At 67.3% G+C, this 112,682-nt stretch carries 104 protein-coding genes and 1 riboswitch (2 of these 105 cut by a window edge); of the genes, 50 read left to right on the top strand and 54 right to left on the bottom strand.

Annotated elements, in window-relative coordinates:
• Both PSEMAI1_RS0100975 and PSEMAI1_RS0100970 read left to right on the top strand, forming a co-directional pair.
• On the top strand, positions 1–502 hold the 3' portion of the coding sequence (locus PSEMAI1_RS0100975) for a CNP1-like family protein (RefSeq protein ID WP_024301067.1). 8 nt of this gene lie to the left of the window's left edge; 502 of the gene's 510 nt are visible here — the last part of the coding sequence; its start codon lies off the left edge, out of view; the stop codon is at positions 500–502.
• A gap of 78 nt (positions 503–580) precedes the next feature.
• Positions 581–1,468, top strand: coding sequence for a DMT family transporter (locus tag PSEMAI1_RS0100970; RefSeq protein WP_029770425.1), 888 nt, complete (start codon positions 581–583; stop codon positions 1,466–1,468).
• Between the two features lie 100 nt (positions 1,469–1,568).
• Here the strand turns inward: PSEMAI1_RS0100970 and moaC are convergent, their stop codons facing one another.
• The 21 genes from moaC to gatC all read right to left on the bottom strand — a co-directional run bounded on the left by moaC (position 1,569) and on the right by gatC (position 24,105).
• Entirely contained in the window at positions 1,569–2,042 is a 474-nt protein-coding gene (gene moaC / locus PSEMAI1_RS0100965) for a cyclic pyranopterin monophosphate synthase MoaC (protein WP_024301065.1), read from the bottom strand.
• A gap of 89 nt (positions 2,043–2,131) precedes the next feature.
• On the bottom strand, positions 2,132–2,314 hold the full coding sequence (locus tag PSEMAI1_RS0100960; protein WP_024301064.1) for a hypothetical protein: 183 nt from the start codon (positions 2,312–2,314) through the stop codon (positions 2,132–2,134).
• Positions 2,315–2,366: 52 nt separating this feature from the next.
• Positions 2,367–3,278 (bottom strand): UDP-3-O-acyl-N-acetylglucosamine deacetylase, encoded by a 912-nt coding sequence (lpxC, locus tag PSEMAI1_RS0100955; protein ID WP_024301063.1) that lies wholly within the window; start codon positions 3,276–3,278, stop codon positions 2,367–2,369.
• Between the two features lie 100 nt (positions 3,279–3,378).
• Positions 3,379–4,566 carry a cell division protein FtsZ gene (gene ftsZ / locus PSEMAI1_RS0100950; protein ID WP_024301062.1) on the bottom strand — a complete coding sequence of 396 codons (1,188 nt, stop codon included), beginning with the start codon at positions 4,564–4,566 and terminating at the stop codon, positions 3,379–3,381.
• Positions 4,567–4,631: 65 nt separating this feature from the next.
• On the bottom strand, positions 4,632–5,846 hold the full coding sequence (gene ftsA / locus PSEMAI1_RS0100945) for a cell division protein FtsA (protein WP_232219963.1): 1,215 nt from the start codon (positions 5,844–5,846) through the stop codon (positions 4,632–4,634).
• Positions 5,847–5,889: 43 nt separating this feature from the next.
• On the bottom strand, positions 5,890–6,618 hold the full coding sequence (locus PSEMAI1_RS0100940) for a cell division protein FtsQ/DivIB (RefSeq protein WP_024301060.1): 729 nt from the start codon (positions 6,616–6,618) through the stop codon (positions 5,890–5,892).
• Positions 6,608–7,519, bottom strand: a complete 912-nt coding sequence (locus tag PSEMAI1_RS0100935) for a D-alanine--D-alanine ligase (RefSeq protein ID WP_024301059.1) — start codon at positions 7,517–7,519, stop codon at positions 6,608–6,610. The genes PSEMAI1_RS0100940 and PSEMAI1_RS0100935 overlap by 11 nt, the downstream gene beginning before the upstream one ends.
• 49 nt (positions 7,520–7,568) lie before the next feature.
• Positions 7,569–8,960, bottom strand: coding sequence for a UDP-N-acetylmuramate--L-alanine ligase (murC, locus tag PSEMAI1_RS0100930; protein WP_024301058.1), 1,392 nt, complete (start codon positions 8,958–8,960; stop codon positions 7,569–7,571).
• Between the two features lie 43 nt (positions 8,961–9,003).
• Positions 9,004–10,074, bottom strand: a complete 1,071-nt coding sequence (murG, locus tag PSEMAI1_RS0100925; RefSeq protein ID WP_024301057.1) for an undecaprenyldiphospho-muramoylpentapeptide beta-N-acetylglucosaminyltransferase — start codon at positions 10,072–10,074, stop codon at positions 9,004–9,006.
• Positions 10,075–10,258: 184 nt separating this feature from the next.
• The gene (gene ftsW / locus PSEMAI1_RS0100920; RefSeq protein WP_024301056.1) at positions 10,259–11,416 is read right to left on the bottom strand and encodes a putative lipid II flippase FtsW; all 1,158 of its coding nucleotides are present in this window, start codon (positions 11,414–11,416) and stop codon (positions 10,259–10,261) included.
• Complete coding sequence (murD, locus tag PSEMAI1_RS0100915) at positions 11,413–12,780, bottom strand: UDP-N-acetylmuramoyl-L-alanine--D-glutamate ligase (RefSeq protein ID WP_024301055.1); 1,368 nt, start codon at positions 12,778–12,780, stop codon at positions 11,413–11,415. Before murD ends, ftsW begins: the two co-directional genes overlap by 4 nt.
• A 10-nt stretch (positions 12,781–12,790) precedes the next feature.
• On the bottom strand, positions 12,791–13,876 hold the full coding sequence (mraY, locus tag PSEMAI1_RS0100910; RefSeq protein WP_024301054.1) for a phospho-N-acetylmuramoyl-pentapeptide-transferase: 1,086 nt from the start codon (positions 13,874–13,876) through the stop codon (positions 12,791–12,793).
• Between the two features lie 14 nt (positions 13,877–13,890).
• Entirely contained in the window at positions 13,891–15,252 is a 1,362-nt protein-coding gene (murF, locus tag PSEMAI1_RS0100905; protein ID WP_029770873.1) for a UDP-N-acetylmuramoyl-tripeptide--D-alanyl-D-alanine ligase, read from the bottom strand.
• Positions 15,236–16,729 (bottom strand): UDP-N-acetylmuramoyl-L-alanyl-D-glutamate--2,6-diaminopimelate ligase, encoded by a 1,494-nt coding sequence (locus tag PSEMAI1_RS0100900; protein WP_024301052.1) that lies wholly within the window; start codon positions 16,727–16,729, stop codon positions 15,236–15,238. Before PSEMAI1_RS0100900 ends, murF begins: the two co-directional genes overlap by 17 nt.
• A complete protein-coding gene (locus PSEMAI1_RS0100895) occupies positions 16,726–18,474 on the bottom strand; it encodes a penicillin-binding protein 2 (RefSeq protein ID WP_024301051.1) in 1,749 nt (582 codons plus the stop codon). Before PSEMAI1_RS0100895 ends, PSEMAI1_RS0100900 begins: the two co-directional genes overlap by 4 nt.
• Complete coding sequence (gene ftsL / locus PSEMAI1_RS0100890) at positions 18,474–18,746, bottom strand: cell division protein FtsL (RefSeq protein ID WP_024301050.1); 273 nt, start codon at positions 18,744–18,746, stop codon at positions 18,474–18,476. Before ftsL ends, PSEMAI1_RS0100895 begins: the two co-directional genes overlap by 1 nt.
• Positions 18,743–19,705 carry a 16S rRNA (cytosine(1402)-N(4))-methyltransferase RsmH gene (rsmH, locus tag PSEMAI1_RS0100885; protein WP_024301049.1) on the bottom strand — a complete coding sequence of 321 codons (963 nt, stop codon included), beginning with the start codon at positions 19,703–19,705 and terminating at the stop codon, positions 18,743–18,745. Before rsmH ends, ftsL begins: the two co-directional genes overlap by 4 nt.
• Positions 19,702–20,148 carry a division/cell wall cluster transcriptional repressor MraZ gene (gene mraZ, locus PSEMAI1_RS0100880; protein ID WP_024301048.1) on the bottom strand — a complete coding sequence of 149 codons (447 nt, stop codon included), beginning with the start codon at positions 20,146–20,148 and terminating at the stop codon, positions 19,702–19,704. Before mraZ ends, rsmH begins: the two co-directional genes overlap by 4 nt.
• A gap of 464 nt (positions 20,149–20,612) precedes the next feature.
• Positions 20,613–22,040, bottom strand: a complete 1,428-nt coding sequence (gene gatB / locus PSEMAI1_RS0100875; protein ID WP_024301047.1) for an Asp-tRNA(Asn)/Glu-tRNA(Gln) amidotransferase subunit GatB — start codon at positions 22,038–22,040, stop codon at positions 20,613–20,615.
• Positions 22,041–22,106: 66 nt separating this feature from the next.
• A complete protein-coding gene (gene gatA / locus PSEMAI1_RS0100870) occupies positions 22,107–23,603 on the bottom strand; it encodes an Asp-tRNA(Asn)/Glu-tRNA(Gln) amidotransferase subunit GatA (RefSeq protein ID WP_024301046.1) in 1,497 nt (498 codons plus the stop codon).
• A gap of 214 nt (positions 23,604–23,817) precedes the next feature.
• Complete coding sequence (gene gatC / locus PSEMAI1_RS0100865) at positions 23,818–24,105, bottom strand: Asp-tRNA(Asn)/Glu-tRNA(Gln) amidotransferase subunit GatC (RefSeq protein ID WP_024301045.1); 288 nt, start codon at positions 24,103–24,105, stop codon at positions 23,818–23,820.
• 216 nt (positions 24,106–24,321) lie between these two features.
• Between gatC and PSEMAI1_RS0100860 the strand changes: the two genes are divergently transcribed.
• The 5 genes from PSEMAI1_RS0100860 to rodA are packed head-to-tail and all read left to right on the top strand — an operon-like array spanning position 24,322 to position 29,875.
• A complete protein-coding gene (locus PSEMAI1_RS0100860; protein WP_024301044.1) occupies positions 24,322–25,365 on the top strand; it encodes a rod shape-determining protein in 1,044 nt (347 codons plus the stop codon).
• Between the two features lie 43 nt (positions 25,366–25,408).
• Positions 25,409–26,293: a rod shape-determining protein MreC gene (gene mreC, locus PSEMAI1_RS0100855; RefSeq protein WP_024301043.1), complete on the top strand. Its 885-nt coding sequence runs from the start codon at positions 25,409–25,411 to the stop codon at positions 26,291–26,293.
• Between the two features lie 2 nt (positions 26,294–26,295).
• Positions 26,296–26,799 (top strand): rod shape-determining protein MreD, encoded by a 504-nt coding sequence (mreD, locus tag PSEMAI1_RS0100850; protein WP_024301042.1) that lies wholly within the window; start codon positions 26,296–26,298, stop codon positions 26,797–26,799.
• A gap of 3 nt (positions 26,800–26,802) precedes the next feature.
• Complete coding sequence (gene mrdA / locus PSEMAI1_RS0100845) at positions 26,803–28,800, top strand: penicillin-binding protein 2 (protein ID WP_024301041.1); 1,998 nt, start codon at positions 26,803–26,805, stop codon at positions 28,798–28,800.
• On the top strand, positions 28,781–29,875 hold the full coding sequence (gene rodA / locus PSEMAI1_RS0100840; protein ID WP_024301040.1) for a rod shape-determining protein RodA: 1,095 nt from the start codon (positions 28,781–28,783) through the stop codon (positions 29,873–29,875). The genes mrdA and rodA overlap by 20 nt, the downstream gene beginning before the upstream one ends.
• Before the next feature lie 4 nt (positions 29,876–29,879).
• On the opposite strand, the gene PSEMAI1_RS0100835 is transcribed toward rodA, so the two are convergent.
• The 4 genes from PSEMAI1_RS0100835 to PSEMAI1_RS0100820 all read right to left on the bottom strand — a co-directional run bounded on the left by PSEMAI1_RS0100835 (position 29,880) and on the right by PSEMAI1_RS0100820 (position 32,531).
• The gene (locus PSEMAI1_RS0100835; protein ID WP_024301039.1) at positions 29,880–30,194 is read right to left on the bottom strand and encodes an AzlD domain-containing protein; all 315 of its coding nucleotides are present in this window, start codon (positions 30,192–30,194) and stop codon (positions 29,880–29,882) included.
• Positions 30,191–30,892, bottom strand: coding sequence for an AzlC family ABC transporter permease (locus tag PSEMAI1_RS0100830; RefSeq protein ID WP_024301038.1), 702 nt, complete (start codon positions 30,890–30,892; stop codon positions 30,191–30,193). Before PSEMAI1_RS0100830 ends, PSEMAI1_RS0100835 begins: the two co-directional genes overlap by 4 nt.
• A 44-nt stretch (positions 30,893–30,936) precedes the next feature.
• Entirely contained in the window at positions 30,937–31,794 is an 858-nt protein-coding gene (locus PSEMAI1_RS0100825; RefSeq protein ID WP_024301037.1) for an AraC family transcriptional regulator, read from the bottom strand.
• An 89-nt stretch (positions 31,795–31,883) separates the two neighbouring features.
• Positions 31,884–32,531, bottom strand: a complete 648-nt coding sequence (locus tag PSEMAI1_RS0100820; RefSeq protein WP_024301036.1) for a MarC family NAAT transporter — start codon at positions 32,529–32,531, stop codon at positions 31,884–31,886.
• 145 nt (positions 32,532–32,676) lie between these two features.
• Between PSEMAI1_RS0100820 and PSEMAI1_RS0100815 the strand changes: the two genes are divergently transcribed.
• The 4 genes from PSEMAI1_RS0100815 (at position 32,677) to dinB (ending at position 37,851) form a co-directional block, all read left to right on the top strand.
• Positions 32,677–33,135 carry a copper chaperone PCu(A)C gene (locus tag PSEMAI1_RS0100815; RefSeq protein ID WP_024301035.1) on the top strand — a complete coding sequence of 153 codons (459 nt, stop codon included), beginning with the start codon at positions 32,677–32,679 and terminating at the stop codon, positions 33,133–33,135.
• 274 nt (positions 33,136–33,409) lie between these two features.
• A complete protein-coding gene (locus PSEMAI1_RS0100810; protein ID WP_024301034.1) occupies positions 33,410–36,178 on the top strand; it encodes an EAL domain-containing protein in 2,769 nt (922 codons plus the stop codon).
• A gap of 275 nt (positions 36,179–36,453) precedes the next feature.
• Positions 36,454–36,762, top strand: coding sequence for a SelT/SelW/SelH family protein (locus tag PSEMAI1_RS0100805; protein ID WP_024301033.1), 309 nt, complete (start codon positions 36,454–36,456; stop codon positions 36,760–36,762).
• An 18-nt stretch (positions 36,763–36,780) separates the two neighbouring features.
• Complete coding sequence (gene dinB / locus PSEMAI1_RS0100800) at positions 36,781–37,851, top strand: DNA polymerase IV (protein WP_024301032.1); 1,071 nt, start codon at positions 36,781–36,783, stop codon at positions 37,849–37,851.
• A gap of 80 nt (positions 37,852–37,931) precedes the next feature.
• On the opposite strand, the gene PSEMAI1_RS0100795 is transcribed toward dinB, so the two are convergent.
• From PSEMAI1_RS0100795 to bioB, 7 genes are all read right to left on the bottom strand, one after another.
• Positions 37,932–38,843 (bottom strand): patatin-like phospholipase family protein, encoded by a 912-nt coding sequence (locus PSEMAI1_RS0100795; protein WP_024301031.1) that lies wholly within the window; start codon positions 38,841–38,843, stop codon positions 37,932–37,934.
• 59 nt (positions 38,844–38,902) lie between these two features.
• Complete coding sequence (bioC, locus tag PSEMAI1_RS0100790) at positions 38,903–39,817, bottom strand: malonyl-ACP O-methyltransferase BioC (protein ID WP_024301030.1); 915 nt, start codon at positions 39,815–39,817, stop codon at positions 38,903–38,905.
• On the bottom strand, positions 39,814–40,578 hold the full coding sequence (bioH, locus tag PSEMAI1_RS0100785; protein WP_024301029.1) for a pimeloyl-ACP methyl ester esterase BioH: 765 nt from the start codon (positions 40,576–40,578) through the stop codon (positions 39,814–39,816). The genes bioC and bioH overlap by 4 nt, the downstream gene beginning before the upstream one ends.
• 24 nt (positions 40,579–40,602) lie before the next feature.
• On the bottom strand, positions 40,603–41,223 hold the full coding sequence (locus tag PSEMAI1_RS0100780) for a class I SAM-dependent methyltransferase (protein ID WP_024301028.1): 621 nt from the start codon (positions 41,221–41,223) through the stop codon (positions 40,603–40,605).
• Entirely contained in the window at positions 41,213–44,047 is a 2,835-nt protein-coding gene (locus tag PSEMAI1_RS0100775; protein ID WP_232219811.1) for a bifunctional diguanylate cyclase/phosphodiesterase, read from the bottom strand. Before PSEMAI1_RS0100775 ends, PSEMAI1_RS0100780 begins: the two co-directional genes overlap by 11 nt.
• Before the next feature lie 63 nt (positions 44,048–44,110).
• The gene (bioF, locus tag PSEMAI1_RS0100770) at positions 44,111–45,259 is read right to left on the bottom strand and encodes an 8-amino-7-oxononanoate synthase (RefSeq protein ID WP_024301026.1); all 1,149 of its coding nucleotides are present in this window, start codon (positions 45,257–45,259) and stop codon (positions 44,111–44,113) included.
• A gap of 87 nt (positions 45,260–45,346) precedes the next feature.
• The gene (gene bioB / locus PSEMAI1_RS0100765; protein ID WP_024301025.1) at positions 45,347–46,330 is read right to left on the bottom strand and encodes a biotin synthase BioB; all 984 of its coding nucleotides are present in this window, start codon (positions 46,328–46,330) and stop codon (positions 45,347–45,349) included.
• A gap of 136 nt (positions 46,331–46,466) precedes the next feature.
• On the opposite strand from bioB, the gene PSEMAI1_RS0100760 reads away from it, so the two are divergent.
• From PSEMAI1_RS0100760 to PSEMAI1_RS0100750, 3 genes are read left to right on the top strand one after another with little or no spacing between them, the layout of a single operon-like run.
• On the top strand, positions 46,467–47,177 hold the full coding sequence (locus PSEMAI1_RS0100760; RefSeq protein ID WP_029770423.1) for a ComF family protein: 711 nt from the start codon (positions 46,467–46,469) through the stop codon (positions 47,175–47,177).
• Positions 47,178–47,216: 39 nt separating this feature from the next.
• On the top strand, positions 47,217–47,681 hold the full coding sequence (trmL, locus tag PSEMAI1_RS0100755; RefSeq protein WP_024301023.1) for a tRNA (uridine(34)/cytosine(34)/5-carboxymethylaminomethyluridine(34)-2'-O)-methyltransferase TrmL: 465 nt from the start codon (positions 47,217–47,219) through the stop codon (positions 47,679–47,681).
• 37 nt (positions 47,682–47,718) lie between these two features.
• A complete protein-coding gene (locus PSEMAI1_RS0100750; protein WP_024301022.1) occupies positions 47,719–48,588 on the top strand; it encodes a septal ring lytic transglycosylase RlpA family protein in 870 nt (289 codons plus the stop codon).
• A gap of 199 nt (positions 48,589–48,787) precedes the next feature.
• Here the strand turns inward: PSEMAI1_RS0100750 and yihA are convergent, their stop codons facing one another.
• Positions 48,788–49,411, bottom strand: coding sequence for a ribosome biogenesis GTP-binding protein YihA/YsxC (yihA, locus tag PSEMAI1_RS0100745; RefSeq protein ID WP_024301021.1), 624 nt, complete (start codon positions 49,409–49,411; stop codon positions 48,788–48,790).
• Between the two features lie 92 nt (positions 49,412–49,503).
• On the opposite strand from yihA, the gene PSEMAI1_RS0100740 reads away from it, so the two are divergent.
• From PSEMAI1_RS0100740 to PSEMAI1_RS0100700, 9 genes are all read left to right on the top strand, one after another.
• Positions 49,504–50,118 (top strand): cytochrome c, encoded by a 615-nt coding sequence (locus PSEMAI1_RS0100740; RefSeq protein WP_024301020.1) that lies wholly within the window; start codon positions 49,504–49,506, stop codon positions 50,116–50,118.
• Positions 50,119–50,188: 70 nt separating this feature from the next.
• Positions 50,189–52,213 (top strand): cytochrome c biogenesis protein ResB, encoded by a 2,025-nt coding sequence (locus PSEMAI1_RS0100735; protein ID WP_024301019.1) that lies wholly within the window; start codon positions 50,189–50,191, stop codon positions 52,211–52,213.
• Positions 52,213–53,355: a c-type cytochrome biogenesis protein CcsB gene (gene ccsB, locus PSEMAI1_RS0100730; RefSeq protein WP_024301018.1), complete on the top strand. Its 1,143-nt coding sequence runs from the start codon at positions 52,213–52,215 to the stop codon at positions 53,353–53,355. The genes PSEMAI1_RS0100735 and ccsB overlap by 1 nt, the downstream gene beginning before the upstream one ends.
• Before the next feature lie 101 nt (positions 53,356–53,456).
• Positions 53,457–54,248, top strand: a complete 792-nt coding sequence (locus PSEMAI1_RS0100725) for an AraC family transcriptional regulator (RefSeq protein WP_024301017.1) — start codon at positions 53,457–53,459, stop codon at positions 54,246–54,248.
• 76 nt (positions 54,249–54,324) lie between these two features.
• The gene (locus tag PSEMAI1_RS0100720) at positions 54,325–54,867 is read left to right on the top strand and encodes a YbhB/YbcL family Raf kinase inhibitor-like protein (protein WP_029770422.1); all 543 of its coding nucleotides are present in this window, start codon (positions 54,325–54,327) and stop codon (positions 54,865–54,867) included.
• A gap of 68 nt (positions 54,868–54,935) precedes the next feature.
• Positions 54,936–55,220, top strand: a complete 285-nt coding sequence (locus PSEMAI1_RS0100715) for a GIY-YIG nuclease family protein (RefSeq protein WP_024301015.1) — start codon at positions 54,936–54,938, stop codon at positions 55,218–55,220.
• 620 nt (positions 55,221–55,840) lie between these two features.
• Positions 55,841–56,887, top strand: coding sequence for a porin (locus PSEMAI1_RS0100710; RefSeq protein WP_024301014.1), 1,047 nt, complete (start codon positions 55,841–55,843; stop codon positions 56,885–56,887).
• A 210-nt stretch (positions 56,888–57,097) separates the two neighbouring features.
• Positions 57,098–57,493: a PA2779 family protein gene (locus PSEMAI1_RS0100705; RefSeq protein ID WP_024301013.1), complete on the top strand. Its 396-nt coding sequence runs from the start codon at positions 57,098–57,100 to the stop codon at positions 57,491–57,493.
• Positions 57,494–57,496: 3 nt separating this feature from the next.
• Positions 57,497–58,456 carry a PA2778 family cysteine peptidase gene (locus PSEMAI1_RS0100700; RefSeq protein ID WP_024301012.1) on the top strand — a complete coding sequence of 320 codons (960 nt, stop codon included), beginning with the start codon at positions 57,497–57,499 and terminating at the stop codon, positions 58,454–58,456.
• 207 nt (positions 58,457–58,663) lie between these two features.
• Here PSEMAI1_RS0100700 and siaD read toward each other — a convergent pair whose 3' ends face one another.
• From siaD to siaA, 4 genes are read right to left on the bottom strand one after another with little or no spacing between them, the layout of a single operon-like run.
• Positions 58,664–59,452 (bottom strand): biofilm regulation diguanylate cyclase SiaD, encoded by a 789-nt coding sequence (gene siaD / locus PSEMAI1_RS0100695; protein ID WP_024301011.1) that lies wholly within the window; start codon positions 59,450–59,452, stop codon positions 58,664–58,666.
• A gap of 15 nt (positions 59,453–59,467) precedes the next feature.
• Entirely contained in the window at positions 59,468–59,845 is a 378-nt protein-coding gene (siaC, locus tag PSEMAI1_RS0100690) for a biofilm regulation phosphoprotein SiaC (RefSeq protein WP_024301010.1), read from the bottom strand.
• A gap of 10 nt (positions 59,846–59,855) precedes the next feature.
• On the bottom strand, positions 59,856–60,398 hold the full coding sequence (gene siaB / locus PSEMAI1_RS0100685) for a biofilm regulation protein kinase SiaB (protein WP_024301009.1): 543 nt from the start codon (positions 60,396–60,398) through the stop codon (positions 59,856–59,858).
• Positions 60,399–60,423: 25 nt separating this feature from the next.
• Complete coding sequence (gene siaA / locus PSEMAI1_RS0100680) at positions 60,424–62,415, bottom strand: biofilm regulation protein phosphatase SiaA (protein ID WP_024301008.1); 1,992 nt, start codon at positions 62,413–62,415, stop codon at positions 60,424–60,426.
• 176 nt (positions 62,416–62,591) lie between these two features.
• Between siaA and PSEMAI1_RS0100675 the strand changes: the two genes are divergently transcribed.
• Positions 62,592–63,242 carry an MBL fold metallo-hydrolase gene (locus tag PSEMAI1_RS0100675; protein WP_024301007.1) on the top strand — a complete coding sequence of 217 codons (651 nt, stop codon included), beginning with the start codon at positions 62,592–62,594 and terminating at the stop codon, positions 63,240–63,242.
• Positions 63,242–63,565 carry an MGMT family protein gene (locus PSEMAI1_RS0100670; RefSeq protein WP_024301006.1) on the top strand — a complete coding sequence of 108 codons (324 nt, stop codon included), beginning with the start codon at positions 63,242–63,244 and terminating at the stop codon, positions 63,563–63,565. Before PSEMAI1_RS0100675 ends, PSEMAI1_RS0100670 begins: the two co-directional genes overlap by 1 nt.
• 294 nt (positions 63,566–63,859) lie before the next feature.
• On the opposite strand, the gene pgi is transcribed toward PSEMAI1_RS0100670, so the two are convergent.
• From pgi to zwf, 5 genes are all read right to left on the bottom strand, one after another.
• Entirely contained in the window at positions 63,860–65,509 is a 1,650-nt protein-coding gene (gene pgi / locus PSEMAI1_RS0100665; RefSeq protein ID WP_024301005.1) for a glucose-6-phosphate isomerase, read from the bottom strand.
• 9 nt (positions 65,510–65,518) lie between these two features.
• Positions 65,519–66,370 carry a transcriptional regulator HexR gene (gene hexR, locus PSEMAI1_RS0100660; RefSeq protein ID WP_024301004.1) on the bottom strand — a complete coding sequence of 284 codons (852 nt, stop codon included), beginning with the start codon at positions 66,368–66,370 and terminating at the stop codon, positions 65,519–65,521.
• Entirely contained in the window at positions 66,363–67,346 is a 984-nt protein-coding gene (locus PSEMAI1_RS0100655) for a glucokinase (RefSeq protein ID WP_024301003.1), read from the bottom strand. Before PSEMAI1_RS0100655 ends, hexR begins: the two co-directional genes overlap by 8 nt.
• Positions 67,327–68,004, bottom strand: coding sequence for a 6-phosphogluconolactonase (gene pgl / locus PSEMAI1_RS0100650; RefSeq protein WP_024301002.1), 678 nt, complete (start codon positions 68,002–68,004; stop codon positions 67,327–67,329). The genes PSEMAI1_RS0100655 and pgl overlap by 20 nt, the downstream gene beginning before the upstream one ends.
• A gap of 220 nt (positions 68,005–68,224) precedes the next feature.
• Positions 68,225–69,697 carry a glucose-6-phosphate dehydrogenase gene (gene zwf, locus PSEMAI1_RS0100645; protein ID WP_024301001.1) on the bottom strand — a complete coding sequence of 491 codons (1,473 nt, stop codon included), beginning with the start codon at positions 69,695–69,697 and terminating at the stop codon, positions 68,225–68,227.
• Between the two features lie 253 nt (positions 69,698–69,950).
• Between zwf and edd the strand changes: the two genes are divergently transcribed.
• From edd to alaC, 10 genes are all read left to right on the top strand, one after another.
• The gene (gene edd, locus PSEMAI1_RS0100640; protein WP_024301000.1) at positions 69,951–71,786 is read left to right on the top strand and encodes a phosphogluconate dehydratase; all 1,836 of its coding nucleotides are present in this window, start codon (positions 69,951–69,953) and stop codon (positions 71,784–71,786) included.
• A gap of 5 nt (positions 71,787–71,791) precedes the next feature.
• The gene (locus PSEMAI1_RS0100635) at positions 71,792–72,418 is read left to right on the top strand and encodes a bifunctional 4-hydroxy-2-oxoglutarate aldolase/2-dehydro-3-deoxy-phosphogluconate aldolase (protein ID WP_024300999.1); all 627 of its coding nucleotides are present in this window, start codon (positions 71,792–71,794) and stop codon (positions 72,416–72,418) included.
• A gap of 168 nt (positions 72,419–72,586) precedes the next feature.
• A complete protein-coding gene (locus PSEMAI1_RS0100630; RefSeq protein ID WP_024300998.1) occupies positions 72,587–73,273 on the top strand; it encodes a response regulator transcription factor in 687 nt (228 codons plus the stop codon).
• Between the two features lie 26 nt (positions 73,274–73,299).
• Positions 73,300–74,718, top strand: coding sequence for a sensor histidine kinase (locus PSEMAI1_RS0100625; RefSeq protein WP_024300997.1), 1,419 nt, complete (start codon positions 73,300–73,302; stop codon positions 74,716–74,718).
• 285 nt (positions 74,719–75,003) lie between these two features.
• Entirely contained in the window at positions 75,004–76,248 is a 1,245-nt protein-coding gene (locus tag PSEMAI1_RS0100620; protein ID WP_024300996.1) for an ABC transporter substrate-binding protein, read from the top strand.
• 103 nt (positions 76,249–76,351) lie between these two features.
• The gene (locus PSEMAI1_RS0100615; protein ID WP_024300995.1) at positions 76,352–77,293 is read left to right on the top strand and encodes a carbohydrate ABC transporter permease; all 942 of its coding nucleotides are present in this window, start codon (positions 76,352–76,354) and stop codon (positions 77,291–77,293) included.
• The gene (locus PSEMAI1_RS0100610; RefSeq protein ID WP_024300994.1) at positions 77,286–78,143 is read left to right on the top strand and encodes a carbohydrate ABC transporter permease; all 858 of its coding nucleotides are present in this window, start codon (positions 77,286–77,288) and stop codon (positions 78,141–78,143) included. The genes PSEMAI1_RS0100615 and PSEMAI1_RS0100610 overlap by 8 nt, the downstream gene beginning before the upstream one ends.
• Before the next feature lie 4 nt (positions 78,144–78,147).
• A complete protein-coding gene (locus tag PSEMAI1_RS0100605) occupies positions 78,148–79,257 on the top strand; it encodes an ABC transporter ATP-binding protein (protein ID WP_024300993.1) in 1,110 nt (369 codons plus the stop codon).
• Positions 79,254–80,153: an aldo/keto reductase family oxidoreductase gene (locus PSEMAI1_RS0100600; RefSeq protein WP_024300992.1), complete on the top strand. Its 900-nt coding sequence runs from the start codon at positions 79,254–79,256 to the stop codon at positions 80,151–80,153. The genes PSEMAI1_RS0100605 and PSEMAI1_RS0100600 overlap by 4 nt, the downstream gene beginning before the upstream one ends.
• A 209-nt stretch (positions 80,154–80,362) precedes the next feature.
• Complete coding sequence (gene alaC, locus PSEMAI1_RS0100595) at positions 80,363–81,577, top strand: alanine transaminase (protein WP_024300991.1); 1,215 nt, start codon at positions 80,363–80,365, stop codon at positions 81,575–81,577.
• 25 nt (positions 81,578–81,602) lie between these two features.
• On the opposite strand, the gene PSEMAI1_RS0100590 is transcribed toward alaC, so the two are convergent.
• A complete protein-coding gene (locus tag PSEMAI1_RS0100590) occupies positions 81,603–82,175 on the bottom strand; it encodes a TetR/AcrR family transcriptional regulator (protein WP_024300990.1) in 573 nt (190 codons plus the stop codon).
• Between the two features lie 289 nt (positions 82,176–82,464).
• On the opposite strand from PSEMAI1_RS0100590, the gene PSEMAI1_RS0100585 reads away from it, so the two are divergent.
• Together PSEMAI1_RS0100585 and PSEMAI1_RS0100580 are read left to right on the top strand one after the other, a co-directional pair.
• Positions 82,465–84,429, top strand: coding sequence for a diguanylate cyclase (locus PSEMAI1_RS0100585; protein WP_024300989.1), 1,965 nt, complete (start codon positions 82,465–82,467; stop codon positions 84,427–84,429).
• 34 nt (positions 84,430–84,463) lie between these two features.
• Positions 84,464–85,174 carry a pseudouridine synthase gene (locus PSEMAI1_RS0100580; protein WP_024300988.1) on the top strand — a complete coding sequence of 237 codons (711 nt, stop codon included), beginning with the start codon at positions 84,464–84,466 and terminating at the stop codon, positions 85,172–85,174.
• Positions 85,175–85,425: 251 nt separating this feature from the next.
• On the opposite strand, the gene PSEMAI1_RS0100575 is transcribed toward PSEMAI1_RS0100580, so the two are convergent.
• From PSEMAI1_RS0100575 to hemC, 4 genes are read right to left on the bottom strand one after another with little or no spacing between them, the layout of a single operon-like run.
• A complete protein-coding gene (locus tag PSEMAI1_RS0100575; RefSeq protein ID WP_024300987.1) occupies positions 85,426–86,634 on the bottom strand; it encodes a heme biosynthesis HemY N-terminal domain-containing protein in 1,209 nt (402 codons plus the stop codon).
• On the bottom strand, positions 86,631–87,671 hold the full coding sequence (locus PSEMAI1_RS0100570; protein WP_024300986.1) for a uroporphyrinogen-III C-methyltransferase: 1,041 nt from the start codon (positions 87,669–87,671) through the stop codon (positions 86,631–86,633). The genes PSEMAI1_RS0100575 and PSEMAI1_RS0100570 overlap by 4 nt, the downstream gene beginning before the upstream one ends.
• The gene (locus PSEMAI1_RS0100565) at positions 87,668–88,405 is read right to left on the bottom strand and encodes a uroporphyrinogen-III synthase (protein WP_024300985.1); all 738 of its coding nucleotides are present in this window, start codon (positions 88,403–88,405) and stop codon (positions 87,668–87,670) included. The genes PSEMAI1_RS0100570 and PSEMAI1_RS0100565 overlap by 4 nt, the downstream gene beginning before the upstream one ends.
• Positions 88,402–89,337, bottom strand: a complete 936-nt coding sequence (gene hemC / locus PSEMAI1_RS0100560) for a hydroxymethylbilane synthase (RefSeq protein WP_024300984.1) — start codon at positions 89,335–89,337, stop codon at positions 88,402–88,404. Before hemC ends, PSEMAI1_RS0100565 begins: the two co-directional genes overlap by 4 nt.
• A gap of 367 nt (positions 89,338–89,704) precedes the next feature.
• Between hemC and ppc the strand changes: the two genes are divergently transcribed.
• The 8 genes from ppc (at position 89,705) to PSEMAI1_RS22365 (ending at position 99,098) form a co-directional block, all read left to right on the top strand.
• The gene (gene ppc, locus PSEMAI1_RS0100555; RefSeq protein ID WP_024300983.1) at positions 89,705–92,410 is read left to right on the top strand and encodes a phosphoenolpyruvate carboxylase; all 2,706 of its coding nucleotides are present in this window, start codon (positions 89,705–89,707) and stop codon (positions 92,408–92,410) included.
• 282 nt (positions 92,411–92,692) lie between these two features.
• The gene (locus PSEMAI1_RS0100550; RefSeq protein WP_024300982.1) at positions 92,693–93,121 is read left to right on the top strand and encodes a type IV pilin protein; all 429 of its coding nucleotides are present in this window, start codon (positions 92,693–92,695) and stop codon (positions 93,119–93,121) included.
• Positions 93,122–93,676, top strand: coding sequence for a GspH/FimT family pseudopilin (locus tag PSEMAI1_RS0100545; protein ID WP_024300981.1), 555 nt, complete (start codon positions 93,122–93,124; stop codon positions 93,674–93,676).
• Positions 93,670–94,317 (top strand): PilW family protein, encoded by a 648-nt coding sequence (locus tag PSEMAI1_RS0100540; protein ID WP_024300980.1) that lies wholly within the window; start codon positions 93,670–93,672, stop codon positions 94,315–94,317. Before PSEMAI1_RS0100545 ends, PSEMAI1_RS0100540 begins: the two co-directional genes overlap by 7 nt.
• Before the next feature lie 10 nt (positions 94,318–94,327).
• A complete protein-coding gene (locus PSEMAI1_RS0100535; protein ID WP_024300979.1) occupies positions 94,328–95,368 on the top strand; it encodes a hypothetical protein in 1,041 nt (346 codons plus the stop codon).
• Complete coding sequence (locus PSEMAI1_RS20820) at positions 95,368–96,153, top strand: prepilin-type N-terminal cleavage/methylation domain-containing protein (RefSeq protein ID WP_024300978.1); 786 nt, start codon at positions 95,368–95,370, stop codon at positions 96,151–96,153. The genes PSEMAI1_RS0100535 and PSEMAI1_RS20820 overlap by 1 nt, the downstream gene beginning before the upstream one ends.
• A gap of 129 nt (positions 96,154–96,282) precedes the next feature.
• Positions 96,283–97,665, top strand: coding sequence for an argininosuccinate lyase (gene argH / locus PSEMAI1_RS0100525; protein ID WP_024300977.1), 1,383 nt, complete (start codon positions 96,283–96,285; stop codon positions 97,663–97,665).
• A 329-nt stretch (positions 97,666–97,994) separates the two neighbouring features.
• Complete coding sequence (locus PSEMAI1_RS22365; protein ID WP_024300976.1) at positions 97,995–99,098, top strand: methyl-accepting chemotaxis protein; 1,104 nt, start codon at positions 97,995–97,997, stop codon at positions 99,096–99,098.
• Between the two features lie 44 nt (positions 99,099–99,142).
• Here PSEMAI1_RS22365 and glpK read toward each other — a convergent pair whose 3' ends face one another.
• Positions 99,143–100,615, bottom strand: a complete 1,473-nt coding sequence (glpK, locus tag PSEMAI1_RS0100515) for a glycerol kinase GlpK (protein WP_024300975.1) — start codon at positions 100,613–100,615, stop codon at positions 99,143–99,145.
• 114 nt (positions 100,616–100,729) lie between these two features.
• Between glpK and PSEMAI1_RS0100510 the strand changes: the two genes are divergently transcribed.
• A complete protein-coding gene (locus tag PSEMAI1_RS0100510; RefSeq protein ID WP_024300974.1) occupies positions 100,730–101,494 on the top strand; it encodes a DeoR/GlpR family DNA-binding transcription regulator in 765 nt (254 codons plus the stop codon).
• Positions 101,495–101,616: 122 nt separating this feature from the next.
• Positions 101,617–103,503, top strand: coding sequence for a ribonuclease catalytic domain-containing protein (locus PSEMAI1_RS0100505; RefSeq protein WP_024300973.1), 1,887 nt, complete (start codon positions 101,617–101,619; stop codon positions 103,501–103,503).
• A 211-nt stretch (positions 103,504–103,714) separates the two neighbouring features.
• Here the strand turns inward: PSEMAI1_RS0100505 and PSEMAI1_RS0100500 are convergent, their stop codons facing one another.
• The 5 genes from PSEMAI1_RS0100500 to PSEMAI1_RS0100480 all read right to left on the bottom strand — a co-directional run bounded on the left by PSEMAI1_RS0100500 (position 103,715) and on the right by PSEMAI1_RS0100480 (position 108,375).
• Complete coding sequence (locus PSEMAI1_RS0100500) at positions 103,715–104,467, bottom strand: CbtA family protein (RefSeq protein ID WP_024300972.1); 753 nt, start codon at positions 104,465–104,467, stop codon at positions 103,715–103,717.
• Between the two features lie 16 nt (positions 104,468–104,483).
• On the bottom strand, positions 104,484–104,681 hold the full coding sequence (locus tag PSEMAI1_RS0100495; RefSeq protein WP_024300971.1) for a CbtB domain-containing protein: 198 nt from the start codon (positions 104,679–104,681) through the stop codon (positions 104,484–104,486).
• Between the two features lie 164 nt (positions 104,682–104,845).
• Positions 104,846–104,988: riboswitch (cobalamin riboswitch) on the bottom strand.
• Positions 104,989–105,272: 284 nt separating this feature from the next.
• On the bottom strand, positions 105,273–106,958 hold the full coding sequence (locus tag PSEMAI1_RS20400; RefSeq protein ID WP_029770417.1) for a DEAD/DEAH box helicase: 1,686 nt from the start codon (positions 106,956–106,958) through the stop codon (positions 105,273–105,275).
• A gap of 196 nt (positions 106,959–107,154) precedes the next feature.
• On the bottom strand, positions 107,155–107,922 hold the full coding sequence (locus PSEMAI1_RS0100485) for a class III extradiol ring-cleavage dioxygenase (protein WP_024300969.1): 768 nt from the start codon (positions 107,920–107,922) through the stop codon (positions 107,155–107,157).
• A 39-nt stretch (positions 107,923–107,961) separates the two neighbouring features.
• Positions 107,962–108,375 (bottom strand): DoxX family protein, encoded by a 414-nt coding sequence (locus tag PSEMAI1_RS0100480; protein ID WP_024300968.1) that lies wholly within the window; start codon positions 108,373–108,375, stop codon positions 107,962–107,964.
• A 102-nt stretch (positions 108,376–108,477) separates the two neighbouring features.
• On the opposite strand from PSEMAI1_RS0100480, the gene PSEMAI1_RS0100475 reads away from it, so the two are divergent.
• The 3 genes from PSEMAI1_RS0100475 (at position 108,478) to ccoG (ending at position 112,219) form a co-directional block, all read left to right on the top strand.
• Positions 108,478–109,374, top strand: coding sequence for a LysR family transcriptional regulator (locus PSEMAI1_RS0100475; protein WP_024300967.1), 897 nt, complete (start codon positions 108,478–108,480; stop codon positions 109,372–109,374).
• Positions 109,375–109,434: 60 nt separating this feature from the next.
• A complete protein-coding gene (locus PSEMAI1_RS0100470; RefSeq protein WP_024300966.1) occupies positions 109,435–109,980 on the top strand; it encodes a YaeQ family protein in 546 nt (181 codons plus the stop codon).
• 877 nt (positions 109,981–110,857) lie between these two features.
• Positions 110,858–112,219, top strand: coding sequence for a cytochrome c oxidase accessory protein CcoG (gene ccoG, locus PSEMAI1_RS0100465; protein ID WP_024300965.1), 1,362 nt, complete (start codon positions 110,858–110,860; stop codon positions 112,217–112,219).
• A gap of 124 nt (positions 112,220–112,343) precedes the next feature.
• On the opposite strand, the gene PSEMAI1_RS0100460 is transcribed toward ccoG, so the two are convergent.
• Positions 112,344–112,682 carry the final stretch of a PLP-dependent aminotransferase family protein gene (locus tag PSEMAI1_RS0100460; RefSeq protein WP_024300964.1) on the bottom strand. 1,008 nt of this gene lie beyond the right edge of the window, so 339 of the gene's 1,347 nt are visible here — the last part of the coding sequence; its start codon lies beyond the right edge, outside the window; the stop codon is at positions 112,344–112,346.

Genomic DNA, 112,682 nt, shown 5'->3' with positions numbered 1-112,682 from the left:
ACTGATCACGCTGCTGCTGCTCGCCGGCACGATGGCTACTGCCAGCGCCGGCGACAACAAGCGCACCTATTCCACCTATGCCAGCGACGACGACCAGCCCTGGCAGGAAACCGACTACACCCTGCCGACCTACCCGGCCGAGGCCGACTGGGTCGGCTTCTTCGTGCACCATACGCTGAACAACCAGTACTTCGTCGACGCCAAGAGCGTCACCGTGCCGGACGGCCAGGTGGTGCGTTACGTGGTCAAGGTGGTCAGCCCTTCCGGCGCGGTCAACCTCAGCGCGGAAGGCCTGCAGTGCCGGCAGAAACAGTACCGGACCTATGCCTTCGGCGACACCGTCAACCGGCGCTGGATCGAGTCGATGAAACCGGTCTGGCGCGCCATCGAGCACGATGACCTGATGCGCCGCCGCCTGCACGAGAACCTGTGCCAGGACAACTGGGCGCCGAAGTCCCCGGACAAGGCCGTGGCGATGCTGCGCAAGGCGCCGTGGCGCTGAGGCCGCCAGCGGCCCCATGACATCCCGCTGAAAAACGGGCAGCATGGCGGGATCGTTTTTCGACCCAATGCTGCCCGAATGTCACCCTTCCTGATCGGCCTGATCCAGGTCCTGCTCTCCGCCGTCGCCTTCGGCGCCATGGCCATCCTGGCCCGCTTCGCCTACGCCGACGGCACCTCCCCCGCCACACTGTTGCTGCTGCGCTTCGCCATCGCCGGGCTGGTGCTGCTGCCGTGGGTACGGCTGCGCCGGCTGCCCTGGCCGACGGGCCGCCCACTGCTGGCGCTAGTGCTGATGGGCGCGCTGGGCTACGCCGGCATGTCCGCCTGCTATTTCAACGCGCTGAACCACGCCTCGGCCGGCACCGTGGCACTGCTGCTCTACCTCTACCCGGTACTGGTGCTGCTGCTGTCGATGCTGCTGGGCGAGCGCCTGACCAGCCTGCGCCTGATCGCCCTGCTGCTGGCGCTGTCGGGGCTGGCGGTGACCATCGGCCTGGAATTCTCGGCCCGGCCGCTGGGCCTGCTGCTGGGCATCGGCGCGGCACTGATCTACTCGCTGTACATCCTGGCCGGCAGCCGCTTCACCGCCGGCACCGATCCGCTGGCGGCCGCCTGCGTGGTGACGCTGTCCGCCACCGCCAGCTACGCCGTGCAGATAGCTTGGCAAGGCTGGACGCCGCCGCAGTCGACACAGGGCTGGCTGGCCATCGTGACGATGGCACTGCTGTGCACCGTGGCGGCGGTGGCGCTGTTCCTCCACGGGCTGGAAAAAATCGGCGCGACGCGCGCCTCGCTGGTCTCCACCGCCGAGCCGGTGGTGACCATCCTCTTGGCCTGGGCGCTGCTGGGCGAGCCGATCGGCCTGTCGCAGATGCTGGGGGGCATGCTGATCCTGGGCGCGGTGCTCTTGGTCAGCCGCGAGGCCGACCCCCAGCGCACCGCGCTGACCGAACTGCACGACTGAGACGTAGCCTGGACGCCCCTGCCCCGGAGCGCTTTACGACCGCGCCGGGGTCGGCTGCGCCGCCGGCAACATCAGCCGGAACAGAGCGCTCAGGCACCTCTCACGCCTTCCAGTGCCCCGATTTGCCGCCCTCCTTCTCCAGCAGGCGCACGCCGCCGATCTCCATGCCGCGGTCCACCGCCTTGCACATGTCGTAGATGGTCAGCAAGCCGACGTTGACCGCGGTCAGCGCCTCCATCTCGACGCCGGTACGGCCGACCGTCTCCGCCGTCACCTCGAGGCGCACCGCCGACTCGGCCTCGAGCAGGGTGAACTCGGCGGCGACGCGGGTCAGCGCGATCGGGTGGCACAGCGGGATCAGCTCGGCGGTGCGCTTGGACGCCATGATGGCGGCGATGCGCGCGATGCCGAGCACGTCGCCCTTCTTGTGGCCGCCGTCGCGGATCAGCGCGAAGGTGGCGGGCTGCATGCGGATCACGCCTTCGGCCACGGCACGGCGGCGGCTCTCGCCCTTGGCGCCGACGTCCACCATGTGGGCCTGGCCTTGGGAGTCGAAATGGGTCAGTTCGGACACGGGGGTCTCCTGGGAAATGGGTGGGACGGCACGGCAGACCAGAGCGGCCGACGGCCGGCACGAAACCGGTCAGGAATGAGAGTGTGGGACTAGCGCAGGAAACGCGCAATCAGCCAGAAGACGGTGATCGCCCCCGCCAACAGGCCGGACCAGCGGATCAGCCGGCCGGCGCGGTGCAGGTAGTCGCGGTTGCGCGTCAGCGCGTAGCTGATCAGCGCCCAGCCGAGGATCAGGATGGCCCCGTACAGCCACAGCCGCAACGCCCACAGCATCAGCCGCGCCCGCTTTGGACCGGCTCCCCCGCCATGAATGGGGCGGGGAACATCAGGCCACCTCGGGCAGACGGTGGAAGCTCGACGGCACCTCGGCCGGGTCGCTGAAGCTGACGTATTCCCAGGCGCCCGGCGTGGCCAGCAGGGTGCGCAGCAGCTGGTTGTTGAGCGCGTGGCCGGACTTGCGGCCGGAGAACGCCGCGATCAGCGGATGGCCGACGATGTACAGGTCGCCGATGGCGTCGAGAATCTTGTGGCGCACGAACTCGTCTGGAAAGCGCAACCCCTCCGGGTTGAGCACGTACTCGTCGTCGATGACGATGGCGTTGTCGAGGCTGCCGCCGAGACCCAGGCCGTGCTGGCGCATGTACTCGACCTCGTGCATGAAGCCGAAGGTGCGCGCGCGGCTGATCTCGTCGATGTAGGAGCGGCGGGCGAAGTCGATCTCGACTGTCTGCGGCGCGCGGTTGAACGCTGGATGGTTGAACTCGATGGCGAGCTGCACCTTGAAGCCGTCGTACGGCTCCAGTTTGACCCACTTGTCGCCGTCGACCACCTCGACCGGCTTCAGCACCCGGATGAAGCGCTTGGGCACCGCTTGTTCGACGATGCCGGCGGACTGCAGGAGGTAGATGAAGGGCGCCGCGGAGCCGTCCATGATGGGCATTTCCGCAGCGGTCACCTCCACCACCAGGTTGTCGATGCCGAGCCCGGCAAAGGCCGACATCAGGTGTTCGATGGTGCCGACACGCACGCCGGTCGGGGTGACCAGCGTGGAGGAGAGGCGCGTGTCGTTCACCAGCGAGGGATCCACCTTCACGTCTTCCGACCCGGGCAAGTCGGTGCGACGGAATACGATCCCGCTGTCGGGCGCGGCAGGCAGCAGGGTGAGCTTCACCCGCTCGCCGGAATGCAAACCGACGCCCGTGGCGCTAATCGCTTGTCGTAGCGTGCGCTGCAATATCATCACTGACTTCCCACCTGCTATCCGGACGCGCTCATTCTAGCACAGCCGGTTGCCATGCTTTATTGATTGATCCGACCATACGGATAGCCAATGACAATCAGTCCGCCTGCTTGCGCAGGAAGGCCGGGATGTCATACGACTCGCTCACCTCCGGATTGGAGAAGTCGGTCGAGGTCGGGGTACGGCGGCCGCGCTGGCGCATGATGGCCGGGGTATCGAAGTCGTCGTAGTTCAGCGTGTCGCCGACGCGGTCGTCGGTGCCGGTCTTGACGATCTTGATGTACTCCGGGCGCTCTTCGCGCGGCGCGGCTTTCTTGCTGCCGAGGCCGGTGGCGATCAGTGTCACGCGGATGGTGTCTTCCGGCATGTCTTCCACCTCGGCGGTGCCGAACTTGATCTGCGCCTCCTCGTCGGCGTAGTGGCGCACGATGCCCATGATCTCGCGATACTCGCTCATCTTCAGGCAACCTGGCGCGGTGGAGATGTTCACCAGCACGCCGCGCGCGCCTTCCAGCGTGATGTTGTCGAGCAGCGGACTGGCCACGGCCTGCTCGGCGGCGACGCGGGCGCGGTCGATACCGGAAGCGTAGGCGGAGCCCATCATCGCCAGGCCCATCTCGCCCATCACGGTGCGCACGTCGGCGAAGTCGACGTTGATCAGGCCCGGGCAGGTGATCACTTCGGCGATGCCGGCCACGGCGCCCTTGAGCACGTCGTCGGCGGCGCGGAACGCTTCGCGCATGGTGACGTCTTCGCCCAGCACTTCCATCAGCTTCTCGTTGGGGATCACGATCAGCGAATCGACGTGCTTCTTCAGGTCCTCGATGCCGTTCTGCGCCACTTTCTGGCGCTTGCCCTCGTGGTCGAACGGACGCGTCACCACGCCCACGGTCAGGATGCCCAGCTCGCGCGCCACCTCGGCCACCACCGGGGCCGCCCCGGTGCCGGTGCCGCCGCCCATGCCGGCGGTGACGAACACCATATTGGAACCGCGCAGCATCTCGGCGATGCGCTCGCGGTCTTCCAGCGCGGCACTGCGGCCCACTTCCGGATTGGCGCCGGCGCCCAGGCCCTTGGTCAGATTGGTGCCCAGCTGCAGCTTCTGCGACGCGCGGTTGCGCTTCAAGGCCTGGGCGTCGGTGTTGGCGCAGATGAACTCGACGCCGCGCACATTGTTGTCGATCATGTTGTCGATGGCGTTGCATCCGCCGCCGCCGACGCCGATCACCTTGATGACCGCCTCTTGGGCGGTCTCCTGCATCACTTCGAATACCATCGTGCTCATTTTCCCTCTCCTCAATAAAGATGAGCTAACCCAAACGTTGTACTGCTGCCCGTCCTGCTCCGGCTTTAGAAATTGCCGGCAAACCATGCCTTCATGCGCGAGAACATCTGGCCGAGCCCGGCGGACTCGGTCTTGTTCCCCGCGTAGCTGCTGTGAATCTGCTCCTTGCCGTGCAGCAGCAGGCCGACCCCGGTGGAGAAGCGCGGCGTCTTCACCACCTCGGCCAGGCCGCCGACGTACTTCGGCACGCCGATGCGCACCGGCAGGTGGAACACCTCTTCGGCCAGTTCCACCATGCCCGGCATCAGGCTGGCGCCGCCGGTCAGCACCACGCCGGACGACAGCATTTCCTCGAAACCGGAACGGCGCAGCTCCTGCTGGACCAATTGAAAGAGTTCCTCTACGCGCGGCTCGATCACTTCGGCCAGCGTCGCGCGCGACATCTGGCGCGGCCCGCGCTCGCCCACGCCCGGCACTTCGATCATCTGGCCCGGATCGGCCAGGCTGACCAGCGCCACGCCGTGCTGGATCTTGATGTCCTCGGCCTCCTTGGTCGGGGTGCGCAAGGCCATGGCGATGTCGTTGGTGATCTGGTCGCCGGCGATCGGGATCACCGCGGTGTGGCGGATCGCGCCGTTGGCGTACACCGCGATGTCGGTGGTGCCGCCGCCGATGTCGATCAGGCACACGCCGAGATCCTTCTCGTCCTCGGACAGCACCGCCAGCGCCGACGCCATCGGCTGCAGCACCAGGTCCGAGGTCTCCAGCCCGCAACGCCGCACGCACTTGGTGACGTTCTGTGCCGCCGACACCGCGCCGGTGACGATGTGCACCTTGGCCTCCAGCCGCACGCCGCTCATGCCCAGCGGCTCGCGCACGCCTTCCTGACCGTCGATGCTGTATTCCTGAGTCAGGATGTGCAGCACCTGGTGATCGGGCGGAATCGTCACCGCGCGCGCGGTCTCGATCACCCGGTCGATGTCCATCTGCATCACCTCGCGGTCCTTGATCGCCACCATGCCGTGCGAGTTGACGCTCTTGATATGGCTGCCGGCGATGCCGGTGAATACCTCGTGGATCTTGCAGTCGGCCATCAGTTCGGCCTCTTCCAGCGCGCGCTGGATGGCCTGCACGGTGGACTCGATGTTGACCACCATGCCGCGCTTCAGACCGCGCGACGGGGTCTGCCCCATGCCGATGATGTTGAGCTGTCCGTCCTCGAGGACTTCCGCGACGATCGCCACGATCTTCGACGTGCCGATGTCGAGGCCAACCAGCATGTTCTTGCTTTCTCTTGGTTTGCTCACCTGTCGCTCCAACTGCTTAATGCTTCTGTATCTGAGCCGGCGGCGCCTTGTAATCGGGCATCCGCACGGCGAATCCATTGGGGTAACGCATGTCCACGCTCTCGATGCGGTACGGCAGCACGGCCAGCGTCCCCTTCCAGTGCGCGGCGAACACGGCGGCGCGTTTTTCCACTTCGCCGCGTCCCAGTTCCACCTGCACGCCGTTATCCATCTCCACCCGCCACGCCCGGCGCGGCGACAGCCAGAGGCGCTGCGGTTTCAAGCCGGCCGGCTGCAGGATCGGCCTCAGCGCCGCCAGCATCACGACCATGTCCTTCTGCGCCCCGGCCGGGCCGTACAGCACCGGCAGCGGCTGGTCGCTGGCGGCGTCGAACCATTCGCCGCGGGTGTTGACCAGACCGTTCTCGCCCCAGCGGGCGATCGCCACGTGCTCTTCCACCTCGATCTGCAGCGTGTCCGGCCACTGGCGCCGCACCTGGGCCTCGCGCACCCAGGGCAGCTTGCCGAACGCCGCCCGGGTCTTGTCGATGTCCAGCGTAAAGAACGTGCCGGACAGCTCGTGTTCCGCAATGAAGCGCAACTGCTCCGGCGTCACCCGCTTCATCTGGCCCTGGATCTGGATCTTCTTCACCGGGAACACCGGCGAATGGGTGAGCCAGAATCCTGCCGCGTACAGCACCATCATCACCGAGCCCCCCAGCAGCCCATTCGCCAGGGTCCTGAGCGCCCGGTGGTTATCCCACATGGGCCATGTCCAGAATCGCCAGACACAGCTCCTCGTAACTCAGGCCCTCGACCCGCGCCGCCATCGGCACTAGGCTGTGGCTGGTCATGCCGGGCGCGGTGTTCACCTCCAAGAGGTAGATGCCGCCGGCCTCGTCCATCAGGAAGTCCACCCGGCCCCAGCCGCGGCCGCCCAGTACATTGAAGGCGGTCAGCGCCAGTTCGCGCGCACGCTGCTCCACCTCCGGCGCCAGACCGGACGGGCAGCGGTACACCGTGTCGTCGCGGAAGTACTTGGCCTGGTAGTCGTAGAACTCGGTGGCCGGCTCGATCTTGATGGTCGGCAGCGCCTTGTCGCCGATGATGGCGCAGGTGTACTCGCCGCCACCGACGAAGGCCTCGGCGATCACCAGCTTGTCGTAGCGGCGCGCCTCTTCGTAGGCGGCGCGCAGCTCGCCCGGATGCTTCACCTTGGTCACGCCGATGCTGGAGCCTTCGGTGGCCGGCTTGACGAACAGCGGGAGGCCGAGTTCGGCTTCCACTGCGGCGAAATCGCTGTCGTCGGCGAGCAGCACGAAGGCCGGGATCGGCAGGCCGGCGCCCTGCCACAGCAGCTTGGTGCGCCACTTGTCCATGCCGATGGCCGAGGCCATCACACCGCAGCCGGTGTACGGCACACCCATGGTCTCGAGCGCGCCCTGCAGCGTGCCGTCCTCGCCGAACGGGCCGTGCAGCGCGATGAACACGCGCTCGAAGCCCTCATCCTTCAGCGCCGAGAGCGGCTTCTCGGCCGGGTCGAAGGCGTGCGCGTCCACGCCTTGGCTCTGCAGCGCCTTGAGCACGCCGCCGCCGCTCATCAGCGACACCTCGCGCTCGGCCGAGGTACCGCCCATCATCACTGCCACTTTTCCGTACTGCTTCATCGTCTGTCCTTGTGCGCCCGCAGCCGGGCATCTCTTGCCGTTTGTCCGCTCAGTGTTGAGCCGCGAGCTTGCCCGGTACCGCGCCGATCGAGCCGGCCCCCATCGTGATCACCACGTCGCCGTCGCGCACCGTGTCGAGGATGGCCTGCGGCAGGTCCGCGATGGCCTCGACGAACAGCGGCTCGACCTTGCCGGTGACGCGCACGGCGCGGGACAGCGCGCGGCCGTCGGCGGCGACAATCGGCGCCTCGCCGGCGGCGTAGACCTCGGCCAGCAGCAGCACGTCCACTGTCGACAGCACCTTGACGAAGTCCTCGAACAGGTCGCGGGTGCGGGTGTAGCGGTGCGGCTGGAACGCCAGCACCAGGCGCTGGTCCGGGAAGGCGCCGCGCACCGCCGCCAGCGTGGCGGCCATTTCCACCGGATGGTGGCCGTAATCGTCGACCAACGTGAAGTGCCCGCCGGACGGACAGGCCACCTCGCCGTAGCGCTGGAAGCGCCGGCCCACGCCGGCGAATTCGGCCAGGCCCTGCTGGATCGACGCCACCTCGGCGCCGCACTCCAGGCCGATGGCGATGGCCGACAAGGCGTTCAGCACGTTGTGGCGCCCCGGCAGGTTGAGCACCACCGGGAAGCGCAGCTCGTTGCCGTTTCTGGCCACCACGTCGAAATGCATCTGGCCGCCGGCGGCACGCACGTTGACCGCCTGCACGTCGGCATCGTCGGCAAAGCCGTAGGTGGTCACCGGCTTGGTCACGCGCGGCAGGATCTCGCGCACGTTGGCGTCGTCGACGCACAGCACGGCGCGGCCGTAGAACGGCAGGCGGTGCAGGAAGTCGACGAAGGCCTGCTTGAGCTTGTCGAAGCTGTGCTCGTAGGTATCCATGTGGTCGGCGTCGATATTGGTCACCACCGCCATCACCGGCGTCAGATGCAGGAACGAGGCGTCCGACTCGTCGGCCTCGGCCACCAGGAACTCGCCGGAACCGAGCTTGGCGTTGGTGCCGGCGGCGGTCAGCTTGCCGCCGATGACGAAGGTCGGATCGAGCCCGGCCGCGGCCAGCACCGAGGCCGTCAGGCTGGTGGTGGTGGTCTTGCCGTGGGTGCCGGCGATGGCGATGCCCTGCTTGAAGCGCATCAGCTCAGCCAGCATCATGGCGCGCGGGATCACCGGGATGTGGCGCGCCTTGGCTTCCACCACCTCGGGGTTGTCGGCCTTAACCGCGGTCGAGGTCACCACCACGTCGGCGCCCTGCATGTAGGCGGCGTCGTGACCGAAATGCACCTCGGCACCCTGCGCCGTGAGGCGTTTGGTGGCGGCACTCTCCGCCATGTCGGAACCGGACACGGTGTAGCCGAGGTTCAGCAGCACCTCGGCGATGCCGCACATGCCGACACCGCCGATGCCGACGAAATGAATATGTTTGACTCTGTGTTTCATTGCTGCTCGCTCGTCAGGGCCGCTTTCACCGGAAAACGGCCGGTCATTCTTGTACCAGGGCCTCGCACACGTCGGCGACGCGCTGCGCCGCATCGACGATGGCCAGTTCGCGCGCCTTGCTGGCCATGGCCAGACAGTCCTCGCGCGTCAGTTGCGTCAACAGCTCCACCAGTCCGGCCACGCTGAGCTCGCTCTGCGGCAACAGCCGCGCGGCGCCGGCGTCAGCCAGGTAGCGCGCGTTGCCAGTCTGGTGATCGTCCACCGCGTACGGGTACGGCACCAGCACGCTGCCCACCCCCACCGCCGCCAGCTCGGCCACGGTCAGCGCGCCGGCACGGCAGATCACCAGGTCGGCGACGGCATACTCGGCCGCCATGTCGTCGATGAAGGCACGGCAATCCGCGCTCACCCCCGCCTTGGCATAGTTGTCCTTCAAGGCTTCGATCTGCTTGGCGCCGGCCTGATGCACCACCAGCGGCCGCCGTTCGGGCGGGATCTGCGCCAGCGCCTGCGGCAGCGTGTCGTTGAACACCTTGGCGCCCAGGCTGCCGCCCACCACTAGCAGGCGCAACGGGCCGCTACGCCCAGCAAAACGCTGCTGCGGCGCCGCCACGGCGGCGATCTCGGCGCGCACCGGGTTGCCTACCAGCCCGCCCTGGCCGGGAAACGCGCTGGGGAAGGCGAACAAGGTGCGGTTGGCGATGCGGGCCAGCAGCTTGTTGGTCAGGCCGGCCACCGAGTTCTGCTCGTGGATCACCAGCGGCTTCCAAAAAAACCGGCTCATCAACCCGCCGGGGAAACCGGTATAACCGCCGAAACCGACCGCGATATCCGGGCGGCGCCGGAAGATGACCGCCGTGGTCTTGGCGAGCGCCGCCGTCAGCGTGAACGGCAACAGCAGCCAGCGCTTGAGGCCGTTGCCGCGCAGGCCGCCGATCGTCACCGTCTCGATGGCGAAACCGTGCTGGGGCACCAGGCGGGTTTCCATGCCGCCGGCAGCGCCGAGCCAGAACACCGTCCAGCCTCGGGCCTGCAGTTCGTGCGCCACGGCCAGGCCCGGGAAAATATGCCCCCCGGTGCCACCAGCCATCACCATTACCGTTCGCTTCGTCATCGTCTTTCTTGCTTCCGGCCGGCCTGCGGCCGACCTGGTCTCTGTCGTCATACAGTCGGGCTAAACCTTATAGCCCCTCATAATTCGCCGTTTTAGCTACGCTGGCCTCTTGGCCAGCTTCGCAGAAATAGGCGAACACGGTACTTCGTACCTGGCCACGCCTCCAGCGTGGCTTTATGAGGGGCTAAACCTTATAGCCCCTCATAATTCGCCTATTTTCAAAATCCACTCTCAGCAGGATCGCCAACGCCACCATGTTCAACAGCATCGCCGAGCCGCCGAACGACATCAGCGGCAGGGTCAGGCCCTTGGTCGGCAGCAACCCCATGTTCACGCCGATGTTGAAAAAGGTCTGGATGCCGATCCAGATGCCGATGCCCTGCGCCACCAGCGCCTGGTAGTAGCGCTCCAGCTTCTTCGACTCCACGCCGATGTGGAACGCCCGGCGCACGATCCAGGCGTAGAGCCCGATCACCACCAGGATGCCGACGAAGCCGAACTCCTCGGCGATCACCGCCATGATGAAGTCGGTGTGCGCCTCCGGCAGGTAGAACAGCTTCTCCACGCTGGCCCCCAGCCCCACGCCGAACCATTCGCCGCGACCGAAGGCGATCAGCGAGTGCGACAGCTGATAGCCCTTGCCGTAGGGATCGTCCCACGGGTCGAGAAAACCCAGCACCCGCTTCAGGCGGTACGGCGAGGTGACGATCAGCAGCGCCACCGCCACCGCCGCCATGCCGGCGAGCCCGGTGAATATGCGCATGTTGATGCCGCCGAGAAACAGCAAACCCATGGCGATGCTCATCACCACCATCAGCGCGCCGAAGTCCGGCTCGCGCAACAGCAGGAAGGCCACCACCACCATGGCGCCGAACACCGGGGCGAAGCCTTCCTTGAGGCTGTGCAGCTTGTGCGACTTGCGCACCGTGTAGTCGGCCACGTACAGCACGGTGGCGAGCTTCATCACTTCCGACGGCTGCAGGTTGATCACGAACAGTCCGATCCAGCGCCGCGCACCGTTGACCACCCGGCCGATGCCCGGAATCAGCACCAGCACCAGCAGCACCAGTCCGACGATGAAGATCTTGCCGGCGTACTTCTGCCAGAACGCCGTCGGGATCTGGAACATCAGGTAACCACCGCAAAGCCCGATGGTCATGAAGATCATGTGGCGGATCAGGTAGTAGTAACGGTTCTGCGTCGCCGCATCCGCCTCGGCATAGGCGATCGACGCCGAGTACACCATCACCAGGCTGATCGACAGCAACAGCGCGATCGCCCAGCCCAGCGCCTCGTCGAACGACGTGATCGGGGCATAACGGCGGGCGCTGTGGGCGATCATGCGGCACTCCCTCCGGCCAGGGCGTGCACGCTGTCGATGAACACCTGGGCGCGATGGGCATAGTTCCTGAACATGTCGAGGCTGGCGCAGGCCGGCGACAGCAGCACCACGTCGCCGGCCTGTGCCAGCCTGGCCGCCGCGCGCGTGGCCTCTTCCAGCGTGGCGCAGTCGAGTACCGGCACGGTGAGGCCCTCCAGCGCAGCACGGATCTTGCCGGCGTCACGGCCGATCAGCACCACGGCGCGGGCGATACGCGCGCATGCCGGCTTCAACGGCGCGAAATCCTGCCCCTTGCCGTCGCCGCCGGCGATCAGCACCACCGGCCGGGTCATGCCGTTGAGCGCCGCCTCGGTGGCGCCGACGTTGGTGCCCTTGGAGTCGTCGATGTAAGTCACGCCGTTCACCTCGGCGACGAATTCGACGCGGTGCGCCAGACCCTTGAAGGTCCTAAGGCCCGCCAGCAGGGCGGCGCGCGGCAGGCCGATGGCCTCGGTCAGCGCCAGCGCGGCCAGCGCGTTGGCGGCGTTGTGCAGGCCCTGCAGGCTCATCTCGGCGCAGTCGAACACCGGCTGCCCGGCCACCGTCAGCCAGTAGCGCCCGGCATCCTCCTGCAGGCCGTAATCGGCGGCTTCCTTCAGCGAGAACCAGCGCTGGGCGTGGCCGGGGCGGACCATGGCGCGCACCAGCGCGTCGTCGCGATTGAGCACCTGCACGCCGTCGCCGTTGAAGATGGCGGTCTTGCTGTGGGCGTAGTCGAGCAGGTCGGCGTAGCGGTCGAGGTGATCCTCGGAGATGTTAAGCACGGTGGCGGCGTCGGCGTTGAGGCTCACCGTGGTTTCCAACTGGAAGCTCGACAGCTCCAGCACCCACACGTCGGGCCGCTTGCCGCTGGCTTCGCGCTCGGCCAGCGCGGTGAGCACCGGCAGGCCGATGTTGCCGGCCAGCACCGTGTCGAGCCCGGCCTGCTGGCACAGGTGGCCGACCAGGCTGGTGACGGTGCTCTTGCCGTTGGAGCCGGTGATGGCGATGACCTTGCTGCCCGAGCCGGCGATGGCGCGTGCGAACAGCTCGACGTCGCCCACCACCTCGCCGCCGGCGCGGCGGAACGCGGCGATCGCCGGGGTGGCCACGGCCACGCCGGGGCTCACCACCAGCATGTCGGCGCCGGCGAACGTCGTCTCGTCGAAGGCACCGGTTTTCAACGTCACGCCCGGCAGGGTTTCGGCCAGGGTCGCGGCGTTGGGCGGGTTGTCGCGGCTGTCGGCCACGGTGACCGTCGCGCCGTGCGCGGCGAGCCAGCGCGCGGCGGACAGGCCGGTGTCTCCGAGCCCGACGACGACGATATGACGGTTGGCAAAGCGCATGGTGCTATCCTCAGCGCAGTTTCAGGGTGGACAGGCCGGCCAGCACCAGCATCATGGTGATGATCCAGAAACGCACCACCACCTGCGTCTCCTTCCAGCCCTTCAGCTCGTAGTGGTGATGCAGCGGCGCCATGCGGAACACGCGCTTGCCGGTGAGCTTGAACGAGGCCACCTGGATCATCACCGACAGCGCCTCCATCACGAACAGCCCGCCCATGATGAACAGCACGATCTCCTGGCGCACGATCACCGCCACGGTGCCGAGCGCGGCGCCCAGCGCCAGCGCGCCGACGTCGCCCATGAACACCTGTGCGGGGTAGGCGTTGAACCACAGGAAGCCCAGGCAGGCGCCGGAAATCGCGGCGCAGAACACCACCACTTCGTGCGCGCCGGGAATGTGCGGCAGGCCGAGGTAACGGGCGAACACGACGTTGCCGGCCACGTAGGCGAAGATCGCCAGGGCGCCGGCCACCAGCACCGTCGGCAGCGCCGCGAGGCCGTCCAGGCCGTCGGTCAGGTTGACGGCGTTGGAGGTGCCGACGATGACGAAATAGGTCAGCACGCCGAAACCGACCGCCCCCAGCGGATAGACGATGTTCTTGAAGAACGGCACGATGAATTCGGTCGACGCCGGCAGCTTGGCGGTGGTGATCAGGAACACCCCGGCACCGATGGCGATGGCCGACTGCCAGAACATCTTGGCGCGCGCCGAGATGCCTTTCGGGTCGCGGTACACCACCTTGCGCCAGTCGTCGTAGAAGCCGATGGCGCCGGTGCCGAACAGTACCGCCAGCAGCAGCCAGACGTACTTGTTGCTCCAGTCGGCCCACAGCAGCGTGGTCAGGCCGATCGCCAGCAGGATCAGCGTGCCGCCCATGGTCGGGGTGCCGGATTTGACCAGGTGGGTCTGCGGGCCGTCGGTGCGCACCGCCTGCCCCACTTTCAGTTCGGTCAGGCGGCGGATCACCCACGGCCCCATCAACAGCGAAATGCCGAGCGAGGTCAGCGCCGCCATCACCGCGCGCAGGGTGACGTAATTGAAGACGGCAAACGCCCGGATGTAATCACTCAGCCAATCGGCCAGCCAAAGCAGCACGGCTACACTCCCCTTTAATGTTCTTGTCGTTGTCCGGTCAGATGCTCGACCACCCGTTCCATGCGCATGAAGCGCGAGCCCTTGACGAGCACGGTGGCCTCCGCCGGCAGATGGCTGTCGAGGTAAGCGAGCAGCGCATCCAGCGTGTCGAAATGGTTTGCCCCGGCGCCGAAGGCGGCCGTGGCGTGGCGGCTCCGCTCACCCAGCGTGAGCAGGGCGTCGAGCCCGCGTTCCCGGGCGTAGGCGCCGACCTCGGCGTGCAGCAGGTCGGCGGTCTCGCCCAGTTCGCCGATGTCGCCCATCACGAACCAGCGCGGCGCGGCGGCCTTGAGCAGCACGTCGATGCCGGCCTTCATCGAATCCGGGTTGGCGTTGTAGGTGTCGTCGATCAGCGTCGCGCCGTTGGCGGCACGCTTGCGCTGCAAGCGCCCCTTGACGCCGGCAAAGCCGGCCAGCCCGGCGGCGATGGTCGCCAGCGGCACCTCCAGCGCCAGTGCGGCGGTCGCGGCAGCCAGTGCGTTGCGCACGTTGTGCTCGCCCGGCGCCGGCAGCTCGACCGCCACCTCGCCCTGCGGCGCACGCAGGGTGAACCGGGCGGTCACGTCGGACAACTCCACGTCGCACGCGTTCACGTCGGCTTCGCCCAGACCGAAGCTGAGCTGACGATGCGCGCCGGCCGCCGCCCGGAAGATGGCGGCATTGGGGTCGTCGGCGTTGATCACCGCCACGCCGTCGTCGGCCAGACCTTCGAAGATCTCGCTCTTGGCGCGGGCGATGTCGGCCACACCGGAGAAGCCGCCGCCCAGATGGGCGCGCAGCGCGTTGTTGACCAGCGCCACGCGCGGCCGGGCCAGCCCGGTGAGGTAGCGGATCTCGCCGAAATGATTCATGCCCATCTCGATCACCGCGTAGCGATGGCTGGCGTTCAACCCGAGCAGCGTCAGCGGCAGACCGATGTCGTTGTTGAAGTTGCCGGCGGTGGCGAGCACCGTGTCGCGCCCGGCATGGGCGGCGAGAATCGCCGTCAGCATCTCCTTGACCGTGGTCTTGCCGTTGGAGCCGGTGATGCCGACCAATGGCAGGTCGAAGCGCGCGCGCCAGCCGGCGGCGAGCCGGCCCAGCGCCAGCCGGGTATCGTCCACCTTGACCAGCGCCGCGCCGGGCAGTGCAAAGTCCTGGCGCACCACCGCACCAGCCGCCCCCTTGGCCAGCACCTCGGCGACGAAATCGTGGGCGTCGAAATGCTCGCCCTTGAGCGCCACGAACAGATCGCCCGGCTGCACCGCGCGGCTGTCGGTGATCACGCGGAGCACCTCGGCGTCGGTGCCGGCGAATTCGCCGCCGGCGAGACGAGCGGCGTCAGACAGCATCAGCATCGTGCACCTCGCTCCAGGCAATGAGCGCCTCTTCGGCGACGCGGAAATCCGAGAACGGCTGCTTCACGCCGCGGATGTCCTGGTATTCCTCGTGCCCCTTGCCGGCCACCAGCACGATGTCGCCGGCGCGCGCCGCCGCGATCGCCCAACGGATGGCGGCGGCACGGTCGGCTTCGACGTGGCCGGACTCGCCCATGCCGGCGCGGATGTCGGCGATGATGGCCAGCGGGTCCTCGCTGCGCGGGTTGTCGCTGGTCACCACCGCCACGTCGGCGATGCGTGCGGCGATGGCGCCCATCATCGGGCGCTTGCCCTTGTCGCGGTCGCCGCCGCAGCCGAACACGCAGTAGAGCCGGCTGCCGGCCGGGCGGATTTCGGCCAGCGTGGCCAGCGCCTTGTCCAGCGCGTCCGGGGTGTGGGCGTAGTCGATCACCACCAGCGGCTCGTGACCGCCGCCCAGGCGCTGCATGCGCCCGCGCGCCGGCTGGATGCGCGACAGCACCCCCGCCGCATCCTTCAGCGCCACGCCGTTGACGCACAGCGTGGCAAGACAGGCGAGCAGGTTGGCGGCGTTGAAGCGGCCCAAGAGGGCGCTGCGCAGTTCCGCCTCGCCCCAGGGCGTGGTCACCGTCATCTGCAGGCCGTCGAGGTTGGCCGACAGGCTCAGCGGACGCACATCGCCCTGTTCCAGGCCGTAAGTCACGGTCAAGGTGCGCTGGCGGTCGATGCCGGCGGCCAGTTCGCGGCCGAACGCGTCGTCGGCGTTGATCACGGCGTGGCGCAGCCCCTCCCAGTGGAACAGCCGCGCCTTGGAGGCGCCGTACTCTTCCATCGAACCGTGGTAGTCGAGGTGATCGCGCGTCAGGTTGGTGAACACCGCCGTGGCGAAGCTCACGCCGTTGACGCGGAACTGGTCGAGGCCGTGCGAGGACACTTCCATGGTCACCACGTCGGCGCCCTGGCGCTTGTACTCGGCCAGCTTCTGCTGCACCGTCACCGGGTCCGGCGTGGTGTGGGTGGTGTCGGTCAAGGCACCGTAGAAACCGTTGCCGACGGTACCGATCAGCGCCGCCTTGCGCGCTAGCAGCGAAAACGCCTGCGCCAGCCAGTGCGAAATCGAGGTCTTGCCGTTGGTGCCGGTGATGCCGATCACCGTCATGGTGCGGCTCGGATGGCCGTAGGCGTGGCTGGCGACGATGCCGGCGCGCGCGCGCAGCTGCGGCACCGCGAGGTTGGGCACCTGCCAGGCCGGATTCCAGTTAAAGCCGTCGGCCGGATCCCACAGCACCGCCGCGGCGCCGTTGGCGAGCGCCATCGGGATGAACTGGCGGCCGTCGGCATACTCGCCGCGGCAGGCCAGGAACACGTCGCCCGGCAACACACGGCGACTGTCCGTCTCGACGCGCTTGAGCGGCAGCCCCAGGGTGTCGAGCTCGGCCGGATCCCAGTCCGGCAGCGGGGTCAACAGACTCTTCATGTCTCTTCTCGTATCTCCGGTACCTGATTGACCGGAAGCAATGAATTGTTGGAGGGAGCGTCGGGCTCGACCCCCAGGATGCGCAGCGACCCCGCCATGATGTTGGAGAAGGCCGGACCGGCCACCGAACCGCCGTAGTAGCTGCCGGCGCCGGGCTCGTCGATCATCACCGCCACGATCAGGCGCGGCTTGGTCGCCGGCGCGAAACCGATGAACAGGCCACGGTGCTTGTCGGCCTGATAGCCGCCGTTGACCAGCTTGCGCGCCGTGCCGCTCTTGCCGCCGACGTGGTAGCCCAACACCTGCGCCCGCGTGGCGGTGCCGCCGGTCTGGGTCACCGTCATCAGCATCTCGCGCATCTTGCGCGCCGCCTCCGGAGAGATGATCTGCTTGGCCGGCAACGGCGTGGAGAGCCGGGTCAGCGACACCGGCAGCAGGGCGCCGTCGTTGGTGAAGATGGTGTAGGCGCGCGCCATCTGCAGCAGGCTGACCGACACGCCGTAACCGAACGACATGGTGGCCTGCTCGATCGGACGCCAGCCCTGCCAGCCGCGCAAGCGGCCGGCCACTTCGCCCGGAAAACCGGCATGCACGCTGCGACCGAAACCGACCTGGTCGTAGAACGACCACATCTGTTCCGGGGAGAACATCAGCGCCACCTTGGAAGCGCCGACGTTGGACGACTTCTGGATCACCTCGGTGAGCGTCATGGCGGGCTTGGGGTGCGAATCCCGCACCCGCGCCGGCCCGATCATGTACGGACTGGTATCGAACACCATGTTCGGATTGACCTTGCCGGCGTCGAGCGCCATGGCGACCGGGAACGGTTTCATGGTCGAACCCGGCTCGAACATGTCGATCACGGCCCGGTTGCGGCGGCGTTCCGGGTCCAGCTCCTTGCGGCTGTTCGGGTTGAACGACGGCACGTTGGCCAGCGCCAACAGCTCGCCGCTCTTGCCGTCCAGCACCACCACGCTGCCGGCCTTGGCCTTATTGACCTCCACCGCCGCCGCCAGTTCACGGTAGGCGAGATACTGGATGCGCTGGTCGATCGCCAGGTTCAGGGTCTGGCCGTCTTTCGGGTACTCGATGGCCGCCACGTCCTCGATGATGTGGCCGCGCCGGTCCTTCAGCACCACGCGCCGCCCGCTCTTGCCGGCCAGCATCTTCTCGCGCGCCAGCTCCAGCCCTTCCTGGCCGCGGCCGTCGACGCCGGTGAAACCGATCAATTGGGCCATGCTCTCGCCGGCCGGGTAGAAACGGCGGAATTCCTGCTGCTTGGCGATGCCGGGAATGCCCAGCGCCATCACCTTGTCGGCCAGTTCCGGGCTGATCTGGCGCTTGAGATAGACGAACTCGCGCTTGCGGTCGGACAGCTTGCCGTCCAGCTCCGCCGGCCCCAGTTCCAACAGCTGCGCCAGTTCGCGCAGCTTGGCCGGCGGCACCGGCTCCATGTCGGCCGGACTCGCCCAGATGGTCTGTACCGGCGAGCTGATCGCCAGCGGCTCGCCGTTGCGGTCGGTGATCACCCCGCGGTTGGCCTCCAGCACCATGGCCCGGCGGAAACGCGCCTCGCCCTGGTTCTGCAGGAAGTCCTGCTGCGCCACCTGCAGGTAGACCGCCCGGCCGATCAGGGCCAGGAACAGTGCCGCCAGCGCCAGCAGCACCAAACGCACACGCCCTGGCGTCATGCGCAGGGCGGGGCTGGCTTTCGGGGCACGCTGGTGCATCGAGTAGACGCGCATCACGTTCCTCCCACTGGCGTGACCACCTGGACCTGGCGCTGATCCGGCGTCTGCATGCCAAGCCGCACGGTGGCAGTTTTTTCGATCAGCGCGTGCGCGCCCCAGGTACTCTGCTCCAGCAGCAGCTGGCCGTACTCCACCTCCAGCTGCTTGGCCGACTTCTGCTCACGCTCCAGATTGCTGTACAACTGGCGCGACACATGCTGCGAGGTCACCACGGACCACGCGCACAGCACCAAGATGCCCAGCAAGATGGAGTTGAGCTTGTTCACACCGCCTCCTCGCGCCAGGCACCGGCGGTGCGCTCGGCCACGCGCATGATGGCGCTGCGCGAGCGCGGGTTGGCGGCGACTTCTTCGTCGCCGGCGCGCACCGGCTTGCCGACGGTGCGCAACGGCGGCTCGGGCAGGTCGGCACTGCGCACCATCACCCAGGAGGGCAGCTTGGCGTCGCTGCTGGCGTCGCGGATGAAGTTCTTGACGATGCGGTCTTCCAGCGAATGGAAGCTGATCACGGCGAGACGGCCGCCCTCGGCCAGCCGTTGCGCGGCCTGCGGCAGGACGGCCTTCAGCTCTTCCAGTTCACGGTTGATGTAGATGCGGATGGCCTGGAAAGTCCGCGTCGCGGGGTCTTGACCCGGTTCGCGAGTACGGACGTTCTGCCCAACGAGCTGGGCGAGCTGACGCGTCGTCTGCAGGGGAGCGAGCTCCCGTTGCGCAACAATGGCTGCTGCGATCTTGCGAGCAAACCGCTCTTCACCATAAGTCTTGATGACCTCCCTGATTTCTTCTTCGGCGGCCGTGGCCAGCCATTCCGCCGCGGTCAGGCCGCGGCTGGTATCCATGCGCATGTCGAGCGGGGCGTCGAATCGGAAGCTGAAGCCGCGCCGGGCGTCGTCGATCTGTGGCGACGAGACGCCCAGATCCATCAGCACACCGTCGACGCGTTCGACGCCGAGCCGGTCCAGTTCGCGCGCCAAGGTTTCGAAGCCTTCGTGCACCAGCGTGAAACGCGAGTCTTCGGCGGCCAGCCGCTCGCCGACGGCGATCGCCTCCGGGTCCTTGTCGAAGGCGATGAGCCGGCCAGCCGGCCCCAACTGCGACAGGATGAGGCGGCTGTGCCCACCGCGGCCGAAGGTGCAGTCGACGTACACGCCGTCCGGGCGGACGGCGAGCGCGGCCACAGCTTCGCTAAGCAGCACCGTCTGGTGCGTAAAAACGGGGGCACTCACAACGTGAAATCTCCGAGATGCTGAGACAGTTCGGCGGGGTCGATGTCGAGGGCGTCGTTGGTCTGGGCATCCCAGTCCGCGGCATCCCACAGTTCGAAACGGTTGCCCATGCCCACCAGGGCCACGTCCTTGTCGAGCTTGACCAGAGCACGCAGGCGCGGCGACAGCAGGATGCGGCCGGCGCCGTCCATGTCGAGCAGTTCGGCATGGCCCAGCACCAGCTTCTGGTAACGCTTGAGCAGGGGATTGCCGGAGGGCAACGCCAGCAGCCTGGCCTCGACAGGCCGCCAGTTGGGCTCGGGGTAGAGCAGCAGATGGTCGCGCGCTTCCAGCGTCACGACCAGCTTGGAGCCGAAATTGGACAGCAGCGTCTCGCGGTGCCGGGCCGGAATGGCCAGACGCCCCTTGCTATCGAGCGAAACGACGTTGACGCCACCAATCATGATTTGGACATTAAGCCTCTGGTTCGGGGTGTGCGCCCCACTTTTACCCACTTCACCCCACTTTTCGCCACTATAAGAAAGAAGCGTCATAGGGTCAACCTGAGACGGAACACAACCTCCTTTTAAGACAAGGGCTTAGAAAGACCTTACGCAGAATAACCCTATTAAATCAGCAGCTTAAAAAAAGCGTTGAAAGTAGGCTGTGAAAAAGGGGAATACAACAGCCGCGAACGGCAAAAAAAATACGGCGACATGCCTTGGCATGCCACCTCGGATTGACGACAAACCCTAGCGAGCGAAGCGGGGCTCCCTTGCAGAACAAGGGCGGACTGCGTGCGAAGGACGGGGAGTCAATGAACAGCCTGCAGAATCAACTACTCAGACGGAGAGGCCCGGCTTGGCCGGGCTCTCTGGAAGGCGAGCGAATCAACTTTAGACCTACTTTAGCCCTACAGCCCGAGACGTCAGGCCAATTTCTGCTTGAGGATCTCCTGCACCTGGGCCGGATTGGCCTTGCCCTTGGACGCCTTCATCACCTGGCCGGCCAAGGCGTTGAGCGCCTTTTCCTTGCCGGCGCGGAACTCTTCCACCGCCTTGGGGTTGGCGGCGATGGCCTCGTCCACCATCTTCTCGATGGCACCGACGTCGGACACTTGCTTCAGGCCGTCGCGCTCGATGATGGCATCGGCGGTGAGTTCGCTGTCCCACATCGCCTCGAACACCTGCTTGGCGAGCTTGGAGGACAGGGTGCCGTCGGCGATGCGCACGATCAGCCCGGACAACCGTTCGGCGGCGATCGGGCAGTCGCCGATCTCCTTGCCGTCGCGGTTCAGGCGCGCGGCGATCTCGCCGTTGACCCAGTTGGCGGCGAGCTTGCCCTGGCCGGAGGCCTTGGCCACGGTCTCGAAGTAGGCCGCCAGCGCGCGCGAACCAGTCAACAGGCTGGCGTCGTAGCCGGATACGCCGTATTCGGCGACGAAGCGCGCCTTCATCTGACCCGGCAGTTCCGGCATCTCGGCGCGGATGGCCTCGATCTGCGCGCTGTCGATGCGCATCGGCAACAGGTCCGGATCGGGGAAGTAGCGGTAGTCGTGCGCGTCTTCCTTGCTGCGCATCATGCGCGTCTCGCCGGTCTCGGGGTCGAACAGCACGGTGGCCTGCACCACCCTGCCGCCGTCTTCCAGCGTGTCGATCTGCCACTGGATCTCGTACTCGATCGCCTGCTGCAGGAAGCGGAAGGAGTTGAGGTTCTTGATCTCGCGGCGGGTGCCGAACTCGGCCTGGCCCTCCGGGCGCACCGAGACGTTGGCATCGACGCGGAAGCTGCCTTCCTGCATGTTGCCGTCGCAGATGCCGAGCCAGGTCACCAGGGTGTGCAGCGCGCGGGCGTAGGCCACCGCCTCGTCGGCCGAGCGCATGTCGGGCTCGGACACCACTTCCAACAGTGGTGTGCCGGCACGGTTCAGGTCGATGCCGGTCATGCCGTGGAAGTCTTCGTGCAGGCTCTTGCCGGCGTCTTCCTCGAGGTGGGCACGGGTGACGCGGATCACCTTCTCCTGGTCGCCGACCTGGATCGCGAGCTTGCCGTGTTCGACGATCGGCAGCTCCATCTGGCTGATCTGGTAGCCCTTGGGGAGATCGGGGTAGAAGTAGTTCTTGCGCGCGAACACGTTCTTCTGGTTGATCGTGGCGTCGAGCGCCAGACCGAGGCGGATCGCCTTGTCGACCGCGGCGCGGTTGAGCACCGGCAGCACGCCGGGAAAGGCCAGCTCGACCGCCGAGGCCTGGGTGTTGGGCGCCGCGCCGAAGGCGGTGGAGGCGCCGGAGAAAATTTTCGATGCGGTGTTGAGCTGCACATGCACCTCGAGACCGATCACGACTTCCCATTTCATAGTCGGAAAATCCTTTATTGCAAAGCGGTAGCTGCCCCGATTCTTGAAGAGCTAGCTGCCAGCTAATTATTTAAAGACCCTTTTCTTAGGGGGCTTCTCTGACAGATCAGCAAGTTCATTCGGCATTTTTGTATGCCAGTCGGTCGCCTGCTGGAACTGGTGCGCCACGTTCAGCATCTTGGCTTCGCTGAAGTAGTTACCGATGATCTGCAGACCCACCGGACGGCCGTTGGCGGCGAAACCGGCCGGCACGCTCATGCCGGGCAGGCCAGCCAGGTTGACCGACAGCGTGTAGATGTCGGACAGGTACATCTGCACCGGGTCGCCGGACTTCTCGCCGAGATTGAACGCCGCGGTCGGCGCCACCGGCCCCAGGATCACGTCGCACTGCTCGAACGCCGCCTTGAAGTCGTTGGCGATCAGGCGGCGGATCTTCTGTGCCTTGAGGTAGTAGGCGTCGTAGTAGCCGTGGGACAGCACGTAGGTGCCGACCATGATGCGGCGCTTGACCTCGGCGCCGAAACCCTCGGCGCGGGTCTTCTCGTACATGTCGACCAGGTCCTTGTACTCGGCGGCGCGGTGGCCGTAGCGCACGCCGTCGTAGCGGCTGAGGTTGGTCGAGGCTTCGGCCGGGGCGATCACGTAGTAGGCCGGGATGGAGAGCTGGGTATTGGGCAGGCTGATCTCCACCACGGTGGCGCCCAGCTTCTTCAGTTCGGCGACGGCGCCATCGACCACGCCGGCGACGTCTTCGGACAACCCCTCGGCGAAGTACTCGCGCGGCAGGCCGATTCTCAGCCCGGAGAGCGGCTTGTCCAGGTCACGGGTGTAGTCTTCCTTGGCGCGCTCGAGGCTGGTCGAATCGCGCGGATCGAAGCCCGCCATCACGTTGAGCAGCAGCGCGCAGTCTTCGGCGGTCTGCGCCAGCGGGCCGCCCTGGTCGAGCGAGGAGGCGTAGGCCACCATGCCGTAGCGCGATACCACGCCGTAGGTCGGCTTGATGCCGGTTACGCCGCAGTGCGAGGCCGGCTGACGGATCGAGCCGCCGGTGTCGGTGCCGGTGGCCGCCGGGGCGAGGCGCGCCGCCACCGCCGCGGCGGAGCCGCCGGAGCTGCCGCCCGGAATCGCGTTCAGGTCCCACGGGTTCTTCACCGGGCCGTAGAAGCTGTTCTCGTTGGACGAGCCCATGGCGAATTCGTCCATATTGGTGCGGCCGAGCGTCACCAGGCCGGCGGCGCGGCACTGCTCGATGACGTGGGCATCGTAGGGCGAGACGAAGTTGTCGAGCATCTTCGAGCCGCAGCTGGTCTTCCAGCCTTGCTGGCAGAAGATGTCCTTGTGCGCGATCGGCACGCCGGCCAGCGGGCCGGCCTGGCCGGCGGCGCGCAGGGCGTCGGCGGCGCGCGCCTCGGCCAGGGTCTTGTCGCGGTCGACGGTGATGAAGGCGTTGAGCGCCGGGTTGAGCGCCGCGATGCGGTCGAGGTACAGGCCGGCGAGTTCTTCGCTGGACACGGCTTTTGCCGCCAGTTGCTGCGACAGCGCCTTGAGGGTGGCGTTAATCATGGTGTCGTAAAATCCGGATAAGCTCGGCAGGTTGACCGAAAAGCGCACGCGCGCCGGGAACCAACCTCGCCGGAATCAATCTCTGGTTATTCCAATTCGCCTTGGAAACGATAACTTTGTCGGCGGCGTTGTGCGAGCCCTTGCCGTACTAGCTGTACTGTCTGCGGCCCCGCTCAACTTGCCTTCGCGTTCTCGTTCCCAATGCTTTTTGGAACTATTCGATGACTTTGGGCACGAGGAACAGGCCGTTGTCGACCTGCGGGGCGATGGCCTGGAAGGCGGCACGGCGATCCGATTCGGTCACCACGTCGTCGCGCAGACGCAGGCTCACGTCCTGCGGGTGCGCCATCGGCTCGATGCCGTCGGTATCGACGGCCTGCATCTGTTCGATCAGGCCGAAAATATTGTTGAGTTGCGCGCCGACTTCGACGATTTCTTCGTCGGTTACGGCGATGCGGGCCAGCTTGGCGATTCGCGCGACATCCTGATGCGTCAGCGACATGGTGTCCTCGTTAAAATCTTTAATAATTCAAGGCTGATAGGGTATCATAGACTGTTTGATTCACCCAAGATTCGGCGCTTCGCCACAGGGCCATGCCGGGGGTATTTTGACGGTTGTTTCCGTCCTTCCGGCGGCCGGGGGAAGCCGGCCACAGCACGGCCATTAACGTCATTGCGGGCTCGTCCCGACAACACGAACACTGAACCAGGACCACCCATGTTTCGTTCCCTCACCGGATACTTTTCGAACGATCTCGCCATCGACCTTGGCACCGCCAACACCCTGATCTACATGCGCAGCAAGGGCATCGTGCTGGACGAACCGTCGGTGGTGGCGATTCACAGCGACGCCCCGACCAACAAGAAATCGATCCTGGCCGTCGGTCTCGAGGCCAAGCGCATGCTGGGCCGCACCCCGGGCTCGATCCAGGCCATCCGCCCGATGAAGGACGGCGTGATCGCCGACTTCACCGTGACCGAGCAGATGCTCAAGCAGTTCATCAAGAAAGTGACGCCGAGCCGCTTCTTCTCGGCCAGCCCGCGCATCGTGATTTGCGTGCCGTGCGGCTCGACCCAGGTCGAGCGCCGCGCCATCAAGGATTCGGCGCTGGCGGCCGGCGCGCGCCGCGTCGAGCTGATCGAGGAGCCGATGGCCGCGGCGATCGGCGCCGGCCTGCCGGTGGAAGAGCCGACCGGTTCGATGGTGGTGGACATCGGCGGCGGCACCACCGAAGTGGGCGTGATCTCCCTGGGCGGCGTGGTGTACTCCAACTCGGTGCGCGTCGGCGGCGACAAGTTCGACGAAGCCATCATCAACTACATCCGCCGCAACTACGGCATGCTGATCGGTGAGACCACCGCCGAAGAGATCAAGAAGACCATCGGCTCGGCCTTCCCCGGCGCCGAGGTGAAGGAGATGGAAGTCAAGGGCCGCAACCTGGCCGAAGGCATTCCGCGCGCCTTCACCGTATCGTCCAACGAAATCCTCGAGGCGCTGACCGAGCCCCTGAACCAGATCGTCTCGGCCGTGAAGATCGCGCTGGAGCAGACTCCGCCGGAACTGGGCGCCGACATCGCCGACAAGGGCATGGTGCTGACCGGCGGCGGCGCGCTCTTGAAGGACATCGACCGCCTGCTGGCCGAGGAAACCGGCCTGCCGGTGATCGTCGCCGAAGAGCCGCTGACCTGCGTGGTGCGCGGCTCGGGCAAGGCACTGGAAAAGATGGACAAGATCGGCACCATCTTCACCAACGTACCCTGAACCGGATCCGCGTCCGGCCTGAACCGGCCGGACGCCCTGCCAGATGGATTTTGCCAACAACCCCAGCTTCATCCGCCAGGGCCCGCACCCCGCGGTCCGCCTCGCGCTGTGCGCGCTGCTGTCGATCGCGCTGTTGATCGGCGATAGCCGTTTCGGTCTGCTGGAACACATCCGCGAGGCGCTGTCGGTGGCGCTCTACCCGGTGCAGCGCGCGGTCAACGTGCCGTTTGCCGGCGCGCGCCACGCCATCGACTTCTTCACCGCGCAGGCTGAGCTCAAGAGCGAGAACGACGCGCTGAAAAGCCAGCGCCTGCGGATGTCGGCCCAGCTTGCGCGGCTGGCCACCGTCGAGCGCGAGTACCGCGAGTTGCGCCAGCTCAACGAGCTCAAGTCGTCGCGCGCCGAGGGCGGCCAACTGGCCGAAGTGCTCTATACCGGGCGCGACCCGTTCTCCTACAAGCTGATCATCGACAAGGGCGAGGACGCACAGATCCGCCCGGGCCAGCCGGTGATCGACAGCCAGGGGCTGATCGGCCAGGTGACGCGGGTGCAGCCGCTGACTGCCGAGGTGACGCTGATCATCGACAAAAACCACATGGTGCCGGTGATGATCGAGCGCACCGGCGCGCGCGCCATCCTGTACGGCTACGGCGGCGGAGTGGAAGTGCGCTACCTGCCGAGCCACGCCGACGTACAGGAGAAGGATCTGCTGGTGACCTCCGGCATCGACGACCTGTACCCGGCCGGCCTGCCGGTGGCCCGCATCGGCAAGATCGAGCGCAACACCGGCGCGACCTTCGCCCGGCTCACCACCAGCGTCATCGCCGGGGTGCAGCAGAGCCGTTTCGTGCTGGTGCTGAACCCGAAGCAGCACGTGCCGCCGCGCCCCCCCGCCCCTGACGCCCAGCCGCCCCGCAGTACGGAGTAACCATGCCGTTTGAGCGTCCCAAAGAATTGTTGAAGCCGGTCAAGCGCCGCTTCATCTACCTGACCTTCGTCATCGCCGTGCTGGCCGAGCTGATTCCGCTGCCGGCCGGCTCCACCCGCTGGCTGCCCGACCTGATCGGACTGTTGCTGCTGTACTGGGTGATCAATCAGCCGCGCCGCATCAATATCGGCAGTGCCTTCCTGCTCGGCCTGGTGGCCGATGTGGCCACCGCCGGGCTGTTCGGTCAACATGCGCTGGCCTACTCGATCACCAGCTACCTGGCGCTGCGCCAGCAGCGCCAGTTGGTGATGTTCAACCTCGGCCAGCAGGCGCTGGCAGTGCTCGGTCTGATGCTGGCCAACCAGGCCATCATGGTGGCGGTGCGCATGGTCAGCGGCGCTGCCTTCGTCGGTTGGGGCTATTTCCTGCCGCCGCTGATCGCCGCGCTGTTGTGGCCCTTGCTGACCAAGCTGCTGTTGCTGCCGTACCGGCAGCATTCGGTCTGAAGTATGTCCCGACCCACCCGTTTCAAGAACGCCCAGGCGGAAGAGAGCCAGTTCCAGCTCCGGCTGATCGTCGCCTACGCCATCATGGTGCTGCTGTTCCTGCTCTTGGTCAGCCGTTTCGTCTGGCTGCAGGTGATGCAGCATGAGCATTTTTCCACGCTGGCCCAGAACAACCGCATCTCGCTGGTGCCCATCCTGCCCAGCCGCGGGCTGATCGTCGACCGCAACGGCGTGATCCTGGCGCAGAACTATTCGGCCTACACGCTGGAACTGACGCTCAGCAAGATCGACGATCTCGACGCCACCATCGCCGAGCTCGGCACACTGGTCAACATCACGCCACGCGACCTCAAGCTGTTCAAGAAACTGCGGGCGGAGACGCGCAGCTTCGAGGCGATCCCGCTCAAGACCAAACTCTCCGAGGAAGAGGCGGCGCGCATGGCGGCGCACGCCTGGCGCTTCCCCGGCGTCGAGGTCAAGGCGCGGCTGTTCCGCGACTACCCGTTCAAGGAATTGACCAGCCACGTGCTGGGCTACATCGGCCGCATCAACACCCGCGACGTGGAGCGGCTGGAAGAAGAGAACAAGACCACCAACTACCGCGGCACCACCTATATCGGCAAGACCGGGCTGGAATACACCTACGAGGACGAGCTGCACGGCACGGTCGGCTTCGAGGAGATGGAAACCGACGCCGGTGGACGCGCCATCCGCACGCTGCGCCGCACTCCCCCCGTCAACGGCCGGAGCCTGCACCTGGCGCTCGACATCCGCCTGCAGGAGATCGCCGACAAGCTGTTCGGCAAGCGCCGCGGCGCACTGGTGGCGATCGACCCGCGCGACGGCGGCGTGCTGGCCTTCCTGTCCAAGCCCGGCTTCGACCCCTCGCTGTTCATCGACGGCATCGACAGCCAGACCTGGAAGGAACTGAACGAGGATTGGGAGAAGCCGCTGGTCAACCGCGCCTTGCGCGGCCTCTACCCGCCCGGCTCGACCTTCAAACCGTTCATGGCGATGGCGGCGCTGGAAGCCGGTTCGATCGGCCCCAACGACGTCCGCCCGGCGCCCGGCTACTTCACCCTGCCCGGCTCCAGCCACCAGTTCCGCGACTCCAACCCGCGCGGCAACGGCATGGCCAATCTGGCCAAGGCGATTCAGGTCTCCAGCGATACCTTCTTCTACAAGCTGGCCTGGGACATGGGCATCGACCGCATCCATCCGCTGATCGGCCAGTTCGGGCTGGGCAGCAAGACCGGCATCGACCTCGATGGCGAGGCCGCCGGCGTGCTGCCGTCCAAGGAATGGAAAGCCAGGCGCTTCGCCAAGTACCGGCCGGAAGTGCGCCGCTGGTACCCCGCCGACGTGGTCAGCATCGGCATCGGCCAGGGCTTCAACGCCTACACCCCGCTGCAGCTGGCCAACGGCGTCGCGACGCTGGCCAACGACGGCACCATGTTCAAGCCGCACCTGGTACAGAAGGTGGTGGACCCGCAGCGTGGCAAGGAAGCCTTGATCGGCGCCAGTCCCACCCGCCGCCTGCCGTTCAAAGCGGCCCATTTCGACTACGTCAAGCACGGCATGCAGATGGTGCTGCAGCCGGGTGGCACCGCGGCGCGCATCGGCGTCAACCTGCCCTACACCATGGCCGGCAAGACCGGCACCGCCCAGGTGGTGCAGATCAAGCAGGGCGCCAAGTACAACGCCGCCGCCATCGCCGAGCGCTACCGCGACCACTCCTGGTTCGTCGCCTTCGCGCCGGTCGAGGCGCCGAAGATCGCGCTGGCGGTGATCGTCGAGAACGCCGGTTTCGGTGCGGCCGCCGCCGCGCCGATCGCCCGCGCCGTGACCGATTTTTACCTCACCGGCAAGGTGCCGGCCGATCTCTCCGGCCAGTTGCAGACGGTGAAAACGGAAACCCGCAGCGCGGAAGAGATCGCCCGGGCGCAGGCCGAACGCGCTGCCGAAGAGCAGGAGAGCCACGATGCAACCCCCGCTCCTTAAACGCCTCTGGCAGTTCGTGCGCGAGCCGCTGGACGGCTGGATGATGCTGTTTCTCGGCCTGCTGTTCGTACTCAGCATGCTGGTGCTGTACTCGGCCTCGAACCAGAGCTTCGAGAAGATCGACAACAAGCTGGTCTACACCCTGTTGGGCCTCGTCGTGATGTGGGGCGCGGCGCGCATGCGCCCGCAGTCGATCATGAACTTCGCGCCGCCGATCTATGCCGTGGGGGTGCTGCTGCTGTTGGCGGTGCACTTCAAGGGGGTGACCGTCAACGGCTCGACGCGCTGGCTGGAACTGGGCATCACCCGCATCCAGCCGTCGGAAATCATGAAGATCGCGTTGCCGATGATGGTGGCGTGGTTCTTCCAGCGCTTCGAGCTGAGCCTGCGCTGGTGGCACTATCTGGTCGCCGTGGTGCTGATCGTCATTCCCGGCTGGCTGGTGCTCAAGCAGCCCGACCTCGGCACCGCCACGCTGATCATGGGCGCGGGTTTCTTCGTGCTGTACTTCGCCGGGTTGTCGTGGAAAGTGCTGATCGGCGGCGCGGTGGCGTTCGCCGCCAGCCTGCCGGTGGTGTGGAACCTGATGCACGACTACCAGCGCAAGCGCGTGCTGACGCTGATCGACCCGATGGAAGACCCGCTCGGCGCCGGCTACCACATCATCCAGTCGATGATCGCGATCGGCTCGGGCGGGCCGTTCGGCAAAGGCTGGCTCAACGGCACCCAGACCCACCTCGACTACATCCCGGAGCGCACCACCGACTTCATCTTCGCGGTGTACTCGGAGGAGTTCGGCCTGGTCGGCAACCTCATCCTGGTAGCGCTCTACCTGCTGATCGTCAGCCGCGGGCTGATGATCAGCGCGCGCGCGCAGACTCTGTACGGGCGGCTGATGGGCGGGGCAATCACCATGTCGTTCTTCGTCTACGCCTTCGTCAACATGGGCATGGTGGCCGGCATTCTGCCGGTGGTCGGCGTGCCACTGCCCCTGGTGTCGTACGGCGGCACCGCCACCCTGACGCTGATGCTCGGCCTCGGCATGCTGATGAGCATCGGCAACATGCGGCGCTGAGGCGTCAACCGAGCCAGCGCAACGCGCCGTACACGGCAAAGCTGACCACGATGGCGAGCAGCGTGTGCCGGGTCAGCAGCGCCACCAGTCCGGCCACCAGCGTGCCGATCAGGTAGGGGTTGGCCGGCGAGACGTCGAGCGTGCCCTGCGGCGCCAGCGCCATCGGCACCACCAGGGCGGTCAGCACCGCCGCGGGGACGTAGTGCAAGGCCCGGTTGAGCCAGACCGGGAAACTCAGGCGGTGGCCGAACACCAGGAAACTGGCGCGGATCAGCACGGTCAACAGCGCCATGCCGGCGATGGTTAGCCAGATCGTCATGCCGTCACCCTCCTGTCGGCAAGGCTTTCGCATGCCATGCCGACCATCACCCCGGCCAGTGCCGCCAGCATCAGGTCGAGCTTGTAGGGCAGGCCGCGCGCCAACAGCGCCACCGCCCCGGCCGCCACGGCCGCCGCCAGTGCCGGGCGCTTCTTCAACTGCGGCGCGACGATGGCGGTGAAGGTCGCCACCATGGCGAAATCGAGTCCCCAATCGGCCAGACCCGGCACCGCCTTGCCGAGCGACACGCCCAACGCGCTCCACAGCAGCCAGTTGAGGTACATCGCCAGCGAGGAGCCGAGCTGGTACCACTGGCCGCCGGACGCCCCCTGGCGGCGGAAGCGGTGCTCGACCACGGCGAAGGTCTCGTCGGTCAGCCAGAACGCCAGCGGCCAGCGCCAGCGCGCGCTCCAGTCGCGCGCGTAGGGCAAGAGCGTGGCGCTGTACAGCGCATGGCGCAGGTTGACGACGAAGGTGGTGAGCCAGATCACTGGCAGCGCCGCGCCGGCGCCGATCAGGCTGACTGCGACGAACTGCGAGGAGCCGGCGAAGACGAAGGCCGACATCGCCAGCGCGGCACCGGCCGACAGGCCGGCGCCGACCGCCAGCGTGCCGAAGATCACGCCGAAGGGTGCGGCGCCGATCAGCATCGGCAGGCTGTCGCGGGCGCCCGCCAGAACGAGAGCGGAAGGTTTCATCGAAGCGGGTTACTCAAGAAAAGTGGTGGGTACGCCAGTCTGGCTCAGCAGCCATCACCCGTCTTGAACGATCTTGCGCCGACGGCGCGCTGGTAGGCGGCCGGCGTCACCCCGAGCGCGAGGCGGAAGGCGCGCGTCAGATGGGCCTGGTCGGCGAAGCCCAGCTCGGTGGCGACCTCCGCCGGCCGGCCGCCACGCGCCAGCAGCGTGCGCGCCCGCGCCACCCGGAGCTGGTTGCGCCAGGCCACCGGCGGCAGGCCGAAGGCAACGGCGAAGCTGCGGCTCAGGTGGTAGGGCGACAGGCCGCTGGCGCCGGCCAGTTCGTCCAGCGACAGGTTGTCGGCCAAACGATCGGCCAGCAACTGGCGCGCGGTGTCGAGTGCCGGACGGTGCAGCAACAGCGGCGCCGGGCGCACCGCCATATGGCGCGCCACCAGGGTAGCAAAGGCCTGATAGAGCCCGCTCTGCCGCGCCAGCCGGTCCGTGCTGTCGGCAAGGCCGGCATGCAGTGCGGCCAGTTGACCGGCCAACTCCGGATCGTCGATTACCGAGCGGCGAGCATCGAACCAGGCGCGTGCGTCGGGCTGACCGGAGACTTCCGCGGCGACCCGGTCAAGCATCGCCGGCGCGGCGTAGAACACCCGGTAGCGCCAGCCTTCCGCCTCCACCGCCTCGCCGGTGTGCACCTCGCCCGGGTTGAGCAGCGCCAGCGTACCGGGCGTGGCATAGTGCCAGGTGCCGCGGTAGCGGTAGCGCTCCACCCCTGCGGACACCATGCCGATCACGTAGTCCTCGTGCAGGTGCGGGGCAAAAGCGTAGGTGACGTAATGCGCGTCCAGACACTCCAAGGGCGCGATGTCGTCGGCGCGGAAAAGGCGGGAATATTCGGCAGGAGGAGACATGGCGCGATGGCGACCCTGGAGGGAAGCGAGACCCTCTATTCTGCCCGGTTTTTGGCCGGGGCGGCAGCGGGCGGGCAGCGGCCGCCAGATCACGACCCGGCGAGGAAGGTGCGCACCCCAGAGCCGATGAACTGCACGCCGACGCAGATCAGCAAAAAGCCCATCAAGCGCGTCATCACCTCGCGTCCGGAACGGCCCAGCTTCTCCGAGATCAGGGTCGACGAGCGCAACACCAGCCAGGTGCCGATGCAGGTCAGGGCGATGGCGAGCATTGTCATCCCCAGCGCCAGCGCCTTGGTGCCGTAGCCGCGCAGTTCGGCGATCTCGGTAGCGATGCCGATCACCACGGCGATCGTCCCCGGACCGCTGATGCCCGGCATCGCCAGCGGGAAGAAGGCGTAATCCTCCTTGCCGTCCTGCAGTTTGGGCGCCATGCCTGGGTCCTGCGACAGGAACAGCATGCGGTAGCCCAGCACCGCCACCACGAAGCCGCCGGCGATGCGCAGCGCGCCGTAGGAAATGCCGAACAGCGACATGATCAGGTTGCCGCCCAGCAGCGACACCAGCATGATGCCGGCGGCGAACAGGCAGGCGCGACGCGCCTGGTGGGCCCGCCGCTCCTCGCTCATGTCGCGGGTCAGCGTGATGAACAGCGGAATCTTCGACAGCGGGTTGGTGATGGTGATCAGACTGATCAGGCCACCGAACAGGAACTGCAGGTACAAGGCTTTCAGCATGGAATGCGGCCGGCAATATCGGGCCGATATTCTACCGCCTCGGCGGCGGCTTGCCAGCGGATACGGTGCTGCGGCAATCTGTCGCAGCACCGCCGGGCCACACTATGCTACGGTTCCGCCATTTACCCTCGACAATACGAAAGACATGAAACTCGCCCGCCCCCTGTCCGCCCTGTTCCTCATCCTGCTTGCCCTGCCTGCGCTGGCCCACCATTACGTGCTGGGCTCGCTGCGCATCGGCCACCCGTGGAGCCGCGCCATGCCGGCCATGATGAGCAGCGGCGCGGTCTACCTGAAACTCGACAACCAAGGCAAGACCGCCGACCGCCTGCTCGCGGTCAGCACCCCGCGCGCCGCCAGCGCCGAGCTGCACCAGCACCTCAACGACAAGGGTGTGATGCGCATGCGCGCGGTGACCGAAGGCATCGAGCTGCCGCCCGGCCAAACCATCACGCTGGCGCCCGGCGGACTCCACATCATGCTGATGGGACTGACCGCCCCGCTCAAGGCCGGCGAGCGCTTCCCGCTCACGCTGCGCTTCTCCCGCGCCGGCACGGTCGAAGTCGAAGTCAAGATCGAGGAAGGCATGATGCCCTCCCCCTGAACGCACAGGGCGGTTACCGACGAAAAACGCCGCCCCTTCCCGCCCTCACACGGCATATGTCCCCCCCTCCCTGGCCGCCGACTCGCCGCTATCGGCGGCACATACTCTCTACCCCCCTCTCCCTGCTCATCCCACACAGGCCAAAATGCTAAAGTCTGTCTTTTACTCATGACATTGACGTGCAAGTAGCAGGCCTACGGGCAAAAACCGCCTTTCCAGTTAAATAAAAGCGACTTATTATTCACATGTGCTTACACATAAAAAGTGGATATCCATGCTGCAACGCCTGCTGATGCGCCTGGCACACGGTCTGGGCCATCCCACCCTGCTGATGACGCTGCTCATGGTCCTGGGCCTGTTCGGCACCTGGCGCCTGCTGGAAAGCACCATCGCACAAAGCGATCAGAGCCATGTCCAGCTGACCGGCGAACTGCTGCAGCGCAACCTGCTCAAACAACGCAATACGCTGGGCCACAACCTGACCGAATACAACGCCTGGGACGACATGTACCGTGCGGTCAGCGCCTCCACTCTCGATACCGTATGGCTGCGCACCAACCTCACCGGTTCGATCTACCGCACCCTCGACATCCAGCTCGGCGTGATCACCGACGCCCAAGGCCAGCCACTGTACGCCGTGCGCAACGGTGCCATCGAGGAAACGCCGAGCCAGCCGCTGCCGTTCAGTGCGGCCCAATGGCAACGCCTGGTGCAGCTGACCAACCGCTTCGAACCCCGCGGCAGCGAAGGCTACCCCACCACCTTCGTCCGGGACACCGCCACCAACCCGCTTACCCACCAGAAAGAGCCGCGCCTCTTGATGCTGGTCATGCAGCGCATCGTGCCGGAGAACGAGGAGCCGCGTAGCACGCTACCGACGCGCTATCTGCTGTTCGCCAAGGACATCGACCCGGCGCTGCTGGAGGACATCTCCGGCGACCTGCGCCTCGAACAATTGCAGCTGGATTTTGCCATCCCCCCAACCCGCACGCCGGCGATTCCCCTGGCAGGACTCGAGCAACGACCGCAGGCTTACCTCACCTGGCAACAACGACTGCCCGGCGATCATCTGCAGGCCGCCCTGTTGCCGCGGGCCCTGCTCCTGCTGTCGGTGCTGGCGGTCATCGCGCTACTGCTGTTGCGGGTATCGCGGCAACTGACCTTGCGCCACCAGCGCACCACCGCACGGCTGATCAGCCAGGGGCAGGTGCTGCGCGAACTGGTGGCCGAGCGGGAAGACAAGGACGAAGCGCTCGACGCCTATCTGAAGCGGCTGTGCCAGAAACTGGCCGCCACCCTGGACGCTTCCCGCGTCAGCGTCTGGCGCTACCAAGCGGATCACCAGGCGCTGGAATGCCTGATCGGCGTCGACCGCGACGCCGGCCACCACTTCTCCGGCACCCTGCTGCACTTCGCCGACCATCCCGACTACTTCACCGCCTTGCACCAGGAGCGCTACCTCAGCGCCAGCGACGCCACCACCGACCCTCGCCTGGCCCGCATGGAAGACTACCTGCTGGAACACACCATCCGCTCGATGCTGGACGCCGCCGTCACGCTGGCCGGCAGCCACTACGGCGTGATCTGCGTGGAAGACCGCAAGCACCGCGGGAGCTGGCAGCCGGACGAGATCAACTTTGTCTGTTCCAGCGCCGACGTGGTGGCGCTGATGATGGAATCGGGCGCCCGGCTGCAGGCCGAGGGCGAACTGCACCGCCATGCCTACTACGACCGCTTCACCGGGCTGCCCAACCGGGCCCGGCTGCTGATGCAGCTCGACGAGCTGGCGATGAACCGCAGCGAGGCGCCGACCTTCGGCTGCCTGATCCTGGCGCTGGACGGCATGCCCAACCTCAACGAGCTGTACGGCCACGATACCGGCGACCAGGTCATCCTGCTGCTGTGCGAGCGCCTGGTGCGCCTGGCCGAACCGGGCGAACTGGTGGCGCGCGTGGCGGAAAACCGCTTCTGTCTGATCCTGTTCGGCAAGGACGAGAGCGGCATCAACCGCCGCGTCAACGCCATCAGCGAGACGCTCAACCTGCCGGTCGACATCGGCGGTCAGTTGATCGGGGTGCGCGTCAGCGCCGGCCTGGCGCTGTCACCGCTGGACAGCAAGGAGCCGTTGCGCCTGCTGGAACATGCCGAGCTGGCGATGCAGATCTCGCGCGGCTCGATCCAGGGCGGCTGGGTCCGCTTCCACGAGGACATGAGCTCCGACTGGCACCGGCGCCACCTGCTGATCAACGAGTTGCGCCAGGCCATCGGCACGCGTCACCTGTTCCTGTGCTATCAGCCCTACCACGACCTGAAAACGCGGCGTACGCGCGGCGCCGAGGCGCTCCTGCGCTGGCACCACCCGCAGCACGGCTTCATCTCCCCCGGCGAATTCATTCCCCTGGCCGAAGACAGCGGCGTGATCGTGCCGCTGGGGGAGTGGGTGCTGCGCGAAGCCTGTCGGCAGACCGCCAAGTGGCGGCAGGAGGCACACCCGGCGTTCACCATTTCGGTCAACGTTTCGCTGCTGCAGCTGGAAGACCCCCACTTCGCCGACCTGGTGGCGAGCATCCTGGCCACCGCCCACCTGCCGCCCTCGGCGCTGGAGCTGGAGGTCACCGAGACCCTGGCATTGCGCCAGTCGGGCAGCATCGAAGAGAACATCCGGCGGCTCAAGGCGCTGGGCGTCAGCCTGGCGATCGACGACTTCGGCACCGGCTACGCCTCGTTCAGCTACCTGCGCCGCTTCCCGGCCGAAAAAATCAAGATCGACAAGCAGTTCCTCGATCAGGTGCCGGACAACCACCAGGACGCCGCCATCGTGCGCATGATCGTGGCGATGGGCCATTCGCTCGGCGCCGTGGTCACCGGCGAGGGCATCGAGAGTGAACGGCAGCTGGCCTTCCTCAGCGAGATCGGCTGCGACTACGCGCAGGGCTATCATCTGAGCAAACCGCTGGAGCAGCACGCCATGAGCCGCTACCTGGCGCACAGCGTCGTGCCGGCGGCGCTGCCGAGCAGCCAGCAAACGCCGTCCCCGTTGTAGTTATGTGACACATTGCGGTGCAGCAAAAAAAGTCCAAGGGCCTTTTCGCTTTACCGATGCCCCATTCATGGGCACACTCGCCGTGGGAATCAGATCCGCCGGTCCCGAAATACACCGCAGCGTCAAGTTTGCACCCGACAGAAGTCTAAGATGGAGGAGCGGGCCGGAAGGCCCGTCATACAATAAAGCGACTCACGGGACCGGCGGCTTTCCCTCCTAAGCAGACAGCTTTCCGCTATGCTGTACGGCGTATTCAATCACTTCGATACGCCCTCATGACGATCACCCCAGACCAACGCCCCCGTCTCGCCATCCAGTACTGTACCGGCTGCCGCTGGCTGCTGCGCGCCGCCTGGATGGCCCAGGAACTGCTGACCACCTTCGAGAAGGAACTGGCCGAAGTGGCGCTCCAGCCGGGCTCCGGCGGCGTGTTCCGCATCACGCTTGACGGTGAGCCGCTGTGGGACCGCAAGGACGACGGTGGCTTCCCCGACATCAAGGAACTGAAGCAGCGGGTGCGCGACCGCGTCGCGCCGGACAAATCGCTCGGCCACAGCGACGCCGCGCCGACCCCGCCGCTCTGACACCAGGTTGGCCGCCGCATGGCCCTGCCGCAACGCAAGATCATCCACGTCGACTGCGACTGCTTCTTCGCCTCGGTCGAGATGCGCGACCAGCCGGCCTGGCGCGACATCCCGCTGGCGGTGGGCGGCCGCCCCGACAGCCGCGGCGTCATCGCCACCTGCAACTACCTGGCACGGCGCTACGGCGTGCGCTCGGCGATGTCCGCGGCGCGCGCCCTCACCCTGTGCCCGTCGCTGTTGATCGTGCCCCCCGACTTCACCCGCTACAAGGCGGCGAGCCAGCAGATCCTGGCGATCTACCACGACTTCACCGAGCTCATCGAGCCGCTGTCGCTGGACGAAGCCTACCTCGACGTCAGCGGCCAGCCGCACTGCCAGGGCAGCGCCTCGCTGATGGCCGAGGCGATCCGCCGCCGCATCCGCGACGAGGTCGGCATCACCGCCTCGGCCGGCATCGCCCCCAACAAGTTCCTGGCCAAAGTCGCCAGCGACTGGAACAAGCCGGACGGCCAGTTCGTGATCCGCCCCGAGGACGTCGACGCCTTCGTCCGTGCCCTGCCGGTGGAGAAGATTCCCGGTGTCGGCGCGGTCACCGCCGCCCGGCTGCATACTCTGGGAATTAAACACTGCGAGGAATTGCGGCACTGGGAGCTGGCCGAGCTGGTACGCCACTTCGGCCGCTTCGGCGAGCGCCTGCACGCGCTGGCGCGCGGCATCGACCCGCGCCCGGTCAGCGTCGAGCGCCTGCGCAAGTCGATCAGCGTGGAAGAAACCTACCCGGCCGACCTGCCCGACCTCGCCGCCTGCCTGGCCAAGCTGCCGGAACTGATGGCACGGCTCACGCACCGGCTGGAGCGCGCCGGTCAGCCGGCGTTCCGCGGGCTGAGCGTCAAGATCAAGTTCGCCGACTTCAGCCAGACCACGGTGGAACAGGCCGGCCAGCAGCTCAATGCCGACGTGCTGGCGGCGCTGCTGCAGGTCGGCCACGCGCGCGGGGCGCAGCCGGTACGGCTCTTGGGGATAGGCGTACGGCTGCACGAGGAGGAGGCCGTCAAGGGGCGCCAGCTGGCGCTGTTCGACGACGACTGACCGTCTCCGCGCTCAACGGTTGAGGAAGGCTGGCCGTTGCGCCTCCCGCTCCCGCCAGGCGCAAAAGAGCGCGCTACGCCTTACTTGGCGGCCGCCATGGCCACGGCCTTCTGCTGCATCAGCTTCTGGATCAGCGGCAGCGCCTGCTGCGCCACTCTTTCCCCCTCCAGGATGGCCTGGTGGCGCTCGTCGAACGAGGTCGAGCCCATGTTCTGCACTTGCGGGCGGATCACCACGTCGGCCTGCTTCAGTTCCTGCGCCAGCGCGGTGACGTTCATGATGTTGATGCTCTGGTCGAAGATCGACAGGAAGCCGGTGGCCGAACCGGCGCGCGGCCGGGCGGAAATGTCCACCGCGATGACGAAGTTGGCCCCCATCTCGCGCGCCGCGCTGACCGGCACCGGGCTGACCAGGCCGCCGTCGACGTAACGCTTGCCATTGATCTGAACCGGCTGGAACACATTGGGGATACTGGCCGAGGCGCGCACCGCCTGGCCGGTGTTGCCCTGGCGGAACACCACGCGCTGGCCGCTGTCCAGTTCGGTGGCCACCGCCCCGAACGGTCTGGACAGCTTGTCGATCGGGCGGTTACCCACCGCCTGGTTGACGAAGGCGGCCAGCTTCTCGCCCTTGATGAAACCGCTGGTGGACAGCGTCAGGTCGGTCAGGTTGCTCTCGTCCAGCTTGATCGCGATGCTCTGCAACTGCAGGCCGTTGTAGCCGGCGGCGTACAGGCTGCCGACCACGCTGCCGGCGCTGGTGCCGGTGACGATGTCCGGCACGATGCCGTGCGATTCGAGCACCTTGATCACGCCGATATGGGCGAAGCCCTTGGCGGCACCGCCGCCCAGCGCGAGCGCCACCTTGGGCTTGGGCAGCGGCTTGGCCGGCACGGCGACCTCGGGCTTGGCCGGCCCCAACGCGGTACACGCGCTCAGGGTCAGCAGCGCCACGAGCGGCGCGAGTCGGGACAGGGTACGACGAGCAATCATGCTTTACCTCATATCAAAACAAACGGGCGGCAAAGCCGCCCGACAATGCAGAGACCGCCCTATTTGACGCCCGGACGCGCACCGGGTTTCATGAATTCGATCACCTGGCGGCCATCCGGCAGCAGATTGGCCTTTTTCTTCGGCTCGCCCTTCCAGGCGTGACCGTAGACGACCTCGTAGGTGGCCGGCAGCGCGCCATGCTGGCGGCGCAGTTCATAGGCCGCCTCAACCTTCTGCCAGGCGTGCTTGCCCATCAGCCCGCGCCCGCGCCCGGCGGTGGCGTTGTGCGCGCCGATGGCCTTCAGATCCTGCATCACGTCGCGCACGCGCGGGTAGGTCAGCACGATCTTGTCCATGTCCATCACCGGCTCGGCGAAGCCGCTCTTGAGCAGCGCGTCGCCCAGATCGTGCATGTCGATGAACTGGTTGACGTGGGTGGCGCCGTCCACCCCGGCAAAAGCCTCGCGCAGTTCCTGCAGCGTGTCCGGGCCCAAGGTCGAGAACATCAGCATGCCTTCCGGCTTGAGCACGCGCTGGAACTCGGCGAACACGCCGTCCGGGATGTTGACCCACTGGATCGCCAGGTTGGACCAGATCATGTCGACGCTGGCGTCGGCCAGCGGCAGACACTCGATGTCGGCGCACAACTGCCACGGCTGGGCGCGCTTGAACAGCTTGCCCAAAAAGCCCCCTCCCGCCTGCTGCTTCTCGCGCGAGGCCTGCAGCATGGGGGCGGCGAGGTCGAGTTCGATCACGCGCGCCTCGGGATAACGGCGGCGCAGCTCGGCCGCCCCGTAGCCGGTGCCGCTGCCGGCGTCGAGGATCACCTTGGGGCTGAACTTGATGTAGTCGAGGCGGGCGGCCATGCGGTCCGACACCTCGCGCTGCAGCACCGCGGCCGAGTCGTAGCTCGACGCGGCGCGCTCGAAGGCGGCGCGCACGCGGGACTTGTCGGTATAAAACGCTTCACTCATGCGTGTTGGTCCAGGTGGGCGGCAAGCTTTGCCACGAACTCTTCCTCGTGCGACAGGAAGGGCGCATGCGAAGCCTGCGGGAATTCGTAAAGGGTGGCGTCGGCCAGCGTCTCGGCCAGCCAGCGCCCGGCGCCGATCGGGGTGATGGCGTCCTTGGCGCCGAAGAACAGCCCGACCGGGCAGTGGATGGCGGGCGCCAGCGCGCGCGCATCGGCCATCAGCAGCAGTTCCAGCGCCGGCAGCAGGCCCTGCGGGCGGCCGTGGGCGAACAGCTCCTCGCGCAGCGCCTTGAGCGTCTCGCGCGCGCCGGGGGCGCCCAGCATCTGCAGCGCCAGGAAGCGCTCCAGGGTCAGCTCGAAGGCGCTGTCGAGGCTGGCGCCGACGCCTTCGATGGCCTTCCTCTCCTGCGCGTGCGGCCAGCCGTCCTGCTTGACGAAGCGCGGGCTGCTGGCGATCAGCGCCAGGCTTTTCACCTGCGCCGGATGGCGCGCCGCCCAGTGCTGGGCCAGCAGCCCGCCCAAGGACCAGCCGACCACGTGCGCCGGCCAGGGGAACTGCGCCGCCAGCAGGTCGGCGATGTCGTCGGCGTCGAAGGGATGACGGCTGGCGGAGGCGCCATGGCCGGGCAGGTCGACCAGGTGCAGGCAGTAGCGGCCGGCCAGACGCTCGGCCACCCGGCTGAACACGCCGCCGTGCAGGCCCCAGCCATGCAGCATGACGACGTCCGGGCCGCGCCCGAGCGATTCGATGTACAGACTCATGCGAAGCCAGATGAGGGGAAACCGCTATTTTCGCAAGAGTGCGATGCGAAAGAAACCACCCATCCCTGCCGATTCCTCATGCTCGATGTGCAAAGTGGTGTGGCCGACGATGACACCCAACTGGCGGTTGATGTCGGTGGCGATCAGCCGGGTCAGCCAGTTGGCGGCGACGCGCGCCCATCCGGCATGGCCACCGTCGGGCAGGAACTTGTCGAACACCACGGCGCGCCCGCCGGGCTTGAGCACCCGCTCGACCTCCCTGAGACAGGCCACCGGGTCGGGAATCACTGCCAGGATCAGGTGCAGGATCACGGCATCGAAGCAGGCATCGGGAAAGTCCAGCCGCTGGCCGTCCATCACGCGCACGTCCACCGCGAGCCCGAGACGGTCGGCGCGCCGGCGCAGCCGCGCCAGCATGCCGTCGGAGACGTCGATGGCGGTGAGCTGGCGACAGCCAGAGAGATAGTCCAGATCGAGCCCGGTGCCGGCGCCCAGCAGCAGCAGGCGCTCGTCCGGCGCCGGGGCCAGCAGTTCGATGGCCCGGCGCCGGCGCGGGGCGAAGAAAGCCGCCACGACACGGTCGTAGACCGGCGCGTACAGGTTGTAGCGCCAACGGTTGTAGCGCGTGGCGAACTCAGGCGACATGCCGGAAGCTGCTGGCAAAGCCGGCCAGGCGGTCCCAATCGATGCGCGAGGCCGGCGCCGGCGTGGCGAAATAGAAGCCCTGCAGCTTGCTGCAGCCCATGTCGCGCAGCGTCCTCAGCTGCATGCCGGTTTCCACCCCCTCGGCCACCACGTCCAGGTCCAGCGCCTCGGCCAGCGCCAGGATGGCGCGCACGATGGCTGCCGATTCCTGCTTCTGGTCGAGGTCGGCGACGAAGGACTGGTCGATCTTGAGCACGTCGAAATGGTAGCGGTGCAGGTAGGACAGCGCCGAGTAGCCGGTACCGAAATCGTCCAACGCCAGCCGCACCCCCATGTCGTGCAGCGCCTGGATCACCTCGGCGGCCACGTCCGGCACGTCGATCAGCGCGCTCTCCGTCACTTCCAGGTGCAGCGTGCCGGCGGGCAGCGCGTAGCGCCGGATCAGCGCCGCCATCCAGCTCAACAGTTCCGGATCGTGGAAATTGGCCGACGACAGGTTGATGTGCAGCGACACATCGCCCTCCAGCCGTCCCTCGTCCATCCACTGGCGCAATTGGCGCGCCGCCGCCTCGATCATGTAGCGGTCCACGCGCATGATCAGGCCACTCTCCTCGGCCATCGGCAGGAAGATGGCAGGGGAAATCAGGCCGCGTGTCGGATGCTGCCAGCGCACCAGCGCCTCGAAGCCCTCCAGCGCGCCACTCTTGGCGTCTATGAAGGGCTGGAAGAACGGGGTCAGCTGATCGTCCACCTCCAGCGCCCGGCGCAGCTCCGATTCCAGCGCCAGCTGATCGGCCTGGTTGAGGCGCAGCTCGTGGTTGAACAAGGTGTAGCCGTGGCGCCCCTGCTGCTTGGTGCGGTACATGGCGTGGTCGGCGTCGCGCAGCACGTCTTCCGAGCGCTGATAATAGGACTTGTCGGCGATCACCACGCCGACGCTGGCGGTGGTGAACACTTCCCGCCCCATCAGCACCACCGGTCGGTCGAACTCGCCCACGATCATGCGCGCGGTCTGCTCGCAGCCGTGCGCCTCGATGCCGAACAGCAGCGCGGCGAACTCGTCGCCGCCCAGCCGCGCCACGAAGTCGCTGTGGCGCAGGCAGCTGCGGATGCGCGCCCCGGCCTCGAACAGCAGGTGGTCTCCGGCCAGGTGGCCCAGCGTGTCGTTGACCAGCTTGAAGCGGTCGAGGTCGATGAACAGCACGGCGAAGCGCTCGCCGGTGCCGTTGACGTAGGCCTCCCAGCTGCGGCGCAGGGCGCGGGCGAAATAGGTGCGGTTGGGCAGCTTGGTCAGCGGGTCGTGCAGGCTGTCGAACTCCAGCTGGGCGTTGGCGGCGTCCAGCTCGCTGGTGCGCTCGCGCACCCGCTCCTCCAGCTCGAGGTAGGCGGCCTGCAGCGCCTCCATGGCGTGGATGCGCGCCAGCGCCGCACCGATGTTGTTGGCGACGAACTCCAGCAGTTCCTGCTCACGGAAGCTGTATTGCACCTGCTCGTCGTAGCTTTGCACCGCCAGCACGCCGAGCAGGTCGTGGCCGTGGTACAGCGGCACCCCCAGCCAGCTGCGCGGCAGCATGGCGTCGTCACCCGTCACCCGCGACGAGTTCACCTGCAGCGCCTGGCCGCTGTACAGCACCTGCTCGATGTAGCCCTTGCCCGGTTTGCGCGCCTTGTGCGACGAGCAACGCTCATCCTGGTAGTAGGGGAAGGAAATCAGGTCGTGGTCTTGGTCATACAGCGCGACCAGGCAATTGCGCGCCGGCAGCAGCTCCCCTAGCAAGCGGTGCACGCCGCCCAGGAAGGCTTCGAGCGACAGGCTGGTATTGGACAGCTCGGCGATCAGGAACAGCACGCTCTGGCGCTTCTCGGCCAACTGACGCTCGGCCACTTCGTTGCGCAGCCGGGCGTTGGCGCCCTCCAGCTCGCAGGTTCGCAGCCACACCTGTTGTTCCAGCTGATTGCGCACCTGCACCCGGGCCAGCACGTGGCCGATATGCAGCGCGACGAACTGGAACAGCGATTGCTCGGCCGGGCTGTAGCTATGGTCCGGCTGGTAGCTTTGCAATGCCACCGCGCCGATCGGCTGGCCGGCGATATTGTGCAGCAGCACCCCCATCCAGCTCTCCGGCAGCGGGCCGTGCACCTGGATCTCGCCGTTGTGCTGCAGCGTTTCCAGCATGCGTCGCGACAGCAGCAGCGGCTTGCCGCCGGCCATCAGGTAGGCGGTCAGCGACGGCGGCTGCCCGCCCAAGGGGAAACGCTGCTCCGGCCGCGGCCACTCGCGGGCCGGTTCGCACAGATCGGCGTAGAACGGGAAACTGAGCGCGTTGGCCTGTTCGTCCAGCAGTGCGATATAGAAGTTGCGGGCATCCAGCAGCCGCCCCAGCAGGCGGTGGAGGCCGGGCAGGAAGGCCTCCAGGCTGGCGCACTCGCTGGCAAGCCGGCTCATCTCGAGCATGGTCTCGTGGGTGATGCGGGAGATGGTCTGCTCGGAGTGCAGCCGCGCGGCCAGCAGGTGGCCGGTCAACAGCAGCGCCACCTGGTGCCAGCTATCCGGTTTCGGACCGCGCCAGATCAGCCAGCCGAGCAAGTCGTTGCCGCTCTTGAGCGCCTCGGCCCCGCCGTCCGGTCCCGGCAGCCGCCCACGCTGCAGTTCCTCGGGGGACACCAGCGTCTCTATAGGGCCGTGCGAGGCCAGGCATTGCCATACCGTACCGACCCGTGCCCAGACAGCCACCTGGGCAGGGCGCTCGTGCGCGCCGACCAAGGCCAGGGCCGCCTCGGCGGCGGCCTGCGGCGCGTGGAGATAGTCTACCGTGCTATTCATGTCATTATCGTAGTAGGTAACGGCCGGGATATCCGGCAAAACACGGCAGGCCCCCCCTGAAACTCATGACATGGCGATGATGGCGTCCGCCAGACGTTGCACCTGCCCGGCCTCGTGCGCCGCCGACAACGAGATGCGCAGACGGGCGCTCCCTTCCGGTACCGTGGGCGGGCGGATGGCCGGCACCCACAGGCCTTCTGCCCGCAACCGGGCGGACAATGTCATGACCTGCTCGTTGCCGCCTATCATAAGCGGCTGGATCGGACTACGGGAAGCCTGTAATGGATATTTAACGCCAGAAAGGGTATGCCGTAGCAATTCTATATGCTGTGTGAGTCGTTCGCGCCGCCACGGTTCGCCGGCGATCAGGGACAAACTGGCCCGCACCGCCTCGGCCAGCGCCGGCGGCTGGGCAGTGGTGAAGATATAGGTGCGCGCCTTGTTGACCAGCCAGTCGATCAGCTCCGCCGAACCGGCGACGAAGGCGCCCGCCACGCCGGCGGCCTTGCCCAACGTCGCCATGTAGATCAGCCGCTCGCCGGCGATGCCCTGCTCCGCCATGCTGCCGCGCCCCTCGCCGAACACGCCGAAGCCGTGCGCGTCATCCAGGTACAGCCAGGCGTCGTAGCGTTCGGCCAGCCGCAACAATTCGACCAGCGGCGCCTCGTCGCCATCCATGCTGTACACGGCGTCGACGGCGATCAGCCGGCTCCTGGCCGGTGTGCTCTTGAGCAGGCTTTCCAGATGGTCGAGATCGTTGTGGCGGAAGCGCTTGAAGGCCGCGCGCGACAACAGGCAGGCGTCGTTGAGCGAGGCGTGGTTGAGGCGGTCGGCGAACACCGCGTCGTCGCGCCCCAGCAGGCTGGTGATCACCGCCAGGTTGGCGGCGTAGCCGGAACCGAACAGCAGCGCGGCCGGCGTGCCGACGAAGGCGGCCAGCTCGTCTTCGGCCTGCTGGTGCGCGCCGAAGTGACCCGCCACCAGGTGCGAGGCGCCGCCGCCCAGCCCCCAGCGCGCGAGCCCCTCGCGGGCGGCCTCGATCAGCGCCGGGTGGTTGGCGAGGCCCAGGTAATCGTTGCTGGCGAACGCCAGGTAGTCGCGCCCATCGACGCGGATCTGCGCGCCCTGCGGGCTCTCCAGCGTGAGCCGGGTGCGGCGGCTGTGGCTGGCGTCCAGCTCCAGCAGGGCGGCGGACAGGTGCTGTGGCAGCATGGCAATCCCCGATAAAAGCCTGGCCGAAGCGGCGGGCATTACGACCCGCGCGGCTTCGGCCAGCGTTGTTGCATAGACAAAGAAGGCTTAGAGCGGAGCCAAGTCCAGCTTCTCCATCAGCACGCGGTCCGCGTCGACGTCCGGGTTACCGGTGGTCAAGAGCTTGTCGCCATAGAAGATGGAGTTGGCGCCGGCCATGAAACACAGCGCCTGCATCGCCTCCGGCATCTCGCGCCGGCCAGCCGACAGCCGCACGTAGCTCTTGGGCATGGTAATGCGCGCCACCGCGATGGTGCGCACGAACTCGGTCCAGTCGAGCGGCTCGGCGCCGTCGAGCGGCGTGCCGGTCACCTTGACCAGGTTGTTGACCGGCACCGATTCCGGCTGCGGGTCGAGGTTGGCGAGCTGGGCGATCAGGCCGGCGCGGTCGGTGCGGGTCTCGTTCATGCCGACGATGCCGCCGCAGCACACCGACAAGCCGGCGCCGCGCACCTTGCCCAGCGTGTCCAGACGGTCCTCGTAGTCGCGCGTCTGGATGATGTCGGCGTACTTGTCCGGCGCGGTATCCAGATTATGGTTGTAGTAGTCGAGGCCGGCATCCTTGAGTTTTTCCGCCTGGCCGTCCTTCAGCAGGCCGAAGGTGGCACAGGTCTCCAGGCCCAGCGCCTTGACCCGCTTCACCATGTCCAGCGTCTTCTCCAGATCGGCATCCTTCGGACCGCGCCAGGCCGCGCCCATGCAAAAGCGGCCGGCACCGTTCTGCTTGGCCAGACGGGCGGCCTCGACCACTTCGTCCACCGTCATCATCGGCTGGTTTTCCACCGGGGTGTCGTGGTGTACCGACTGCGGGCAGTAGCCGCAGTCCTCCGGACAGCCGCCGGTCTTGATCGATACCAGCGTGGAGAGCTGGACCTTGGTCGGGTCGAAGAACTGGCGGTGGATTTCCGCGGCGCGGAACACCAGCTCCATGAACGGCAGCGCGAGCAGCGCCTCGACTTCGTCCACGCTCCAGCTGGCGGACTCGGGGTGCGGGGTGGCAGGACGTTGGAAAGTAATGGTAGACGGTTGCATGGGCTCTATCCGTGGCGCCGGCGCATCGCCGGCAGGGAAGTCGCGGCCGACCGCGCTCCCTTCCCGCCCGGCGGCGCCTGACATAGGGTGAAGATCACGAGAAATTTTGTTGAGCGCATCTTGTCGCGGGGCCGTCATGCTGTCAAACCTTTTTGACCGATTAGTTGACAATAGATTATTTTTTAATCAATCCTGCCTGCTGTGCGGCGTGCCCGGCACGCGCCACGGCCTGTGTCCGGGATGCCGGGCCAGCCTGCCGCGGCTGCCGGCGGAACGCTGCCCGCACTGCGCCGAACCGCTCGCCACAGGCCGCCTGTGCGGGGCGTGCCAGCACCATCCGCCGGCGTTCGATGCGCTACACGTTTCCTATCGTTTTGACTACCCCCTGGACGGCCTGATCCACGCCTTCAAGTACGGGAAGCGGCTGGAAATGGCCGGCGCACTGGGCCGGCTGCTGGCCCACGAAGCCCCGATTGCCACCTCTCCGATCGACCTCGTCGTGCCCGTTCCGCTGGCAAAAGAACGACTTGCCGCACGCGGTTTCAATCAAAGTCACGAGCTGGCAAAAGCACTCGCTGCTACAATGCAAGCACGGTTTGCCGCCGATCTGTGTTGGCGAAAATACAACACCCGGGTTCAGGCGACGCTCGAGCGCGCCGAACGGCACCGCAACATGAATGATGCATTTGGCGTAAAACGCCGCTTGGACGGGCTTTGCATCGCCATCGTCGACGACGTAGCGACCTCCGGCGCCACCCTGTCCTCGCTCGCCTCCGCCCTCAAAAATCAGGGGGCGAAACGGGTCGAGGCCTGGGTGCTGGCACGGGCAACAAGCCTAAAAACTTGACCAACTTTTTGATTCCTTGGAACAATCCGCCTGCCAACGATGTTCACAGTTGTTCTCTTTCAGCCGGAAATACCGCCCAACACGGGCAATGTGATTCGATTATGTGCCAACACCGGCTGTGAACTGCACCTGGTCAAACCGTTAGGTTTCCCACTGGAGGACGCCAAGCTGCGTCGCGCCGGTCTCGACTACCACGAGTACGCTCGCCTGGTCGTCCACGAGAACTGGGAAGCCTGCCGCACCGCCCTGAACGGCCGCCGTATCTTCGCGGCCACCACCAAGGGGGCGACGCGGCATGACCAGATAGCTTTCCGACCCGGAGATGTATTGTTGTTCGGCCCCGAATCACGTGGCCTGCCGCAGGAAGTCCTGGATTCGTTTCCAGCGGACCGACGTGTCCGCCTGCCGATGCAACCCGAGTCACGCAGCATGAATCTGTCCAATGCCGTCGCCGTCATGGTGTTCGAGGCGTGGCGGCAGAACGATTTTGCGGGAGGAAGCTGAGCGTTCACCTGTTGGCCCAACAGCATAGGGAGGTGCAATGAAACCTGTATTCCGATGGCTGTGGCTAGTGTTCATTAGTCTCGCGCTGGTGGCCTGTACCACCGTCAAATCCGCCAGCGCTACCAGTCAAGCGTCGGCCAAGTCGGGCAAGAAGACTGTGGCCGCCAACGGCAAGTACTTCCAGAACGACGGCCCGGCCGAGCGTATCCCGGCCAACCTCGATCTGGTGCCGGACGCCGTACCGCAGGACGAACCGCTGATCAAGGCCGCCAACCTGCCTTACTCGGCGCTGGGCATGAGCTTCCGTCCCGACACCAGCGACAAACCCTACGTGGCCAAGGGCCGCGCCTCGTGGTACGGCAAACAGTTCCACGGCCGCCAGACCACCTCGGGCGAGCGCTACGACATGTTCGCCATGACCGCGGCCCATCCGACGCTGCCGATCCCGAGCTACGCCCGGGTCACCAACCTGAGGAACGGCAAGTCGGTGATCGTGCGCATCAACGACCGCGGCCCGTTCCACCGTGGGCGCCTGATGGACCTGTCGTACGCCGCGGCCTACAAACTGGGCTACATCAAGCAGGGCAGCGCGCCGATCAAGGTGGAGCGGGTCTGGCCCGACGACGACGGCGAGACGGTGGCGACCAGCCGTCCGGACAGCCCGCTCAAGGCCAGCAGCGACGATGCCTACCTGAAGCTGGGCAGCTTCACTCGCCTGGCCACTGCCGAGGCTCACATGAGCCAGATCGAGAAGGACCTGGACGCCAAGTACGATGCCAAGCTCGGCATCGTCAACCGGGATGGGCGCTATACCGTCCAGCTCGGGCCGTTCCGCTCGCAGAAGGCGGCCCGCACCGTGGCCGAGGCGCTGAATGTGGAGAATTCGGTGATTCAGGGCGGCATCTGACGCTGCTCCCACCAGCAAGGCAGGGAATCATCATCCCTGCCTTTTGTTTGCCGGGCGCGGGCGGCAGCAATAAAAAACCCCGGCACGTCGATGCCGGGGCCAAATAGCCTTTAGTGTCAGCAAAAGGCACCCGCTCAGGGAGGCAAGCGGGAGGTGAGGTCACCTGCCAATTAGGCTTGCCACCCCCGGCAAAGTTCCATCACGCCGCCGGTCCCTCCTCCGGGCCTGGCGCCAGGTAGTCGTCGAACCAGCGCACCACCACTTCTTCCACCGTCTCGCCGCCGCTCTTCTTCAGGCTGGAGAACAGCTGCACGCTGACCGCCGGGTAGTCCGCCAGCGCTTTTTTGACCGAGGCCAAGGTTTTCTGCTGTTCCAGGCGAGATAATTTGTCGCTCTTCGACAGCAGGATGTGCACCGGCCGGCCGGTCTCGCGGAAGAACTCCAGCATCTTCCAGTCGAGTTCCTTCAACGGATGGCGGCTATCCATGATCATAATGAGGCCGACCAGGCTCTGCCGGGTCTGCAGATAGCGCCCGAGCAAGGCCACCCAGTGGGTACGCACCGCTTCCGGCACCTCGGCGTAACCGTAGCCCGGCAAGTCGACCAGGTAGCGCTCCTCGCCCAGGTCGAAGAAGTTGATGTGCTGGGTCCGCCCCGGCGTCTTGGACACGAAGGCGAGCCGGGTCCGATTGGCCAGGGTGTTGATGGCGCTCGACTTGCCGGCGTTGGAGCGCCCCACGAAGGCGACCTCGGCCCGAGTGGGCGGCAGGTCCTTCAGATGGTTGACAGTCGTATAAAAGCGCGCGTTCTGGAAAATCGTCATAGTAGTAACGGTGAAAGCAGTTGGTATAGAATAACAGGTTTGAAATTGCCACTTTTACAGATATTTACGAAATCTCTCTCTGAGGAGCGACCATGAAACGCAAGATGCTGTTGGCGCTGGCTGCCATGACTCTGGCCGGTAGTGCGCTGGCTGCCGGCCCGGTAGGCAAGGGCGACCCGGTCAAGGGCAAGCAGATCGTCGACCAGGTATGTGCCGCCTGTCACGGCGCGGACGGCAACAGCGTGGCCTCGGCCAACCCGACGCTGGCCGGTCAGCACCAGAAGTATCTGTACGAGCAGTTGAAGGCGTTCAAGGCGGGCACCCGCAAGAACCCGGTCATGATGGGCATGGCCGCCCCGCTGTCCGACGACGACATGTGGAACGTGACCGCCTACTTCAGCCAGCAGAAGGTCAAGCCGCGCGAAGCGGCCGACAAGAGCCTGCAGGCACTGGGCAAGAAGATCTATCGCGTCGGCAACCCGGCCACCGGCGTTCCGGCCTGTATGGCCTGCCACGCCCCGGGCGGCGCCGGCATGCCGGACCAGTTCCCGCGCGTGAACAGCCAGCACGCCGGCTACATCGTCAAGCAGCTGAACGACTTCAAGGCCGGCACCGAGCGCCAGCATCCGACCATGTCGGATGTGGCTTCCCGCATGAGCGATGCCGAAATGAAGGCGGTGGCCGACTACATCTCCGGCCTGCGCTAAGCGCAATTTCCGCCTCATGCCTTACTCAAAAGGGAAGCCTTGGCGGCTTCCCTTTTTGCATGCGAAACCCATGAAAAAACCAAGCCGCCACGCCAGCCTCGGCTATTCGCTGTACGAGCTGTTCAGCTCGATGCGATTCGCCATCGGGCTGTTGACCATCATCGCCATCGCCTCGGTGATCGGCACCGTGCTCAAACAGAATGAGCCCTACCCCAACTACGCCTTCGAATTCGGCCAGTTCTGGTTCATCGCCTTCGAGTGGCTGGGCCTGTACGACGTCTACCACTCGGCCTGGTTCCTGACCATCCTGGCCTTCCTGGTGGTCTCTACCAGCCTGTGCATCCTGCGCAACGGCCCCGGCTTCATCAAGGACATGAAGGCCTTCCGCGAGAAGGCCACCGACAGTTCGCTGGCGGCGATGCAGCACAGCGTGGAATTCGACGCGGCCGACGCCGCCCCGGAACAACTGCAGGGCTACCTGCAGGCCAAGGGCTTCCGCGTGCGCCAACACCGCCGCGACGACGGCACGCTGGTGCTGGCGGCCAAGAAGGGGGCGGCCAACAAGCTGGGCTACTTCTTCGCTCACATCGCCATGGTGGTGATCTGCCTGGGCGGCCTGTTGGACGGCAACCTGCCGCTGAAACTGGGCGAGCTCATCGGACGGGTCGTACCGGAAACGCGTGACCTGCCGCAATCGCAGATTCCCGAGCAGAGCCGGCTCTCCGCCCACAACCTGTCGTTCCGCGGCAACGTCACGGTGGCCGAGAACAAGAGCGCCGACGTGGTGTTCCTGAACTCCGGCAACGGCTACCTGGTGCAGGAACTGCCGTTCATCGTCACGCTGAAGAAGTTCCACGTCGACTACTACAGCAACGGCATGCCCAAGCTGTTCGCCAGCGACATCGTGGTGACCGACAAGGCGAGCGGTAAGGAGACGCCGGCCACGGTGCGCGTCAACCACCCCCTGATCGTCGACGGCGTGGCCATCTACCAAGCGAGCTTCGGCGACGGCGGCTCGCCGTTGAGCTTCAAGGCGTGGAACCTGGAGGCCCCGCAGATGCCCCCGGCCAAGCTCGACGGGGTGTCGCTGAGTTCGCAGCCGCTGCGTGCCAACGGCCATCAGTACAATCTGGAGTTCGGCGAATTCCGCCTGTTCAACATCGAGAACATGGAGCGCGCCAAGCCCGAGGGAGCCAAATCGCTGGCCGAGCGCATGCACGACGCGCGCGAGGTGAAGCGCGACAAGGAGCTGAAGAACGTCGGACCCTCGATCACCTTCAAGCTACGCGACGAACAGGGCCAGGCGCGCGAATTCCACCACTACATGTCCCCGGTCGAGCAGGAGGGCGCCAGCTACCTGATCGCCGGCGTGCGCAAGACGGTGGCCGAGCCGTTCCAGTACCTGCGCATCCCGTTCGACGACGAGTTGAAGATCGACACCTTCATGCGCCTCAGGGCGGCGCTGAAGAACCCGGCGCTGTACGACGAGATCGCCGCGCGCAGCGCCGCCAAGGCGATGCAGGGTTCCGCCATCAGCCCGGCGATGCGCCAGCAGTTCCAGGACAGCGTGAAGTGGGTCCTGGCGCGCTTCGGCGAGGGCGGCTTTACTGCGCTGGAGCAGTTCCTCGACGCCCGCGTGCCGGCCGACAAGCGCCAAGCGGTGGCGCAGACCTACGTCAAGATCCTGCAGGGCGCGGTGGTGGACGTGATGGCGGTGGCCGACGAGCGCGCCGGCGCCAAGCCGCTGGCGCAGGATGGCCGACATTACCGCTTCCTGCTCGACAGCCTGGTGGCGGCCAGCAGCCTCAACGACTACGGCGCGCCGGTGTTCCTGCAACTCGACGGCTTCACCCAGGTCCAAGCCTCCGGCCTGCAGATGACGCGCTCACCGGGCAAGACGCTGGTCTACCTCGGTTCGCTGATGCTGGTGATCGGTATCGTACTGATGTTCTATATCCGCGAGGTGAGACTGTGGATTAGGCTGGGTAGTGGCCGGGTGCGCGTGGCGATGACCTCCAACCGCCACAACCGCGATCTGGACGAGGATTTCGGGCGTCACCGCGACGCCATTCAACAGCTTGTACGGGGTGCCTGATGGAACTCGCTTATTCCTTTGACGAACGGCCGCTGTGGCAGCGGCTGAACCTGGCGGACTGGCTGTTCGCCGTGTTGCTGGTGGTGGCGGCCGGCGTCGCCTATTACCGCTACGGCGCCTACATGGACGGCTATGAACAGGCCATCCTGGCCGGCAGCACCGTCGGCCTGATCGCGCTGGGCTGGTTCTGGAAGGCCTGGCGCTGGTTCCTGCCGCTCGCCGGCGCCATTGCGCTGTTTGCGATCCAGCTCTACCAGGGTGACCTGGCACGCGGCCAGAGCGCGTTCTGGCTGCGCTACGCGCTGTCGAGCCAGTCGGCCATCATGTGGATGTGCACGCTGTTCTTCCTCGCCACCGCGGTGTACTGGGCGGGCCTCCTGGCGCGCTCCCCACTGCTCGGGCGCATGGGCAGCGGGCTGACCTGGAGCGCTACGCTGCTGGGCTTTGCCGGCATGCTGACGCGCTGGTACGAGAGCTACCTGATCGGCAGCGACATCGGCCACATCCCGGTCTCCAACCTGTACGAAGTGTTCGTGCTGTTCTGCCTGATCACCGCCCTGATGTACCTGTACTACGAGGCCAAGTTTGCGGCGCGGCAGATGGGCGCTTTCGTGCTCTTGGTGATCTCGGCCGCGGTCGGCTTCATCCTGTGGTACACCTTCGACCGCCAGGCGCACGAGATCCAGCCGCTGATCCCGGCCCTGCAGTCGTGGTGGATGAAGATCCACGTGCCGGCCAACTTCGTCGGCTACGGGGCGTTCTCGATCGCCGCCATGCTCGGTATCGCTCAGCTGCTGGTGAGCCGCGGCTGGCTCAAGGACAAGCTGCCCTCGGCCGAGACGCTGGACGAGGTGATGTACAAGGCGATCGCGGTGGGTTTCCTGTTCTTCACCATCGCCACCGTCCTCGGCGCGATGTGGGCCGCCGACGCCTGGGGCGGCTACTGGAGCTGGGACCCGAAGGAGACCTGGGCGCTGATCGTCTGGCTCAACTACGCCGCCTGGCTGCACGTGCGCCTGGTCAAGGGCTGGCGCGGCACGCCGCTGGCGTGGTGGGCGGTGATCGGCGTGTTCGTCACCAGCTTCGCCTTCCTCGGCGTCAACATGTTCCTGTCCGGCCTGCATTCCTACGGCACGCTGTAACCCTCGGGCTTGGCCGAAGCCTTCCGGCCAGCCCGTTGTTCCCCACGCCCGGCTCCCTGCCGGGCGTTGTCGTTTGGTGCCGTTGCCCTCACACTGGAGTCATGAGTCCCGCTCCCCTGCTCTCCATCGTTGCCTACCGCCACCAGCGCCTGGCCCGCGTGCCGCTGTTCAATCCCACGCTGATCGTGGTGCAGGAAGGCCACAAACGCCTGCTCACCGCCAACGGCGAGACCGTCTGCCATGCCGGCCAGTGGATTGCCCTGCCCGGCAGCCAGGAGGTGGAGCTGATCAACCAGCCGGCCGACGGCGGCTGTTATCGCGCGCTCTGCCTCGGCCAGCCACGCCCCTGGCTGGAACGCTTTCTGCTCCATTGGGGCGAGCGGCTGCCCGCACCGCCCTGGCCGGGCGAGACCGTCTTCACCCCGGATGCGCGCGCCGAGGAGGCGCTGGCTGACTTGCAAGCATTGCCGTCGATGCCGAACGATGCCCTAGCCGACGCTCATGCCGAGCACGTGTGGCAGGGACTGATGCTGGCTCTGGCCGCAGGGCGCCAGGCCTGGCCGCTGTTCGCACCACCCCGGAACAGCCTACGCGATCAGGTGCTGGCCCTGTTCTCCTTCGACCCCGGGCGTGACTGGAACCCGCGCGACGTGGCCAGCCGCCTGGCGATGAGCGAGGCCACGCTGCGCCGCCGCCTCGCCGCACAGTCCACTTCGTTCAACGGCCTGCTCGCCGATGTCCGCATGGAGCGCGCGCTGGCCCTGATCAACGGCAGCCGCCAGCCGCTCGGCGACATCGCACACGCCTGCGGCTACCAGTCGCCGTCACGCTTTGCCGCCGCCTTCCGCCGACGCTTCGGCCTCACACCCAGCGCCTTGCGCGCCACGGGCTAGCGATTGCGCGTTACGGGCGCGCCGCCATACCGGGCGCTGCCGATACTGGAGGGGTCTTTCAACCATGGAGCCTGCCATGCCCCCTCGCACTCTCACCCTGATCGCCGGCCTTGCGCTGGCTTCTTCCGTCCAGGCGTTCGAGCTCACCAGCTCCGATATCGCCGACGGCCAGTTCCTGAGCCGCCAGCAAGAATTCGACGGCTTCGGCTGCAGCGGTGCCAACCGCTCGCCGGCGCTGGTCTGGAAAGACCCGCCGGCCGGCACGCAGAGCTTCGCCGTCACCGTCTACGACCCGGACGCGCCCACCGGCAGCGGCTGGTGGCACTGGGTGGTGTTCAATCTGCCGGCGACGGCGCGCAGCCTGCCCAGCGGCGCCGGCAATCCCGGCGGGGCACTGCCGCCAAGTGCGGTGCAAGGCCTCACCGATTACGGCCAGCCGGGCTTCGGTGGCGCCTGCCCGCCGCCGGGCGATGCACCGCACCGCTACCGCTTCACCGTCCACGCGCTGAAAGTCCCGCACCTCGATCTCGACACGCATGCCATGCCGGCACTCGTCGGCTACCAGATCAACGCCAGCAGCCTGGGCCAGGCCACGCTGACCGCCCGCTACGCACGCTGATTACGGCCGGCCTTGGACAATCGCCCCCGCTGCGTTACCGTAGCGGGGTCCTGTTCCGACCGATCCGAATGAGCTGGTATCTCTACATGCTGGAATGCCGCGGCGGCAGCCTCTACACCGGCATCACCACCGACGTCGCCCGGCGCTATGCCGCCCACGCCGCCGGCAAGGGGGCACGCTATACCCGCTTGTACCCGCCCGAGCGGGTGGCGCTGGTACTGGCGTTCGACGACAAGTCGGCCGCGCTCAAGGCCGAGTACGCCGTCAAGCAACTCTCCGCCGCCGAGAAACGCGCGCTGTGCGCCGCGCACGGCGATGACCTCGCCCAGTTCCCTCCCGATCAAACCTGCTGACTCCCTGCCGCCCGCCGGGCTCCGTGGAAGAAAAACGACATTTCTTACAATTCCTTACAATGTAATTTTGCGACAACATCAGGATTTGTCATCATCCTCCATGCCGCATCACGGTCGCAGAAGAACCGCAGCCCCACGTCGTCGGCGGCCTGTCCGCAAGCATGGCTCGGCCAAGGCAATGTCGAAAACGGCGAGCAGGGCAAACGGTCGCAGGCCCGCTTTACTGGTGCCGGGCGGCGCACCCGCAAGCTCAGTCAATCGAGCCTGCGAAGGTGAAGCATTACATCACAAGTAGTAAAACTACAAAGGAGACATCATGAAATTCTTCTCACCCCCGCTGCCAAGCTAAGGCCATTCAATGCTGGCCGGATAGTGCCGGCTTGGAGAGCCATCTCCCATCCTGAATCAACCCATGCTCCAGCTTTCGCACCAGGGTCCATTCCTGAACGGGCCGGGTCGTAGCAGGTTAGTTGTGACAAGGCTGAAGAGCAGAAGCTGTTTATCGCTTCCTGATTTCAAGAAGCGAGGGGAGCTTTTGCCCGACAGTTACGTAAACAAGAGAGACGGGGGCTTCCCCCGTCATGCCGTGCTCTTTTCGAGCACGTAGAGGAGACAACAATATGAAAACCACAATGATGAACGTGAAAAACGTCGTGCTGGCCACGGCCGTGCTGTCGCTGTTTTCCGGTGCCGCGCTGGCGGACGTCAGCATCATCGGCAAGATGGAAGCCGGTGTGCAGCGCAAGAGCAATGTCGACGGCACCCATGTGAACGGCGTCAAGGATTTCGGTTCTGAAATCGACTTTGTCGGCAGCGAGGACCTCGGCGACGGCATGAAGGCCATCTGGCAGATGAACAACAACGTGCATCTGGACGGCACCGGCACGGCGGACACCTTCGCCACCGGCGACACCTTCGTCGGCCTGTCCGGCGCCTTCGGCGCGATCAAGCTGGGCCACGGCATCAACGCCTACGGCGATGGCTACTGGAAGGCCAACTTCTTCGACGTCGGCGACCACGGCCCGGACCGGGGCATCGGCGGCGTGCTCGGCCTGGGTGACGCCGGTGGCCAGAAGGGGGCGGTCAAGTACGAAACGCCGAAGTTCGGCCAGTTCAATGCCGCCGCCAGCTGGGCGGCCGGCGAGAAGGGCACCGGGAACACCGCCGGCAACGCCTGGGCACTGGGCGCCAACTTCGAAGGCGCCAATTACGGTCTGCATGCCGGCTACAGCCGCCAGGACCTGGTCACTGGCGATGGTTCGGTCACCCCCTACGCCAACGCCGGCCACGCCACCGACTGGGTCGCCGCCGGCAAGCTGACGCCGCTGCAAGGGCTGACGCTGGCGGCCGAATACAACCAGTCCAAGCTGTCGACCACCGCCACGTCGATCGGCAGCCTGACCTCTGTGCCGGCCGACCCGGCGACCCAGAAGAGCCTGATGCTGTTCGCCGAATACAAGCCGGACCGTTTCGCCCTGCGCGCTTCGGTGATGCGTACCAACAATTACAAGTACGACAGCGACAAGCGCCGCAACGAGTTCGTGCTGGGCACCAGCTACGACCTCTCCAAGCGTACCGCGCTGCTGGCGGAATTCCTGCGCAGCAAGGTGAACACCGATGACCGTGCCAGCAACGAACTGGTGATCGGCATGCATCACGGTTTCTGAGTCCCGCCACCCAGACTGACTCCCCACCAGACACCGCCCCGGGTTGCCGCCGTGCCCCGGGGCGGTTTTCATTTCACCCGTCCTCCCAGACCGGCGGAGTGACCGGGTTGACTTCTCCTTCCCGTCTGCATATCTGTTAAAGAACTTATCCGGGGATCGCCGCTCTCATTCTTTTTGAGGCCACCTCCCACCTGACAAGAAGGACGCACCATGCTCGCACGCAAAACCTTTATCGCCACCTCGCTGGCCCTGTCCATCGGCTTCGCCGGCATCACCCAGTCCGCCCAGGCGGCGATGATCGGGGTGGAACAGCTCAACCAGGCCAGCACCAGCGCCGGCGACGCCAACCGCGCTCGCATCCTGGAAAGCCTCAACCGCGCCGACGTCATCGCCGAACTGGAGCGCCAGGGCGTATCGCCCGAGCAGGCGCGCGAACGCATCGCCGCGCTGAGCGACAAGGACGCCGCACTGCTGGCCGAAAAAGCCGCCAACGCCCCGGCCGGCGGCGACATCGTCGGCGCCATCCTGGTGGTGTTCTTCGTGCTGCTGCTGACCGACATCCTCGGGCTGACCAAGATCTTCCCGTTCACCCGCTCCATCCGCTGACCGATGGCGCGCTCCCTGTCGCTACCGTGGCGCGGCCTGCTGCTGGCGGCCGTGCTGCTGCTCTCCGCCTGCGCCACGCCGGTGGTCCGGCAGCAGCTGGCGCGCACCGACCTGCCGCGCCAGGTCGAACTGACCGAGACGCCGTTCTTCCCGCAGGAGCAGTACCAGTGCGGGCCGGCGGCGCTGGCCACGGTGCTGACGGCGTCGGGCAAGCCGGTGCTGCCGGACGAGCTGACCAGCCAGGTCTACGTGCCGGCGCGGCAGGGCAGCCTGCAGATCGAGATGCTCGCCGCAGCGCGCCGCCACGGCCGGGTGGCGACGGTGCTGCCGCCGCGGCTGGACGCGCTGCTCGACGAGGTGCGTGCCGGCCACCCGGTGCTGGTGATGCAGAATCTGGGGCTGTCGTGGTGGCCGTCGTGGCATTACGCAGTGGTGGTCGGCTACGACCTGGCGCGCGACGAGATGGTGCTGCGCTCCGGCACCTACCGGCGCCAGGTGATGAGCCTGACCGCCTTCGACAACACCTGGGCGCGCAGCGAGCGCTGGGCCGTCGCCGTGCTGCCGCCGGACACGCTGCCGGCCAGCGCCGACGAGCCGGGCACGGTCGTCGCCCTGGTGGCGTTCGACCGCCTGGCCTCCCGCGCCGACGCGCGCCGGGGCTACGCCACCGCGCTCGAGCGTTGGCCGAACAACGCGACGCTGGCGATCGGGCTGGGCAACGCCGCCTACGCCATGGGCGACCTGCCCGCCGCGCGCGCGGCGCTGGAGCAGGCGCTGGCGGCGCACCCGGACGACGCCGCCGCGCACAACAACCTGGCGGTGGTGCTGGCCGATCAGGGCGAGCTGGAACAGGCCCGCGCGCACGCCGAACGGGCGCTGGCCGCGGGCGGGCCGTGGCAGGACGCGGCACGCGCCACCTTGCAGGAGATCGAGCGCAAGGCGGCCAAGCCGGCCGCGCGCTAGTGTAAGAACCTGTTCACGATCTGTCGCGAGCAGCCCTCAGCGGGGTGAAGAGCAGCGCAGGAACCGGACTGTACACGGAAGACATGAGGATTCCGCATCGCTGAGCAAATCCCTGCGTGCCAATCTTCGATTGGCTCAGCGATAGATTGGCACGCCGTACCGCCGGAGCCCAAGATGCGCAGGCGGAACCGCCTCAATGAGAGGCTCTTAGCCGATCACGATGCAGTCGCGCCCCTGCCCCTTGGCCTGGTACAGCGCCCGGTCGACACGCTGCAGCATGGCGTCGACCGCTTCGGCGGAGTCGCGACAAAGGGTCAGCCCGAACGACAGGGTGAACACCGCCGCACCGGCCGGCAGCAGTTGCCCGCTCAGGACGGCCAATTGCCCGCGCAAGCGCTCCAGCACGCCCTGCACTTCTTCCAGCCCGGACTGCGGGAACAGCAGCAGGAATTCCTCGCCGCCCCAGCGCGCACAAAGATCATACTCGCGCACCCCTTCCGACAGACCATTGGCGATGGCCGCCAGCGCCCGGTCGCCGACGTCGTGGCCGTAGGAATCGTTGATGCTCTTGAAATGGTCGACATCGGCCAGCGCCAGGCAGAACTGCCCGCCATGCCGGCCCAGCCGCTGCAACTCCTGGCGCAGCCGCAGTAGTGCATGGCGGCGGTTGGGCAGGCCGGTCAGCTCGTCGCGGCTGGAGAGCCAGTGCAGGCGCTCGTTCATGTCGCGCAGCATGCTCTGGTAGCGGTCGCTGATGCGCACGATCTTTTCGACCTGGCGCAGCTGGCGCTGGTAACGCGCGGCGTAGCTCAGACCACGGTCGCGCTCGGCGTCCTGGTAGCGGTCGGCGATGCGGCTCACCCGCTCGATCTGCCGGGTCTGCTCGCGGTAGCGCTCGAACAGCGCACCGAGCGCCTCATGCAGGGGGTGCCCGGCGTGGGCGGCGTCGGCCAACAGGGCTTCGATGCGCTCTTCCAGCTGCTCGTGCTGTTTCATGGCGGCTCCGCCGGTTCAGTCGTGGGCGACGATGTCGAACGGGAAGGTGTAATCCTCGCGGAACTCTTCGGCCAGCTCCGCCACCCGCTCGTTCTCGCGCTCGTAGCGCCATTCCAGGCCGACGGCGCGGCCCTTCTCGTGCGCCCCCTGCAGCAGATCGAGCACGTCCATCATGGCGCGGATGCTGCTGGTATTGAGGTAGAGCAGTTGCAACTGCAGCCGCAGCGGGCGCTCTTCGCCGGCGAGAAAGGACTCGATCCAGTCGATCACCGGCTGGTACAGCTCGAAAGCGTTCTCGGGATAGGAGTCCCCGGTCATTTCCAGACAGCCTGCCGCCCAGTCCGCCCGGATGGCCGGGATTGAGCCGTTGCCCTGGACAATCAGATCTTGCATGTCAACCTCGTCAAATCACTACGCGTAAACTGAAAAACGACAACCCCCGCTCCAGCCCGGTGAGCGAGCAACCCAAGGGTTCGCGCGCCCGGCGTGCCAGGTCGATCAGCCCCAGCCCGGCGCCGGTCTTGGCGGCCGGGTCACGTGGCTGGCGCAGCTGGTGCTTGTACTCGGCCTTGAGTTCGGCCTTATCGAGCCGGGCGAGCGCCTCGATGCGCGCCACCAGCGCCGCGCCGTCGTCCGCCGTGACGACGTTGCCGGCGCTGACCACGTAGCGGCCGTCCTCCGAGCGCGACACGATCAGCGTGGCGTGCGCGTCGGCCCCCTCCAGGCCGCGCAGGGCGGTGTAGTGGCGGATGTTCTGGGTCAGCTCGATGTACACCGAGAACACGTCGGTCACGGCCGATTGCGACTCTTGCAGTCCCTGCATGTGCTTGCGCAAGGCCTGGCCTATCTCCTCGATCAGCGTGGCCGAGAAGGGGCCGTTGAAGCACAGCATGATGCCTTGGCGGATGAAGGCTTCCCTCAGCGATAGCACGTCGACCTGCTCCATGGACTCTCCTTTCTGTCGTAATCGCTCATTGTCCGGCCAGGCGTCCGAAGCGGAAGCCGAGCACCGTGATGTCGTCGCGCTGGACCTGCTCGCCCTGGTAGTCGGCCAGGCATTGCTGGAACGCCTCGCGCTGCTGCGCCGCCGGCAGGCGCGCGTGGCGCCGCAACAGCTCGGCGAAGCGGCGGCGGCCGAAACCGTAGCCCTTCTCGCCGCCGGCCTGGTCGAGGAAGCCGTCGGTGGTAAGGTAATAGCTGACGTCGCGACGCAGCGTCACGACGTGGTTGCGGAACTGCCCCGGCTTGCGGTCGGCGATGCCGCAGCGCTCGCCGGCGATCTCGCCATCCTCTTCACCGTCGCTCCAGTAGAGCGCCAGCCGTGCCCCGGCGAAGGTCAGCGTACCGTTGGCGAAGTCGACGGCGCACAAGCCGGCGTCCATGCTGGTGGCGATGTGGCGCGCGCCGGCCTCGTTGCGCAGCATGGCGCGCACCACGTTGTCCATGCGCTCCAAGAGCGCCGCCGGATCGGTCAAGCCGAGCTCGCTGACCGCGACGTCGAAGGCGGTCTGGGCGATCATCGTCATGAAGGCGCCGGGCACGCCGTGGCCGGCGCAGTCGACCACGCCCAGCAGGCAGCGCCCGGGGCCGGTGCGGCAGACGTAGAAGTCGCCGCCGACCACGTCGCGCGGCTTCCACAGCAGGAAATGCTCGTCGCCCAGCGTCTCGGCCAGCTGGCCGTGCGGCAGGATGGCATTCTGGATCAGGCTGGCGTAGCGGATGCTGTCCTGCATCGCCCGGTGCGTGAGCAGCACCTGCTCGTTGGCCTGTGCCAGGTCGCGCGTGCGCTCCTCGATGCGTTGCTCCAGCTTCTCGGTATGGCTGCGGATCTCGCCCGCCATGCGGTTGAAGGCGCGCGTGAGATCGCCCAGTTCGTCGTCGCGGCGCGAGCGCAGCTCGATGCGGTAGTCGCCGCCGGACAGCTGGGCCACCGAACGATGCAGCCGCGCCAGCGGATTGAGCACCAGGCGGTCGATGCCGAAGGTGACCAGCAGCCCGAGCGCCACCATCACCAGCAGGGCACCCGCTGCCAGCGTCGCCAGCAGACGCTCGTCCAGTACCGTGGCAGCGGCCAGATCGACGGCGCTGATCACATACCAGTCGAGTTCGGGAATATAGGAGATGCCCATCAGCCGCGGCTGCCCCTGCAGCGTGACCGAGACCAACCGCTCCCCTGCCGGCGCAGCCTTGAGGGCGGCAAAGGCGTCGCCCAAGGCATTCTGCTCGGCAGGACGGACCAGCCGGTACAAGGTCTTGGCGGAGCCGGTCTGGGACACGGCGGCGTACTGGATCAAGCGGACATCGGGATGCGCCTGGATCACGCCCTGGCCGTTGACGATGATGTTGCTGACGCCGGCCGGGGCCGAGCCGACGAATTCGCGCAGGAAGCGCGACAGCTCGAGCCCGGTACCGGCCAGCCCGAGCACCTCGTTGCCGTCGCGGATCATCACGTTGAACCACACCTTGGTCACCTTGACCTGGTCGTCCGGGTTCACGTTGAGCGCATAGTCTCGTACCGTCTGGCGCGTGGCGAAATACCAGCTGTCCTGCGCGGCGGCCGGCTTGAGGGTGTAGCGTGGCTCGGAGGCCGTGGCGATACGCCGCTCGTCGCTGAAGTAATAGTGCAGCGAACGGTCGACCACGATGGAGTAGGAACGGTCGGCAAAAGCACGGCGGAAGCCCTCGGCCTCGCGGAAGAAGGCCCGGCGCTTGGCCGAATTCTGCTCGTCGCGCAGCCAGTCGCGGGTCACGGCCAGTTCGGCCAGGCGCTGCGACAGCGCCAGCTCGCGCGACAGCTGGGTGACCAGTTTCTGTTTCTGCAGCAGCGAGTGATCGCGCGCGAAGGCCGCACCGTAATGCTGGCGGATCGAATGCACGGCAAAATTGCCGGCCAGCAGCATCAGCAACAACAGTACGGCGAACAGCGCGGCCAGCGCCAGTGCCGATTTCCATCTCAAGCTCAAGGTGACACTCCGCGGATTGCCCGTCGGGTTGTCCTCGACGGCGATTGCCGCATGTTACGCCAGGGTGCTGTCCGACGTCATGCACAATTGGTATGGCATGTCACCCTGGCCGGTACCCTGCCCCTTGACGCCATGGCACAATGCAGCATCGCCATTCGACGTACTACCACCCACCCATGAGCCTGAAACTGCACACCGTTCCCGTCACCCCGTTCGCCCAGAACTGTTCCCTGCTGTGGTGCGACGTCACGAAGCGCTCCGCCATCGTCGACCCGGGCGGCGACATCGACCGTATCCTGGCCGAGGTGGAGGCGCGCGGCCTGCTCGTGGACAAGATACTGCTGACCCACGGCCACATCGACCATGCCGGCGCCACCATGCCGCTGGCGCGCCGCCTCGGCGTACCGGTGGAGGGACCGCAGCGCGAGGAGAGCTTCTGGCTCGACCAGCTGCCGAATCAGGGCCAGATGTTCGGCTTCCCGCCCGCCGAGGCGGTGACGCCGGACCGCTGGCTGGAAGAAGGCGACACCGTGACGGTGGGCGACGAGGTGCTGGAGGTGCTGCACTGCCCCGGCCACACCCCCGGCCACGTGGTGTTCTACAGCCCCAAGGCCGGCCTGCTGATCGCCGGCGACGTGCTGTTCCAGGGCTCGATCGGCCGCACCGACTTCCCGCGCGGCAACCACCAGCAGTTGCTCGACGCCATCCGCGGCAAGCTGTTCGTGCTACCGGAGGAGACCGTGGTGGTGCCGGGCCACGGCCCCTACACCACCATCGGCGACGAGAAGCGCTACAACCCCTTCGTCGCCGACGCGCGCTACCGCTGATGCCGCCCGAGTTCGCGCGCGCGGTGCTGGCGCTGGTGGCGCGCATCCCGCCAGGCCGTGTCAGCACCTACGGCCGGCTCGCCGAGCTGGCCGGCTGGCCGCGTCACGCCCGCCACGTCGGGCACCTGCTCGGCCATCTGCCGGACGGCATCAGCGTGCCGTGGCAGCGCGTGGTGGGCGCCGGCGGCCGCATCGCCCGCCCCGGCACGCCCGGTGCCGACCACCAGCGCCTGCTGCTGGAACACGAGGGGGTCGAGCTGACGGCCTCAGGCCGTGTCGACCTCGAGCGCTACGGCTGGCCGGGGGCGGGCGAGGACGTCTGATCCCGGCTTCGGCCAGCCCTGAAAAACAAAACGCCACCGTATTCAACGGTGGCGTTTTGCTATGTGCAGCCTGTTGTTGGGCTTCACGGCGTTCAGCCCAACCTACACAGGTAGGGCTCGGAGCCTATCCCAGTAGGTGAGCGAGCCAAAGCAGGTTGAGTGCCGCCAGCGCACAGGAACCGGAATGTACACGGAGTACATGAGGATTCCGTATCGCTGAGCCAATCAAAGATTGGCACGCAGTACTGCCGGCGCTCAAGATGCGCAGGCGCAGCCGCCTAATGGGATGGGCGGTCAGCTACGCCCGTTGGCCTGCTTATACGCCGCAATCAGCCGCGACGTGGAGCTGTCGTGTGGCGCCGGGCCGCTCTTGCCGGAGAGTTCGGCGTGGATGGTCTTGGCGAGCTGCTTGCCGAGTTCCACCCCCCACTGGTCGAAGCTGTTGATATGCCAGATCACGCCCTGCACGAAGATCTTGTGCTCGTAGAGCGCAATCAGCGAACCGAGGTTGCGCGGGTCGAGGCGGCTCATCAGCAGGGTGTTGGTCGGGCGGTTGCCGCCGAACACCTTGTGCGGCACCAGCTTTTCCAGCGCCTCGCCCGCCAGCCCCTGTGCCGCGAGTTCTTCGCGCACCTCGTCCGCCGTCTTGCCACGCATGAAGGCCTCGGCCTGGGCGAACACGTTGGCGAGCAGGATCTCGTGGTGCCCGGGCAGGCTGGAGCGGTTTTCCAGCGAGGCGATCAGGTCGATCGGTGAGATGTGCGTGCCCTGGTGCAGCAGCTGGAAGAAGGCGTGCTGGCCGTTGATACCGGTCTCGCCCCAGATGATCGGCGCGGTCTCGAAATCGACCGGGCTGCCGTCGAGCATCACCTGCTTGCCGTTCGATTCCATGTCGAGCTGCTGGATGAAGGCCGGCAGCCGGTGCAGGTACTGGTCGTACGGGGCGATGACGTGGCTGCCGCCGCCGAAGAAGTTGATGTACCACACGCCGATCATCGCCAGCAGCACCGGCATGTTGGCTTCCAGCGGCGCGTTGCGGAAGTGCTGGTCCATCAGGTGCGCGCCGTTCAACAGCTCGATGAAGTTCTCTTCGCCGAGATACAGCATGATCGGCAGGCCGATCGCCGACCACAGGCTGTAGCGCCCGCCGACCCAGTCCCAGAACTCGAACATGTTGGCCGGATCGATGCCGAACGCCGCCACCGCCTGCTGGTTGGTCGAGACCGCGACGAAGTGCTTGGCGACGGCCTTCTCGTCGCGCGCGCGCTCGACGAACCAGTCGCGCGCGGTGTGGGCGTTGGTCAGCGTCTCGTGGGTGGTGAAGGTCTTCGACTCGATGACGAACAGCGTGGTCTCGGGATGCACACGCTTGAGCGTTTCCTTGAGCTGGGCGCCGTCGACGTTGGAGACGAAGTGCATGGTCATGCGCGGGTGGGCGTAGGGGCGCAGCGCGCTGCACACCATCAGTGGGCCCAGGTCCGAGCCGCCGATGCCGATGTTGACGATGTCGGTGATCGGCTGGTTGGTATAGCCCAGCCACTCGCCGGAACGCACCGCATGGGCGAAGCGCCCCATGCGCTCTAGCACCGAGTTGACCTTGGGCATAACGTCCTCGCCGTCGACCAGGATCGGCGCGTTGGTGCGGTTGCGCAAGGCCACGTGCAGCACTGCGCGCTGCTCGGTGACGTTGAGCTTTTCGCCCTTGAACATGGCCTTGATGCGCGCCGGCAGGCCGGCCTCGCGCGCCAGCTGCATCAAGAGCGTCAGGGTCTCGTCGGTGAGGCGGTTCTTGGAATAGTCGAGCAGCAGCCCGCCCACCTCCAGCGCGTAGCGCTCGGCGCGTTCCGGGTCGCTGTCGAACAGGTCGCGCATGTGCAGTTGTTTCGCCTCGGCAAAGTGTTCCCACAGTTGTTGCCAGGCGGGCAATCGGGTCAGTTCGCTCATGACGGAACCTCAGAGATCGCTGTGCCGACTGCCCTGGCGTTTCGGACGCAGGCTCAGCTTGGTTTTTTCCAGCTGGCCGATCACCCCCGGCCCGCGTCGCAGCGCCACGCCGACGGCCAGGATGTCGATCAGCACCAGGTGCACGATGCGCGAGATCATCGGGCTATAGGTTTCGGTGTCTTCCGGGGCGTCGGCCACCAGCGTCACGCTGGCCAGCTTCGCCAGCGGCGAGCCGCTGGCGGTGATCGCCACCACCTTGGCGCCGGCCTCCAGCGCCACTTCCACCGCGTCGAGCAGCTCGACGGTGCGGCCGGAGTTGGAGATGGCCACCAGCACGTCACCCTCCCCCAGCACCGAGGCGGCCATGATCTGGGTGTGGGTGTCGGCGTAGGCAACGGTGGGGATGCCGAAGCGGAAGAACTTGTGCTGGGCGTCGGCGGCGATGATGCCGGAGTTGCCCAGGCCGTAGAATTCGATGCGCTTGGCGTTGGCCAAGAGCTCGAGCGCGGCGTTGACCGCCGCCGGGTTGACGTCGTTGCGGCACTTGATCAGCGCCGAGACGGTGTTGTCGAACACCTTGGCGGCGATCTCGGAGGTGGGGTCCTCCGGGCGCACGCTGGAATGCACGTAGGGCACGCCGGTGACCAGGCTGCCCGCCAGCTTGAGCTTGAAATCCGGCAGGCCGGTACAGCCCATCGAGCGGCAGAAACGGATCACCGTCGGCTGGCTCACCCCCGCGCTGGCGGCGATGTCGGCCACCGCCGCCTGCATCATGGTGTAGGGCTGTTCCAGGACCAGATCGGCGACCTTGCGTTCGGCCGCCGACAGGCTGCCCAGCTGGTTGCGGATACGATCAAGCATGCTGTTCCTCCAGGTGCGCAGCCAGCGCGGCGGTGGCGCCCAGCAGCGCCGGCATGGCATGCGTCATGACGTAGACCGGCACCGCGGCGAGGTAGCCGGAGAAGCGTCCCTTGTCTTCGAAACGGGCGCGGAACGGCGAGGTCTGGAAGTAGTCGAGCAGGCGCAGCACGATGCCGCCGCCGAGGTAGACGCCGCCGCGCGCGCCCAGGGTCAGGGTGAGATTGGCCGCCGCAGTGCCGAGCATGGCACAGAACGCGTCCAGCGTCTCGCGGCAGCGCGGACACTCGCCGGACAGGGCGCGGGTGGAGATGTCAGCGGCGGTGAGGTCTTCGGCCTCCTCGCCCGCCAGTGCGGCCAGCGCCTGGTAGATCAGCACCAAGCCGGGGCCGGACAACAGCCGCTCGGCCGAGACGTGGCCATAGCGTTCGCGCGCGAAGTGCCAGATCTGCGCCTCGCGCTCGTCGAACGGGGCGAAGCTGACGTGGCCGCCCTCGCCCGGCACCGGCGTGGCGCCGTGGGCGTGCGGCACCAGGGCCGACACGCCGAGCCCTGTGCCGGGGCCGATCAGCGCGCACGGCGCACCGGCCACCGCCTCGCCGCCGCCGACCTTGATCAGCGCGTCGGCCGGCAGGTGCGGCAGCGCCAGCGCCATCGCCGCCCAGTCGTTGATCACCAAGAACGAGTCCAGCGCCAGCGCCTGGCGCGTGGCCTCGATCGAGAACGCCCAGTGGTGGTTGGTCATCTGCACCCAGTCGCCGGTGACCGGGTTGGCGATGCCGATGGCGGCATGGCGCACCGTGGCGCCGGTGGTAGCGAGGTAGGCGCGCACTGCCGCTTCCAGCGTCGGGTAGTCGGCACAGGCCAGCACCTTGATCTGTTCCGGTTCGGCGCCGCCGGTATAGAGAGCGAAACGGGCATTGGTGCCGCCGATGTCGGCCACCAGCCAGGGAAAACTGTCAGGACGCCCAGTAAACATCGAGCGGTACCTCCGTGTGATGCAGGACATGACTGATCGGCAGCGCGTCGTCGACGGCCTGCCGTGCTTGTTCGAATACGCGACGCTTGGCCGGCCCCTGGATCGCCAGGAACAGCCGGCCAGAGGCCAGCAGCGCCGCCAGCGTCATGCTGAGGCGCTGGTGCGGCGCGGCCGGCGGGGTGACAGTAATCAGCCGTTCGGCCGACGGCAGGGCGAGGCCGGCGGCGAGTTCTGCCGCGGCCGGGAACAGCGAGGCGGTGTGGCCGTCGTCGCCCATGCCGAGCACCGTCACGTCGGGCTGGCGGTAGGCGGCGCGCGCGGCGGCCAGGCTGGCGGCAGCGTCGGCGGGCACGATGGCCAGCGGCAGGAAGCGCGCCGCGGCGGCGGCTCCGGTGAGGAGATGCTCGCGCACCAGGGCGGCGTTGCTGTCGGCGTGCTCTTCCGGCACCAGGCGCTCGTCCACCAGCGTCACCGTCAGGCGCGCCCAGTCGAGGTCGCTCTGGGCCAGGCGTTGCAGGAAGGCCACCGGCGAGCGTCCGCCGGACACCGCCAGCACCGCCTCGCCGCGCTCGCGGATCGCCGTCGCCAGCGCCGCGCTCACCGCCTCGGCCAGCGCCGCGGCGGCGTCGGCAGGCGTGTCGAATTCAAACCATTGCATGGTGTCGTCTCTGTCTCTTCTATCTCTTTGTCGTGTTGCCGACCGGCCCGTGCCCAGACCGGCATCGTGATCGCGCCGGGGATAACCCGTCGCCGATGGGTTCCGGCACAACGCGCCTCCACCCATCCTACCCATGCCCTTGCACCGTAGACCCGTAGGATGGGTGAAGCGCAGCGAAACCCATCATCGCTAGGTGACGGCCTTCCCTACGCGGGGAACCTCAGCACTCCTCGTGCCACGACACCCCATCCCGCGACAGCAGTGCGCTGGAGGCGGCCGGGCCCCAGGTGCCGGCGGTGTACTGCTTGGGCGGAGTGGTGCTGTGCTGCCAGTGGTCCATGATCGGCTCCACCCAGCGCCAGGCTTCCACCAGCTCGTCGCGGCGCATGAACAGCGCCAGCTTGCCGCGGATCACGTCGAGCAGCAGGCGTTCGTAAGCGTCGGCGCGGCGGGCCTTGAACGATTCGTGGAAGTCGAGGTTCAGGTGCACCGGCTGCAGGCGCTGGGTGTCACCCGGCTCCTTGGACAGGAAGTAGAGGCGGATGCTTTCTTCCGGCTGCAGGCGGATCACCAGGCGGTTGGCGGTGTTCAGGCCCATCGGGCTGGGGAACAGGTGGTGCGGCACGTCGCGGAAGTTGATGACGATCTCGGCCAGGCGCTCCTGCATGCGCTTGCCGGTGCGCAGGTAGAACGGCACGCCGGCCCAGCGCCAGTTGTCGATCTCGGCCTTGATGGCGACGAAGGTCTCGGTCTGGCTGCTGGGGGGAATGCCCTGCTCCTGCAGGTAACCCACTACCGGCTGGCCGCCGACGGCGCCGGACTTGTACTGCGCGCGCACGGTCTTGTTGGCGACGTCCTGCTCGCCGAACGGGCGTAGCGCCTTCAGCACCTTGAGCTTCTCGTCGCGCACCGCGTCGGCGCCGAGGTTGGCCGGCGGTTCCATCGCCACGATACAGAGCAGCTGCAGCAGGTGGTTCTGCACCATGTCGCGCAGCGCGCCGGTGTTGTCGTAGAAGTCGCCACGGGTGCCGACGCCCAAGTCTTCGGCGATGGTGATCTGCACGTTGTGGATCCACTCGCGGCGCCACAGCGGTTCGAACAGGGCGTTGGCGAAGCGGATCGACAGCAGGTTCTGCACCGACTCCTTGCCGAGGTAATGGTCGATACGGTACAGCTGCTCTTCCTTGAAGTGGCGTGCCACCGCTTCGTTGATCTCGTTGGACGATTCGAGGTCATGGCCGAGCGGCTTTTCCAGCACCACGCGCACCTTGTCGTGGTTGAGGCCGACCGCCGCCAGGTTGTCGCAGATGCCCTCGAACAGGTCCGGCGCGGTGGCGAGATAACAGACGGCGACGCGCTCGCTGTGCTGGCGCAGCGCCTCGGCCAAGGCCGGGTAGTGCTCCGGCGTGGCGGCATCTACCCTGAGGTAGTCGACGCGCGCGAGAAAACTCTGCCAGGCGGAATCGGAGAAGTATTCCTTGATATGGATGCGCGCGCTCTTCTCCACCTGTGCCAGGTAGTCTTCGCGGGCCATGTCGCGGCGGCCCAGCGCCAGGATGCGCCCTTCCTCGTTCAGCAGGCCGGCGGCGTGGGCCTGATACAGCGACGGCAGCAGTTTACGCATCACCAGATCGCCGGTGCCCCCGAACAGCACCATGTCGAAAGCGGGGGTGTGCAGATTAGCGTTGTCCATCCTGATTGTTCTCTCGCACAAGGGTTGTGATGTAGTTATATTACCATTCGACGCGCCACTGTCTACGGCAATTACATGCAACACCACCACAATTTCGATGCTGCAAAGCAACATCGAAAAACACAAAAACCCTTAATAAGCAACGACTTTCAGCATTTGCGCCACATGCGAAGCAACAAACTCGCTGCGACGTATTGCATTTTGACTGTAGTAAAACTACCATTCATCGCACATTACCCACCGGGATTACACCATGGCCTTACATCCCGTCATCGCCGACGTCACCGCCCGTATCGTTGCCCGCAGCCAGCCGCGCCGCGCGGCCTACCTGCAGCACCTCGACGCTGCCGCCAAGCGCGGCCGGGTCGAGCGCAGCCAATTGTCCTGTACCAACCTGGCGCACGCCTTCGCCGCCATGCCGGACACGGTCAAGATCCACCTGAAGGAAGCCAGCCGGCCCAACCTCGCCATCGTCTCGGCCTACAACGACATGTTGTCGGCGCACCAGCCGCTGGAAGCGTTCCCGGCCTGGATCAAGGACGAGGCGCTCAAGGCCGGCGCCACCGCACAGTTCGCCGGCGGCGTGCCGGCGATGTGCGACGGCGTGACGCAGGGCCAGGCCGGCATGGAATTGAGCCTGTTCTCGCGCGACGTGATCGCGATGAGCACCGCCGTGGCGCTCTCGCACCAGATGTTCGACGCCGCGCTCTACCTCGGCGTGTGCGACAAGATCGTGCCGGGCCTGTTGATCGGCGCGCTGACCTTCGGCCACCTGCCGGCGGTGTTCGTGCCGGCCGGACCGATGACCTCGGGCATGTCCAACGACGAGAAGGCGCACATCCGTCAGCTCTACGCCGAGGGCAAGGTCGGCCGCGACGTGCTGCTGGAATCCGAGGCGCAAAGCTACCACGGCCCCGGCACCTGCACCTTCTACGGCACCGCCAACTCCAACCAGATGCTGATGGAGATCATGGGCCTGCACCTGCCGGGCACCGCCTTCGTCACCCCGGGTACGCCGCTGCGCGAGGCGCTGACGCGCGCCGCCGCACGCCGCGCCGTGGCGATTTCCGCCGAGGGCGAGCGCTACACCCCGGTGGGCCGCATCATCGACGAAAAAGCCATCGTCAACGGCATCATCGGCCTGTTGGCCACCGGCGGTTCGACCAACCACACGCTGCACCTGGTGGCGATCGCCCGCGCCGCCGGCATCGACATCAACTGGGACGACTTCGACGAGCTGTCGGCGGTGATTCCGCTCTTGGCGCGCGTCTACCCCAACGGCAAGGCCGACGTGAACCACTTCCACGCCGCCGGCGGCATGGGTTTCCTGATCCGCGAGCTGCTCGACGCCGGCCTGCTGCACGAGGACGTCACCACCATTATGGGTCAGGGACTGCGTGCCTACACCCAGGAACCCTGGCTCGACGACGGCGAACTGAAATGGCGCGATGCCCCTGCTGCCAGCCACGACGGTGGCGTGCTGCGCCCGGCGGCGGAGCCGTTCTCGGCCGACGGCGGCCTGCGCGTGCTCAAGGGCAATATCGGCCGCTCGGTGATCAAGGTCTCGGCGGTCAAGCCGGAGCACCGCGTGGTGGAAGCGCCGGCGGTGATCTTCCACGACCAGGACGAACTCTTGGCCGCCTTCAAGCGCGGCGAACTGGAGCGCGACTTTGTCGCGGTGATCCGCTTCCAAGGCCCGCGCGCCAACGGCATGCCGGAACTGCACAAGCTGACGCCGACGCTGGCGGTGCTGCAGGAGCGCGGCTTCAAGGTGGCCCTGGTCACCGACGGCCGCATGTCCGGCGCCTCCGGCAAGGTGCCGGCGGCGATCCATGTCTCGCCCGAGGCCGTCTCCGGCGGGCCGATCGCCAAGCTGCGCGACGGCGACCTGGTGCGGGTCGACGCCAACAGCGGCGAACTCGCCGCCCTGGTGCCAGAGGCCGAGTGGGCCGAGCGCGAAGCGGTGTCGGCCAACCTGGAAGCCAACGATTTCGGCGTCGGCCGCGAACTGTTCGCCGGCATGCGCTCCCTGGCCGACATCGCCGAACACGGCGCGATGACCTTCCGCCACCCCCTGTGGAGAGACTGAACACAATGGATGCCCTGACTCTGTTACGCCAAAGCCCGGTGATGCCGGTGATCGTGGTCAACGACGCCGCCGTGGCCGTCGACCTCGCCAGCGCCCTGGTCGCCGGCGGGATCCGCACCCTGGAAATCACGCTGCGCACCAAGGCCGCGCTGGCCGCGATGCGCCGCATCCGCGACGAGGTGCCCGATGCGCTGGTCGGCGTCGGCACCGTGCGCACCCGCGCCCATCTGGAAGCCGCGCTCGACGCCGGCGCCCAGTTCGGACTCAGCCCCGGCTTCACCCCGGAGCTGGCCGCCGCCGCGCGCGCCTCCGGCGTGCCGTTCATCCCCGGCGTGGCCACCCCGTCCGAGGCGATGCACGCCCAGGACGAAGGCTTCAACATTCTCAAGCTGTTCCCGGCCGAGGCGGTCGGCGGCATCAAGCTGCTCAAGGCGCTGGCTGGCCCGCTGCCGGAGCTGCGCTTCTGCCCGACCGGCGGCATCGACGCCGCTAACGCGCCGGCCTACTTGGCGCTGCCCAACGTGCTGGCGGTGGGCGGCTCGTGGCTGACCCCGGCCGACGCCCTTGCCGCCCAGGACTGGGACCGCATCACCCAGCTGGCCCGCGAAGCCAGCGCGCTGGCGGTACGCTGACCCCCGTTTTTGTTGCTTGTTGCTTCCTTGCAGGGCCTGCCGACTCTCCCGGACAGGCCCTTTTTTTACGCGCCGTACCGTCGGCGGCCACACTCCCTCTCGCCAAGCGCCGCCGCAGCTTCTAACATCGCAGCGTGATCTCTCAGAGCGACCGGGGTACTAGCACGCATGAAACTGTTTCTGGCTGAAGACGACGCCGTCCTGACGGACGCCCTGCTGACCCGCCTTGCCCAGCTCGGCTTCGACACCGCCCACGCCGCCGACGGCATCACCGCGCAGCAGCGCCTGCTGGCCGAGGAGTTCGACGCCGTGGTGCTCGACATCGGCCTGCCGGGGCAGGACGGCCTCACCGTGCTGCGCAACGTGCGCGTGCACAAGCCGGCGCTGCCGATCCTGCTGTTGACCGCGCTCGACAGCATGGAAGACCGCGTCGCCGGGCTCGACGCCGGGGCCGACGACTACCTCGTCAAGCCGTTCGACTTCCCCGAACTGGAAGCGCGCCTGCGCGCCCTGCTGCGCCGCCAGCGCGCGGCCGACGTCCAACGCGACGAGTTGCGCTTCGGCCGGCTGCGGCTGGACCGCACCGGCCAGCGCGCCTGGGCCGACCACGTGGCGCTGGACCTGTCGGGACGCGAGCTGCAACTGCTCGACATCCTGATGCGCCACGCCGAACGCGTCGTCACCAAGGAACAGATCGCCGCCGAGCTGTCCGGTGCCGGCGAGGAAGTCGGTGCCAACGCGGTCGAGGTGTACGTGCACCGCCTGCGCAAGAAGCTCGACGGCAGCGGCGTCGGTGTGCGCGCGGTGCGCGGCCTGGGCTACCTGCTCGCCGGCAGCGGCGACACCCCGTCCTGAGACCGCCCACTCCACGAGGAAAGCCGATGTCCCGCCCCCGCCAGTTGTCGCTGCGCCGCCAGTTGCTGCTGTGGCTGCTGCTGCCGCAGCTGGTGCTGTGGCTCGCCGCCGCCTACCTCGCGCACGCCATGGCGCTGGGCTACAGCAACGAGGTGATCGACCGCAGCCTGGCCAAGTCGTCGCGGGCGCTGGCGCGCCAGGTCAAACCCTTCGGCAACGGCTTCTACGTCGACTTTCCGCAGGCCGCGCGCGAAATCCTCGAAGAAGACCCCCACGACCGCGTCTACTACATGGTCAGCTCGCCACCGGAGGCCTTCCTGCTGGGCGAGCCGGCGATGCCCCGTCCGCCCGCCACGCTGGTCCCGCGCACCGGCGCCAGCTATTTCTACAACGCCGCCATGACGAAGCAGGGGAAGAAGCTGGAGGTGCGCGTGGCGGCGCTGTACCTGAACGCCGGTACGCCGGAACGGCCACAGCTGATGCTGGTGCAAGTGGCCAAGAGCCGCGCGCTCAGCGCCGAGCTGGCGCGCAAGATCCTGTTCGACATGGGCTTGCCGCTGTTGGGCCTGATGCTGTTGACCAGCGTCCTGGTATGGGGCGGCATCAGCCGCGGCCTGTCGCCGCTGAGGAATCTGCGCCGCAGCGTGGAAAACCGCTCGGCGCGCGACCTGGCGCCGATCGAGGCGGAGAACGCGCCGTCCGAGGTGCGGGCGCTCGCCACCGCCATCAACACCCTGCTCGCCGAGGTGCACGCCCAGGTGGCGCAGCAGCGCCGCTTCATCGCCGACGCCGCGCACCAGCTGCGCACCCCGCTGGCAGGGCTCAAGTCGCAAAGCGAGCTGGTGCACCGCGAACTGCGCGCAGCGCAGCCGGACGTGGCGCGCGCCTGCCGCCAGTTGGAGCAAGTCGAAACCAGCGTCGAGCGCTCGATCCGCCTGGTGAACCAGTTGCTCGCGCTGGCACGCGCCGAACCGGAGGCCGGCCTGACGCTGGCGCCGCTCGATCTGGCGCAGCTGGCGCGCGAGGTCACCACCGAGGCCGTGCCGCGGGCGCTGGCGCGCGACATCGACCTCGGGCTGGAAGGCGGCGAGGCGCCGCTGACCATCGCCGGCCACGCCGGCCTGCTGCGCGAACTGCTGGCCAACCTGCTCGACAACGCCATCCAGTACACCCCGGCCGGCGGCGAAGTCACCGTCACGCTGCAGGCGGGGCCGGGCGAAGCCTGGCTGCGCGTCAGCGACAACGGCCCGGGCATTCCGCCCGCCGAGCGCGAGCGCGTGTTCGAGCGCTTCTATCGCGGCAGCGCCGAAAACAAGGGCAAGGGCTGCGGGCTGGGGCTCGCCATCGTGCAGGAAATCGCCCGCCGCCACCGCACCACGGTGACGCTGTCCGACCACGCGCCGCACGGCCTGACGGTGGCACTGCGCTTTACGCTGTTGTCCTGAACCCTCGCCCCGCTGGCCGACCCCGCCTGCCAGCCGTAGTGTAGTTGGTACACTACGGCGCCCGCCTTTGCTGCAATGCATCAGCCGTGTCAGGCTTCATCCACGGGCTTCTTCGCCGTGCCGTGTTGCGGCGCAACCAAACCCTCGACAATTCTTACGCCAAACTCACGCAAAACTTACACAAAACTTACAATCAGCCGCTATAGTTTCCCCAACCCGACACGGGTCACTCCCCGGCCACCCACACACCGCGCCCGGGGGTTCACAACAACAGAGGAGATAGAAATGGAACTGAAGCGTCTGAGCGCGGCCCTGCTGGCCGCCAGCCTGCTGTCCGCCACCGCCTACGCCGGCGATGTCGAGGTGTTGCACTGGTGGACCTCCGGCGGCGAAGCCAAGTCGGCCGTCGAACTGAAGAAGCAGATGACCGCCAAGGGCCACACCTGGCGCGATTTCGCCGTGGCCGGCGGCGGCGGCGACAACGCCATGACCGCGCTGAAGACGCGCGTGATGTCCGGCAACCCGCCCACCGCCGCCCAGATCAAGGGCCCGGCGATCCAGGAGTGGGGCGCCGAGGGCGTGCTCGCCAACATCGACCCGGTGGCCAAGGCCGGCACCTGGGACAAGCTGCTGCCGCCGGTGGTGAGCCAGGTGATGAAGGTCAAGGGCCAGTACGTGGCCGCCCCGGTCAACGTGCACCGCGTCAACTGGCTGTGGGTCAACCCCGAGGCCTTCAAGAAGGCCGGCGCCAGCGTGCCCAAGACCTGGCCGGAATTCTTTGCCGCCGCCGACAAGCTGCAGAAGGCCGGCATCCAGCCGATCGCCCACGGCGGCCAGCCGTGGCAGGACGCCACGCTGTTCGAATCGGTGGCGCTCGGCGTCGGCGGTCCGGCCTACTACAAGAAGGCCTTCGTGCAGCTCGACCAGGCCACCCTGGCCGGCCCGACCACGGTCAAGGTGTTCGAGACGATGCAGCGCATCAAGGGCTACATCGACAAGGGCGCGGCCGGCCGCGACTGGAACATCGCCACCGGCATGCTCATCACCAACAAGGCCGGCATGCAGTTCATGGGCGACTGGGCCAAGGGCGAGTTCAGCGCCGCCGGCAAGCAGCCTAACAAGGACTACCTGTGCGTCGACGCCCCGGGCACTGCCGGCATGTTCACCTTCAACATCGACAGCCTGGCAATGTTCCAGCAGAAGAACCCGGCCGCGGTGAAGGCGCAGGCCGACCTCGCCGCCACGGTGATGAGCCCGGCGTTCCAGGAAACCTTCAACCTCAACAAGGGTTCGATCCCGGCGCGCCTCGACACGCCGATGGACAAGTTCGACGAGTGCGCCAAGAAGTCCAAGGCCGACCTGACCACCGCCTCCAAGAGCGGCGCGCTGGTGCCGAGCTTCGCCCACAAGATGGCCATGCCGTCGGCCACCGAGGGCGCCATGGTGGACGTCATCGCCCAGTTCATGAACTCGAACATGACCCCGCAGGCCGCCGCCGAGCGCCTGGCCAAGGCCGGCAAGGTCAAGTAAGCACGTGACGGCAGCGGGGAGGCCCGAGCCCTCGGGCCCGCCCCGCACGGTCCGCCGTCCCCGGCGGCGGACGTTCCCCGATCCCGCTACGCAAGGAATTACCATGTCTCACTCTTCGTCATCGGCCGGTGTCCGCGCCCTGGCCGACACCGCGCCGTCGTCGGCCGGCCACCAACAGCTGGCCGACCGCTGGCTGCCCAGGCTGGTCCTGAGCCCGACGATCGTCATGAGCCTGGTGTTCGTCTACGGCTTCATCGCCTGGACCGCCTGGCTCTCCTTCACCGAATCGCGCCTGCTGCCGCGCTACGACTGGGCCGGCCTGACCCAGTACCTGGCCTTGTTCGACAACGAGCGCTGGTGGACCGCCGTCACCAACCTGGGCCTGTTCGGCGGCCTGTTCATCCTGTTCGCGCTGGTCGTCGGCCTGCTGCTGGCGGTGCTGCTCGACCAGAAGATCCGCGCCGAGGGCGCGCTGCGTGCCATCTACCTCTACCCGATGGCGCTCTCCTTCATCGTCACCGGTACCGCCTGGAAGTGGATGCTCAACCCCGACATGGGCCTGCAGAAGGTGCTCAACGACTGGGGCTTCGCCAACTTCACCTTCGACTGGCTGGTCGATCCGGACCGCGCCATCTACACCGTGGTGATCGCCGGGGTGTGGCAGTCGTCCGGCTTCGTCATGGCGCTGTTCCTCGCCGGCCTGCGCGGCGTGGACGATTCCATCATCAAGGCGGCGCAGGTGGACGGCGCGAGCCTCCCCACCATCTACCGCCGCATCGTGATCCCCAGCCTGCGCCCGGTGTTTTTCAGCGTGTTGTTGATCCTGTCGCACATCGCCATCAAGAGCTTCGACCTGGTGATGGCGCTGACCGGCGGCGGCCCGGGCACCTCGTCCGACGTGCCGGCCGTGTTCATGTACCAGTTCGCCTTCACGCGCGGCCAGCTCGGCCTCGGCGCGGCCTCGGCGATGATGATGCTGATGACCATCGTGGCGGTGCTGGTACCGTTGATGTACCTGGAAACGAGGAGTGCGAAACGTGGCTAACAAGCTCTCTATCGGCCGGCTGCTGGTCTACGCCGCGCTGGCCCTGGTGGCGGTCTACTACCTGCTGCCGCTCTACGTGATGCTGACCACCTCGTTCAAGACGCTGGACGACATCCGCCAGGGCAACCTGTTGTCGCTGCCGCAAGCCTGGGACGGCGGCGCCTGGGCCAAGGCCTGGGCGTCGGCCTGCACCGGCATCGAGTGCGGCGGCATGAAGGGCTTCTTCTGGAACTCGGTGAAGATGACGGTGCCGGCGGTGCTGATCTCGACCATGATCGGCGCGGTCAACGGCTACGTCGTGTCGATGTGGCGCTTCAAGGGTTCGGACGCGCTGTTCACGATGCTGTTGGTGGGCTGCTTCATCCCATTCCAGGTGGTGCTGCTGCCGATGGCGCAACTGCTGGGCATGCTGGGACTCGCCAACACCACCACCGGCCTGGTGCTGGTGCACGTGATCTACGGCACCGCCTTCACCACGCTGTTCTTCCGCAACTTCTACGTGACGGTGCCGGACGAGCTGGTCAAGGCCGGGCGCATCGACGGCGCCGGCTTCTGGACCATCTTCTTCCGCATCCTGCTGCCGGTGTCCGGGCCGATCTTCGTGGTCTGCATCATCTGGCAGTTCACCCAGATCTGGAACGACTTCCTGTTCGGCGTGGTGTTCGCTGCCGGCGAAGCGCAGCCCATCACCGTGGCGCTGAACAATCTGGTGAACACCTCCACCGGGGTCAAGGAATACAACGTCGATATGGCCTCCGCCATCATCGCCGCCCTGCCCACCCTGTTCGTTTACATGGTCGCCGGCCGCTACTTCGTGCGCGGACTGACGGCCGGTGCCGTGAAAGGTTAAGACAATGGCCTCGCTTTCCATCGACAACGTTTGCAAGACCTACAACAACGGCACCGACGTGCTCAAGGGCATCGACATCGCCATCGACGACGGCCAGTTCCTGATCCTGGTCGGCCCCTCGGGCTGCGGCAAGTCCACGCTGCTCAACATGATCGCCGGCCTCGACGACATCAGCTCGGGCGACATCCGCATCGGCGAGCGCCGCGTCAACGACCTGTCGCCCAAGGACCGCGACATCGCCATGGTGTTCCAGAGCTACGCGCTCTACCCCTCGATGAGCGTGCGCCAGAACATCTCGTTCGGGCTGGAGATCCGCAAGCAGCCCAAGGCCGAGATCGACGCCACGGTGAACCGCGTGGCCGAGATGCTGCAGATCACCCACCTGCTGGAGCGCAAGCCCTCGCAGCTGTCCGGCGGCCAGCGCCAGCGCGTGGCGATGGGCCGGGCCCTGGCGCGCAACCCGTCGATCTTCCTGTTCGACGAACCGCTGTCCAACCTCGACGCCAAGCTGCGCGTGGAGATGCGCACCGAGATCAAGCTGATGCATCAGCGCCTCAAGTCGACCATCGTCTACGTGACGCATGACCAGATCGAGGCGATGACGCTGGGCGACCGCATCGCGGTGATGAAAGACGGCATCGTGCAGCAGTTCGGCAGCCCGCAGGAGATCTACGACAACCCGGCCAACCTGTTCGTGGCGGGCTTCATCGGCTCGCCGTCGATGAACTTCATCCCCGCCACGGTGGTGGAATCCGGTAGCCAGCTCGGCGTGAAAGTGTGCGACGACAAGGGCTGCGTGGTACTGCCGCTGCCGCACGAGAGGGCCAAGCTCTCGGCCTGGATCGGCAAGGAAGTGATCTTCGGCATCCGCCCGGAGCAGATCACCGACGCGCGCACCGCGCACCGCGAGGACCTGCCGCAGATGGAATGCCACGTGAAGGTGATCGAGCCCACCGGCCCGGACACGCTGATCTTCGTCACGCTCAACGACACCAAGGTGTGCTGCCGCGCCCACCCCACCGAGGCCAAGCGCCCGGGCGACGCCATGGAACTGGTGTTCGACGTGTCCAAGGCGGTGCTGTTCGACCCCAAAACCGAGGTGCGCATCGCATGAGCACGCCCATCGGCAAGGTCCGCCTGGCCGATGGCGGCCCGGAACTGTCGGCGCTGGCGGTCGGGGCATGGCGGCTCGACGAATGGCACTTCGACGACGCCGCGCTGGCAGCGTGGATCGAGCACGCCATCGCGCAGGGCCTCACCACCTTCGACCACGCCGACCTGTATGGCGGGTTCACCTGCGAGGCGCTGTTCGGGCGCTGGCTCAAGGCCAACCCGGCGCGCCGCGGCGAGATCCAGCTGGTGACGAAGTGCGGCATCAAGCCGCCCGACGCCGCGCGCGGCTGGACGGTGAAGCACTATGACACCGGCCGGGCGCACATCCTGGCCTCGGTCGACAACTCGCTGCGCCACCTGGGCACGGACCACCTCGACCTGCTGCTGATCCACCGCCCGGACCCGCTGCTGGACCCGGACGAAGTGGCCGAAGCCTTCGCCACGCTGCAAAGAGCCGGCAAGGTGCGCCACTTCGGTGTCTCCAACTTCAGCCCGAGCCAGTTCGCGCTGCTGGCCTCGCGCACGCCGCTCGTCACCAACCAGGTCGAGGCCTCGCTGCTGCACCTAGCCCCGCTGTTCGACGGCAGCTTCGACCAGTGCCTGGAGCGGCGCGTGCGGCCGATGATCTGGTCGCCGCTGGCCGGCGGCCGGCTGTTCGACGCCTCGGCCCACCCTGCCCTGCACCGGGTGCTGACTACCCTGGCCGAAGAACTCGGCGTCGCGCCCGCCACGCTGGCGCTGGCCTGGCTGCTGCGCCACCCGGCGCGGCCGCTGCCCATCGTCGGCTCGCGCCGGCTGGCGTCACTGGACGAAGCCGCGCGCGCCGCCACGCTGCCGCTCGAGCGCCAGCACTGGTTCGCCCTGCTCGAGGCGGCCCAGGGCCACGCCGTACCCTGACTGGAATGACCCGCGTTGTTCCCTCCGAGGGCGATCGTCGCGATCGCCCTTCTTTTTTGCGCACCGCACACGGCAGGGATGACGCCGCCGCCACAGCCCCGCCCACGCCCCGCTGGACGCCGCCATGCCGTGCGCTTAGTATCGATCCACCTCCTGTGTCGGGAGGACGTCGCTCGGACGGTTCCGGGCGCTTACGTCAAGGAAAAGCCATGTCTGCATCGGGCAAGCGCCGCTTTGCGCGCATCGACCGCCTCCCCCCCTACGTCTTCAACATCACCGCCGAGCTCAAGATGGCCGCCCGCCGCCGCGGCGAGGACATCATCGACATGAGCATGGGCAACCCCGACGGCGCCACGCCGCCGCACATCGTCGCCAAGCTCACCGAGGCGGCGCAGCGCCCCGATACCCATGGCTATTCGGCCTCCAAGGGCATTCCGCGCCTGCGCCGGGCGATCTCGCGCTGGTACCAGGAGCGCTACCAGGTGGACATCGACCCCGATACCGAGGCCATCGTCACCATCGGCTCCAAGGAAGGCCTGGCGCACCTGATGCTGGCCACGCTCGACCGCGGCGACACCGTGCTGGTGCCCGACCCCAGCTACCCGATCCACATCTACGGCGCGGTGATCGCCGGCGCCGACATCCGCTCGGTGCCGCTGATTCCCGGCGTCGACTTCTTCGCCGAGCTGGAGCGCACCATTCGCGGCAGCTACCCCAAGCCCAAGATGATCGTCATCGGCTTCCCGTCCAACCCCACCGCGCAGTGCGTCGAGCTCGACTTCTTCGAGCGCGTCATCGCGCTGGCGAAGAAGCACGATATCTTCGTGGTGCACGACCTGGCCTACGCCGACATCGTGTTCGACGGCTGGAAGGCGCCCTCCATCATGCAGGTACCGGGCGCCAAGGACATCGCGGTGGAATTCTTCACGCTGTCCAAGAGCTACAACATGGCCGGCTGGCGCATCGGCTTCATGGTCGGCAACCCGGACCTGGTGGCGGCGCTGGCACGCATCAAGAGCTACCACGACTACGGCACCTTCACCCCGCTGCAGATCGCCGCCATCGCCGCGCTGGAAGGCGACCAGCAGTGCGTCAAGGACATCGCCGCCACCTACCAGAAGCGCCGTGACGTGCTCTACAAGGGGCTGTGCGAGGTGGGCTGGAACGTCGACCTGCCCAAGGCCTCGATGTACATCTGGGCGCGCATCCCCGAGCCCTACCGCGCGCTGGGCTCGCTGGAATTCGCCAAGCAGCTACTGGAAAAGGCCAAGGTCTCGGTGTCGCCGGGCGTCGGCTTCGGCGACTACGGCGACGAGTACGTGCGCTTCGCGCTGATCGAGAACGAGGCGCGCATCCGCCAGGCGGTGCGCGGCATCAAGGCGATGTTCCGCGCCGACGGCCTGATCGCGGAGAAGGGCCACTGAGCCGGCAACGTCGGCACACCGCCGGCTACTCCGTCGGCGGTGCCAGCGCCCGCTTCGCCTCATCCAAAAAGCGCAGCGACAGCGCCGGATCGCTGACCGCGCGCGACAGCAGCAAGGCCCCCACCATCAGCGCCAACGCCGCGCTGGCCGTCATCGCGCCGCCGGCGCGCAGCGGTGGACAGTTCGCCAGCAGGGCGAGCTGCGCCTCCACCCCGGCGGTGAAGGCCTGGCGCGACGGCTGGTCGCGCCGCGCCACCTCCCCGCCCAAGGCTGCCGCCACGCAGCCGTCGTCGGGGCGGTCGCGGTGCTCCGGGCTGAGGTAGTGTTCCACCAGTGCCGCCAGCCGTTCCTCCGGCGGCACCGCCTGCAGCAGCTCGGCCAGCCGCTGCTGCAGCTCGTCGAAGCCGTGGCGGCAGGCAGCAGCGACCAGCGCTTCCTTGTCGCGGAAGTGGCTGTAGAAACCGCCGTGCGTCAGGCCGAGATCGGCCATCAGGTTGGCGATGCCGACCGCGTCCATGCCCTCCGACCGGAAGCGGCAGGACGCCGTCCGGATGATTTGCTGGCGTACCTCCGCCTTGTGCCGCGAGGAATAACGCATCGCCGTCCTTTCAAATGCCGCTTTACATGATGGTCATCATGGTAAAAAGCTTGCGTTATATCAATCAGATATGTTGCTCACTGCGCCGGCTCCCCGGCCTTTCGGACGGACGGCGGCGGTGGCCGGCGGCATGCCTGTGTTTTTTCCACCACACCCCCGACACCATAAACACCCCAGAGCCCGCCTTTCTTCGCCGCGGAGGCTCGCTTTCTGCCGGCGACCCCAATATGCTCGGCAGATTATGACAACAAGGTTGCTCCGCCACGACGGGGCGCCACAGGATAAGCGCATGCCCGCTTCGTCACGCCTCCATTGGCGGCAGCCCCGCCGTCCTCTCGTGCTGCTGGCCCTCGGCCTGCTGTACGGAGGCTGCGGCTGGCTGATGCAGCGCTTCTTCGCCCCGCACGACCCCTTCCCGGCCACCATCTGGCTCCCCGCCGGCCTCGCCCTGGCCGCCGTCATCCGCTGGGGGCCGCGCGTCTGGCCGGCGCTGCTGTTGGGTGCCCTGGCGGTGCAGACGCTGATCCTGGCCACGCCCTGGCCCGGCGCGCTGCTGGCCTCGCTGGGTGCGGCGGTGGGGCCGCTGCTGGGCGGCATGCTGATCCGGCGCCACTGTTCCGGCGGGCTGCCGTTCTACCGCCTCGGCGACGTACTCCACTTCCTCTGGGCCGGTGTCGGCCTGTCCACGCTGATCGCCGCCGCCGGCTGCCTGCTGGCTCAGCCCTGGTGGCGCTTTCCCGGCCTCGGCGACGCCCTGCGGCACCTGTTCGCCATCTGGCTCGCCAACGCCGCCGGCACGCTGTTCTTCGCTCCGCCGCTGCTGTTCCTCAGCCGGCGAGACGGCCTGGACCCGGCGATCCCGAGGCACGCGTCACCGCTGGAGGTCGCCACGGTCAGCGGCGCCACCCTGCTGACGGCGGCGCTGCTGTTCCTCGGCCTGAGCGACCCGCATGACCTGTACGCCGCCGCGCCCTATCTGCTGATCATCCCGCTGATGTGGACCGCGGCGCGGGCATCGCTGCGCACCGCCCACTGGCTGGCGTTCGGCATCCTGCTGCTGGCGCTCGCCGGGGCGGCCGGCGGCGACGGGGTGTTTCGCGATTCCCCTTCGGGCCTGGCCCTGCTCAACGCCGGCATGATGGTGCTGAGCCAGTCGGTGACGCTGCTGATCATGGGCGCGCTGATCGCCGAGCGCGGCAGTGCCGAAGAACGCCTGCGCCGCGCCAATCACGGTCTGGAGGAGAAGGTCGCGGAACGCACCGCCCAGCTGGCCGAAAGCGAGGCGCGCCAGAAGCAGCTGGTCGACGCCGCGCCGTTCCCGCTGGTGCTGAGCCGGCTGTCCGACGGCGTCATCACCTACGCCAACGAGCGCGCCGAGCACATGTTCAAGGGCCGCCTGGACAGCATGCGGGGGCTCACCGTGGACGACTTCTACGTCGAAGCCGGCACGCGCGACGAAGTGTCCGCGCGGCTGCGCGACAAGGGCCAGCTGCGCGATCACGAGGTGCGGCTGCAGGACACCGCCGGCCGGGTATTCTGGGCGCTGATCTCGTGCACGCTGGTGCGCTCCGCCGGCACGCTGCACGTCATCACCGGCATCAACGACATCAGCGAGCGCAAGCGCCTGGAGCACAGCCTGAAGACCGCCAACGAGGCGCTGCGCCAGCACCTGAACGAGATCGAGTCGCGGCAGTCGGGACTGAAGGAACAACTGGTGCGCGACCCGCTCACCGGGGTGTTCAACCGGCGCTACCTCGACGAGACGCTGCCGCGCGTGATGGCGCACACCCTGGCCTTGGGCAAGCCGTTGGCGCTCCTGATGCTGGACGCCGATCATTTCAAGCGCATCAACGACACCTACGGCCACAAGGCCGGCGACTGCGTGCTGAGCACGCTGGGAGCCCGCCTGCGCGACAGCCTGCGCAGCAACGACATCGTCTGCCGCTACGGCGGCGAGGAATTCCTGATCGTGCTGCCCGGCATGAGCCTGGAGCACGCCATCGCCAAGGCCGAGCAACTGCGCCGCGTGGTGCAGCAAGTGCCGATCGAGGCGCTCGACCACACCCTCAACGTGACCGTCTCGATCGGTCTGGCCTGCAGCCCGCTGCACGCCGAAGACGCCGGGTGCCTGATACACGCCGCCGACACCGCGCTGTACGCGGCCAAGAGCAGCGGCCGCGACCGCCTCTGCGTGGCCGAGCTGCCGGCCGGGCTGGAGGTGCCTCCCCCCCGCCCCGCCACCCTGGCCGACTGAACGGCGGCGGGGCCGGCGTGCTACCATCGCGGCCATGGAACTTTACCGATTGCTACACCAACAGGGCTTCGGCAGCCGCAAGGAATGCCGCAAGCTGATCGAACACGGCCTGGTCGAACTCGACGGCGACGTCGTCGACGACTACCGTCGCGAAGTCGACCCCGCCGCCTTGGGCGAGCTGGTGGTCGACGGCGAACCGTGGGAAATCCTCGACCACCCGCTCTACCTGCTGCTGCACAAGCCCGCCGGCTACGAGACCTCGCACAAGCCGATGCACAACCCCAGCGTGTTCACATTGCTGCCGTGGCAGTTCTCGCAGCTGGGCATCGCCGCCGTAGGCCGGCTCGACGTCGACACCACCGGGCTGTTGCTGCTGACCACCGACGGCCAGTTCGTGCACGCGCTGACCTCGCCCAAGAAGCAGGTGCCCAAGTGCTACGAGGTCACGCTCAAGCACCCGGTGAGCGAGGCGCTGGTCAAGCACCTCAAGGCCGGGGTGTTCCTGAAGGACGACAACGAGAAGGTGGCGGCGGACCAGGTGGAGGTGGTGGACGAGATCACCATCCTGATGACCATCACCCAGGGCAAGTACCACCAGGTCAAGCGCATGATCGCCGCCGCCGGCAACCGCGTGCAGGACCTGCACCGCGTCGCGCTCGGCGCGCTGCGGCTGGGCGAGCTGGACGAGGGCGAGTGGCGCCACCTCGACGCCGCCGAACTCGCCGAACTCGGTTTCACGCGCTGAGGCAGCGCACTCCGGGCAAGAAAAAGGTCGCCGAGGCGACCTTCCAGGCTGCTAACAAAGTACTTCGATGCGTATTTACAGGACCCGGCAAAGCCGGGCCTATCCACCTAAGTGTTTGATTCCGCAGCCTTCCCATCTATTCCCAATCCCTCGCTGAGCGAATCTAAAGATTCGCACGCAGTCCGCCCTTGCCCTGCAAGGGAGCCTCGCTACGCTCGAGAAATGGGGTGAGCAGATTTATTCACCAGCGCTCAACAGCCCTGCTGCAACGCCAGCTCCAGACTCTGCTGATAATGCCGCTCGGCCAGCTCGGGCTTGTCGATGGCGGTGAACAGGCGCGACAGCTCGGCGTGCGCGCACAGCGTCGGCTCGATCGAGGCGCTGGCTTCCAGGTAGCTCTGCGCCTTGCCCCACAGCTGCTGCGCCAGCGCCAACCGGCCCAGCGCCAGCAACAGCAAATGATCGCGCGGGCGCTGCTTGAGCCAGCCCTCGGCCTCCTTCAACAGCTCCAGCCGTTTCTCGGCGGACAGGTGCTCGGCCAGCTGGCCCAGCTCGCGCGCGAGTTCCGGGGTCGCCTGCTCGTCGTCGCCCAGGGCGCCGGCGATCAGCGTGGCGGCGTAGTCGGCCTCGCCCAACACGATCAGCCGCTCCACGATACGGCCGACCAGCACCGGGTTCTGCCGTTCCACCTCCGGCACCCGGCGCAGCCAGTCGCGGATTTCCTGCCCCTGGGCGAAGCCGTCCAGCTGCTGGGTATAGGCCGCCAGGCGATAGCGCCGCGCGCGGTCGGGTTCCAGCGCCTCGGCCTTGAGCAGCTTCTCGGTCAGCGCCAGCACCGCTTCCGGCTGTTTCTGCAGCAGCCGCACCTTGAGTTCCAGCTTGAGGGCGTTGGTCAGATTGGGCGAGATGGCGCGCGCGCGCTCGATCGCGGACAGGGCGCCCAGGGTGTCCTTGGCTTCCAGCTTCAGCTCGGCGTCTAGCATGTGGCGCGCCAGCTGCAGCCGCTCCGGCAAGGCGTCGAGCTGGGCCAGGTAGCCGTCGCGCTTCTCGAGGTCCTGCATCGCCGCCGCCGAGCGGGCCGCCATCAACAGCGCCAACGCCTTGTTCTCCGGCGCCGACTCGTCGGCCAGCGCCCGCACCGCTTCGCGCTCGGCGCGCTGGAACCGCCCCTCGAAGAAGGCGATGCCGGCCTCGCGCAGCGCGTGGCGCGCCGCCTTCAGCTTCTTCTGGCGCTGGAAACGGCGCACTTCCTCGGGCAGGCCGGTGGCCAGCCCGATCAGCCGCAGCACCAGGTGCGCCACCACGATCAGCAGGATCACCGCCACGATCAGCAGGTTGAACGACACTTCCAGCCGGTACGGCGGCAGGAACAGGATGGCGTAGCCGGTATTCAGCGTGGAGGCGAGCCCCACCAGCACGGCCAGCGCAAACAGGCCGGTAATCCACAGCACGAATTTCACGGCGTTCCCCCCGCGCCGCCCTGCGCCTCGCGCACCGCCTTGAGGCTGGCGGAGAGGTCAGGCAGCGTCACGTCCAGCGGTGCGCCCTTGAGCTCGGCCAACAGCGACAGCCAGGCCTTGGTCGCCGCGGCGTCGCGGTCGTAGTAGCGTTCGACGTAGCTCTTGGCCGCTTCCACGTCGGAGCCGAAGGTCTGACCGTCGCGCTGGGTCAGCGCCAGGCGCGCGTCCAGCAGGCGCAGCTTGAGGTTCTCGCGCAGGAAGAAGGCCTGTTCCGGCGACAACAGCAGCGCTTCCGGCTTGTCCATGCGGCGGATGCGCACCAGCTCGCCCAGGCTGCCGCTGAGGTCGGCCAACAGGCGTTCCCAGAGCGGCGCGTCGGCCGCCGGCTTGGCGGGCTGGATCAGCGCGTCCTTGGCGCTGCCGAGGCGGTGGTGGCCGACCACCAGCGGCAGCGTGTCGGCCGCCAGCAGCAGGCGGTCGATCTTCACCGTCAGGCCGACGGTGTCGAGGTAGGGCAGGGCCTTGAGCTTTTCCAGGTCGGTGGCCACGGCCTTCTTCACCGCGATCAGCTGCGGCTGGTCGAAGCGCGCCAGGCGGGCGTCGACCATTTCCAATGCCTGCAGTGCGGCCGGCACGTTGGCGGCCAGCTGCAGTTGCTGGCTGGCGATCGCCAGCGTGTGCTCGACTTCGGACAGCAGCCAGTCGGAACGATTCTTGGTCAGCTCCTGATACATGCCGTTCAGCGTGGCGTACTGGCCGGCCGATTCGTTGACGCGCGCCTCGAGCAGGGCGAGCTTGCCGTCGCTGGCGCGGACGGTGGCCAGGGCCTGGTCGACCAGCACGCGGGTTTCCTTGGCGCTGCCGCCGGATTCAGCCAGGCGACGGGCCAGTTCCTGGCGGGTGGCGGTCAGCTCCTGCTGGGTGGAGTAAAGCTGCCAGCCGGACAGGCCCAGCGCCGCCAGCGCCACCAGCAGCGCCAGCGGGAAGGGTTTCTTCGCGGCCGGTTTGCCGATCTCGGCAGTCTGGATTTCGTTCATGGGTGACGGGAGAACCATTCGCTGAGGCCGGCGACCAGTGCGGCGTCGTCGGCCTGGGTTGTCACGATGCGTGTCACGCCGTGCGCCGCCAGCGTGTCGGCAATGCGCGGATGCGGAACGCAGTACAACAGGCATTGTAACGTCAGGCTTCGGGAGCGGCCAGCCAGACGGAATAATCGTTCGGCGGTCTCGCTGGAGGTCAGCACCAGCGCATCCACCGGCGCCTCCAGCAAGGACCAGTCCGGCTCCCCATCGACGCGGCGGTAGACCTCGGCCAGGGAGAGGCGGGCGCCGCGCGCGGCGAGGGTCTCCCCCAGTTCCGCCCGGCCGCCGACGCCGCGCACAATGAGCACGCGCTGGCCGGCCAGCCGCTGCAGTTCGGGGCGCGCCAGCAAGGCGGCACTGTCGCTGCCCTCGGCGGGATGCAGCACCGGGCGCCCGGCCAGGGCCGCGAGCTTGCCGGCGCTGGCGGCGCCGACGCAGGCCAGCCGGGCCTTGAGCTTGAGCGGCGCCAGCACCGGCCAGGCGGCATCGATGGCGCTGGGGCTGACGAAGATCAGCCAGTCGGCCGTCACGGCCAGCCTGGGCAACGCCGCCAGGGCGCGCTCGTCGGGCACGATGTCGAGCACCGGCAACAGCGCCGGTTCGGCCCCGGCGTCACGCAGCAACGCCATCAGCCGCGCGCTCTGGGCCGGCGGCCGGGTGACGAGAATGCGCCGCCCCGCCAGGCTCACCGGTTCTGGCCTTCGTCGATCACGGCCTGGATCAGCGGCGCGGCGCCGGCGTCGAGCAGCTTCTGCGCCACGGCGCGGCCGAGCGCCTCGGCATACTGGCGCGGCGCGCTGGCGCTGGCGGTGAGCATCACCGAGCCGTCCGGATGCGCCACGAAGCCGCCCAGCGTCAGCACGTCGTCGCTCAGCATGGCGAAGCCGCCCAGCGGAATCTGGCAGCTGCCACCCAGCACGCGCGACAGCGCACGCTCGGCGGTGACGCAGTCGTGGGTGTCGGCGTGGTCGAGCGGCGCCAGCAGCGCCATCAGATCGGCGCGGTCGGCGCGGATCTCGATGCCCAGCGCGCCTTGGCCCACCGCCGGCAGGCTCTCCGACGGCGCCAGCTCGCAGCGGATGCGCTCGGTGAGCCCGAGCCGCTTGAGGCCGGCGGCGGCGAGGATGATGGCGTCGAACTCGCCGTCGTCGAGCTTCTTCAGGCGGGTCTGCACGTTGCCGCGCAGCGGCTTGACGGTCAGGTGCGGAAAGCGCGCGCGCAGCTGCGACTCGCGGCGCAGGCTGGAGGTGCCGACCACGGCGCCGTCCGGCAGTTCGGAGAGGCTCTGGTAGCGGTTGGAGACGAAGGCGTCGCGCGGGTCTTCGCGCTCGCAGATGGCGGCCAGCGCGAAGCCTTCCGGCAGGTTCATCGGCACGTCCTTGATGGAATGCACGGCGAGGTCGGCGCGGCCTTCCTGCAGGGCCAGTTCCAGTTCCTTGACGAACAGGCCCTTGCCGCCGATCTTCGACAGCGTCTTGTCGAGGATCTGGTCGCCCTGCGTGGTCATGCCGAGAATCTCGACGGCGAGCCCGGGGTAGAGTTGCTCGAGCCGGGCCTTGATGTGCTCGGCCTGCCACATGGCGAGCTTGCTCTCGCGGCTGGCGATGACGATTTTGTCCATGGACGCGGTCCTGTAATGGGGAAACGGTTACCGCCGATTCTAGCACGGCCGGCGGGCTGCCAACCCTAGGCCAAAAGGGTGGGCATCCCGCTCGCGCCGCCGGCTGGCACAACCCTGGGGAAAACCAAAAAACATGACGCATAAATAACCCAACAGCACCCCGGAACGGCCTGGACGGAAGGCCACCTCGCGGCCGCGGGTCGCCGCGCGGGATAGGAACAAAATCAAGGAGTAGCAGGAGGGCGGGCGACATGGCACTATCTGGGGAGAAGGTGCGGCGCCCTGCCCGGCAGCGGCGACCGGACACAGAGCCGCAAGCGACAAAAAATAAAGCATCACACTTCACCCTACAGACGGAGTTAATCGAATGACGGACCAGGACAAGGACCTCCCACTAAGAGCGAGCATCGCGCGGCTGGAACGCTTGCTGGGCGAGGTATTGCTCGAACAGGAAGGCCAGGAGGTCTATGAGGAAGTGCGCGCCATTCCGGCCGACGCACTGACCGGCGGCGAACGCAGCCGCTCGGTGCTGGAGCGACTGTCGCCCGGCGCCACCACCGCGCTGGTGCGCGCCTGTGGCCTGTACTCGCAGCTGTTCAACATCGCCGAGGACCTGCACCACACCCGCCGCCGCCGCGCCCACCAGATCGCCGGCTCGGCCCCGCAGCAAGGCAGCCTGACGGGCGCCCTGGCGCGCCTCAAGCAGGATGGCGTCGATTTCGGCCAGCTGGCTGCCACGCTGGCCGACGCCTCGGTGGTGGCGGTGCTGACCGCGCACCCGACCGAGGTGCAGCGCCAGAGCGTGCTCGACGGCCACCGCGCGGTGCGCAAATTCCTCTCCCAGCTCACCTCCCCGGAACTGACCCCGGACGAGGAAACCGAGCTGGAAGCCAAGCTCAAGCGCGTCATGCTGACCTTGTGGCAGACCTCGGAGATCCGCCCGTTCAAACTGTCGATCCGCGACGAGATCGAAAACGGCGTGGCCTACCATCCGCTGACCTTCTTCAGCGCCATGCCCAAACTCTACGACCGCCTGGGCCGGCTGATCGCCGAGCACTGGGGGCAAGCGGTCGAGCTGCCGTCCTTCCTGCGCGTCGGCAGCTGGATCGGCGGCGACCGCGACGGCAACCCCAACGTCGACGCCGGCGTGATGCGCCACGCCATCACGCGCCAGGCCGAGGAGGCGTTCCGCCACTACTTCTACGAACTGGCCGGCCTGTATCGCGAGCTGTCGCTGTCCGAGCGCCACGTCAGCGTCAGCGCCGCCGTGCAGGCCCTGTCGGCGGCCTCGCCCGACCTGGCCGAGAGCCGCCGCGAGGAGCCCTACCGCCGCGCGCTCGCCACCATCGAAGGCCGGCTGTCGGTGACGGCGGCGCGCCTGGGCGTGGAGGCGCGCGGGCGCTGGACACTGGGCGAGCCCTATTCCGACTGCGCCGCGCTGGTCGCCGATTTGCAGGCGCTGGTCGACTCGCTCAAGGAGCACGGCAGCGGCCTGTTGGCCGAGGGCCGGCTCGGCCGCCTCATGCGCACGCTCGACGTGTTCGGCTTCTTCCTGATGCCGCTCGACATGCGCCAGCATGCCGCCATCCATGAGGCGGTGGTGGGCGAGCTGTTCGCCCGTGCCGGTCTGGAAGAATACGCAGCACTGGACGAGGCGGCGCGGGTGCGCGTGCTGCTGCGCGAACTGGCCACGCCGCGCCTGCTCTACTCCCCTTACCTCGCCTACAGCGCCGACAGCGAAAAGGAACTGGCGATCTTCCGCGAAGCGGCGCGCATCCAGCAGCAATTCGGCGTCGACGCCATCGCCCAGAGCATCATCTCCAACTGCGCCACGGTCAGCGACATCCTGGCGCTGGCGCTGCTGTTGAAGGAAGCCGGGCTGATCCGGCTCGACAACGGCATCCCGCAGGCCAGCATCAACCTGGTGCCGCTGTTCGAGACCATCGCCGACCTGCAGAACGCCACCACGGTGATGGACGCGCTGTTCGCGCTGCCATGGTACCAGCAGCTCCTGAAGAGCCGCGGCCAGATCCAGGAAGTGATGCTGGGCTACTCCGACAGCAACAAGGACGGCGGCTACCTGACCAGCCAGTGGGAGCTCTACCAGGCCGAACAGCGGCTGGTGAAAAGCTTCGCGCGCGCCGGCGTCAAGCTCAAGCTGTTCCACGGCCGCGGTGGTTCGGTCGGGCGCGGCGGCGGCCCGTCCTACGAGGCGATCATGGCGCAGCCGGCCGGCAGCGTGGCCGGGCGCATCCGCATCACCGAACAGGGCGAGGTGATCGCCTCCAAGTACTCCGACCCGGACATCGGCGCGCGCAACCTCGAGGCGCTGGTGGCCGCCACGCTGGAAGCCAGCCTCACCCACCACCCGAGCAACGCGGTGGACGAGGAGCTGATGAGCGAGCTGTCCGGCCACGCCTTCACCGCCTACCGCGAGCTGGTCGAGACCCCGGGCTTCATGCAGTACTTCCTCGAGGCCACGCCGATCAGCGCCATCGCCAAGCTCAACATCGGCAGCCGCCCGGCCTCGCGCAAGAGCCTCAACTCGATCCGCGACCTGCGGGCGATTCCCTGGGTGTTCTCGTGGGCGCAGTCGCGCGTGATGCTGCCGGGGTGGTACGGCTTCGGCTCGGCGGTGTCGGCCTACCTCGGCCGCCACGGCGACGAGGGATTGGCGCGGCTGAAACAGGCTTATGCCGACTCGCCGTTCTTCCAGGTGGTGCTGTCGAACATGGAGCAGGTGCTGGCCAAGTCCGACCTCAACATCGCCAAGGGCTTCGCCGACCTGGTGTCCGACCGCCGCCTGGCCGACACGCTGTTTTCCCGCATCAGCGAGGAATGGCACAGGACCCAGCAGGCGTTCTTCGCCATCAGCGGCCAGCACAAGCTGCTGGAGAAGAACCCGACGCTGGGACGCAGCCTCGACACCCGCCTGCCTTACCTGGACGCGCTCAACCTGCTGCAGACGGAGCTCTTGCGCCGCCTGCGCGAGCAGCCGGACGACGCCGAGGCGCTGTACGCCATCCACCTCACCATCAACGGCATCTCGGCCGGGCTGAGGAACAGCGGCTGATCCCGCCCGACTCATAGCCGAAAGCCTTTCGGCCTTCCCTCCCGACACGACGGCAGCCCATAGGCTGCCGTTTTTCTTGCCCCGGCGGCATACCGGCGCCGGCCCGGCCGACAGGCGGCACGCGCAACGGGCTTCCTGCAACAGGACATCTGAGCCAGATCAAATTCATACAAATATTTGTATGGAAATATGGAATTTCTTCGAGAAACTAATTAGCATGCCCATAAGTCATTGAAATCATTAACAAAGCAAACAAAATACCAAGGGTATTGATAAGAATAAATGAACGCTGAGCCCAACTCGTCCTCCCACCGCCTCCACTGCACCGGCTTCACCCTGATCGAACTGCTGATCGTGCTCGTCGTCGTCGGCATCCTCGCCGCCATCGCCCTGCCGGCCTATCAGAGCTATGTGCGGAAGAGCCGCCGCAGCGATGCCACCGTGGCCCTGCGCGCACTCCAGTTCGCCGAGGAAAAATACCGCGCCAACAACAGCAGCTACGGCACGCTGGCGCAACTGGGCATGAGTTCCAGCACCGACAGCGGCTACTACACGCTGGCGGTGAGCAACCTCTCGGGCACCGGCTACACCCTCACCGCCAGCGCGGTCAGCGGCAGCTCGCAGGCCTCGGACAGCGGCTGCACCACGCTCACGCTGCAGCAATCCGGCGCCACGCAGACCGCCACGCCCAGCGCCTGCTGGAGCAAGTGAATGCCGGGCTTCTCCCCGCGTGCGCGCCATCGCGGCTTCACCCTGGTCGAGCTGCTGGTGACGCTGGCGGTGCTGGCGATCCTGATGGCGCTGGCGGTGCCGTCGTTCGGCGACCTTATCGACCGGGGACGACTCTCCTCGGCCGCCGACACGCTGTACGCCGACCTGCAGTTCGCCCGTTCGGAGGCCATCCGCAACAACCAGAACGTCGTCGTCAGCTTCCAGAGCGGCAGCAGCTGGTGCTACGGCATGGTGCTCGGCAGCAGCGCCTGCGACTGCAGCGTGAGCAACAGCGCCGCCGCCAATTACTGCGCGCTGAAACGGGTCACGGCCGCCGATTTCAGCCAGGTATCGATTCCCGACGCCGCCAGCATCACCTTCGCCGCCGGCCAGACCGGCTTCGACCCGGTGCGCGGCGTGGCGCTCGGCTCCGGCGCCGTCACCTTGCAGTCGGCGCGGGGCAAGCAGGCTACCGTCAGCCTGGCGCTGCTTGGCCGCGTCAGCCTGTGTTCCCCCGCCGGCAGCGGCTTTACCAGTGCCTACCCCTCATGCTGAACCGATCCCGACAACGCGGCATTTCGCTGATCGAACTGATGGTGTCGGTCGGCATCAGCCTGGTGCTGCTCCTGGGCATGACCAGCTTCCTGACCACCGGCCTCAAGAGCAACACCAGCACGATGAAGGCCGCCCGTCTCAACCAGGAGCTGCGCGCCATCATGCTGCTGATCAGCCGCGACGTACGCCGCGCCGGCTACTGGGGCAACGCCAGCAGCGGCGTGGGCGTCGGTTCCGCCGCTTACAGCAACCCGTTCGGCACTGTGAACACCGCCACGGCGGGCTGCATCCTGTACAGCTACGACCGCGACGGCGACGGCAGCCAGGACAGCGACGAGCGGTACGGCGTGCTGCTCAGCAACGGCACGGCCATGTTGCGCAGCGGCGGCAGCGATTACGGCTGCATCCCGGGCGCCAACAACAGCTGGGAAGCGCTGTCCGACAGCAACGTCACCACCATCGGCACGCTCAGCTTCAGCCTGGCCTCGACCCCCTACTACCTGAGCGGCACGTCCGGCCCCAACATCCTGACGCGCACCGTGACCATCACGCTGGCCGGGCAGCTCAAGAGCGACAGCAGCGTCAAACAGACGCTGACCGAAACGGTCAAGCTGGAAAACGACCTGTTCCAGGCCAGCTGAGGCACGCCCGATGAGACACTTCCCCTCCCCGCTCTCGCGCCAGCACGGCCTGGCCACCCTGGCCGTCGCGCTGATCATGCTGTTCCTGATGAGCCTGCTGATCTTCAACACCAGCTCCGGCATGCTGCTCGAGCTCAAAACCGGCAACAACCAGTACTACCAGGCCAAGGCGCTGGAAGCGGCGCGCGGCGGGGTCGACTACACCGTGTCCTGGCTCGATGTCTCGGGCAACTACGGCGGCCTCGCCTGGAGCAGCGACGCCACCGGCCCGAGCGGCAACAACCAGCGCGCGGTGCTGCCGTCGTCGGTGGCCAGCCAGACCCTCGGCGGCTACAGCGTCGCCGTCACGCTGTGGCGCAACTCGGCCAATACCTCCATCCTCGAGGTCCGGGCCATCGCCAGCGGCGACGCCAGCGCCACGGTACGGCAGAAGATCCACGCCAAGACCATCAGCTTCAATGTCAGCAGCGTGCCGCCGTTGATCATCAACGGCTGCCTGAGCGGCGTGACCGGCAACCCGGACATCCACCCGGCCAATAGCGGCGATGTCGTGATCAAATCGTCGCAGGCTAGCAGTTGCGTCGTCCCCGGCCATCTGGGCATGAACGGCGGGGTGACCGAGGGCAACGTCTTCGCCACCAGCGCCTGGGATTACGTGTTCGCCACCTCCAAGGCGGATATGAAGGAACTCGCGGCGCAGTCTTCCACCGACGCCATCTACTACTACGACAGCAGCAACCCGTTCTCCGGCAACTGGCATGACGACGTCGGGACGGCCAGCAGCCCCGGCATCCTGATCTTCGACACCGGGGCCGGCTGCCCCAAGATCAACGGCAACGTCACCATCTACGGCATCGTCTACTACGCCGCCGAATGCGGCAGCGACCAGGGCTGGGGCAATAGCACCATCCACGGCAGCGTGGTATCCGAGGGCAGCATCACCAAGCTCACGGCCAATACCGACTTCTACCCCTGGCCCGGCGGCAGCGTGCCGAGCTACACCATTGCCATGGATTTGGCCAAGTTGCCCGCCTCGTGGAGGGATTTCTGATGCGCACCAGCCCCTCAACGCGCCAGCGCGGCTTCAGTCTGCTGGAAGTGCTGATCACTCTGGTGGTGCTGGGCGGCGGCCTGCTGGCCATCGGCGGCCTCTACGGCAAGATCATGAACGGCAGCGCCGCCGCCAAGGAGCGCAGCGAAGCGGTGGTGCTGGCGGAGCAGAAGCTGGAGGAACTGCGCTACGCGCTGTATGCCAGCATCGCCGCCGGCTCGGACAGCGTCAACGCGGCCACCGGCAGTGGCAGCAGCGCCAACTTCAGCCGCAACTGGAGCGTCACCAGCTCAAGCAGCCCGGCCTACAAGACCGTGACGGTCACCGTCAGCTGGACCGACAGCCGCAACCAGAACCAAAGCGCCGTGCTCACCAGCCGCATCAGCGGCATCGACCCGAAACGCTCGGGCGAGCTGATCGCCACGGTCGGTTCGAACAGTTCGAGTACGGGCAACGGCACGGGTAACAATGGCTCGGGCAGCGGAACCGGCGGCGATAGCGGGACGGGGACGGGTTCCGACAGCGACACCGGAAGCGGAACGGACACCGGGACCGATACGACGCCGGTCGTTTGCACGACCACGATTGCCATCAAGGCCAAGAGGGGCAATTCGACGGTCACCGTCAGCCCATCGGCAACCACTTCCTCACACAACGGAGTGAACTGGACGTTCAACTTCAACCTAGCCAAAGGCACCAGCCTGAGCTTTACCGACAGCAACGTATCTCAGCCGTATACAGGTTTGACAACGGACTGCGGCACGGCCCAATCTCATGACTTCTAGCTACAGTTATCGGCCCGGACCATCATCAGGCTAGGCCGATCACAAGCCTGTCGGTCGATTCGCCGTGCCGACAGGCTTTTGTCTTATAATCACCGCTTCCCCTTTGCCTAACCCTGGGTATCCACCGCCATGCAAGACAGCCATGCCTGGTCCGGCCGCTTCTCCGAGCCGGTCTCCGAACTCGTCAAGAAATACACTGCCTCGGTCGACTTCGATAAGCGTCTGGCCGAGTTCGACATCGAGGGCTCGCTGGCCCACGCCACCATGCTGAACAAGGCCGGCGTACTGTCGGACGAGGACGTGGCGGCGATCCGCCAGGGCATGGCCGAGATCCTGGACGACATCCGCGCCGGCCGCCTGGAGTGGAGCGTGGACCTGGAAGACGTGCACATGAACGTCGAGCGCCGCCTGACCGACAAGATCGGCGACGCCGGCAAGCGCCTGCACACCGGCCGCTCGCGCAACGACCAGGTCGCCACCGACATCCGCCTGTGGCTGCGCGCCCAGATCGACGCCATCGTGGCGCTGATCGCCGAGCTGCAGACCAGCCTGCTGGACCTGGCCGAAGCCAACGCCGACACCGTGATGCCGGGCTTCACCCACCTGCAGGTGGCCCAGCCGGTGACCTTCGGCCACCACATGCTGGCCTACGTCGAGATGCTGTCGCGCGACGCCGAGCGCATGACCGACTGCCGCAAGCGCGTGAACCGCCTGCCGCTGGGCGCGGCGGCGCTGGCCGGCACCACCTTCCCGATCGACCGTCACTACACCGCGCAGCTGTTGGGCTTCGACGACGTCTGCCACAACTCGCTCGACGCCGTGTCCGACCGTGACTTCGCCATCGAATTCACCGCCGCCGCCTCCCTGGTGATGGTGCATCTCTCCCGCCTGTCGGAAGAGCTGATCCTGTGGATGAGCCCGCGCGTGGGCTTCATCGACATCGCCGACCGCTTCTGCACCGGCTCGTCGATCATGCCGCAGAAGAAGAACCCGGACGTGCCGGAGCTGGTGCGCGGCAAGTCGGGCCGCGTGGTGGGCCACCTGATCGCGCTGGTGACGCTGATGAAGGCGCAGCCGCTGGCCTACAACAAGGACAACCAGGAGGACAAGGAGCCGCTGTTCGACACCGCCGACACGCTGATCGACACGCTGCGCATCTACGCCGACATGATGCGCGGCATCACGGTGAAGAAGGACGCGATGCGCGCCGCCGTGCTGCAGGGCTTCGCCACCGCCACCGACCTGGCCGACTACCTGGTGAAAAAGGGCCTGCCGTTCCGCGACAGCCACGAGGTGGTGGCGCTGACCGTGCGCCATGCCGAGACCCAGGGCGTGGATATCGCCGACCTCAGCCTGGAGAAGCTGCGCGAGTTCTCGCCGCTGATCGAGGCGGACGTGTTCGCCGTGCTGACGCCGGAAGGCTCGCTGGCGCAGCGCGACCACGTCGGCGGCACCGCCCCGAATCAGGTCCGCGCCCAGATCGCCCGCCACCGCGCCCGTCTGGCCGGCTGATACGCCACGCCATGACACACAGAGGCCGGGCATGTCCCGGCCTCTGGCTGCTGACAACGTGCTGTGATGCGTTTTTACAGGACCCGGCAAAGCCGGGCCTCTCCACCTCGGTGGTTGATTCCGCAGCCTGTCCCGCCATTCCCCATCCCCCTGCCCTTGCCCTGCAAGGGAGCCTCGCTACGCTCGAGAAGAGGGCAACTTGTGCCCAACGGCGGCAAAATCACGACGGCAGAAGAATATTTCATCAGGGTCAATTTCTTCCGGCGCATAACTGGGTAAGATGAACGACTATCGGCCCATCCGCGCCACCCTAGCCTCCGGGAGATACCGTGTTATTCAGCAAAACCCGCACCGCCCTGCAGCAGTCCGAAACCGCCAACGCCAGCTTGCAGCAAGAGAACGCGCTGCTGAAGCAGCGGCTTGCCCAACTGGAAAGCGCCCACGCCGAGCAGGCCGAGGAGCTGGCGCGGCTGCAGCGCGAGCGCAGCATGCTGGAGGGGGTGTTCACCAACGTCGGGCGCTTCGGCGAGACCCTGGACGGCGTGCGCCAATCCTTCCTCGGGCTGGCCGACTCGCTAAACCGGGAAAAAACCTCGGCACGCGAGGTGGCGGCGCAGTCCGACGCCAACCGCCAGGGCTTCGAGCGCATCGCCACCGACCTGCAGAGCATGTTCGAGCGCATCCAGCAGGCGTCGGCCAACGTCGAGGCGCTGTACCAGCAGGCCGAACAGATCGGCGGCATCGTGCGCCTGATCAAGGACATCGCCGACCAGACCAACCTGTTGGCGCTGAATGCCGCCATCGAGGCCGCCCGCGCCGGCGAGAGCGGCCGTGGCTTCGCCGTGGTGGCCGACGAGGTGCGCAAGCTGGCGGAACGCACCGCCAAGGCCACCACCGAGATCGCCGCGCTGGTCGGCACCATCCAGGGCGAGACGCAGAGCGCCAAGCAGACCATGCAGCTGGGTGCCGACGACGCCAGCCGCTTCTCGACCGAGAGTCAGGAGGCGGTGGTCAGCATGCAGCGCCTCTACGGCCTGTCGCAGCAGATGGAAACGGCAATCGCCGCGGCGGCACAGCTGTCCGGCGTCGAGCTCGCCAACCTCGACGAGCTGACGGTCAAGCTGGAGGTGTACAAGGTGTTCATGGGCATCGCCAAGACGCGCCCCGAGGCGCTGCCGGACGAGACCCAGTGCCGGCTCGGCCAGTGGTATTACGGCGAGGGCAAGGAGCGCTTCGCGCGCCTGCCGGGCTACGCCGCGCTGGAAGCCCCGCACCGCGACGTGCACGAGCACGCCCGCCGCGCCGTCGAGCTGTTCTACGCCGGCCGCTACGAACAGGCGCTGACCGAACTGGCCGCGATGGAACAGGCCAACGCCTCGGTGATGGCCGGCCTCACGCGCATGCTGGCCGAGCTGAAGCCGGCCGGACACTGAGCCTCTTCCCTGGGCCGGCGCGCTGAACGCCGGTCCGCTGACCTTCAGCCGGGCTGGCTCAGGGTGCGTGCCACCGCCACCCGCCAGCCCTGGTACAGCGCCGCGCGCCGATCCTCGCTCATGCCCGGCTCGAAGCGCTGCTGGCGCTGCCACAACGCGGCCAGCTCATCGAGCGAGCCGTACACCCCCGCCCCCAGTCCCGCCAGGAAGGCCGCGCCAAGCGCGGTGGTTTCGCTGACCGCCGGCCGCTCCACCGGCAGCGCCAGCATGTCGGCCAGGAACTGCATCAGCCAGTCGTTGCCGACCATGCCGCCATCCACGCGCAGGCTGGCCGGGCGCGCCGCGCCGTCGGCCTGCATCGCTTCCAGCAGGTCGCGCGTCTGGTAGCACACCGACTCCAGCGCGGCGCGCACGATGTGGGCGATGCCGGAGTCGCGCGTCAGGCCGATGATGGCGCCGCGCGCCAGCGGGTCCCAGTACGGCGCGCCGAGCCCGGTGAACGCCGGCACCAGGTAGACGCCGCCGGTGTCGGGGAGCTGGCGCGCCAGCGTCTCGCTCTCGCCGGCGGAGTGGATCAGCCGCACTGCGTCGCGCAGCCATTGCACGGCGGCGCCGGCGACGAAGATGCTGCCTTCCAGCGCGTAGGTGGTGCGCCCTTCCAGCCGGTAGCACACCGTCGACAGCAGGCGGTGGCGCGAGGTCAGCACTTGGCTGCCGGTGTTCTGCACCAGGAAGCAGCCGGTACCGTAGGTGGACTTGATCATGCCCGGCTCGAAACAGGCCTGGCCGACGGTGGCAGCCTGCTGGTCGCCGGCCAGCGCGGTGATCTGCAAGGGCAGGCCGAACAGGGTGGTGGTGCCGAAATCGGCGACGTTGTCGCGCACCTCGGGCAGCAGTGCGCGCGGGATGTCGAACAGCGCCAGCAGCGCGTCGTCCCACTGTTGACGGTGGATGTCGAACAGCAGCGTACGCGCGGCGTTGCTGGCGTCGGTGGCGTGCACCCGCCCCTCGGTCAGGCGCCATAGCAGGAAGCTGTCGACGGTGCCGAACGCCAGCTCACCGCGCTCTGCGCGTTCGCGCGCGCCGGGGAGGTGGTCGAGCAGCCAGGCGAGCTTGCTGGCGGAGAAGTAGGGATCGAGCACCAGGCCGGTTTTGGCGCTCACCAGCGCGGCGTTCTCCGGCGTGGCCAGTTCCGCGCAGCGCTCGGCGGTGCGCCGGTCCTGCCAGACGATGGCGCGATGCAGCACCCGGCCGCTGGCGCGCTCCCACAGCAGCGTGGTCTCGCGCTGGTTGGTGAGCCCGAGCGCCGCCGGCCGCGCGCCACTTGCCAGCACCTCGCGCACCAGCGCCTGCGTGTCGCGCCAGATGTCCTCGGGGTCGTGCTCCACCCAGCCCGGCTGCGGAAAATGCTGCGGCAGCTCGCGCTGGGCGCGCTGCAACACCCGGCCCTGCGCGTCGAACAGCATGGCGCGGGTACTGGTGGTGCCCTGATCGATCACCAGCAGGGTGGCAGTCATAAGCCGAACTCCTTTCGATTGGCGCGCCGCGCCGACAAAATCGCGTGCCGATTTGCCCGCAAGCGACAAAATATGTTAATTAACAGACGACAGATTTTCGGAATCGAACCCAACATGAGCCGCTCCCCCCGCCACGAGAAGATCCTGCAACTGGTCCGCGAAAATGGTTTCATGCCGATCGAGGAACTGGCCCGGCTGCTCGACGTGACCCCGCAGACCATCCGCCGCGACATCAACCAGCTGTGCGAGGAAAACCTGCTGCGCCGCTATCACGGCGGCGCCGCGCTCGGCAGCAGCGTCGAGAACGAGGACTACGTGGCGCGCAAGGGCAAGCTGCAAAGCGAGAAGGCACACATCGCCGACATGATCGCCGAGCACATCCCCGATCACGCCTCGCTGTTCATGAGCATCGGCACCACCATCGAGGCGGTGGCCCAGGCGCTCACCGCCAGCCACAAGGGCTTGCGCGTGATCACCAATAATATCCATGTGGCATCGATCATGTCAGCCAACCCCGACTTCAACGTGCTGATCACCTCTGGCGTGGTGCGCGCCTCGGACGGCGGCATCACCGGGGTGGCCACGCTCGACTTCATCAACCAGTTCAAGGTCGATTACGCCATCCTCGGCGTGTCCGGCATCGAGCCGGACGGCTCGCTGCTCGATTTCGACTACCGCGAGGTGCGCGTGGCGCAGGCGATGATGAACAATGCGCGCCACCGCTACCTGGCCGCCGACCACAGCAAGTTCGGCCGCAACGCGCTGGTACGCATGGGCCACATCAGCGAATTCCACGCCGTGTTCACCGACGAAACCCCGCCGGAGCCGCTGGCCAAGATGATGGTCGAGCACAACGTGCGCTTGCACCTTGCAGCATAGGCCGCCCCACCGCTCCGCCGAAAGCCCGCACATGCTGCGGGCTTTTTTGCACCCGGCCGGCGGCATGCCGGCCCCTGCTGGTATACTGCAGCGTTTGCAAGCAACAACTAGCCTGACGCGCCATGAACGTTTTTTACGAAGAAAGCGGCAGCTTCAAGGTGGGCGCCGTGGTGTCCCGCAATGACGCCAGCCTGCAGGTCGACACCCTCCACGGCAAACGCGCCAAGATCAAGTCGGCCAGCGTGATGCTGGAATTCAACTCGGCGCTGGCCGAGTTCCTGCCGGCGGTCGAGAAGCTGGCCGCCGAGATCGACGTCGACTTCCTGTGGGAAGTGAGCGGCCAGGACGAATTCGGCTTCGAGGCGCTGGCAGCCGACTACTGGGGCCATGCCCCCAGCGCGGTGGAAGCCGCCGCCATCATCCAGCGCCTGTTCGAGGCGCCGATGTACTTCTACAAGAAGGGCAAGGGGCGCTTCAAGGCGGCGCCGGAAGAGTCGCTGAAGGCGGCGCTGGCCGGCATCGAGAAGAAGAAGCGCGAGCAGGAGCAGATCGACGGCTGGGTGGCCGAACTGAAGGCCGGCCGTCTGCCGGACGCCATCCGCGCCCAGCTGATGACGCTGCTATTCCGCCCGGACAAGAACACGCTGGAGTTCAAGGCCTTCGACCAGGCCTGCCGCGAGCGCAACCTGCCGCCGGTGCGGCTGGCGGCCGAGGTCGGCGGCATCCCCTCGGTGCCCGACTACCTGATGGCGGGCTTCCTGCTGGAATACTTCCCCAAGGGCACCGGTTTTGGCCAGTACGCCGCGCCGGTGCTGCCGGGCGAAGACGAACTGCCCCTCTCCGACGTGGCAGCGTTCTCGATCGACGACGCCGCCACCACCGAGATCGACGATGCGCTGTCGCTGGTCGCACTGCCTAACGGCAATCAGCGCGTCGGCATCCACATCGCCGCGCCGACGCTGGGCGTGGCGCCGGGCTCGGACATCGAGAAACTGGTGTTCCAGCGCCTCTCCACCGTGTACTTCCCCGGCGACAAGATCACCATGCTGCCGGACGAGCTGGTCGAGCTGTTCACGCTGAAGGAAGGCCAGGCCTGCCCGGCGGTGAGCCTGTACGTCGAGGTGACGCCGGAATTCGAGCCGGTCGGCTACGAGAGCCGTATCGAGCGCGTGACCATCGCCGCCAACCTGCGCCACGCCCAGCTGGAGCAGGTGTTCAACGAAGAGACGCTGGCCCTCCCCGACGGCGGCCCGGACTACCCGTTCAAGCGCGAGCTGACCTGGCTGTGGCAGTTCGCCAACGCGCTGGAGAAGCGCCGTGGCAAGTACGACCCGACACGCCCGGTGCAGATGGACTACAACTTTAACGTGGTCGACGGCAAGGTGCAGATCACGCTGCGCAAACGCGGCGCACCGATGGACAAACTGGTGTCCGAGCTGATGATCCTCGCCAACAGCGAGTGGGGCCGCATGCTGGCCGAGGCCGACATCCCGGCGATGTACCGCGCGCAGAGCATGGGCAAGGTGCGCATGACCACCCGTCCGGAGCCGCACGTCGGACTCGGCGTGGCGCAGTACGCCTGGTCCACCTCGCCGCTGCGGCGCGCCACCGACTTCGTCAACCAGCGCCAGCTCACCGCGATGATCCGCGGCGAGAAGCCCGAGTTCGAGCAGGGCAACGCCATGCTGTTCGCCATCCTGCGCGACTTCGACGCCACCTACAGCGCCTACCTCGCCTTCCAGGACCGCATGGAGCACTTCTGGTGCCTGCGCTGGTTCAGCCAGGAAGGCGTCACCGAACCGACCGCGACGCTGATCAAGGAAGACCTGGTGCGCATCGACGGCCTGCCGCTGCGCCTGCGCGTGCCCGGCCTGCCGGAGCTCGCCAGCGGCGACAAGGTGCGGCTGGCGGTGATCCGCATCGACGAGCTGACGCAGGAGATCGAGCTGCGTTACGCCGGCAAGGTGGGCCATGAGGAGGTACTGGTCGAGGAAGACAGCACGGTGTGATGCCGTGCGGGATTGGGCGCGGGGGCATCATGCCCGGCCCCGACCTGCCTCGCCGATGGGTTGCGGCGCCTATTCCTTCGCCACGCTGCGCTATCTTGCTCAGTCAGCGCCTCCGCCCATCCTACGCTAGCCAGCTTCGTCCGCCCCCAGCAGAACGAAAAAAGCCCCGGAGTTCATTCTCCGGGGCTTTTTTACGGGACGACCGCGCGACTTAGCGCGATACCGCCGGGAAACGCTGGAACAGCCCGCCCAGCACGCCACCCAGCGCCAGCCACAGCACCGCGGCGGTGGCCAGTGCCGCCAGCATGAAGTCGCTCATCAGCCGTTCTGGCACCAGCGTGTGCACCTCGGCCAAAACCGGGGCGCCGACCAGATGCGGCAGCGCCGCCAAGGCCAGCGCGCCGACGGCCCACAGCGCGTGGCGCTTCTGCCAGGCACGGTACAGCCCGAACAGCGCACCGGCGGTGGCACCCACGGTGAGCAGCCACCACAGCTGGCGCTGCTGCAGGTCGGCCGTCGGCACACCCGGTGGTTCCGGCGGCAGGCCGAGCGATGGCGCCAGCTGGAACACCACGAAGCCGAGCGCACCGAACAGCAGGCCGCGCCGCCAGTCGATGTGGCCGAGCTGGGACAGCACGGCGCCCAGCAGCAGGGCGTATCCCATCGCCGCCAGCGTGGTCGTGATCGCGGTGGCAACGGCGCGGTGCGTCGCGTCCTCGGACGGTTCGTCGCTGGCCGCCGCTTCGTGCGTATGCCCTTCGGCCACGGCTTCATGCGTGTGGGCTTCGTGCGCATGGGCCTCGTGGACGTGCGCCACGGCGGGCGCCGGGGCCGCTTCGAGCTGCAGCTCGTAGCGTTCGGCCTGTTCGATCAGCGGCTGGACCAGGGCGAGCTGGACCGGCGTCGTCACCGCGCCGGCCAGCAGGCCGCCCAGCAGCGACAACGCCACAATACGTGCAAACATGGTTTTCCTTCGTCGGTCAGTGGCAGACGAAGCCCATGGTATGGCGCGTATCGTGGCTCTCGCCGTGGGCGATGCCCGGGGCGAAGCCGACGGCGTAGAGGATCACCGCACCCAGCAGCGCGGCGCACAGGGCGGCGGCACGGGCTTTCCAGCGCGTGGCGCTGGCGGAGTCGATCTGGCTGATCGGTTCAGCGGCGGATTTTTGCAACAGCATGTCTATCTCCTGGTCTTTCCATGCCCCCCTGTCTCACGGCACCGGCCGGCAACACCACAGCGGTGGCGCGGGCCGGCGATGGCGCGGCAGGGTAAGGGAGGGGCAAGCTGGAAGAAACGTTAAGCGCACCGCCCTCCGCGGTGCATAGCGTCGTCGCCTTCGGCCGGTCTCCGGGCTCACGAGCCGGGAGCGGTCTCCCACGCCGGCGCCTTCCCGGGTCGAACCCAGTGGCATGATGCCGGCGTTCACTCGATTACCGTTGCGGGGGCAGCGACGGATTTGCCGATCGGCACACCGTCTTCCCGTTGGACGCTTCCCGGTCTGCTTTCGGCAACACGCGCCGTGCGCCGTCGCGCACGGACCGAAGCCGAAAATCGGCGGGCAAGCCTCCAAGCCCGGGGCGTATGCGGACCCGGGCACACCGAAAGCTGCTTAAGGATAGCAGAAGCGCGCCGGCAAGGCGGTCAAAATGCATAAGACCTGTCGCGCTCCTGCTCCGGCCCGGCTGCTCGGTCTGGCCGGAGCCTGGGCGAAAAAAAAGCCGCCCGCCCGGTCGGGGAAGGCGGCATGGCAGTGCGGGCGTCGGGCTCGTCAGCGGCTGCCGTTACCGTCGCGCCGCGGCGCAAACAGCGCGGCGGTTTGACGCGGCTGGGCGGGCTTGCCGCGGCGGCCCCCGGCCGGCCGCGCCGGCGCCACGCGGTTGCCGTTGATGTCCCTCGGCGGCGGCGGCATCACGTTGCCGTTCACCTCCTTCGGCGGCGGCGGCAGGACGTTGCCGTTCACCTCGCGGCGCTGGCCGTTGCCCTGCTGGCGCGCCTTGGGCTGCTGGGCGCCGGCGTTGCTCTTGGGCGGACGGGCGCCGGGCTGGCGCGCACCGTCGGCGTGCTCGTGGCGGCGGCCGTTCTGGCCGCCATTGGCGCCGTTACCGCCACGCGCGTTGCCGCTCTGGCTCTGGCCCTCGCCGTTGCGGCGCTGGCTTTGACCTTGGCCCTTGTTCTGAGCCTGGGCTTGGCTCTGACGCGGCTGGGCCTGGGCTTGACGCTGCCCCTGACGCTGACCTTGTCCCTGGCGCGGCTGGCCTTGCCCCTGGCCACGGCGCTGGCCGCCCATCAGGATCGGCTCCGGCGGCACCGTCAGGTCGGCCTCGAAGCCGGGGATGGTGAACTGCGGAATCGACATCTTGATCAGCTTCTCGATGTCCTTGAGGAACTTGAACTCGTCCACGCACACCAGCGACACCGCCTCGCCCTCGTTGCCGGCGCGGCCGGTGCGGCCGATGCGGTGCACGTAGTCTTCCGGCACGTTGGGCAGCTCGAAGTTGACCACGTGCGGCAGCTGGTCGATGTCGAGGCCGCGCGCGGCGATGTCGGTGGCCACCAGCACCTGCAGATCGTTGCTCTTGAAGTCGGCGAGCGCCTTGGTGCGGGCGTTCTGGCTCTTGTTGCCGTGGATGGCGGCGGCGGTGATGCCACTCTTTTCCAGCTTTTCGGCCAGGCGGTTGGCGCCGTGCTTGGTGCGGGTGAACACCAGCACCTGGTGCCAGTCGCCGTCCTTGATGAGCTGGGTCAGCAGTTCGGTCTTCTTGTCGCGGTCGACCAGATGCACCTTCTGCGCCACCAGCTCGTTGGTGGTGTTGCGGCGCGCCACCTCGACCAGCTGCGGGTTGTCGAGCAGGCGGTCGGCCAGCGCCTTGATCTCGTCGGAGAAGGTGGCCGAGAACAGCAGGTTCTGGCGCTTGGCCGGCAGCAGCGCCAGCACCTTCTTGATGTCGTGGATGAAGCCCATGTCGAGCATGCGGTCGGCTTCGTCCAGCACCAGGATCTCGATGCCGGAAAGGTCGAGGGTCTTCTGCCCGGCGTGGTCGAGCAGACGGCCCGGCGTGGCCACCAGGATGTCCACCGGCTTGCGCAAGGCGGCGATCTGCGGGTTGATGCCGACGCCGCCGAACATCACCATCGATTTGTGCGGCAGGTATTTGCCGTAGGTGCGCACCGATTCTTCCACCTGGGCGGCGAGTTCGCGCGTCGGGGTCAGCACCAGGGCGCGCGGGCGGCCCTTGAGGTGGGTCGGCGCCGGGCCGAGGCGGTGCAAGAGCGGCAGGGTGAAGCCGGCGGTCTTGCCGGTGCCTGTCTGGGCGGCGGCGAGCAGGTCGCCGCCACGGATCACTTGCGGAATGGCCTGGGCCTGGATCGGCGTGGGCGTGGTGTAGCCGGTGTCGGCGACGGCACGCAACAGGGGCTCGGACAGGCCGAGGTCGGAAAACTTGATATCAGACATGACAACTCCAGCGACGGCCCAATCGCAGGGAGTGCGACACCAATCCAGGCAAACGTCGTTGATGGAAATTCGGGTGGCTTCATGAGGAAGCGGGACCGCGCGCCGATTGGCCCGGCGCGGGAAGGCGACAGTGTACAGGGGTTGGCGCAGAAGGGGAACCCGCTACCGGGGCTTGACCGGCAGCGGACAGAAGAAATCAGCCGAATGCCAGCGCATCCATCGCAATGCTGCCATGCTCCATGCCGCTATGCAGCACGGTGACCGGCGCGCCGCCGGCGCCGAGCGCGAAGAACAACGGCAGCAGGTGCTCGGCGGTAGGATGGTTGCGCTTGGCGTGCGGCGCCTGGCGTTCCCAGTCGAGCACGGCATCGACGTCGCCCTCGGCCAGGCGGTCGAGCATCCAGCGCTGGAATGCCTCGGCCCACGGCTCTGGTGCGGCGTTCCACGCCACCTCGTACAGATTGTGGGTCAGGCTGCCGGAGCCGACCAACAGCACGCCGTCGTCGGCCAGTTCCGTCAGCGCCCGGCCGAGCCGGTAATGGGTGGCGGCGTCCTCGGCCGGCAGCACCGGCAGGCTCACCACCGGGATGTCGGCGTCGGGGTACATCGCCATCAGCGGCACCCAGGCGCCGTGGTCGAGGCCGGGGCGCTGATCCGGCTGTACGGTGAAGCCGGCGCTGGCCAAGCGGCGGTCGATGTCGTCGGCCAGGGCGCGCTCGCCAACGGCCGGGTACTGCAGCCGGTAGAGCTGCTCCGGGAAGCCGCCGAAGTCGTGCACGGTGCGCCATTGCACCGCCGAACCGGCCCCCGGCAGCCGCGCCGGGCGGTGCGCCGACAGGCTGACGATGGCGCGCGGGCGCGGCTGGCTCTCGGCCCAGCGCCGCCAGGCAGCCGGCGCGGGCGAGCCGTCGATCAGCACGGTCGGGGCACCGTGCGAGAGGAACAGGCTGGGCAGGCGGGTCATGGAGCTCTCCTTTGATTCAGTATTCGATGATACGGCGGTTTATTGCTGGTCGCGACGGCCGATCGGCTTGAGCGCGAAGGCGCCGTCGCCGAGCAGGGCCACGCTCAGCGCCGCCACGGTCAGGAAGGCCGGGTATTCCCAGCCGCCGCCCGGGTTGCCGAAGGCCCAGCCGTTGGCCAGGTGCACCAGCAGGGTGGCGCCGAGCAGCACCGGGCTCAGCAGCAGCGCCACCTGGCGCCCGGCCACGCCGAGGATCAGCAGCACGCCGCCGGCGATCTCGGCCGCCATGGTGAGCGGGCCGACGAAGCCGGGCAGGCCGAGCGAGGCGAAGAACCGGGCGGTACCGGCCGGGGTGAACACGAACAGCTTGGTCAGGCCGTGGGCCAGGAACATCAGGCCGAGGCTCAGGCGCAGCAGGAAGGCGGCGTAGGGGGCGGTGCGGGAATCGATCATGGGGGTTCTCCGGTGGGTGGGGTATGAGCGTATTAAAGCGCTTGCCATCCGATCGATAAACCCGCCATATTTCACAATATTGATGCTCTGCAAGAAACAATCATGGACCTGATGACCGCCATGCGCGTGTTCCACGCCGTGGCCGACGGCGGCAGTTTCACCCAGGCCTCGGACAGGCTCGGTCTGTCGCGCGGCATGGCCAGCAAGTACATCAGCTGGCTCGAGGCCCATCTCGGCACGCGGTTGATGAACCGCACCACGCGCCGGCTGGCGCTGACCGAGAGCGGCGCCGACTACCTGGCGCGGGTGGCCAGCATCCTGGCCCAGGTCGACGAGGCCGAGGCGCAGGCGGCGCAGGCCAGCCTGGAGCCGGTCGGCACCTTGCGCGTCAGCGCCCCACTCGCCTTCGGCGTACGCCGGCTGGGGCCGATCCTGGCCGGCTTCAACGCCCACTACCCGCGCCTGACGGTGGAGCTGCTGCTGGAGGACCGCCAGCGCGACATGCTCGAAGACGGCGTCGACCTGACGCTGCGCATCACCACCGACCTCGGCCAAAGCCAGCTGGTCTCGCGCGTGCTGGCGCCGGTGCGGGTGGTGGTGTGCGCCGCGCCGGCCTACCTGGCGCGCCACGGCACCCCGACCACCCCGGCCGAACTCGCCCGCCACCAGTGCCTGCGCTACACCCTGAGCGAGCCGGTCGACGAATGGCGCTTCGGCAACGAGCGGGTCAAGATCAGCGGCCCGCTCGCCGCCAACAACGGCGACCTGCTGGTGGACGCGGCGCGCCACGGCATGGGCATCATCTGCGAACCGACCTTCCTGCTCGGCGACGACCTGAAGAGCGGCCGGCTGGTACCGCTGCTGGAGGGCTATCCGCTGCCCGAATTCCGCCTGTACGCACTCTACCCACACCGCCAGTACCTGCCGCGCAAGGTGCGCGCGCTGGTCGATTATCTGGCCGATCATTTTGCCGGCGAGCCCGACTGGGACGCCTATTGAGCGCCAAAACCGCTACACTAGCGCGCTTCATTCCCAACTTGCCCGCGACCGGACCCGACCATGGCGCTCAAAGCCACCATCTACAAAGCCGAACTCAGCATCACCGACCTGGACCGCAGCTACTACGCCAGCCACAACCTCACCCTCGCCCTGCACCCCTCGGAAACCGTCGAACGCATGATGCTGCGGCTGGCGGCCTTCGCCCGTCACGCCAGCGACACGCTGACCTTTACCAAGGGCATCTGCGAGGACGACGAGCCGGATCTGTGGCAGAAGAACTATTCGGACGAGATCGAGCTGTGGATCGAGCTGGGCGAGCCGGACGAGAAGCGCCTGCGCAAGATCTGCGGCCGCGCCGAACAGGTGTGGATCTACAGCTACGGCGGGCGCGCCGCGGACGTGTGGTGGCGGGACATGGAGGGCAAGGCATCGCGCTTCGAGCATTTGCACATCCTCGGCGTCAGCCCGGACACGCTGACCCAGCTGGCGGCGCTGGCCGAGCGCAGCATGCAGTTGCAGGTGACGATCCAGGATGGGCAGATGTGGCTGTCGGACAACGTGCACAACGTGCTGGTGGAGTTCGTGACGTTGAAGGAGGGGCAGTAAGGAGCGGTGGCTGCTCGATGCCTGCCGATAGGGCGATATATGGTGAGCTGAGGAGCTGGGCGGGATAGCAGCTCAGGCCCCTTCCGATATTGCTGGCGATGGTGTAGGGGCCGGTTCCGCCCGGCGGACGGGAAGGGGGAATTTGCGTCGCCAAATTCCCCCTTCACCCCCAAAGGCGACCCCCACCGCCGTGGCCTTCGGCTTCCCGCCGGGGCCCGGTCATGGCAAGGCGCGGCTGGAACTAGCCGGGCGCTAACGTCGCCCGTCGTCGGACAGCCAGCCGCTTAAGACCTTGCCATGCCCACCCAGCGGCACGGCAGAAGGGGGACCCTCTACTGACGTATTGACTAGGTTGATTTGGATCAGGGAAAAGACTAACCAGTAAGGATCGGACAGGGTTGACGGAAAACCACGCGGAGCCGGTACTTCCAAAAGCCAAAACATTGCAGAAGAAATCACGTTCCAGCCTTCGCCTGTTCCCCCCAAAGCCAAGACATTATCGATGTGACCAATCCGCCCTTCCGCCGCGCCGGCTGGATGGGGGATGGCGAGGTTTTAAGCCGTGCGCTGTCTGAGCCGTTCGACGTTAGCGAACGGCGAGTTTGCACGGCGCCTCGCCAGCCTCCGGCCAGACGGAAACAAGCGGCGGTGGGCTCGCCTTGGGAGCGTCGAGGGGCTTGGCGAGACAAGCCCCTCGACCCGCCTGCCGGGCGGGACCGGCAAAGTCTCCACCCCGCCAACCTCGGCAGGCTAGCAGCAGCCTCGCCGACGACACCCCACGGCCCTGTGTCCGTCATTTCCCCCATCCCTGTGCCTTATGCGGCAACGCAGCACGCCCTACCCTGACACCCATCCCGTTTTACCATGGTGGTGTCCCATGTCCGCAGTCCAAGCCATACCGATCAAACTCTACCCGCGCCTGACGCGCGGTCGTTTCAACAACTGGCGCGTCGGTTTCGTCGTCGTCACCCAGCTGCTCTACTTCGGCCTGCCCTGGCTGCCATGGCACGGCCGCCAGGCGCTGTGGTTCGACCTCACCGGCGGGCGCTTCCACCTGTTCGGCCTGACGCTGCTGCCGCAGGACATGGTCTACCTCGCCGCACTGCTGATGGCCAGCGCCTTCGGCCTGTTCCTGTGGACTACGCTATCCGGCCGGCTGTGGTGCGGCTTCTCCTGTCCGCAGACGGTGTACACCGAGATCATGCTGTGGATCGAGCGCTGGACCGAGGGCAAGCCGGCGGCGCGCCGCGCGCTGGATGCCGCGCCGTGGAGCCTGAACAAACTGACGCGCAAGGGCGGCAAGCATGCGCTGATGGTGGCGTTCTCGCTGTGGACCGGCCTCACGCTGGTCGGCTACTTCAGCCCGCTGCGCGAGCTGGCGGCCGGCCTGCCCACGCTCGCCATCGGCCCGTGGGAGGCGTTCTGGGCCTTGTTCTACGCCGGCTTCACCTATCTGCTGGCCGGCGTGCTGCGCGAGAAGGTGTGCCTGCACATGTGCCCGTACGCGCGCTTCCAGGGCGCCATGTTCGACCCGGACACCCAGCTGGTGGCCTACGACGCCCGCCGCGGCGAACCGCGCGGGGCGTTGCGCAAGGACGCGGCCCCCGGCGTGGCGCGCGGCGACTGCGTCGATTGCGGGCTGTGCGTGCAGGTCTGCCCCACCGGCATCGACATCCGCGCCGGCCTGCAGTACGAGTGCATCGGCTGCGCCGCCTGCATCGACGCCTGCGACGCGGTGATGGACAAGATCGGCGCGCCGCACGGGCTGATCCGCTTCACCACCCAGCGCGCCGAGGACGGCGGCGATGCGCGTGCGCGCCGCCTCTGGCAGCGCCCGCGCGTGCTGGTCTACGGCGGCCTGCTGGCGGTATTGCTGGTACTGACGGTGACCGGCCTGCTGCACCACACGCCGTACAAGCTCGACGTGCTGCGCGACCGCGCTTCGCTGGTGCGGGAGGGGGACGACGGCTGGCTGGAGAACAGCTACAGCCTGCGGGTGATGAACGGCGACGAGCGCGCGCACCGCTTCCGCATCGAGGTGGAGGGTCTGCCCGGGGCGCGGCTGCGCGATGGCGGGCAGGTGATGGTGCCGCCGCTCACCGTTGCCACCGTCGGGGTACGGGTGGCGGCCGATCCGGCCACGGTGGCGCGCGGCAGCCAGCCGCTGCGCTTCGTGCTGCGTGCCGCCGACGCGCCGGAGCAGAAGGTGACGGCCGACAGCAGCTTCATCGGTGAGTGAATCCCGCCCGTCCCCTCGCAGGATGGGTACAGGCACCATTCCTTCACAACGCTGCGCTACCTTGCTCAGTCAGTGCCGGAACCCATCGGCCACGAACGATGGGTTGCGCTTTGCTCCACCCATCCTACCTTGCTACTGGGGAGGCCCTAAGCGCCGCCGCCAGCCAGTCCAGCGCGGCCGCCTGGCTACTGGGTTCGACGTAGCTCAGGTTGAGGCGCAAGGCGTGGCGGCTGGCGCCGTCGGGGTGGAACAGCGCGCCGGGCGCGAAGTGCAGGCCGTGCGCCTGCGCCTCGGCCAGCAGCGCCTGGCTGTCCGGGCCGTCGTCCCATTCCAGCCACAGGAAGTAGCCGCCCTGCGGCCGGGACAGCCGCACCGACGGCGGCAGCCGCGCCGCCAGCGCCTGGCGCAGGGCGGCGGCGCGCTCGGCCAGTTGCTGGCACAGCCGGCGCAGGCCGGGCTGGTA

This window comes from Pseudogulbenkiania sp. MAI-1, assembly GCF_000527175.1.
Taxonomy (GTDB): Bacteria; Pseudomonadota; Gammaproteobacteria; order Burkholderiales; family Chromobacteriaceae; genus Pseudogulbenkiania.
This window is presented reverse-complemented; position numbering and strand designations above follow the sequence as displayed.

Coding starts and splice junctions, on each gene's coding strand:
- PSEMAI1_RS0100970 (WP_029770425.1), top strand. CDS start 581: ATGTCACCCTTCCTGATCGGCCTGATCCAGGTCCTGCTCTCCGCCGTC.
- PSEMAI1_RS0100960 (WP_024301064.1), bottom strand. CDS start 2,314: ATGCTGTGGGCGTTGCGGCTGTGGCTGTACGGGGCCATCCTGATCCTC.
- ftsZ (WP_024301062.1), bottom strand. CDS start 4,566: ATGAGCACGATGGTATTCGAAGTGATGCAGGAGACCGCCCAAGAGGCG.
- ftsA (WP_232219963.1), bottom strand. CDS start 5,846: ATGCTGGTTGGCCTCGACATCGGCACGTCGAAGATCGTGGCGATCGTC.
- PSEMAI1_RS0100940 (WP_024301060.1), bottom strand. CDS start 6,618: ATGTGGGATAACCACCGGGCGCTCAGGACCCTGGCGAATGGGCTGCTG.
- PSEMAI1_RS0100935 (WP_024301059.1), bottom strand. CDS start 7,519: ATGAAGCAGTACGGAAAAGTGGCAGTGATGATGGGCGGTACCTCGGCC.
- murC (WP_024301058.1), bottom strand. CDS start 8,960: ATGAAACACAGAGTCAAACATATTCATTTCGTCGGCATCGGCGGTGTC.
- murG (WP_024301057.1), bottom strand. CDS start 10,074: ATGACGAAGCGAACGGTAATGGTGATGGCTGGTGGCACCGGGGGGCAT.
- ftsW (WP_024301056.1), bottom strand. CDS start 11,416: ATGATCGCCCACAGCGCCCGCCGTTATGCCCCGATCACGTCGTTCGAC.
- murD (WP_024301055.1), bottom strand. CDS start 12,780: ATGCGCTTTGCCAACCGTCATATCGTCGTCGTCGGGCTCGGAGACACC.
- murF (WP_029770873.1), bottom strand. CDS start 15,252: ATGCTGATGCTGTCTGACGCCGCTCGTCTCGCCGGCGGCGAATTCGCC.
- PSEMAI1_RS0100900 (WP_024301052.1), bottom strand. CDS start 16,729: ATGAAGAGTCTGTTGACCCCGCTGCCGGACTGGGATCCGGCCGAGCTC.
- PSEMAI1_RS0100895 (WP_024301051.1), bottom strand. CDS start 18,474: ATGCGCGTCTACTCGATGCACCAGCGTGCCCCGAAAGCCAGCCCCGCC.
- mraZ (WP_024301048.1), bottom strand. CDS start 20,148: ATGATTGGTGGCGTCAACGTCGTTTCGCTCGATAGCAAGGGGCGTCTG.
- gatB (WP_024301047.1), bottom strand. CDS start 22,040: ATGAAATGGGAAGTCGTGATCGGTCTCGAGGTGCATGTGCAGCTCAAC.
- gatA (WP_024301046.1), bottom strand. CDS start 23,603: ATGATTAACGCCACCCTCAAGGCGCTGTCGCAGCAACTGGCGGCAAAA.
- gatC (WP_024301045.1), bottom strand. CDS start 24,105: ATGTCGCTGACGCATCAGGATGTCGCGCGAATCGCCAAGCTGGCCCGC.
- PSEMAI1_RS0100860 (WP_024301044.1), top strand. CDS start 24,322: ATGTTTCGTTCCCTCACCGGATACTTTTCGAACGATCTCGCCATCGAC.
- mreC (WP_024301043.1), top strand. CDS start 25,409: ATGGATTTTGCCAACAACCCCAGCTTCATCCGCCAGGGCCCGCACCCC.
- mreD (WP_024301042.1), top strand. CDS start 26,296: ATGCCGTTTGAGCGTCCCAAAGAATTGTTGAAGCCGGTCAAGCGCCGC.
- mrdA (WP_024301041.1), top strand. CDS start 26,803: ATGTCCCGACCCACCCGTTTCAAGAACGCCCAGGCGGAAGAGAGCCAG.
- rodA (WP_024301040.1), top strand. CDS start 28,781: ATGCAACCCCCGCTCCTTAAACGCCTCTGGCAGTTCGTGCGCGAGCCG.
- PSEMAI1_RS0100835 (WP_024301039.1), bottom strand. CDS start 30,194: ATGACGATCTGGCTAACCATCGCCGGCATGGCGCTGTTGACCGTGCTG.
- PSEMAI1_RS0100830 (WP_024301038.1), bottom strand. CDS start 30,892: ATGAAACCTTCCGCTCTCGTTCTGGCGGGCGCCCGCGACAGCCTGCCG.
- PSEMAI1_RS0100825 (WP_024301037.1), bottom strand. CDS start 31,794: ATGTCTCCTCCTGCCGAATATTCCCGCCTTTTCCGCGCCGACGACATC.
- PSEMAI1_RS0100820 (WP_024301036.1), bottom strand. CDS start 32,531: ATGCTGAAAGCCTTGTACCTGCAGTTCCTGTTCGGTGGCCTGATCAGT.
- PSEMAI1_RS0100815 (WP_024301035.1), top strand. CDS start 32,677: ATGAAACTCGCCCGCCCCCTGTCCGCCCTGTTCCTCATCCTGCTTGCC.
- PSEMAI1_RS0100810 (WP_024301034.1), top strand. CDS start 33,410: ATGCTGCAACGCCTGCTGATGCGCCTGGCACACGGTCTGGGCCATCCC.
- PSEMAI1_RS0100805 (WP_024301033.1), top strand. CDS start 36,454: ATGACGATCACCCCAGACCAACGCCCCCGTCTCGCCATCCAGTACTGT.
- dinB (WP_024301032.1), top strand. CDS start 36,781: ATGGCCCTGCCGCAACGCAAGATCATCCACGTCGACTGCGACTGCTTC.
- PSEMAI1_RS0100795 (WP_024301031.1), bottom strand. CDS start 38,843: ATGATTGCTCGTCGTACCCTGTCCCGACTCGCGCCGCTCGTGGCGCTG.
- bioC (WP_024301030.1), bottom strand. CDS start 39,817: ATGAGTGAAGCGTTTTATACCGACAAGTCCCGCGTGCGCGCCGCCTTC.
- bioH (WP_024301029.1), bottom strand. CDS start 40,578: ATGAGTCTGTACATCGAATCGCTCGGGCGCGGCCCGGACGTCGTCATG.
- PSEMAI1_RS0100780 (WP_024301028.1), bottom strand. CDS start 41,223: ATGTCGCCTGAGTTCGCCACGCGCTACAACCGTTGGCGCTACAACCTG.
- PSEMAI1_RS0100775 (WP_232219811.1), bottom strand. CDS start 44,047: ATGAATAGCACGGTAGACTATCTCCACGCGCCGCAGGCCGCCGCCGAG.
- bioF (WP_024301026.1), bottom strand. CDS start 45,259: ATGCTGCCACAGCACCTGTCCGCCGCCCTGCTGGAGCTGGACGCCAGC.
- bioB (WP_024301025.1), bottom strand. CDS start 46,330: ATGCAACCGTCTACCATTACTTTCCAACGTCCTGCCACCCCGCACCCC.
- PSEMAI1_RS0100760 (WP_029770423.1), top strand. CDS start 46,467: ATGCTGTCAAACCTTTTTGACCGATTAGTTGACAATAGATTATTTTTT.
- trmL (WP_024301023.1), top strand. CDS start 47,217: ATGTTCACAGTTGTTCTCTTTCAGCCGGAAATACCGCCCAACACGGGC.
- PSEMAI1_RS0100750 (WP_024301022.1), top strand. CDS start 47,719: ATGAAACCTGTATTCCGATGGCTGTGGCTAGTGTTCATTAGTCTCGCG.
- yihA (WP_024301021.1), bottom strand. CDS start 49,411: ATGACGATTTTCCAGAACGCGCGCTTTTATACGACTGTCAACCATCTG.
- PSEMAI1_RS0100740 (WP_024301020.1), top strand. CDS start 49,504: ATGAAACGCAAGATGCTGTTGGCGCTGGCTGCCATGACTCTGGCCGGT.
- PSEMAI1_RS0100735 (WP_024301019.1), top strand. CDS start 50,189: ATGAAAAAACCAAGCCGCCACGCCAGCCTCGGCTATTCGCTGTACGAG.
- ccsB (WP_024301018.1), top strand. CDS start 52,213: ATGGAACTCGCTTATTCCTTTGACGAACGGCCGCTGTGGCAGCGGCTG.
- PSEMAI1_RS0100725 (WP_024301017.1), top strand. CDS start 53,457: ATGAGTCCCGCTCCCCTGCTCTCCATCGTTGCCTACCGCCACCAGCGC.
- PSEMAI1_RS0100720 (WP_029770422.1), top strand. CDS start 54,325: ATGCCCCCTCGCACTCTCACCCTGATCGCCGGCCTTGCGCTGGCTTCT.
- PSEMAI1_RS0100715 (WP_024301015.1), top strand. CDS start 54,936: ATGAGCTGGTATCTCTACATGCTGGAATGCCGCGGCGGCAGCCTCTAC.
- PSEMAI1_RS0100710 (WP_024301014.1), top strand. CDS start 55,841: ATGAAAACCACAATGATGAACGTGAAAAACGTCGTGCTGGCCACGGCC.
- PSEMAI1_RS0100705 (WP_024301013.1), top strand. CDS start 57,098: ATGCTCGCACGCAAAACCTTTATCGCCACCTCGCTGGCCCTGTCCATC.
- PSEMAI1_RS0100700 (WP_024301012.1), top strand. CDS start 57,497: ATGGCGCGCTCCCTGTCGCTACCGTGGCGCGGCCTGCTGCTGGCGGCC.
- siaD (WP_024301011.1), bottom strand. CDS start 59,452: ATGAAACAGCACGAGCAGCTGGAAGAGCGCATCGAAGCCCTGTTGGCC.
- siaC (WP_024301010.1), bottom strand. CDS start 59,845: ATGCAAGATCTGATTGTCCAGGGCAACGGCTCAATCCCGGCCATCCGG.
- siaB (WP_024301009.1), bottom strand. CDS start 60,398: ATGGAGCAGGTCGACGTGCTATCGCTGAGGGAAGCCTTCATCCGCCAA.
- PSEMAI1_RS0100675 (WP_024301007.1), top strand. CDS start 62,592: ATGAGCCTGAAACTGCACACCGTTCCCGTCACCCCGTTCGCCCAGAAC.
- PSEMAI1_RS0100670 (WP_024301006.1), top strand. CDS start 63,242: ATGCCGCCCGAGTTCGCGCGCGCGGTGCTGGCGCTGGTGGCGCGCATC.
- pgi (WP_024301005.1), bottom strand. CDS start 65,509: ATGAGCGAACTGACCCGATTGCCCGCCTGGCAACAACTGTGGGAACAC.
- hexR (WP_024301004.1), bottom strand. CDS start 66,370: ATGCTTGATCGTATCCGCAACCAGCTGGGCAGCCTGTCGGCGGCCGAA.
- PSEMAI1_RS0100655 (WP_024301003.1), bottom strand. CDS start 67,346: ATGTTTACTGGGCGTCCTGACAGTTTTCCCTGGCTGGTGGCCGACATC.
- pgl (WP_024301002.1), bottom strand. CDS start 68,004: ATGCAATGGTTTGAATTCGACACGCCTGCCGACGCCGCCGCGGCGCTG.
- zwf (WP_024301001.1), bottom strand. CDS start 69,697: ATGGACAACGCTAATCTGCACACCCCCGCTTTCGACATGGTGCTGTTC.
- edd (WP_024301000.1), top strand. CDS start 69,951: ATGGCCTTACATCCCGTCATCGCCGACGTCACCGCCCGTATCGTTGCC.
- PSEMAI1_RS0100635 (WP_024300999.1), top strand. CDS start 71,792: ATGGATGCCCTGACTCTGTTACGCCAAAGCCCGGTGATGCCGGTGATC.
- PSEMAI1_RS0100630 (WP_024300998.1), top strand. CDS start 72,587: ATGAAACTGTTTCTGGCTGAAGACGACGCCGTCCTGACGGACGCCCTG.
- PSEMAI1_RS0100625 (WP_024300997.1), top strand. CDS start 73,300: ATGTCCCGCCCCCGCCAGTTGTCGCTGCGCCGCCAGTTGCTGCTGTGG.
- PSEMAI1_RS0100620 (WP_024300996.1), top strand. CDS start 75,004: ATGGAACTGAAGCGTCTGAGCGCGGCCCTGCTGGCCGCCAGCCTGCTG.
- PSEMAI1_RS0100615 (WP_024300995.1), top strand. CDS start 76,352: ATGTCTCACTCTTCGTCATCGGCCGGTGTCCGCGCCCTGGCCGACACC.
- PSEMAI1_RS0100605 (WP_024300993.1), top strand. CDS start 78,148: ATGGCCTCGCTTTCCATCGACAACGTTTGCAAGACCTACAACAACGGC.
- PSEMAI1_RS0100600 (WP_024300992.1), top strand. CDS start 79,254: ATGAGCACGCCCATCGGCAAGGTCCGCCTGGCCGATGGCGGCCCGGAA.
- alaC (WP_024300991.1), top strand. CDS start 80,363: ATGTCTGCATCGGGCAAGCGCCGCTTTGCGCGCATCGACCGCCTCCCC.
- PSEMAI1_RS0100590 (WP_024300990.1), bottom strand. CDS start 82,175: ATGCGTTATTCCTCGCGGCACAAGGCGGAGGTACGCCAGCAAATCATC.
- PSEMAI1_RS0100585 (WP_024300989.1), top strand. CDS start 82,465: ATGCCCGCTTCGTCACGCCTCCATTGGCGGCAGCCCCGCCGTCCTCTC.
- PSEMAI1_RS0100580 (WP_024300988.1), top strand. CDS start 84,464: ATGGAACTTTACCGATTGCTACACCAACAGGGCTTCGGCAGCCGCAAG.
- PSEMAI1_RS0100570 (WP_024300986.1), bottom strand. CDS start 87,671: ATGAACGAAATCCAGACTGCCGAGATCGGCAAACCGGCCGCGAAGAAA.
- hemC (WP_024300984.1), bottom strand. CDS start 89,337: ATGGACAAAATCGTCATCGCCAGCCGCGAGAGCAAGCTCGCCATGTGG.
- ppc (WP_024300983.1), top strand. CDS start 89,705: ATGACGGACCAGGACAAGGACCTCCCACTAAGAGCGAGCATCGCGCGG.
- PSEMAI1_RS0100550 (WP_024300982.1), top strand. CDS start 92,693: ATGAACGCTGAGCCCAACTCGTCCTCCCACCGCCTCCACTGCACCGGC.
- PSEMAI1_RS0100545 (WP_024300981.1), top strand. CDS start 93,122: ATGCCGGGCTTCTCCCCGCGTGCGCGCCATCGCGGCTTCACCCTGGTC.
- PSEMAI1_RS0100540 (WP_024300980.1), top strand. CDS start 93,670: ATGCTGAACCGATCCCGACAACGCGGCATTTCGCTGATCGAACTGATG.
- PSEMAI1_RS0100535 (WP_024300979.1), top strand. CDS start 94,328: ATGAGACACTTCCCCTCCCCGCTCTCGCGCCAGCACGGCCTGGCCACC.
- PSEMAI1_RS20820 (WP_024300978.1), top strand. CDS start 95,368: ATGCGCACCAGCCCCTCAACGCGCCAGCGCGGCTTCAGTCTGCTGGAA.
- argH (WP_024300977.1), top strand. CDS start 96,283: ATGCAAGACAGCCATGCCTGGTCCGGCCGCTTCTCCGAGCCGGTCTCC.
- glpK (WP_024300975.1), bottom strand. CDS start 100,615: ATGACTGCCACCCTGCTGGTGATCGATCAGGGCACCACCAGTACCCGC.
- PSEMAI1_RS0100510 (WP_024300974.1), top strand. CDS start 100,730: ATGAGCCGCTCCCCCCGCCACGAGAAGATCCTGCAACTGGTCCGCGAA.
- PSEMAI1_RS0100505 (WP_024300973.1), top strand. CDS start 101,617: ATGAACGTTTTTTACGAAGAAAGCGGCAGCTTCAAGGTGGGCGCCGTG.
- PSEMAI1_RS0100500 (WP_024300972.1), bottom strand. CDS start 104,467: ATGTTTGCACGTATTGTGGCGTTGTCGCTGCTGGGCGGCCTGCTGGCC.
- PSEMAI1_RS0100495 (WP_024300971.1), bottom strand. CDS start 104,681: ATGCTGTTGCAAAAATCCGCCGCTGAACCGATCAGCCAGATCGACTCC.
- PSEMAI1_RS20400 (WP_029770417.1), bottom strand. CDS start 106,958: ATGTCTGATATCAAGTTTTCCGACCTCGGCCTGTCCGAGCCCCTGTTG.
- PSEMAI1_RS0100485 (WP_024300969.1), bottom strand. CDS start 107,922: ATGACCCGCCTGCCCAGCCTGTTCCTCTCGCACGGTGCCCCGACCGTG.
- PSEMAI1_RS0100480 (WP_024300968.1), bottom strand. CDS start 108,375: ATGATCGATTCCCGCACCGCCCCCTACGCCGCCTTCCTGCTGCGCCTG.
- PSEMAI1_RS0100475 (WP_024300967.1), top strand. CDS start 108,478: ATGGACCTGATGACCGCCATGCGCGTGTTCCACGCCGTGGCCGACGGC.
- PSEMAI1_RS0100470 (WP_024300966.1), top strand. CDS start 109,435: ATGGCGCTCAAAGCCACCATCTACAAAGCCGAACTCAGCATCACCGAC.
- ccoG (WP_024300965.1), top strand. CDS start 110,858: ATGTCCGCAGTCCAAGCCATACCGATCAAACTCTACCCGCGCCTGACG.